Raw genomic sequence first — 109,937 nt, 5'->3', positions numbered from 1 at the left:
GGTCTCGTTGACAAAATGCTTCAACCATAGCCTTGCTGCGGCGAGGTTAAGGAAGCTGAGGTAGGAAAGCGCGGTTTTCTCGAAGCGGGTTGCGATGCGGCGTTGGTGTTTGAGGAAGCCGAACATGCGCTCGACGCGGTTGCGATCGCGATAGCGGCGATAGTCGGGATGCTCTGGTGCCTTGCGGTTCGAACGCGGCGGTATGACGGGCAGGATGTTGTGCAGGAGCAGGTTCTCGCGGAAACGGTCGCCGTCGTAGCCCTTGTCGGCGAGCAAGGCCGCAGGCTTTGGCACCGGCATGGCCATGAGGCTATCGACACCGCCGTAATCGGAAGCCTCCCCGCCCGTCAGGTGGAAGCCGAGAGGGAGGCCTTGATTGTCGCAGCGGGCGTGGACCTTGCACGTAAAGCCGCCGCGTGATCGACCAAAAGCCTGCGCACAAGCCCCCTTTTCCGCCCACGGCCGAGACATGACCGCGAACCGTGGTGCTGTCGATCATGTGCTGCCAGTCGTCGGTCAGGCCGAGATCGACCAGAGTTTGCAGCATGGCATCCCAGACGCCTTGCTCGGCCCAGCGCCGGAACCGGACGTAGACCGAGTTCCATTTCCCATAGCGCTCATGCATGTCGCGCCAAGGGCAGCCAACTCGCAGGACGTGCAGCATTCCATTGAGATAGCGCCGGTTATCTCCGGCCGGGCGAGCATGCCTGCCACGCTCGGGTGGGAGCAGCCGCCCGATCAAATCCCATTCTGCGTCGCTCAGGTCGCCGCGATCCATGCCTGCCCTTCCAAAAGGAAGGCTTGAATCAGAACTTCACCGGGTTGGGAATCCCTTTTGTCAACGCAACCTAGCGCCGCTTCCCCTTCCTCTCGATCAGCACCGCCTGCTGCCAGCGGCTTGGCGCCTTGTCGGTGCGATGGATGCAGCCGGCCCAACAGCAGGGCCGCTTCTTGCCCTCCTGCATTTCCTCGATCGTCCGCGCAATGCGCCGCGCGCGGGTTGCGGCCTGCTTGGCATCCTCGACCCAGCAGATGAACTCGTTGCGGCCAAGCGGCGTCAGCCCCTGCCACAGCGCGAAGATGCCGGCGTCGGCCCGGATCGCCGCCTGCATGTCATCGGCCGCCTCATGCACTATGCCCTGGAGGAAATCGTCCGCCATCCAGCCTCTCCGATCATTGCGATGCGCAGGCTAGGCGGAAAAGGCCGGCTCCGCCAGCGCCAGACCATGCGCCCGGATCGCGCCGGGCCAGCCTTCCGCCGCCGCCTCGAACGCCGCCTTGTCCTTGGCATAAAGCGCGCGGATCGCCGCTTCATAGCCGGCCCGGTCGCCCGCCATCGCGGTCAGGAAATGATAGGCCGCGTCCATCGCCGCGCGAGGCGACGGCTTGTCCGCGCTCGCCTTCACCGCATCCTCCACCAGTTGCCGCAACGTGGCGGAGGCGCCGCGCGGCTGCGCCGCCAGCCAGTCCCAATGGCGCGGCAGCAGGGTGATCTCGCGCGCCTGCACCCCCATCTTGGGTCGCCCACGCCCCCGTGGCCCGGCACGCGGCGCCGCATCGGCCTGCAGGTCGATATCCACCTGCCGTCCGGTGCGATCGTCGAACAGCAGGATATTCTGCGCGTCATCCCCCATGGCGCGCAGCGCCGCGCGCACTTCATCCTCGTCGCCGGTCGCGATCCAATAGTCGCCCGAAAAGGCCGTCAATGTGCGGTCCATGCCGAATCTCCTTCGACACGGGATTTATTACCCGGATATAATAGAGTCAATAATATCCGGATTAAATTCAGATATCGCGCAGTTCGACCCAAGTCGGCGCATGGTCGCTCGCCTTTTCCCGGCCACGAAACGCCTTGTCGACCTGGGCATCAACCAGCCGGTCGGCCGCCGCCGGGCTCAGCAGCAGATGGTCGATGCGGAAGCCCGCGTCGCGCGGCCAGGCACCGGCCTGATAGTCCCAATAGGTCCACACGCCCCCGCCCGGATGGCGGGTCAGGATCGAATCGGTCCAGCCGTCGCCCAGCAGCCGGCGATAGGCCTCCCGGCTTTCGGGCTGCATCAGCGCATCGTCCGCCATCGCCTTGGGCGAATAGATATCCACGTCGCGCGGGATGACATTATAGTCGCCGGCCAGGATGGCGGGCACTTCCTCCGCCCAGATTTCCGCCGCCCGTTCCCGCAGCCGCTTCATCCAGCGCAGCTTGTAATCGAATTTCGGCCCCGGCTGGGGATTGCCGTTGGGCAGGTAGATGCTGGCGACCCGCACCCCCTTCACATCGGCTTCCAGATAACGGCTCTGCTCGTCCTCGGGCTCGCCCTCCAGGCCCCGGCGCACCTCCACCGGCTGGTCGCCGCGCGCCAGGATGGCCACGCCATTGAAGCCCTTCTGCCCGTGCCAGATCACGCCATAGCCGGCATCCTCGATATCCTTGACCGGGAAGGTCTCGTCGGATGTCTTGATTTCCTGCAGGCAGGCGATGTCGGGCCGGGTCTCGTCCAGCCATTCCAGCAGGCGCGGCAGCCGCGCCTTGATGCCGTTGATGTTGAAGGTGGCGATACGCATAATGGACCTGTCTCTTTCGCTGTCCACTTCCCTTTAGAGAAGTGGGCTGCGTCTACAAGCCAATGCGCCGATCAGACCGAGAAGCTGGTGCCGCAGCCGCAACCGGCGGTCGCGTTGGGATTGGTCACCTTGAACGCCGCGCCGCCCAGGTCCGACACGAAATCGACCGCGGAGCCGCGCACCAGATCCAGGCTGACATCGTCCACCACCAGCGTCACGCCATCGCGCTCCACCGCCAGATCCTCGGCCTCCACATGCTCGGCTAGGCCAAAGCGATATTGGAAGCCCGAACAGCCGCCGCCTTCCACGGCCAGCCGCAATATGGCGGGCTTGCCCTGCTTGGCGGCGATCGCCGCGACGCGCGCGGCAGCGGAGGGGGTGAGGTCAATATCGGCCATGGCGCCTAGATAGGATCAAGCAAAAGCCCCGGCAACCCATGGGCGCCGGGGCTTTGGAAAAGTCGGGATCAAAAGCGGTCGATCAGTCGACGGCCTTTTCGTCCGCCTTGGTCGGGCCGCCCATGGCGACCGGCGGCTTGGTGTTCATCGCGATCAGATAGTCGGGACCGGCGACGAACGGGATCGGGTTGATCGCCGCGCCATCGACGCGGACTTCATAATGGAGGTGGCTGCCGGTCGAACGGCCGGTCGACCCCATCAGGCCGATCACCTGACCGCGATGGACGTAGCTGTTGGGCGCAACCAGCAGCTTGGACATATGGCCGTAGCGGGTTTCCATGCCATTGCCGTGCGATATCTGGACCAGGTTACCATAACCGCTGGCCCAGCCGGCGCGGCTGATGATGCCATCGGCGGTCGCGTGGATCGGGGTGCCGATCGGGCCGGGGATATCGATCCCCTTGTGCATGCGGGCGCTGCGGTTGAACGGGTCGGAACGCACGCCGAAGTTCGAGGTCAGCGACAGCTTCTCGACCGGGCGGCCCGAGGGGATATAGGCCGCGGTCTTGGCGTTGCCGTCCATGCGCTGCAGGCTAGAAAAGATGTTGGAGAAGCCGACATCGGCCGGGCCGAGCGCGCTGGTGTTGATTTCCGAGGCGTCGCCATATGGATCATCTTCATCCTTGGCGTTGGCCGGAGCAGCGGCGCACATCACGCCTACCATGCCGACCATCCCGAAAATCTTGGCCGTCTTGCTGGCCGATTGGAACCAACGCGCACCCAGCGCATTCACAGTACGAAGAATCAACATGCCGACCCCGACTTATGCCCGCGAAGGCTTTTGCCTCTCGTGGGTTCCCCATGTTCAATAAAATGGCGACCTAGATCGCCCCCGCTGGATGCAGACTGCAAATCGCCGCTCAGCTTGCAAGCGCGTCGTAGAAATCCCGCGTCAAACCGGCCTGCCGACGCGCCGAGTCGTTGAACGGTGGCTTAACGCTTCCCCGAAAATGGCGTTTCACAAGGATTTGGTAATGTTTGACGGGGTCTAGCCCCAATCGGTTCGTCGCCTGGTTGAACCATGTAGTCCCCGCCGACACATGGCGAATCTCATCCGTCATGATCCGCTGCAACATCCTTGCGGATATATGGTCGCCCACCCCCTCGAACCGCGCGATCGTGGACGGCGTGATATCCAGCGCACGGGCTTCCAGCACCATTGGCACGACCGCCAGCCGCGCCAGCGCATCGCCCGCCGTCTCGCTCGCCGCCTGCCACAGCCCGTCATGCGCGGGCAGCGCCCCATAATGGCTGCCCAATTGCCGCAGCCGCCGGTCGAGCAGCGCGAAATGCATCGCCTCGTCCGCGCCGACCCGCATCCATTCGTCGGTGAAGCCTGTCGGAAATTCGCCGCCAAAGCGCCCGATCAGGTCGAACGCCAGGTCGATCGCGACAAACTCGATATGCGCCAGCGCGTGCAGCATCGCGATCCGCCCGCGATCCGTGCCCATCTTGCTGCGCTTGGGCATCTGCCCCGGCGGCAGCAGTTCGGGTGCATCGGGCCGGGCCGGCCGGTCGGGCATCGCTATGTCGAACCGATGCGCCAGCCGCCCCAGTCGCCAGGCCCGCGCCACCGCCCGCGCCGCCATCAGCTTGGCGGTCGGGTCGGCAATGGTCAGCACATGGGCGCACCCCGCGCCCACGGAATCAATGGCAGGTAGCAGGATCAAAGCGCCTTCGCCGCCTCCAGCACCTCGGCGGCATGGCCCTTGACCTTCACCTTGGGCCAGACCCGCACGATCTTGCCGTCGCCGTCCGCCAGAAAGGTCGCCCGCGCGATCCCCATATATTGGCGGCCATAAAGCGACTTTTCGACCCAGGTGCCGAACGCCTCGCAGGCCGTGCCGGGCTCATCCGATGCCAGCGTCACCGCCAGCCCATATTTGTCGCCGAACTTCTGCAGCTTGGCCGGCTTGTCCTTCGACACGCCGACCACCGCGACGCCCAGCGCCGCGAAGTCGCTCGCCAGTTCGGTGAAATCCTTCGCCTCGCTGGTGCAGCCGGGCGTATCCGCCTTGGGATAGAAATAGACCACCACCGGCTTGCCGCGATAGCGCGCCAAGCTGAAATCCGCGCCATCCGCATCCTTCAGCGCCACGTCGGGCAGCATCGCTCCCTGTTCAAGCATCTTGATCCTCCTGATAGGGCGCGGCCAGCGCGCGCCATGCGTCGCCGACGCTTTGCCGGGCCTTGGCATAGCTTTCAAGCAGCGCATCCCAATCACCCGCGCCACAGGCCCTCGCCACCAGCGGCCGGGTTGCCTCCGGCGGCTCGGTCGACTTGGGCGACACCAGCCGCGACACGATCAGGAAGCGGGTGATCAACTCCTGCGCCGGGATCAGGTCGGCGGGCAGATGGCCGGCCGCCACCAGCTCGGCCAGCGCCTCGCCCAGATCCGGGTCGAACCCCAGGCGATAATGGAACTGGCTGATGTGGATCAGGAACTCGATGTCGACCAGCCCGCCAGGCACCAGCTTCACGTCCAGCTCGCTTGCCGGCGGCTTGTGCCGGGCAATGTCGCCGCGCATCTTCACCGCCTGCCGCGCCAGTTCGTCGAAATCGCGCGGCCGTTGCAGCGTCTCGGTCAGGATCGCCTCCAGCGCGCTACGCGCCTGCGCCGATCCGAACACCGACCGCGCCCGCGTCAGCGCCAGATGCTCCCAGGTCCAGGCTTCCTCGCGCTGATATTTGGCGAAACTGTCGAGGCTGACCGCCAGCAGCCCCTGCGCACCCGACGGCCGCAGCCGCGTATCCACCTCATAAAGCGGCCCCGCCGCCGTCGACACCGACAGCGCATTGGTGATCCGCTGGCCAAGGCGGTTGAAATATTGGGTCGCGCCCAGTGGCCGTGCCCCGTCCGATTCTGCCAGGAAATCGCCGGTGAAGAGATAGACCAGGTCCAGGTCCGATGCATGGGTCAGCACCCCGCCGCCCATCCGCCCCAGCGCCAGGATCACCATCTCGCCGCCCGGCACCTTGCCATGGGCGCTCTCGAATTCGGTGACGGTGGCGCCCGCCAGCGCCTCGATCGCGGCCTCCGCCACCCGGCCATAGCCGCGCCCGGCCTCCAGCGGATTGCCGCCGCGCACGATCTGCACGCCCAGCGCAAAGCGGCGATCATTCACCCGCTGCCGCACCCGGTCGAGCAGCGCCTGATAATCCTCGCCCGCCTCCAGCGCGGAAAATTGCTGTGCCAGGACATCGACCGGCGGCACCGGGTCGAAGGCCGACGCATCGATCAACCCTTCGAGCAGTTCGACCCGGCGGCTCAGCACATCGGCCAGCGCGGGCGCATGGCTCAATATCTGCGCCAGCAGTTCCACCAGCCCCGGCCGCGCGCCCAGCAGCTTGAAGAAGTTGATCGCGCTCGGCAGCCGGCCGATCATGTCGTCCAGCCGGTTGAGCGCCCGGCCCGGATCGGGCGCGGTGGCGAGCGCCGGCATCAGCACCGGCAACAGCCGCTCCAGCGCCTCGCGCGACGCGCCGCTGCGCAGCGATCGGATCGTGCCGTCACGCCAATGGGCGACCCGCGCCGCCGCCCAGTCGGCATCGGCAAAGCCCATCTCCCTGAGCTGCGCCTTCAACCTGTCCTCGTCATGCGACAGGCTGCCATCGTCGGGCGCGGCGGTCAGCCGGTCATAATTGGCGCCGACCCACTCGACATGGGGCCGCAGCAGGTCGAGCAGCGCCGCCCCGTCCGCCAGGCCATGCAAGCGTGCGACATTGTCCAGCGAGTCCGGGTTCTTGGGCAATTCATGGGTCTGGCGATCCTCGACCATCTGCAAGCGATGCTCGATCGTGCGGAACAGGGTATAGGCCTCGTCCAGCCGCGCGGCCACCTCCGCCTCGATCACCCCCGCCGCCGCCAGCGCCCGCAGCGCCGTGCGCGTATGGCCCGACCGCAATGACGGGTCACGCCCGCCATGGATCAGCTGATGGACCTGGGCGAAAAACTCCACCTCGCGAATGCCGCCGCGCCCGCGCTTCAGGTCATAGCCCGGCCCGAACGCCTGCCCCTGCGCATAATGGTCGCGGATGCGCCGGCTGATGTCGGTGATCGCATCGATCGCGCCGAAGTCCAGGCTTCGCCGCCACACGAAGGGGCGGATCTGGCGCAGGAAATAGTCGCCCAGCGCCATGTCGCCCGCCGCCGGCCGGGCGCGGATGAAGGCCGCCTGTTCCCAGCCCATCGCGGTCGACTCATAATAGCCGATCGCCGCCTCCACCGGCAACGCGATCGGCGTGGCTTCCGGGGATGGCCGCAGCCGCAGGTCGACACGGAAGACATAGCCGTCGCCATCGCGCGCGTTCAGTATCTCGCTGACCCGCCGGCCGATCCGCACCGCCGCGTCGGCCACATCCTCCCGCTCGCCATGCGGCAGGGTGGTGGGGTCATAAAGCAGGATCGGGTCGATATCGGACGAGTAGTTGAGTTCGCGGCTGCCATGCTTGCCCAGCGCCAGCACGATGAAGCCCTGCGGCACGGCATCGGGGTAACGTTCGGCAAAGGTCGCGGCCAGCGCCTCCGCCAGCGCCTGGTCGGCAAAGTCGGACAGGGTGCGCGTCACCCGGTCCATGTCCCAGGCCCCGGCCAGGTCCGCCGCCGCCGTCACCAGCGCGATCGCCCCGCGCCGCCGCCGCAGCGATTTGGCCACGCCATCCTCCGGCATGCCCTGCGCCTGCGCCGCCGCCATCGCCGCGTCGAAATCGCCGGCCGCCAGCAGCGCGACGACGGCCGGATAGCGGTCCATCTGCCGCGCCAGAAAAGGCGAATGCGCGCGTATCCGCGCTTCCAGGTCGATCCAGTCCGTCACGCTTCCGTCTCCTTGTTGACGGCGATATCGCGTCCGAATGCGACGAAATCCAGAAACTTTTGGCTTACATGGCCGTTCTGTCTCTCATGGAAATGCAGCGCAAACCTCTTGGCCGATCGGCACCGGGACAGGACAGCGGCGGCGCCCGCGTCGTCAACGTCGCCCTGCCTCTGCCCTATGAGGGCGTGGGCAAGGCGCTGCGGTCCAGCTTCTCCGCGCAGCGCGACACTCTGCCGGACGACATGCTGGCCCTGCTGGCAAAGCTTGATCAGCATTAACCAATAAAGCGCAGACATTTTTTCATGTCTTGCCGCTAAGGCCCGAGTCTCTTTCCATTTTCAGGCGGGAATGCGGGTCAATCGATGATGTACAAGGTCTTTGCCGGCGGCACGCTGGTGGTCGCACCGATGATCGTCCTGGCGCTGCAGAATCTCGCGCCGCATCAACAGCCGGTCGCCCAGCCGGCAGCTACTCCTGCTGCAATGGACGTAGCGCCAGCGGCCGTGGCGCCACCACCGCCCGCTCCTATCGCATCTCAGAGCGACGTCGCGCCGCCCGCCGGAGAACCCGTGGCCGACGCCGGCCAGCCCAGCATGGGCCTCGTCCACACGGCTTCCGCTCACCCCGCCGTCTCGCCCGAACAGAGCGAGCCGGCGCCCGATTCCTTCTGACCGGCGTTACAGCGCCCCCTTGAACGTATCGCACTGGGCCGGATCGCCACTGTCCAGCCCCTTGCGCAGCCAGCTCATGCGCTGCTCGCTGGTGCCATGGGTGAAGCTTTCGGGCACGGGCCGGCGCCCGGCCGACTTCTGCAGCGTATCGTCGCCGATCGACTGCGCCGCCTTCATCCCCTCTTCCAGGTCGCCCGCTTCCATCAGGCCCGTGCGCTTGGCCCAGACGCCGGCATAACAATCGGCCTGCAGTTCCACCTTCACCTGCAACGCATTGCCCTGCGCCTCGCTGACGCGGCGCTGCTGCTGGTTCACCTGGCCCAGCGTGCCTTCCAGATCCTGGACATGATGGCCCACCTCATGCGCGATCACATAGGCCTGGGCAAAATCGCCCGGCGCGCCGAAGCGGTCGCGCAATTCGGTGAAGAAGTCGGTGTCGAGATAGACCTTCTGGTCGTTCGGGCAATAAAATGGCCCCATCGCGCTCTGCGCCGCGCCACAGCCCGACGTGCCGCTCTGCGCATAGAAGGACAGGATGGTCGGCTGATAGGTCTGGCCCGCTTCCTTGAAGATCTGGCCCCAGACCCGCTCGGTCGATCCCAGCACCTTCAGCGACCAATGCTGGATCTCTGTCAGCTTGCTTGCATCCTGGCTGCCCGCCGGCGCGCTCTGCGGCGCCTGCTGCTGCACGCCGCCACCGCCGCCCAGCAGGCTCAGCGGATTGACGCCCATCACCGCCAGGATGATCAGCACCACGACGATGCCGCCACAGCCAAAGCGACTGCCGATCAGCGGCAGCAGCAATCCCAGGCCGCCCATCCCGCCGCCGCCGCCGAAACCGCCGCCGCGTCCGTCCTGCACCTCGAAATTGCTGCTTTCCTGTTCGTCGTCGAGCCGCACCCTGGCCTCCCTCGCATCCTGTTCCCGTGCCTACTGCATAACCGGCTGGCTGCAAACCATCGGCTGGCGATGCACGTTCCATCGACGGGAAGGACTTTGTTACGAGACATTAAGTTGGAATGGCCGGACCAAAACCTATATTGCAGTGCGACATGGCCGACACCGAATCCCGACCGCGCCGCCGCGCCACCACGCCCCTCCCCCTCCCCCGCGAAGTCGCATTGCTGTTGCAGGGGGGCGGCGCGCTCGGCTCCTTCCAGGCTGGCGTCTATCAACGGCTCGATGAACTGGGGGTCGATGTCAGCTGGGTCGCGGGCATTTCGATCGGCGCGGTCAATGCCGCGATCATCGCCGGCAACCCGCCCCACCGCCGTCTGAGCCAGCTCAAGAAATTCTGGCTGACCGTCTCGGGCGGCATGCCCAACATGATCCTGCCGGAAATCGACCATATCCGCGAGGCCGCCCATCTGATGGCCGCCGGCACGGTCGCGACCCTGGGCGTGCCCGGCATGTTCCGCCCGCGCCTGTGGCCCGCGCCGCTGATGCCGGAAGGATCGGCCGGCGCGATCAGCTTCTATGACAGCGCGCCCTTGAAGGACACGCTCGACGCCTGCGTCGACTGGGATCTGCTCAATGACGGCCCGGTCCGCCTGTCGGTCGGCGCGGTCGACGTCGAAAGCGGCAATTTCGCTTATTGGGACACGCGCGGACCGGGTGGCAACACCCGCATCGACGCGCGCCATATCATGGCCTCGGGCGCGCTGCCGCCGGGCCTGCCGCCAGTCGAGATCGATGGGCGCTGGTATTGGGATGGCGGCATCGTCTCCAACACCCCGCTCGCCCATGTGCTCAATCACCAGACCGACGACATGCTGGTGTTCCAGGTCGATCTCTTCCCGGCCGAAGGGCCGATGCCGCGCCAGATGACCGACGTCTATTCGCGCATGAAGGACATTCAATATAGCAGCCGCACTCGCCAGGTGACGGACCAGTATCTCCAGCTGCGCCGCGAACATGGCGCGATCAAGGCGCTGCTCGACAAGCTGCCGCCCGAGTTGCAGGACGGAGCCGAGGCGCAGAAGCTGCGCGAAATGCTGGACGGTGGCTCGGTCAACATCGTCCACCTCATCTACCGCACCCGCGCCTGGGAAAGCGGCGCCAAGGATTTCGAATTCTCCCGCTCGACCATGCTCGACCATTGGGCCCAGGGTCGCGAGGCGGTGGAGGACGTGATGCACAAGGGCGACCTCATCGCCCGCAACATCCTCGACGGCAAAAGCGCCACCTTCGATCTCGACGAACCCGATCATCTCAAGGAGAAAAAGGCATGACCACCCTCGCTGGCAAGACCGCCCTGATCACCGGTTCCACCTCGGGCATCGGGCTTGCCTATGCCAAGGCGCTGGCCGGCGAAGGCGCCAATGTCGTGATCAATGGCTTTGGCGATGCGGATGGAATCGAGAAGGAACGGCTCGGCCTTGAAGCCCTCTCGGGCGCCAAGGCGCTCTACAGCGGCCATGACCTGACCAAGGTCGATCAGATCGAGGCGATGATGAAGGAAGCGGCCGATGCCTTCGGCGGCATCGACATCCTCATCAACAATGCCGGCATGCAGCATGTCGCCCCGGTCGAGGAGTTTCCGCTCGACAAATGGGATCTCATCATCGCGCTGAACCTCAACGCCGCCTTCCACACCACGCGCCTTGCCATTCCTTACATGAAGGACAAGAAGTGGGGCCGGATCATCCAGACCGCCTCGGCCCACTCGCTGGTCGCCTCCCCCTTCAAGAGCGCCTATGTGACGGCCAAGCATGGCCTCAACGGCTTCACCAAGACGGTTGCGCTGGAAGTCGCCACCTTCGGCATCACCGCCAACTGCATCTCGCCCGGCTATGTCTGGACTCCGCTGGTCGAAAACCAGATTCCCGACACGATGAAGGCGCGGAACATGACCCGCGAGCAGGTGATGAACGACGTGCTGCTCGCCGGCCAGCCGACCAAGCAGTTCGTCACCGCCGAACAGGTCGCCGCCACTGCCCTCTATCTCTGCAGCGACGCCGCCGCCCAGGTAACCGGCGCCAATCTCTCGATCGACGGCGGCTGGACCGCCCAATAAGCGCCATCGCCCGGTCGATATGACCGGGCACGCAATTGACTCCCTTTCCCCCTTGGCCGCGAACTGACGGTCAAAAGGGGAAGAGGATCCATGGCGCCAGACCAGTGCCGCATCACCGATCAGGTCGCCATCGTCACCGGCGGCGGTGCCGGCATCGGCCGCGCCATCGCGCTCGCCCTGGCAGAAGCCGGCGCCGACATCGTCATTGCCGACATCATCCCCGAACGCGGCGCGGAAGTGGCGGCGCGCGTTGCGGAGCATGGCCGCGCCTGCCTCGCCATCCCGACCGACATGGCCCAGCCCGATCAGGTCGCGGCAATGGTGGACGCGGCCCAGGCCCGCTTCGGCCGCATCGACATCCTCGTCAACAATGTCGGCGGCGTCGGGCGCAAGAGCTTCCTCGACCAGAGCCAGAACAGCTGGCGCCGCCATATCGACCTCAACCTCGTCTCGATGCTCGCCGCCACCTCGGCCGGCGTGCCGCACATTATCGCGGGCGGACGCGGCGGCGCCATCATCAACGTCTCCAGCATCGAAGGATCGCGCGCCGCGCCCGGCTATGCCGTCTATGCCGCCTGCAAGGCGGGGATGAACAATTTCACCCGGACCATGGCGCTGGAGCTGGCCGATCATGGCATCCGCGTGAACGCGATCGCGCCCGATTTTACGACGACGCCGGGCACGCGCGGCAATCCCCCCGGCCCTGTGGACGAAGCGACATGGTTCCCCGTGCCACCCGCCATGGCCGATGCCACCGCCCGCCGCATCCCGCTACGCCGTCCCGGCATCGACCGCGAATGTGGCCAGGCCGCCCTGTTCCTCGCTTCGCCGATGAGCAGCTACATCACCGGCACCATATTGCCGGTCGACGGCGGCAGCTGGGCCTCGTCCGGCTGGGTCCGCAATCTCGCCCGCCAATGGGTGCTGGTCGAACCGCATGGAGTGTCCGACGCATGAAGATCAACGTCCCCCTGCCCTTCGACCATGCCGACCTGCCCGACGAGTTCGGCACGATGGCCGCGGTCGCCGAAATCGGCCGCACGATCGAGCGGGCCGGCTTCCACGCCGGCCTCGTCACCGACCATCCGGTGCCGACCGGCCGCTGGCTCGACGCCGGTGGCCATCATGCCCAGTCGCCCTTCGTCATGCTGGCCCTGCTCGCCGCCCATACCACGACCCTGCGGCTGCAGACCGGCATCCTCGTCCTGCCCTATCGCAACCCCTTCATCGTCGCGCGCGACATCACCACGCTCGACGCCTTCGCCGGCGGCCGGGTGACGCTCAGCGTGGGCGCGGGCTATCTCAAGGGCGAATATCGCGCGCTCGGCGTGGACTTCGACCAGCGCAACGAGTTGATGGACGAATATCTGCGCGCCATCCGCGCCGCCACCAACGGCGAAGAGTTTGTCTTCGAGGGTAGCGGCTATCAGGCGTTCGGCAACCGCATCATCCCCGGATCGCCGCAAAAGCCCGGCCTGCCCCTCTATGTCGGCGGCAATGCCAAGCGCGCGATCCGCCGCGTGGTCGATCTCGCCGATGGCTGGAACCCCTTCTTCACCGCCGGCGGCGGCGTCAACAGCGCCACCACCCGCACCGCCGCGATGGAGAATGAGGCCGATCTTCAGGCCGGCATCGCCTATATGCGCGACTATGCGGCACAGGTCGGCCGCACCGACCTGCCCGATGTGATCCTGGGCGGCGTCAACAAGCCGGGCGAGGATCTCTCCAACCAGCAGATCGTCGACCGCATCGGCATCTATGCGGAATTGGGCGTCACCGCCTGCGGCGTCACGGTCAAGGGCCGCACCCGTTCGCAATGGTGCGACAATGCCGCCCGCATCGGCGAAGAGGTGATCGCGAAAATCTAGGGGACGCCGATCACCGTTTCGGGCTGCTCGGGATAGGCGCGCAGCAGCGCGTTGCACAGCGCCGTGGCAGCACTAGCCCGCTTGTCGGCCGGGCGCACTGTCACGGCGCTGCCGCTCCAGATCACCGCCGCGTCGCCGCGCCGATGCAGGCGCATCTCCAGTTCGGTGCGTTCCAGCGCCACATGGCGCGTCTTGCCGGATGGCACCGCCAGCGAGAAGCTCGATCCCACCGCGCCGGACACGCCGCCGGGCATCAGGTCGGAATTGCTCTTCTCGACCTTGCCGGTCCCGGTCCCGACCTCGGACGCGCGAATGACCAGTTCCATGACCAGCGCGGCATGGCCATCGTCCAGCAGGGTGAAGCCCTTGTCCGACAGGGCCAGGGTGGCCGCATCGACAAAGGCGTCGGCAGCGCCCGCCTGCCCGCTCGCATCTTCCTGCATGGACACCGATATGGTGCCGCCGCTGGGCACATCCGCCGCCGATGCCATCGTCGGCAGCAGCATCGCCGCTGCAACCATCAGCATGGATCGCGCCCATTTCCGCGTGCCAGGCAATCGCTTCTGATCCATCAAGGCTCGATCATCCATCCCAAGCCGAACAGGTCGGCGACCAACACCCCTAAGCCTAGCCGAGCAGCAGCCTGCCGACAATCGCGCTCCCTCACCGGTCCGCCGCTCCAATCTCACACGATATTCATTTGCCTTCCCGCGCATGGCATGACAGCGGCGGAGCATGACGAACCGATCGCCCCGCCATCCGCTCCTGATCGCGCTGCTGCGCTGCAAGCCGGTGCTCGACTTCATCGGCGACGATCCCGACGCGAAACCGCTCGCCCGCAATATCGGCCTGTTCCAGCTGACCACGCTGGGCGTCGGTGCGACCATCGGCACCGGCATCTTCGTGGCGCTGACGACCGCCGTGCCCGAAGCGGGGCCGGCCGTAACCCTGTCCTTCGTCATAGCCGGCATCACCGCCGCGCTGACCGCGCTCTGCTATGCCGAAATGGCCTCGGCCGTGCCGGCGTCAGGCTCCTCCTATTCCTATGCCTATGCGACCATGGGCGAACTCGCCGCCTTCCTGATCGGCAGTTGCCTGCTGCTGGAATATGGCGTCTCCGCCTCCGCCATCGCCGTGGGATGGGGGCAGTATCTCAACGAGCTTCTGTCAATCAGCACCGGCTGGCGCCTGCCCGACATCATCGCCCGGCCGCCCGGTGCAGGCGGCATCGTCAACCTGCCCGCCGTGCTGCTGGTGGGCCTGTGCCTCATCCTGCTGCTGCGCGGCACGCGGGAATCGACCACCGCCAACGCCATATTGGTGATCGCCAAGCTGGCCGTGCTGGCGCTATTCGTCGCCGTTGCGCTCGCCCATTTCCAGCCTACCAACTTCCATCCCTTCGCGCCCAGGGGCATGGTCGGCATCGGCGCTGCGGCCTCCTCCATCTTCTTTTCCTATATCGGCATCGACGCAGTCTCGACCGCCGGCGAGGAAGTGCGCAATCCGCGCCGCGACCTGCCGCTCGCGATCATCCTGTCGCTGCTGATCGTCACCGCCGCCTATATATTGGTCGCGGTCGCGGCGATCGGCGCCCAGCCCTGGACCGAATTTGCCGGGCAGGAAGCGGGCCTGGCCGTCATCCTCCACAATCTCACCGGCGCGGGCTGGCCGGCGGTGATCCTGTCGCTGGGCGCCATCGCCTCGATCTTCAGCGTCACTTTGGTGGTGATCTACGGCCAGACCCGCATCCTCTATGCCATGGGCCGCGACGGGCTGCTGCCCGCCTTTTTCTGCCGGGTCGATCCGGTGCGCCATGTGCCGCGCCAGAATACATGGATCGTCGCGATCGGCGTCGCCCTGCTCGCCGCCTTCGTGCCATTGGACGTGCTGGTCAACCTCACCAGCATGGGCACGCTGATCGCCTTTGCCACCGTGTCGATCGGCGTCATCATCCTGCGCCGCACCCGGCCGGACCTGCCGCGCGGCTACAAGGTGCCCTTCTATCCGGTCCTGCCGATCGCCAGCACGCTCTTCTGCGCCTATCTGATCTTCGGCCTGCCGGCCGACACCTATGCGCTGTTCGCAGCCTGGGTTGGTGCGGCCGCCCTGCTCTATTTCAGCTATTCGATGCGGCGTTCGGCACTGGCCCAGCGCTGACCGTTTACCTCCGCGATACCCTCGGCATGAAGATGATCGGGTCGATATCCAGCACCGGCTTTACCGGGGCCGGCGCAGCGACCTTGGCCATGAAATCCGCCGCCGCCATCTGCTCGATCGGCAGCGAGGGATGCAGCCGATCCCTGGTCACCGTCACCAGCCCGCCCAGGCTGGTCATGCCGAACAGCTTCTGGGCAAAGGCATAAGGCAGGCGGATGCATCCATGGCTGGCCGGATAGCCCGGATTATGCCCGGCATGCAGCGCAATGCCATCCCAGGTCAGCCGCTGCATGAAGGGCATGGGCGCATTGCTGTAGAGGTTGGAGCGGTGCCACTGATTCTTCTGCAGGATCGGATAGTCGCCGGTCGGCGTGCTGTGCCCGGCCATGCCGGTCGACACGCTCGCCATGCCGACCAGCCGGTTACCGCTATAGACATGGGCCATCTGCCGATCGATGCTGATGACCAGATGGATCGGCCCGTCGAGCGGCCCTTCCTCCAGCCAGCGATAGCCACCCGGCGCCAGCGCACCAGCCTTGGCCGCCGGCCGCGCGCGCTTGACCGGCGCGGCCGCCTGCACCGGCAGCGACAGCGCGCCGACAAGCAGGAACAGGCTGGAAAGGCCGAAACGGGCGAAGGACATGAATCCCTTCTTAAGCATGCGCCACACCCGCGCCAGCCCTCAAATCATCCCCATCCCGCCCCGCGACGGGACAGCATCGTCAGATCAGCAGCAGTTGCGCCACCGGCGAAAAACTGCGCCGGTGCAGCGGCGTCGGACCATGCTCACGCAGCGCCGCCATATGCTTGGCGCTGCCATAGCCCTTGTTGCTCTCCCAGCCATAATGCGGATGGTCGGCCGCCGCCGCGATCATGATCCGGTCGCGCTCTTCCTTGGCCAGGATCGACGCAGCGGCGATCGACAGGCATTTGGCGTCGCCCTCCACCACCGCGGTCGAGGCCCAGCGCCAGTTGGGGCAGCGATTGCCATCCACCAACACATGGGCGCACTCCTGCGACAGCGCCTCGACAGCGCGGGTCATGGCCAGCATCGTCGCCCATAATATGTTGAGTTCGTCGATCTCGGCTACGCTGGCGATACCAAGGCCCCAGCACAGCGCACGAGCCTTGACCTCCCCCTCCAGCGCAGCCCGCCTTTTGGCGGTCAGTTTCTTGGAATCATTGAGGCCCTCGGGGCAATCCTCCTGTCGCAGGATGACGGCCGCCGCGACCACCGGCCCCGCCAGCGGCCCGCGCCCGGCCTCATCCACCCCGGCGACCAGACCGGGATGATGGATCAGTTCATGCGCAAAATCAGGCATAGGCGTGGAAGCCGAAGGGATTGCCCATCGGGCCATGGCCCGCGCCAAGCCCCGGCGCCAGAGCCAATGCCTCGCGCACATATTTGCGGCCACGCTCGACCGCCTCGATCAGGTCCAGCCCCTGCCCCAGGCCAGTCGCGATCGCGCTCGCCAGGGTGCAGCCGGTGCCATGGCTGTGCCGCGTGTCGATCCGCGCATTGCTCCACGCCTTGCGCACGCCCTGAGGCCCGATCAGCCGGTCGGTCAGCATCGGCCCCTCGCCATGGCCGCCCTTGGCCAGCACATGGGTGGCGAAACGGATCGCGATTTCCTCGCCGCCCAGCGCCGCCAGTTCGGGGATATTGGGCGTCACCAGCGTGGCGATGGCCATCAGCCGCTCGAACGCCGCGATCGTCACATCGTCGGCCAGCAGCGATCCGCTGGTCGCGACCATGACGGGGTCGAAGACGATCGGCACATGCTCCAGCAGCGCCAGCCGCTCGGCCACCGCTGCCGCCGTCTGCGCCGAACCGATCATGCCGATCTTGACCGCGTCGACGCCGATGTCGGCGATGCAGCTTTCCATCTGCGCCAGCACCATCTCGGTCGGCACCGGGTGGACGCCCTGGACACCCAGCGTGTTCTGCGCGGTGATCGCGGTGATCGCGGTCATGGCATGGCCGCCCAGCAACGTGACCGTCTTGATATCCGCCTGAATACCGGCGCCGCCGCCGCTGTCCGACCCGGCAATGATGAGAATGCGGGGCACGCTCATCCCTTGAACTTGCGCTCCGTGGAGGCGGGGTTGTCCGCCAGCGCCTTGCCCATCCGGGTCGGCCGATCCATCAGTTCGCCGCCGCAATTGGGGCAGCGATCGTCCAGCGCTTCCGCGCAGGGCGCGCAATAAGTGCATTCGAACGAGCAGATGAACGCGCCGGGCTCATCGGCCGGCAGGTCGGTGCCGCAGCGTTCGCAATCAGGGCGCATCTCAAGCATCAGGCCGCCGCCTTCTCGACCGCGGCGCAGATCCGCTCGACCACGTCCTTGACCTGATCCTCGCGGTCGCCTTCGGCCATGACGCGGATCACCGGTTCGGTGCCCGACGGGCGGATGACCAGCCGGCCCGACCCGTTCAGTTCCGCCTCGGCTTGGGCGATCACCCGCTGCACCGCTTCATCCTCCAGCGGCTTGCCGCCGGCGAAGCGGACATTCTTGAGCAATTGGGGCACCGGATCGAACTGGTGCAGCGTCTCGCTCGCCGGCTTGCCCGAGCGGACCAAAGCGGCCAGCACCTGCAGCGCCGCCACCGTGCCGTCGCCGGTCGTCGCATAGTCCGACAGGATCATGTGGCCGGACTGTTCGCCGCCGACATTGAAGCCGCCTTCGCGCATCCGCTCCAGCACATAGCGATCGCCCACCTTCGTCCGCTCCAGGCCGATGCCCTGCCCGGTCAGGAAACGTTCGAGGCCAAGGTTCGACATGATCGTCGCCACCAGCCCACCGCCGCGCAGCGTGCCGGCGCGGGCGAAATTGGATGCGATCAGCGCCATGATCTGGTCGCCGTCGACAATCTGGCCCTTTTCATCGACCACGATCAGCCGGTCGGCATCGCCGTCCAGCGCAATGCCGATGTCAGCGCCGGAGGAGACGACCGTTTCCTGGCACAGCAGCGGCGCGGTCGATCCGCAGCCGTCATTGATATTGGTGCCGTTGGGCGTGACGCCCACGGCGACCACTTCTGCGCCCAATTCCCAGAAGGCCGACGGCGCGACCTGATAGGCGGCGCCATTGGCGCAATCGACCACGATCTTGAGTCCGTCGAGCCGCAGGTCGGCGGGGAAGCTGGACTTGACCGCATGGATATAGCGGCCACGCGCATCCTCGACCCGGCGGGCGCGGCCGATATCCTTGGACGCGGCCAGCGGCACGTCCTGGTTCAGCAGCGCCTCGATCTTCAGCTCATCCTCGTCCGACAGCTTGTAGCCATCCGGGCCGAACAGCTTGATGCCATTGTCATAATAGGGATTGTGGCTGGCCGAGATCATGACGCCCAGGTCGGCGCGCATCGAATGGGCCAGCATGGCGACGGCCGGCGTCGGGATCGGCCCGAACTGGACCACGTCCATGCCGACCGCGGTGAAGCCCGCGACCAGCGCATTTTCGACCATATAGCCCGACAGGCGGGTATCCTTGCCGATCACCACCCGATGGCGATGGCTGCCGCGCTGGAAATGGGTGCCGGCCGCCATGCCGACCTTCATCGCCAATTGCGGCGTCATCGGCCACTGGTTGGTGCGACCACGAATACCGTCAGTGCCGAAATATTGTCTGCTCATGCGATCCTGCCCCAGGGCGGCTATGGGTAAAACTCACCTCCCCCATAGCAATCTTTGATCGACTTTCCACCGCTGTCCCGGCATCGCGGCCGCATGGAAAATTTCAATGCCGCCGTCGATGCGCTGTCCAGTGCCGTCTTCTTCAAGGTTCCCCTGTTCGGCGCGCAGATCGAGCTGATCGTGCTCTATCTGGCGCTCCCCATGCTGTTCTTCACCATCTGGCTGGGCTTCCCCAATGTCACCCAGGTCGGCCGGGCGATCCGCATCCTGCGCAGCCAGCCGCATGAGGGCGAGGCGAAGGGCGATGTCAGCCAGTGGGGCGCGCTCTCCACCGCCCTGTCCGGCACCATTGGCCTCGGCAATATCGCCGGCGTCGCGGTGGCGCTGACCATGGGCGGGCCGGGCGCGATATTGTGGATGTTCATCATCGGCTGGTTCGCGATGACGGTGAAGATGGCGGAGGTCACGCTGGGCCTCAAATATCGCGTCTTCGACGAGCGCGGCCATGTCCATGGCGGGCCGATGTATGTACTCAAAGCCGTCGGCGCAGCGCGCGGCTGGCCGAAGATCGGCCTGGTTCTGGGCGGCGCCTATGCCTTCTTCGCCCTGTTCGGCGCGATCCCGATGGTGCAGGTGAACCAGAGTTTCGCCCAGGTGAAGGTGGTCACCGGCATGACCAATGGCTGGGCCTATGGCGTGTTCATCGCGGCCGCCGTCGCGCTGGTGACGATGGGCGGCGCGGCCTGGCTGGGCGAAGTGTCGAAGCGCCTGACCCCGCTCAAGGTCACCGTCTATCTGGGCGGCGTCGCGGCGATCCTGATCCTGCATGCCGACGCCATTCCCGGCGCGCTGGCGCTGATCTGGCACGGCGCCTTTTCCAGCGATGCGGCCACCGGCGGGGCGATCGGCGCCTTTGTCGCGGGCATGCGCCGCGCGGTCTTCGCCAGCGAGGCGGGCGTCGGCTCCGCCGTCATGGCGCACAGCCTGGCCCGTGCCCGCCATCCGGTGTCCGAAGGGCTTGTCGCGCTGCTGGAGCCGCTGCTCGGCACGATGATCGTCTGCGCGCTGGGTGGGCTGGCGCTGGTGGTAGCAGGCACCTGGAATAACGGGCTGGAGGGCATCGCCATCACGTCGGCCGCCTTTGCCAAGGTGTCGCCCTGGTTCCCCTGGCTGCTCGCCGTCGTCGTCTTCCTCTTCGCCTATTCGACACTGGTCGCCTGGGGCTTCTATGGTCTTCAGGCCTGGGGCTATCTGTTCGGCAATGGCCCCCGCGCCCAATGGGTCTACAAGATCCTCTATGTCGTCGCCCTGCCCCCGGCCGCCGCGATCGACCTTGGCCGGGTGGTCGGCATCGTCGACAGCAGCTTCTTCCTGATGGCGATCCCCAATGTCATCGCCCTCTATCTGTGCGCCGGCGAACTGCGCCGCGACGTGAAGGCCTATCTGGCGGAACAGGCTTAACTTCGCACATTTCCCGCACATTCTGACATAATATTGCGGGGCCGCGATCCTATCGGAAAGCGGCCCCGTTCTTATAGCATGAGCTTAACCAGATAGGACAGAAACGAAAAAGGCCCCGCCTGTCGGCGGAGCCTCTTCGATCGTGCAGACGGTGGGGCGTCAGATCTTGTCGCCGAGCGCACCCTTGACCGAGCCAGCCACATCCTGGGCCGTACCCTTCGCCTTCTGCAGCTTGCCTTCGGCTTCCAGGCGTTCATTATCCGTGGCCTTGCCGATCGCTTCCTTCGTGGCACCGGCGGCCTTGTTGCCCGCAGCCTTCACCTTGTCGGTCAGTTCACCCATATGGTTTCTCCTTGGAAGTGGCTTTCCCCCTGTCAACCATCGGACTGGGGAAAGGTTTCCATCGAAACGCGGGCGTCACGACAAAATCAGGGCTTGATCCCGTAGCGGGCATAGACGGCGTCGATGCGCGGATCGATGCGGCGGGCGACCGCGATTTCCGCGTCCCCCTCGCTCGCTCGGCCCAGCCTGTGCAGCACGATGCCGCGCATGTAGCGGCTTGGCTCCTTGCCCGGTTCCTGCGCGACGACGACGTCCAGGTCGCGCAGCGCATCGTCGAACCGGCCCATGCGGAACCACAGCATCGCCCGGCTGTCGAGCGCGGCCATGCTGCCCGAACTCAGCTCCACCGCCTTGGTGCAATCCTGCATCGCGCTGTCCAGTTCGACATTGCGCGATCCCTTGACCCAGCAACGCTCGTTGAACAAGCCGGTCATGCCTGGCTTTTCCGCCAGTTGCGCATCGATGATCTCGATCGCCTTGGCCGGATCGCCATAGGTGCCGAGCAGCGTCGCCTTGAAGCTGCGATAGCTATCTCGCGCCTCGCCACCGATCGCGATCTTGGCGTCGACCATGCCGATCGCATCGTCCAGCTTGCCGCTTTCCGCCAGATAGGTCGCGACCGTGCCGACCGCCGCGCCCGACGCCGGGTCGAGCTGGCGCGCCATGCGGCCATCGGCCAGCGCGCCGGTCACGTCGCCGGTCTGGAACCGGCGATAGGCACGCTGCAGATAGAGGTCGACGTCGGGCTTGATTCCGATCGCCTTGTCGAGATCGACCAGCGCATTCTTGTAGTCGCCAATGCCCCAGCGGAAATTGCTGCGACTGGAATAGCCGGTCGCATCCTCCGCATCGGCGGCGATCGCCTTGGCAAAGGTCGCCTCGACCGCCTTGGACTGCGGCCAGGCGGCGATGGTCGCCGGGCTGTAATCCCACAAATAGGTCGGCTTGGCCGGGCCAATCACATGTGGCGACATCGCCTGCACCGTGGCCAGCGCGTCGCGCTCGTCAGGCAGGCGGTCGGCCGCGATCTCGACGCCGGTGGCGTCGGTCCGCTCCTCGACATCCAGCACGCCGTCCTTCAGCTGCACGGTCCGGCGCAGGTCATAGCCGGCCACCGTCTTGCTAAGCCCCTGCTCGCCTTCGATCGCATAGCCCTTGCCGCCCTGGGGCAGGCGCAGGCGCAGATGATAGCGGATGCCGATCGGCGCGCTCGTCGCCACCGGAATCGCCAGCCAGGCGGGGCGTGCCCGGTCCGGCGCGAAGCTGATCTCGTCGATCAGCTTGCTGGCGTCGCGGCGATAGCGCCGGTCGCTGAGCTTCCAGGGCGAGCTGGTGACGCCATGGGCGGTGAAGGTGACGGTGGCCAAAGCCGCATCGGTGGTGACGCCGACCTGGCTATATTGGGCGGTGCCGACCTGCTCGCTGAAGAAGCCCTGCACCATCTCGTCCCGCCGCTTGGCATCCATCTGACCAAGGCCAGTGCTGATCATGGTGGCGATCTGCCCGCGCAGCACCGCCTTGGCATCGAACACGGTCGGCAGCTTCTCATGCCCGCTCTCGTCCGCCTCGACACTGACGTCGATCGTCGGCCGGGCATTGGCATGGGTCTGGATCGGCATCAGTTCAGCCCCGGCGGTCCGCACTGGCAGCACCGATCCGAAGCGCGGCGTATCGCCGATATCCTCCAGTCGCGATCCCAGCCCGGTGCCGTCGAGCCAGTAGGATTGGCCATCGATCACCGCACGCACCAGCACATGGTCGAAGGCCGCGGCCGTGGGCAGCCGTTCCGGCACGGAATCGCCCAGGGTCGAACTGGCCAGCACCGGCTCCGCCTCGATCCCCAGTCCGCGCAACAGCGAAAGCAGCAGCAGCGTCTTCGCCTTGCAGTCGCCATAGCGCAGCGTCCAGGTCTCGGCCGGCTTCTGCGGGACATAATTGCCGCCATTCATGCCGACCATCAGATAGCGGACATGGTCCTGCACCAGTTGCAGCGCAGCCGCCGCCTTGTCCTTCGGCGATCCCGGCAGCACCTTGAGCTTGGCCAGTTCGCCCGCCAGCGGCGATCCATCGGCGATCAGCCCGTCGGTCGCATAGAGCGGCGCCATCGTCTTCGATACATCGGCCCAGCTGGCGAAGGTCGACAGTTCGAACAGCGGCGGATGGGTGAAGCGGGTCGGCGCGTCGGCCGGCATTTCCGGCTGCTTGGCCAGCGGCACCGCAAAGCTCAGCTCGGTGAGGCCGCCCTTCTTGACCGGCTTGGCATCGACGCCGCTCGCCAGCAGCTTCCAGCGCGGCGCATCCGCATCGTCCCACAGCAGGCGGACCCGGCCATAGCCCAGCCGCAGCGGCGCGGCCGGCAGGGCCGAGACATTCTGGACATGGCCGCCCAGCGCATCATCCTTGCTGGTGGTCGAATAGCGCAGCCGCACCACATCGCCCACCTGCACCCCCTCGACCGCCATGGTCGCGGTCAGGATGCCGCTGATCTGCAGCGCCTCCAGCCCCTGCTCGCGGCGCAGCACGGTGAATTTCTTGCCGCTGGCCAGCGCATCGATCACCTGATCGCCGCGCAGGATCGACAGTTCATGGATGATGAGGTCGCCCTTGTCCGGCGCCCAGGGCAGCGTCAGCGACGACAATTGGGTCAGCGCCTCGGCCGAACCAGCGCGGGTGGCGATGTCGGCATAGTTCCACAACTGGCCCTTCTCGACCCGCTGCTGGCTGTCGAGGATCATCATCGAGGGCGGATCGCCATCAGCCGCCAGCTTGGGCATCGCCGCCTTGTCGATCCAGCCGGGGGCCGGCTGATACAGCGGCACCTCTCCGGCAAAGGCAGGCGCCACAACCGTCATGGCCGCCGAAGCCGCCAACCACCCAAAATGTCTCATTTCCCCCCGAACTTCCTTTTGCACTAAGCCCCGTTTGACCGAAGGCTATGGCATCGCGGCGAAGCGCTCAAGGGGAAGCATCACGCGCAAAGAAAAAGGGGCCGGAAAACCGGCCCCTTCTCGAAATTCGCGGCAGTCGCGAAGCGGATTAGCGCTTCGAGAACTGGAAGCTGCGGCGGGCCTTCGCCTTGCCGTACTTCTTACGCTCGACGACGCGGCTGTCGCGGGTCAGGAAGCCTTCGGCCTTGACCGCGCTGCGCAGCGCCGGCTCATACTTCGACAGAGCCTGGGCGATGCCGTGCTTGACCGCACCGGCCTGGCCCGACAGACCGCCGCCCTTGACGGTGGCGATCACGTCATACTGACCTTCACGGTCGGTGACGCCGAAGGGCTGGTTGATGACCAGACGCAGGGTCGGGCGAGCGAAATAGACTTCCTGGTCACGGCCGTTGACCGTGATCTTGCCGGTGCCGGGCTTCACCCACACGCGGGCCACGGCGTCCTTGCGGCGGCCGGTGGCATAGGCGCGGCCGAGGCCGTCGATTTCCTGGGCACGCAGCGGAGCCGAGGGCTGGACCGGCGCGGCAGCGACGGGCGCTTCGCCTTCGACGGCAGCCGGGGCAGCGGCAGGAGCGGCAGTGGCCAGCGACGCGAGGTCGGACAGGGACTGACGGTTATCGGACATTATGCACCCACCTTGTTCTTGCGGTTGCGCGACGCGAAGTCGAGCACTTCGGGGTTCTGGGCTTCATGCGGATGCTCGGTGCCGGCGAAGATGCGCAGGTTGCGCATCTGCTGGCGGCCCAGCGGACCACGGGGGATCATACGCTCGACGGCCTTTTCCAGGACGCGCTCGGGGAAACGACCTTCCAGGATCTTCTGGGGAGTGGTTTCCTTGATGCCGCCGGCATAACCGGTGTGCTTGTAGTAAACCTTGTCGGTCAGCTTGCGGCCGGTGAACTTGACCTTGCCCGCGTTGATGATGATGACATTGTCACCGCAATCGACATGGGGGGTGAAGCTCGGCTTGTGCTTGCCGCGCAGGATATTCGCCACAGTCGAAGCGAGACGACCCACGACCAGCCCTTCGGCGTCGATCAGGATCCACTTCTTTTCGACCGTTGCCGGGGTTGCCGGCTTGGTGGTCTTCATCAGCGCCTTCATGGTGCCAATTCTCCAAGAATGAACAGTGAACCAGCTACCCAGGGGTCGCCGGAAGATGGGCGCTAATGACGTTTGGGGGCCGACAAGTCAAGAGATTCGGCGGCTTTCACGACGGGTAAAATAATACCACTCACTTGCCGGCAGCGGTCAGGCTCCGCTTTTCGGTCAGCGTCTGGGCGCCCAGGGTCAGGGTGCGCTCCTGCGCATCGACCAGTCCCGTCTGTGCCGACACGATATAGCGCATCGCGACATGGGCGCCCTCCCCCTGCAGATCCTCCTGCAAGGTCAGGCGGTTGCCGTCATGGGCGGCAAGGACGGAATCACCCTCCACTGCGACGGCGCGCCCCAGCGGCGGGCCGGCCATGGTGCGCACGCCACGCGGCCTGGCATCGTCAACTTCGCTGTCAACGAACAGCAGCAATGGCTGCACCTCGCCCGACAGCAGCGCCAGCCGCCCTTCGGGCGTCAGCCCGTCGAGCAAGGCCAAGACGTTCTTCGCCGTGCGCTGCCCCGCACTGCCCTCCGGCGCCCTCGCGACCATGGCGTTGAGCGCCTTTTCCATCGTGGCGCGCACATCATCGATATTGTCGAGGCTGACAATCTTGCCATGGGCATCGAGGCGGAAGCGATGCTCCACCCCGATCAGCGGCGAGAGGGCCGCGCGATAGGCGTCCGCCCCCGCACCGGGCGCATCGCTGTCCAGGCTGCGCAGCGTGACATGCAGGATGTAACCGTCCCCTGCCTTTTCGAAGCGCAATATCCGGTCGGCCCAGAACAGGCTGTCGCGCCCGTCGACCGGCCGATGCTGTTCGATGCGATAGAGCAGATCCTGCCCGGTCGGCGGCGCGAAGCCGATCGCGACCGGGGCGGCCAGCGCCGGCGAGGCGAGCGCCAGCGACAGGAAGGCGATAACCCGCTTCATGCCAGTTGCTCCGCGACCCAGGCGGCAAAGGGCGGATGGGCGGCATCGACCGGCAGCGCCAAGATCGCCGGCACATCATAATCGTGCAGCTGCGCGATCCGGGCCATCAGCGCGGCGCGCCGGTCGGCGCTGGTCTTGAACAGGACCGGGACTTCGGCGCCTTCTTCCACCTTGCCCTGCCATTCATAGATGGAGGTGCAGGGGCCGAGGATATTGGCGCAGGCGGCCAGCCTCTCCTCGACCAGCGTGCGGGCGACGGCACGCGCCTGCTCGGCCGATCCGAACAGGCTGTAGACCAGCACGACCCCACTCATGCCCGGCGCGATCCCACGGCATGGGCGCCCCATGCGGCCGAGGCCACCACCAGCGCGCCGACCGCCTGGTGCAGCACGGCCAGCGGCAGGGCGATGCCGCTGATGACGGTGGCGATGCCCAGCAGCACCTGCGTGCCGACCGCCGCATTGATCGCGATCGACGCGCCGCGATGGCCCGCCGCCTTGGCCTTGCGCGCCAGGATGATCAGCATCGCCGCCGCCCCCCACGCCCACCAGCGGTGGATGAAATGGACCAGATAGGGATCGCTGGAGACGGTCGCCCAGAGCGAACCGAGCCACATGATCCCTTCGGGCACCAGATGGTCGTTCATCAGCGGCCAGGTGCTGGAGACATAGCCGGCGTCGAGGCCGGCGGTGAAGGCGCCGAACATCAGCTGGACCAGCAGCACCAACAGGGTCGCCAGCGCAAAGGGCTGCAACGCGGCGGGCCGGGCATAGGGATTGCGCGCCAACAGGTCGAGCGCGGTCCAGATCAGCCCGCCGATGATGAAGAGCGCGGTCAGCAGATGCACCGCCAGCCGATAATGGCTGACATCGGTGCGCACCGACAGGCCCGACTTCACCATCCACCAGCCGATCGCGCCCTGCAACCCGCCCAGCGCCAGCAGTGCGACCAGGCGCCAACCATAGCCGGCCGGGATCGCCCGCCGCGCCGCGAACCAGATCAACGGCAGGGCAAAGGCGACGCCGATCAAGCGGCCGAGCAGCCGGTGCAGCCATTCCCAGAAGAAGATGAACTGGAAGGCGGCCAGGCTCATGCCCTTGTTGATCTCCTTATATTCGGGGATCTGCTGATAGTCGCGAAACGCCTCCATCCACTGGTCATGGGTCAAGGGCGGGATCGCGCCGGTGATCGGCTTCCACTGGGTGATCGACAGGCCGGATTCGGTAAGGCGCGTGATGCCGCCCACCACCACCATGCAGAAGACCAGCGCCGCCACGATGAGCAGCCAGCGGGCAATGGCAACGGGACGCGGAGCCGCGCTGAACGCGGTCGGGGAAGAACGTGTCATGCCCGGTCCATGCGCCCATGCCGCCCCCTATTCAAGAGGCACGGACTGGGACAAAAGGTCATGGGGCTGCCATCGCCGGGGGATACAAATCGACGCACGGGCGTCTCCCACCAACGCATTGCAACGACAGGGTTATGATGAGCCAGCAGAGGGACATTGCCGACATGATCGCCGAACAGGGGCCGATGGGCGCCCTGACCGCGACGATCGACGGGTCGTCGCCTCTGGGGCCAGCGTCGGACTGGTCGCCATCGCTCGTCTCGACTGTGCGGCTGATGCTGTCGTCGCGCGCGGAGATCGTGCTGTTCTGGGGGCCGGATTATTGCGCCCTCTATAATGAAGCCTATGCCCCCACGATCGGCGACAAGCATCCGCGCGTGCTTGGCCGCCCGGCCCGCGAAGGCTGGGCCGAGCTGTGGGATGATCTTGGCCCGCTGCTGCAATCGGTGCGGGACACGGGCGAGACCTTCCATGCCAAGGACCGCCCCTTTTATATCGAGCGCGACGGCGGACGCGGCGAGGAGGTCTTTTTCGACATTTCCTATTCGCCGGTGTTCGAACTGAATGGGTCGATCGGCGGCGTGCTGTGCATCGTCAGCGAAACCACGGTGCGCGTGCTCGCCGAGCGCGAGGCACGCGCCGACCGCAACCGCCTCTGGGCGCTGGCGCGTGACCCCTTCCTGATCGCCGACAGCAATGGCATCTGGCTGTCCGCCAGCCCCGCCTGGACCGACATATTGGGCTGGTCGCAGGAGGAACTGATCGGCCGCACATCGGAATGGATGGAGCATCCCGACGATGTGAAGCGGACGCGCGGCGAGGTGCAGGATCTGGCCGACGGCCATCCGACCATCCGGTTCGAAAACCGGTTCCGCACCAAGCGGGGCGATTATCGCATCTTCAGCTGGACCGCCGTGCCCGAGGGCGACCTCATCTATTGCGTTGCCCGCGACGTGACCCGGCACCGCGCCGACGCCCAGGCCCTGGCCGAAACCGAAGCCGCGCTGCGCCAGGCGCAGAAGATGGAGACGCTGGGCCAGCTCACCGGCGGCGTCGCGCATGACTTCAACAATCTGCTGCAGATCGTCACCGGCAACCTGGACCTGCTGCAACGCGCCCTGCCCGACGACCAGCCGCGCCTGCGCCGCGCCGCCGACAATGCCATGGCCGGGGCCGAACGGGCGGCGATACTGACCCAGCGGCTGCTCGCCTTTTCCCGTCGCCAGCCCCTGGCTCCCGACCGGGTCGATCCCAACCGGCTGATCGCCGGCATGTCGGACCTGCTGCACCGGACGCTGGGCGAGATGATCGAAGTGGAGACGGTGCAGAGCCCGAGGGTCTGGCCGGTCGAGATCGACGTCAACCAGATGGAAAATGCGCTGCTCAACCTGGCGGTCAACGCGCGCGACGCGATGCCGCAGGGCGGCAAGCTGACGATCGAGGTCGCCAACACCCATCTCGACAGCCATTATGCCGCGACCGAGCAGGAAATCACGCCCGGCCAATATGTGCTGATCTGCGTGTCGGACACCGGCATGGGCATGGACGCCGACACATTGTCCCACGCGATCGAACCCTTCTTCACCACCAAGGATGTCGGACGCGGCACCGGCCTTGGCCTGTCGATGGTCTATGGCTTCGTCAAGCAGTCGGGCGGCCATGTCCGGGTCTATTCGGAGGCCGGCCATGGCACGACGGTGAAAATCTATTTGCCGCGCTATCATGGCCTGCTGCCAGTGGCCGAGGAGATCGTGCAGGCGCCGCCCCCGCCCTGTCCGCAGGCCGGGCAGGAGGTGATACTGGTGTGCGAGGATGACGAGAATGTCCGCGCCTATTCGGTCGAGGTGCTGCGCGACCTGGGCTATCGCGTGATCGAGGCGGGCGATGGCCCGACTGCGCTGGCCGCACTGGACGCGGCGGCGGAGCCGATCGACCTGCTGTTCACCGATGTGGTGCTGCCCGGTGGCATGACCGGGGCGGACATTGCCCGCGCCGCCAAGGCGAAGCAGCCGGGACTGCGCGTGCTGTTCACCACCGGCTATGCCCGCAACGCGATCATCCATCATGGCCGGCTCGATCCGGGGGTCGAACTGCTGACCAAGCCCTTCACCTACAGGGCGCTGGGCGAGAAGATCCGCGATATGCTGGACCGGGTGGAAAGCCCGGTCCAGTAAAAAGGTCAGGCCTTGGCGCGCTGCCAGGCGGCGACCAGATCGACCGCGCGTGCGCGCACGGTCAGCGCATCGTCGCCCGGACGATAGAGCGCGCCGCCCACGCCGATCCCTTCACAGCCACCGGCGAGCCAGTCGCCGATCGTGTCCGCGCCGGTGCCGCCCACGGCCCAGACGCCGACATGCTGGGGCAGCACATCCTTGACCGCCTTGACATAGGCTGGGCCGAGCTGGGCGGCGGGGAACAGCTTCACCCGGCGCGCACCGGCCTCGACCGCGCGGAACGCCTCGCTCGGCGTCATGAAGCCGGGCAGCAGTTCAAGGCCGAGTTCCGCGCCGCGCGCGATGACGTCGGGAACGGTATTGGGCGTCACCATGATGCGCCCGCCCGCGCCCGCCAGCGCCTCGACTGCCTGGATCGTCAGCACCGTGCCGCCGCCGATCAACGCGCGATCGCCAAAGGCCTGCTGCATCGCGGCGATGCTGACCAGCGGATCGGGCGAATTGAACGGCACCTCGATCACGCGGATGCCGGCTTCCACCAGGGCGGCGGCGGTGTCGAGCGCCTCTTCGGGCTTCACGCCACGCAGAATGGCGGCGATCGGCGGCGCGCCGTCGGCCAGCAGGTCGTCGAGGATCATCGGTCAGTTCTCCAGAAAGCCAAGGCCAGCCCGCGCACAGGCGTCGCCGTCCAGCGATTGCGAAGCGATGCCCTGCGCATCGAGGGCACGGGCATAGCGATCCGAAAGCCGCGCGTCACCAATCAAGACGACGCCGGTGTCGCCGGCCAGCGCGGCCCGCGCCTCGGCAATCTCGCAGCCGATGACGAGGCCCGACAGATAACCCAGCGCCCAGTCGGCCGAACGCCCGGCGCGCAGCCGCATCGCGCGCGCCGCGAACAGGGAGGCAAGCAGCCGGCCCGCGCCGGCCCGCTCCAGCCCCTCGGCAAAACCGGCCGCTTCCTCTGCCGGATCGGCATCGGCGGCGGCGATATTGGGGCTGAGCGTCGAACGATCGCGCAACAACGCGAACAGTTCGCCGGTGGGCACGGTGCGGAAGCGGATCACCCGGCCATCCTCCACCAGCGTCCATTTGCTGTGGGTACCGGGCAGCACGATCAGGTGGCGGCCGGTGGCGAGCCGGGGATCGAGCGCCATCGCGCCGAAAATCTGTGCCTCCTCGCCGCGCATCACATCGGCAATGCCATCGGCGTCGGTGCAGGCCAGGCCCGCCATGATCGCCAGCGGCGCGCCGCGCCAGTCGAAGCGCACGGCCACCTGCGCCCAGCTGTCGGCATCGGCGGGACAATCGGCATAGGGCGCCTCGACCCAGCCGTCGCGCGCGCCGACCATGCCGCACAGGCGGATCGATGTCGGCAGGCCGTCTTCCAGCCAGGGGGCGATCGTCTCGGCAAAGGCGGCTTCCGCCTCGCGGCCGACCACACCGATGCCCGGCCCGTCGCGGCGCGCCACGATCCGCCCCGCTTCCACCCGGAACAGCCGCAGATTGCTGGTCCCCCAGTCGCCGATCACTGCATAGTCGCTCATCGATGATCCGCCCGATTTTTCGCGTTCAACCGCACTTTCCCTCTCTTTGTATCCTTGAAAAGTTATTTGTCTGAGTATATCGGAGAGACAAGCGCGTCAACGTGCCAAGCCTTTTCAAAGTGTCAGGATGCCCACATGAGCGATTCGTCCAAGCCTACTCCCAAGCTGCGTAGCCGCGCCTGGTTCGACAACCCAGACAATATCGACATGACCTCGCTCTATCTGGAGCGTTACCTGAACTTTGGCCTGTCCCTCGAAGAACTGCGCAGCGGCAAGCCGATCATCGGCATCGCCCAGACCGGCAGCGACCTGTCGCCCTGCAACCGCCACCATCTGGTGCTGGCAGAGCGCATGCGCGAGGGCATTCGCGAAATGGGCGGCATCGCGCTCGAATTCCCGGTCCACCCGATCCAGGAAACCGGCAAGCGCCCGACCGCCGGCCTTGACCGCAACCTCGCCTATCTGGGCCTGGTCGAAGCCATGTATGGCTATCCGCTCGACGGCGTGATCCTGACCAGCGGCTGCGACAAGACCACCCCGGCGCTGCTGATGGCCGCCGCCACCGTCAACATCCCGGCGATCGCTTTGTCGGTCGGCCCGATGCTCAATGGCTGGCACAAGGGCGAGCGCACCGGTTCGGGCACGATCGTGTGGCATGGCCGCCAGTTGCTGGCCGCCGGCAAGATCGACGATGAAGGCTTCATCAAGCTGGTCGCCTCGTCCGCGCCGTCGACCGGCTTCTGCAACACGATGGGCACCGCCAGCACCATGAACGCGCTTGCCGAAGCGCTGGGCATGATGCTGCCGGGCAGCGCGGCGATCCCCGCCCCCTATCGCGACCGCCAGGAAGCCGCCTACCGCACCGGCAAGCGCATCGTCGAAATGGTGCATGAGGACTTGAAGCCCTCCGACATCATGACGCTCGACGCCTTCCACAATGCCATCGTCGCCAACTCGGCGATCGGCGGTTCGACCAACGCGCCGATCCACCTGGCCGCCATTGCCCGCCACATGGGCGTCGACCTGCCGCTCAAGGATTGGGAAACCGTCGGTCACAAGGTGCCGCTGCTGGTCAACATGCAGCCGGCCGGCGAATATCTGGGCGAGGATTATTACCGCGCCGGCGGCCTGCCCGCCGTCATCAGCCAGCTGATCGACCAGGGCCTGATCAAGGAAGGCGCGATGACCGTCAATGGCAAGACCATGGGCGAGAATTGCAAGGGCGTGGAGATCGAGGACGAAAAGGTCATCCGTCCCTTCGGCCAGCCGCTCAAGCAGGAAGCCGGCTTCCTGGTGCTGACCGGCAACCTGTTCGACGAAGCGGTCATGAAGACCAGCGTCATCAGCGAAGAATTCCGCATGCGCTACCTGTCGAACCCCGACGATCCCGAAGCCTTTGAAGGCCCGGCGGTCGTGTTCGACGGTCCGGAAGATTATCACCACCGCATCGACGATCCGTCGGTCGGCATCACCGCCGACACGCTGCTGTTCATGCGCGGCGCCGGCCCGATCGGCTATCCCGGCGCGGCCGAGGTCGTGAACATGCGTCCGCCCGCCTATCTGATCACCGAAGGCGTGTCCGCCCTGCCCTGCATCGGCGACGGCCGCCAGTCGGGCACTTCGGGCAGCCCGTCGATCCTCAACGCTTCGCCCGAAGCGGCGGCGATGGGTGGCCTGGCGCTGCTGGAAACCGGCGACCGCGTCCGCATGGACCTGAAGGCCGGTGTAGTGAACGTGCTGATTTCCGACGAGGAACTGGAAGCCCGCCGCGCCAAGCTGATCGCCGAAGGCGGTTACAAATACCCCGCTTCGCAGACCCCCTGGCAGGAAATCCAGCGCTCGGTCGTCGGCCAGATGAACACCGGCGCGATCCTGGAAGGCGCGGAGAAATATCAGCGCATCGCCCAGACCATGGGCCTGCCGCGCGACAACCACTGATTTGGCATTGATCCGGTAAACGGCGCGTCATTCAAAGGAGGCAACAGGACGTAATTTCCGTGCAGCGATGCTCGAAATTGCGTCCCCTCGTCCCCATCTGATGGGCGCGCCGTTCCGGCAAATATTACCCCCTTTCCACGACATTTCGGGAGATATCCATGTTCAACGGAGCCATTCTGGTCGGTGCTGCCGAGCGCACCGGTGGTGAGCCCTTCTTCGCGGTCGATCCGTCGACCGGCGCCAAGGGCGACGTCGCCTTCCACAACGCCTCGACCGCCGATGTCGCCGACGCCTGCGCGCTGGCCGACAGCGCGTTCGAAGGCTTCTCGACCCTGTCTCCCGAAACCCGCGCTGCCTTCCTGGAAGCCGTGGCCGACCAGATCATGGAAATCGGCGACCTGCTGATCACCACCGCCATGAGCGAAACCGGCCTGCCGCGTGGCCGCCTGGAAGGCGAGCGTGGCCGCACCGTCGGCCAGCTGCGCCTGTTCGCTTCCTATGTCCGCCAGGGCGACTGGCTCGACGTCACCATCGACAAGGCGCTGCCGGAACGCACCCCGCTGCCCCGCAGCGACCTGCGCCGCGTCAACCAGGCCGTCGGCCCGGTCGCCGTGTTCGGCGCGTCCAACTTCCCGCTCGCCTTCTCGGTCGCGGGTGGTGACACCGCATCGGCCTTCGCCGCCGGCTGCCCGGTCGTCGTGAAGGGCCACCCCGCCCACCCCGGCACCGGCGAACTGGTCGCCCGCGCCATCGCCGCGGCGGTCAAGGCCAGCGGCCTGCATGAAGGCGTCTTCTCCTACCTGCCCGGCACCACCAATGATCTGGGCGGCGCGCTGGTCGCCGATCCCCGCATCAAGGCGGTCGGCTTCACCGGTTCGCGCGGCGGCGGCATTGCGCTGATGAAGATCGCCGCCAACCGCGAAGAGCCGATCCCGGTCTATTCGGAAATGTCGTCGATCAACCCGGTCGTGCTGCTGCCGGGCGCCCTCGCGGCCCGCGCCGAAGCGCTGGGCACCGCCTTCGTCGGTTCGCTCAGCCTGTTCGCTGGCCAGTTCTGCACCAACCCCGGCATGGTGATCGCGCTCGACAGCCCCGATCTCGACCGTTTCGTCGCCTCGGCGGCAACGGCCCTGTCGGCCAACCAGCCCCATGTCATGCTGACGCCCGGCATCCATGCCGCCTATGAGAAGGGCGTCGCGGCGCTGGCCGGCGCGGAAGGCGTCACCACGGTCGCGCGCGGCGCCGAAGCCGAAGGCGTGAACCTGGCCCAGTCGGCCCTGTTCGCCACCAGCGGCGAACAGTTCCGCACCAACCCGGCGCTGTCGCATGAAGTGTTCGGTTCCTCGTCGATCCTGGTGAAGTGCGCCACGATCGAGGAAGTGATCACCACCATCGCCCAGATGGAAGGTCAGCTGACCGCCACGCTGCAGATGGACGAAAGCGACAATGACAATGCCGCCAAGCTGCTGCCCACGCTGTCGCGCAAGGTCGGCCGCGTGCTGGCCAATGGCTGGCCGACCGGCGTCGAAGTGACCCATGCCATGGTCCATGGCGGTCCCTTCCCGTCGACCTCGGACGGCCGCACCACCTCGGTCGGCACGCTGGCCATGATGCGCTTCCTGCGTCCGGTCTGCTATCAGGACGTCGTCGACGCCGTGCTGCCGCCGGCGCTTCAGGCGGCCAACCCCTGGAAGCTCAACCGCCGCATGGAAGGCAAGCTGGAGCTGGCGCAGTGACCGTCATTTCGCTGGTTCAGTTCAAGGATGGCGACGCACCCGATAGCGTTCGGGGCGTTGCCGCCATTGACGAAAGCGGCGCGGCGAAGCGGGTGACGGGCGCAAGCTCCACCCGCCAGCTGGCGCTGGACGCGATCGCAGCGGGCCAGGGCCTGGCCGCCTTTGCGGCAGGCAAGCTGGGCGATGCGGTGGACCTGTCCACCGTCACCCTGCTGTCGCCGATCGACCATGAGGATGCGGCGCATCTGCTGGTCGCCGGCACCGGGCTCACCCATCTTGGCTCGGCCGAAGGCCGCGACAAGATGCACAAGGCCGCCACCTCGGGCGACCTCACCGACTCCATGCGCATGTTCCTGATGGGCGTCGAGGGCGGCAAGCCCGCCGACGACGGCATCGGTGCGCAGCCCGAATGGTTCTACAAGGGCGACGGCCAGATCCTGGTCGATCCGGGCCAGGACTTCACCATGCCGGCCTTTGCCGAGGATGGTGGCGAGGAACCCGAAGTTGCCGGCATCTACCTGATCGACGCCGACGGCACGCCGGTGCGTCTGGGCTTTGCGATCGGCAATGAATTTTCCGATCATATCACCGAACGCGGCAATTATCTGTGGCTCGCCCACTCCAAGCTGCGCCAGGCCTCGCTCGGCCCGGAACTGCTGCTGGGCGACCTGCCGCAGGATCTGCGCGGCACCAGCCGCATCGTCCGCAATGGCGAGACCGTCTGGGAAAAGCCGTTCCTGTCGGGTGAGACCAACATGTCGCACACGATCGCGAACCTGGAACATCATCATTTCAAATATGGTCTGTTCCGCCGCCCCGGCGACATTCACGTCCATTTCTTCGGCACCGCCACCCTCTCCTTCTCCGATGGCTTCGCCACCCAGAAAGGCGATGTGTTCGAGGTCGAGGCCAAGCCCTTCACCCTGCCGGTCCGCAATGGACTGAAGCGCGCAGCGGACGAGGGCAAGACCAAGGTAAAGGCGCTATGAGCATCAAGGCCGGCCTCGTAGGCCTGGGCAAGATCGCCCGCGACCAGCATCTGCCCGCGATCGCCAAGATCGACGGCATCGATCTGGTCGCCGTCGCCAGCCGCAACGCGCAGGGCGAAGGGGTGAACAACTATCCCGATCTCGGCGCGATGCTGGCGGGCGAGCCCGACATGGATGCCGTCATCCTGTGCCAGCCGCCGCAGGTCCGCTATCAGGCGGCCCGTCAGGCGATCCTGGCCGGCAAGCATGTCTTCCTGGAAAAGCCGCCGGGCGCGACCGTGTCGGAAGTCGACGCGCTGATCGCACTGGCCAAGGCCAATGGCGTCACCCTCTATGCCAGCTGGCACAGCCGCTATGCCGCCGCCGTGGCCCAGGCCAAGGACTGGATGGCGTCGCGCACGGTCGAGCGCATCTCGATCCAGTGGCGCGAGGATGTCCGTCACTGGCATCCGGGCCAGCCCTGGATCTGGGAAGCGGGCGGTTTCGGCGTGTTCGATCCGGGCATCAACGCCCTGTCGATCCTGACCGAAATCGTCGCCGAACCGATCACCCTGCTGTCGGCCGAACTGGAAGTGCCGTCCAACAAGCAGGCGCCGATCGGCGCGACGCTGGCCATGGCGACCGCTTCGGGCGCACCGATCGACACCGTGTTCGACTGGCGCCAGACCGGTCCCCAGACCTGGGACATCGCGGTCGAAACCAGCAATGGCAGGCTGCTCCTGTCCGAAGGCGGCAACACGCTGACCCTGGACGGCGAAGTCCAGTTGAAGGCGCCGGACGAGGAATATCCGACCATGTATCGGCGCTTCGTCGGGCTGGTGGCGGACAAGGCGATCGACGCCGACACCGCGCCGCTGCGCCTGGTGGCCGATGCCTTCCTTTGTGGCCGGCATTGCCCTACGGCTGATTTTGAGGACTAAATTCAACGGAGGTAGAATGGGGAGCGAGCGCAAGGACGGACCGGAACGCAAGTTCGCGTCGGACGAAGGCTCGCTCCGCATTCACCAGGCGATCGCCCGCGACATGGGCACCGCCATCCTGACCGGCAGGCACAAGCCCGGCGACCTGTTCGAGGGCGAGATCGAGGCGTCGGAACGCCTTGGCGTATCGCGCACCGCCTATCGCGAGGCGATCCGCATCCTGATCGCCAAGGGCATGCTGGAAAGCCGCCCCAAGGCGGGCACCCGCGTCCTGCCGCGCGCGCGCTGGAACGTGCTCGATCCCGAAATGCTCGCCTGGATGTTCGCCGGCGAACCCGACCGCGCCTTCATCCGCGACCTGTTCGAGCTGCGCGGCGTGATCGAGCCGGCCGCCGCCGAATTTGCCGCGCGCCGCCGAACCGACGATCAACTCGCGATCATGGATGCGGCGCTCGCCGAGATGGAACGCTATGGCCTGTCCACGCCGGAAGGACGCGCCGCCGACCAGCGTTTCCACAATGCCATCCTGGCCGCGACCCATAATGATGCGCTGGAGGCGCTGGCCAGTTCGGTCGGCGCGGCGGTCAGCTGGACCACCACCTTCAAGCATCGCAAGAAGCTGTTGCCGCGCGATCCCCTGCCCGATCATCAGGCGGTGCATCGCGCCATCGCCGCGCGCGACACGGCCGCCGCGCGCAACGCCATGGCCGAACTGCTGCGCCTGGCCTTTGCCGACATGGATATTGCGCTCAGCGAACCGGGCGTCTGATCAACCGACCTCTGCGCGGGCGCCGGCCGGCATCCACCGGGCCAGCCCCGCCCGCCCCCGCCGCGCGATCAGGCCGGTCATGTTGGCGACAGCGAAACTGACACCATGGAGGTTGCGCCGCTGGGGAACACCGGGGATCGGCCGGGGATGGCCGGAGGCAAAGGCCAGCCCCGCCCGCAGCCGAAAATCGTCGCGCGGACACTCCCAGTCGAGGCCGACGCCCAAGACCATATCCAGACTGCCGGGATAGCAGGACGTGCCCTCATTATCGCGCGCTGCGACGATCAGGATGCCGGCCGCCAGCGCACGATCCGCCGCTGCCGCGAACGCCTCGCCATGGGCCGGATTGACCGTGCCGAGGCTGAGGTTGATGAGGTCCACCCGTGCCGCCACCGCCCGGTCGATCGCCACCACCAGCGCCCGCGCCGTGGTGCTGAGCGCGTCATGAAACACCCGGATCGGCAGGCAGAGCGCATCGGGCGCCTGATCCTGGATCGCGGCGGTCACGGCGGTGCCATGGCCAAGCCGGTCGCCTGTGTCAGCTTCGCTGTCACCCCCATCCCTGGCGATGGCGAAGCCGGGCAATAGCCGGGCGGCGTCAATATGGGGATGATCGGGATGGACGCCGCTGTCGATCACGGCGATGCGCAGCGGATCAGGCGGCAGATCAGGCATGAGCCGGCTCAGGCTGTTGCGCCACCTGCGCCTGCCCGTCGGTGATCGTCACGATCCGGTCGGCGATCCGCGCCAAGGCTGGCTTGTGGGTGATGAGGATGATCGTCGCATCGGGCAGCGCACCGCGCAACCGCTGTGCCACCAGCGCCTCGGTCTCGCCATCCAGCGCTGATGTCGGCTCGTCGAGGATCAGCACCGATGGCCGGCGCAGCAGCGCGCGGGCGATGACAATCCGCTGCCGCTCGCCCGCCGACAGTGCCAGCCCGCGCTCGCCGGTGCGGGTTTCCAGCCCCTCGGGCAGGCGCGCCAGGAATGCATCCAGCCCGACGGCATGGGCCGCCGCCTCGATATCCTCGATGCGCACGTCCGGCAGGGCAAAGCCGATATTGGCGGCGATACTGTCATTGAACAGCCAGGGCGACTGGTCGACCAGCATCACCTCGCGCCGCAGATCGTCGAGCCGCAGGTCGCGCAGATCATGGCCGTCGAGCAAAATACGTCCCCCGGTCGGATCGGCATGGCGCACCATCAGGTCTGCCATGGTCGACTTGCCGACGCCGCTCGGCCCCAGGATCGCGCAAATACTGCCGGCGGATATGCTTAGGTCGATGCCGCACAGCACCGGATCGCGATCATAGCGCATAGCCACCTTCTCGAAACGCACCTCGCCGCGCACCCGGCCGAGCGGCACAGCATCGGCGCGCTCCTCGACATCGGGCCTTGTATCGAACAGTTCGAAGATTCGGCCCAGCGACACCCGCGCGGACGCCAGCCCGGACGTCAGCCCCATCAGCGTCTGGATCGGTGACAGGAGCCGCATATGATAGGTCATGAAAGCGACGAGCGTGCCGATGCTCATGTCGCCCTCGATGATCCGCCAGCCGCCATAGAGGATCACGGCAGAGGTCGCCCCGGTCATCAGCGTGCCCGGCAGCGCCCCGGTCATGTAGGAGGCGACCTGCATCCGCAGCATCGCGCCGACAAAGGCGTCATTCTTCGCCTTGAAGCGCCCGACCTCATGTTCTCCGGCGCGCAGCGCGGTGACGACACGCATCCCCATCACCGTATCGACCAGCAGGCTGCCCAGATCCGCGCCCCGCTCGCGCATGTCGCGGGTCAGCGCGGTCAGCCGGCGCTGATAATGAGTGAAGGCCACCAGACTGGCCGGCACCAGCAGCACGCCGACCAGGAACAGCCGCCAGTCGAGCCAGAGCATCATCGCGACGCATCCGATGAAGAAGAGCAGGTTGCTGACCACGGAAAGCAGGGTGTCGGACGCGATCCGCTGCACGTCGCTCACATCACTGTTCATGCGTGAGACGAGATCGCCAAGCCGGAAGCTGGCATAGAAGCGCGGCGACAGCGTCTGAAGGTGGCGCAGCAGCGCGGCGCGCATGTCATAGAGCATCGCCGCCGACAGCCGGACATAGCGATAGCTTGCGAGGATGTTGACGCCGAAACCCAGTATCGTGACCGTAATCATGATGCCGGCGATCCGCCACAGCGCGCCCATGTCCCGCCGCAGCAGCGCCTGATCGATCATCAGCTTGGACAGATAGGGTTGGGCAAGGCCGAGCGCGGTAGACAGGATGCTGATCGCCAGCACCAGCAGCAGCCCGCGCCGATAGGGCCGGATATAGGGCAGCAGCCGGCGATAGCTGCGCCATTCGGCGACAGGCGCAGGCCCGTTCATGCCGCCGCCCGCCGTGGCACCAGTCGCAGGCCATGCAGCGCATATTGCGGCTCGGGCAGTGTCGCCAGCTGCCCGGTACACCAGTGATACCCCTGCATCAGCGCCTCATGCTGCGCCCGCCACCACTCGCCCCGGCCGCCATCGGCGTAAAATTGGGCACAGAGCAGCAGGTGCCGGCGCATCGCCGCGATCAGCATCGCCTGATAATGGCCGAGCAAGGCGGTCCGATCGCCGCCTTCCGCGATGCCCGTCAGCACCGCGCTCGCCAATATCGCCTCGCGCACCGATTGGGCGGTGCCGTCGCCGCAGATCGGATCGAAACCAATCGCCGCCGTGCCGCAGGCCAGCCAGTCGCCGCCGACCAGCGGCAGATGCAGCCGCGGCGCGGCGAGAAAGGGGCGCGACGATCCACCGATCGGATCGACCACCGGCGCGATCAACCGGCTCTGCGCCAGCAGCGCGTCGATTTCGCCACCGACGCCCAGCAGCCAGCCCTCGCCCCCGTTCGCCGGCACCAGGAACAGCCAGCCGCTCTCGACCGCCTCGACCCGCCCTTCCTCGCGGCAGACCGGATCGCGCAGCCGCACACGGGCGGTGACGGCATGGCGCTCGCCAAAGACATGCAGTTCGCCGATCGGCAGCGGCGGCGCGGCATGGATGGTGAAATCGGGCGCGGCCATCGGCGCTTCCTCCGCCACCGCCAACGCGGCCTGCACCAACTCCTCAGATGCAAGCACCGCCTCATGGGGCACCATCACCGGCGCCCCGCCCCAGGCGACCAGCCGGCGACGGACACGCGGGGCATCCGCGAACAGGTCCGGCCGCGCAAACAGGTCGCGCATCAAGGCCAGCGCCGCCTCGCTCAGCAACAGGCTGGGCACCGGTGGGCGATGGGCGGGCTCCTGTCCGACGCGGAGCCCCGCCCCTTTCAGCAGATGCGCGCAGGCATTGGCGGCCATCCCGCTGCCCCGGATGGCCACGGCCATCGGAGTGTCGGGACAGCCGGGCCGGGTCACGGCACCGCCACCATGCCGGCGCCGGTCGCGTCATTGCCCAGATCCCAGGTGGCTTCGAGCTTAAGCGTCTTGGCGTCATAGACTTCGATGTCGAAGCTGGCGCCGTAGATATAAAGCTTGGCCCCATCCATCGACATGCCGAAGCGGAAGCGCGAGCGGCAGGGGAATTCCGCCTTGTCCACCACTGCATTGGTGGAAAGGTCCATGTGCCAGAATTCGCACCGCTTCGATCCCAGCGTGCCGTTGGTGACGACGGTATAGGCCTGCTTGCCGTCGGGCGTGATTTCCAGGCCCGCCATCGCGGCCGGCGCCGGGCCGATCGGGGTGAAGTCGAACTGGCGGCTGTTGAGGTCGAACCGGGCCAGGCCGAACATCTTGCTATGGATATAGGGGTCGGCCGCGTTGAACAGCGACACATATTGGCCGGGCGTGCGCAGCGTTTCGAGCGATCCGCCAAAGCCGACATTTTCCAGCCCCGTGCCTTCAGGCCGGGCGAGGTCGATGCGGTCGGTGGCCTTCAATGTCGCGGTGTCGATGACGATCACCTTCTCGCCAAAGGCGTAGAGATATTTGCCGTCGCCCGACACCTTGAAGGCGACGCGATAGCCGCCGATCGCCTTTTCATCATCCTTCTCGATCTCGGCGGTGCGCACCAGCTTGCCGAGCTTCAGGTCCACCACGCCATAGAGGGGCTTGCTGACCTTGTAGCGATCCATTTCCTTATCGATCCTGGTGACAATCGTGTAGAAATAGCGGCCTGCCGGGTCCGCCACACCGCCATAGAAGCGCACCCGATTGGGACCGTCATTCAGGCTGAACTTGCTCACCACCTGCCGGCTGGCGGCGTCGATCACCTCGATCCCGCTGGTGGTGATGGTCGACACATAGATGCGCTTGCCATCGTCCGACAGGCTCATCGCGGTCGGCAGGCCGGTGTCCAGCTTGATCTTCTGCGTCACCGCGCCCTTGCCCTCGTCAAAGACCAGCAGGACGTCGGGATAGGCGCCCATGAACAGGGTCGCGGCATGGGTGGGGATGGTCGCCAGCGCGGCGAGGCCCGCCGCCAGGACAAAGCGGATTTTCTGCATCGCGCGCCTCATGGGAATACCAGGTCGAGATTGCGCCAGTCCTTGGTCGCGGTGGCGCAGTTGCTGGCCCAGTCGGGCGAATAATTCACATGGTCGGGCACCTGCACCGGCCAGAAGCAGGTGACGTAGCAATCATAGATGTCACGCTCGACCGGCTGGCACAGGCCCGCCGTGCCGCCGCCCGCATCCACTTCCCAGCCGGGCGAGAAGGACAGGGTACAGCCCATCGGCACATGGGGACGCGGCGCCTGTTGCAGGGCGACGACATCCTCCTCCATGTCGGACGGCGTGGCGCCCGACGCAGCGGCGGCCTCGATCGCCGCCTCCATCTGCGTCACGGCGTCGTCGATCCGCCGCGCCTTTTTGTTGATGGCACGAAGATGCTTCATGACAGCCCCTTTCGTTCAGCGAAATGCTCGAGGAAGCCGGGGTTCTTCACCGCCAGCTCGCCATAGATATGCAGGCAGGTGTCGGTCCATTGCCGGATCCAGTCGCAATAATGGAGATTGGCGTGACCGGTGTCGCCATAGCGGACGAACGCTTCATGGTGGCAGCCGCCGGCGCAGAGCGGCCGCGCCCAGCAGCTCTGGCAATCATATTTGGCGCCGACATGGCCCCGGCTCAGAAAATCGCCCTGCTTGGCCCGGTCGATGCCGCTCGACACATGGCCCATCACATGGGTGTCGGCGTCGGTGAAGCGGTGGCAGGGCGACAGGTCGCCCGACGGGCTGACCCCCATCAGCCCCATGCCTGCGCCGCAGGGATGCGATTTGTTGACGCCCGAAATCAGCTCGCTGATCGTCTCGCTGACATTGGTGAAACCATGAACCTGCCCACGCAGCGCATATTCCAGCCATTCCTGTGCCAGCAGGTTGAACTGCGCCAGTACGTAGTCCATGCCATCGGCATCGATCGAATAGGCTCGCGTTTCCCCCGTGGTCACCGGCGCGAAGCCGATTTCGTGAAAGCCCAGATCCTCCTTCAGATGGCGGAAGATGCGCACGACATCGGTCACGCCCTCGGTCAGGGTGACGCGGGCGGTGACGGCACGGGTGCGATGATGCGCGATCAGCGTGCGCAGCCGCGGCTCGATCACCGCATAGCTGCCCTTGCCATTCTTGTAGACGCGATGCTTGTCCTGCAACTCCGGCGGGCCATCCATCGACACGGTGACGCCGACCCGATTGTCCGACAGGAAGGTGACGATTTCCGGCGTCAGCAAGGTCGCATTGGTTGTGAGGCTATAGGTGATCCCCTTGCCTGCCGCCGCCGTCGCGCCATTGGCATAATCCACCACATCGCGCAAAAGCTTGAAATTCATCAAGGTTTCACCACCGAAGAAGGTGATGTGGACCGACGGGCGATGGGCCGCCTCGGCGATCAGCAGGTCGACCGACGCCTTCGCCGTCTCCGGCGTCATATATTTGGGCTTGCCGGCCGGGGTCGCGATCTTGTCCGCGCCGAACTCATAGCAATAGGTACAGGCAAGGTTGCACTGATTGGTGATGTTGAGCACCAGCGCCTGCAACGGGAAATCGGCCGGCGGCGCTTCGGGCACGGATACCGGCGCCGCGCCCAGATGGATGAGTTGCACCGCGCGCAATTCCCGCACCAGCGCCTCCGCCTCGGCCAGGTCGCCCTCCTCGCCCGCCAGTTCGCGGACCAGCGCGGCATGGCTCAGCTCCTGTCCATCGAGCCGGTCGAGCACGGCCTGCACCTGCGCATCGATCTCGAAGATCGCGCCGGCACTCACCAGATAGACGAAGTCGCTGCCGCCGGCGGCAAAGCCATGATATTCGGCGCGGCGATAGGCGGGGGCCTGCATGACGGTCATCGCGACACCTCCGGCTGGTCGAAGCGCTGATACATGGGCACGGTCACGACCAGATAGGACCGCGCGCTCAGGGGCTTGCCGAACTTGTCCTTTTCCGCCTTCGCCGTGGCGACGACCCAGACCTCGCCATAATTGTTGCGGCTGAACCGGCGTTCGGGATTGGGGCCTTCCAGCCCCGGCGTGAAGAAGGCGGTGGGGCTCAAAGCGCCCACATATTTCATGTCGTCATCATAATAGACCGACATGAATTCCTGCATCGACCAGGTCGCATCGACCGGGCCGATCGCGACATCGTCGCTCGTGCTGGGCTTGCCATCCAGGCCGTTGTCGTAACCGATCGCCTCATACTGCTGATAGCCCTTGGCGAACTTAGTGCCGCCCAGCCGGGCCAGGCTCGTTTCCGGCGTGACCTTGAGATAATCGACCTTGCGATAGACCGGGAACGCCTTTTCCAGCACCGCGCCGCCAATGCCGACATCGCGCTGGCCGGCGGGCGCGCTGGCCGCAACATCGACGCTCAGCACCGCCTTGCCCGGCGTCGCCGACACGACCCTAGCGACGGTGACGCCCGCGCCCAGATCGACGTCCGCCGCCGTCAGGGATGCGGGCAGATTATGGCCCCAGATGGTGACATCGACGCCCTTCGTCCCGGCCTTCACCGCGCCCGGCGTCACCGCCAGGATCGCGGGCGCGGCGGTCGCGCGGACCAGTTTCACGTCATAGCCGAATTCCTGATATTCGCCCCAGAACCAGCGCCCTTCGGCGCGCTGCTGGTCGGGTGCGAACCACATCGTCTCGCGCGCCGGGCTGCCCAGATCATCGGGCTTGCCCGGCGCCGCGCCGCCCCTGGACGAGCCGCGCCAGCTATAGCCGGAATAGACAAGGCCGGTGCCGCTGCGGCTGATGGTCGCGCCGTTGGTGAGCGAGGTGAGCGACGCGCTGGTCTTGAACTCGTCGGCGGCCGCGCCCGGTGCCACCGTCATCGTGCCGACGAAGCGCCCCTGCCCCGGCACCGACGCCACCACCAGCCAGTCGCCCGCCAGCCGCGGCGCGCGCAGGCGCGAGCTCCAGGCAGCCCATTCGGGCGTATGCAGCCCCGCCACCTTGGGCAGATAGGTCAGCGCATATTCGCCGCGCGTCATCTTGTCCTTGGGGTCGCGGCCGGCAGGCTGCTCGCTATCCTCGGCCGGGCGGCGATATTGGGCGTCGGCCTGCGAATAGAGGGCGACGTGCAGATCCTGCAGCGTCTTCCATTCCAGTTTCGACCGGCGCCAGGACAAGGGCTGGGCAAAGGCGTGGCAACTGGCGCAGGCGCCGCGCATCGTCTCGTTGGGCAGCACTTCGTCGATGATCCGCTTTTCGGGCAGATACATGACCGGCCGCGCCTCCTCCGGCGCCAGCCCGTGCGAGGCGGACAGCGACTTGATGACCGCGCGGGATTCCTCGGGGGTGATGGGGAGGCCATTGAGGCGCACCATCCGCTTGATCGCCTGCGCCCAGCCCTCCGGCGTGGTGCGCACCCAACTGATGCGGGACAGGTTGCCCTTGGCATCGGGCGCATGACAGCTGCCGCATTTTTCCTGGACCAGCGGATCGGTGACGGGGATGCCCTCCTCCGTCTCCTTCATCGTGACGCCGTCGGAACCGCCATCCGCCCCGCTACCCCCTTGGGCAAGCACAACCGACGCAGAGAGCAACGCCAACAGACCGAACTTCACCGGAAGCTGCTTCACCCTGATGTCCCCCTTTGGCGTCCGGTCTTTTGCCCTGGACGCGGCCCAATCTCAGGCGGGGGCTTTTTTGCCCCTCTGACCGGCATGACGGATGACGCCATGTCGATCCGCCATCAGATTCTTGACGATCATCAAGATTTTTCAGGCCAAGTAAAGAGGGGGTCGGAAAACAGGGTTCAGGCGAACATCTCCGGCACGATCGGCAGGGTGCGGATGCGCTTGCCGGTGGCCGCGTGCAGCGCATTGACCAGCGCCGGGATCACCGGCGGCAGCGCCGGCTCGCCCATGCCGGTCGGCGGATAATCGGTCTTCACGAACTCGACGATAATCTGCGGCGTATCGGGGATGCGCTGCAACGGATGGGTGTCGAAATTGGCCTGCTCCACCGCCCCCGCCACCTGCGTGATCTTCTGCCCGGCCAGCGCCTGGCCCAGCCCCTCGATCACCGATCCCTGCGCCTGGTGCAGCGCATTCATCGGGTTGATGATCTGGCTGCCGACATCGCCCGCGACCCACACGGTTGCGACCTTGGGCATGCCATCGACCAGCGCCACCTCCAGCACCTCGGCGAAATAGCCCATATGGCTGTAGTAAAAGGCAAAGCCCTTGCCCCGCCCCTTGGGCAATTTGCCACGATCGGCCCAGCCGCTCATCGCCACCACCTTCTCGATCACACCTTTAGCGCGGCCGGTGACGAAGGGCGGCCCATTGGGGCCGCGCGGCAGTTCGCGCGGATCGCCCAGCAATTCCAGCATCAGCGTCGGCAGATCCTTGCCCGCCGCCTGCGCCACTTCGTCCAGGAAGGCCTGGGTGACGAAGGCCAGCGCGTTGGAGCCGGGCGCGCGCAGCCAGCCGGTCGGCATGTTGGTGGCGAGGAAACTCTGTTCCAGCAGCACCGTGTCGATCAGGCCGGCGGGGATTTCGGTCGCCGGCATCTCGGCCGACCGCACCGGCTTGCCGTCCTTGCCGAAAGTCACGAAATGATCGTGGAAGGCTGTCAGCTTGCCCGTCTTGTCCAACGCCGCACGGAAGCCGTGCCAGCCAGCCGGGCGATAGAAATCGCGCTGCATATCCTGCTGCCGGTTGAACAGCAGCTTCACCGGCACGCCCGGCACTTGCGCCGCGATCGCCGCCGCCTGCACCATATAGTCGTTCATCAGCCGCCGGCCGAAACCGCCGCCGATGCGGGTGAAGTTGATGCGGATCTTGTCCGGCGGCAGGTTCAGCGCCTTGGCCACCAGCCCGCGCCCGCTTTCCGGATTCTGCGTCGGTGCCCAGATTTCGATCGCGCCATCCTTGAACAAGGCCGTGCAATTCTGCGGCTCCAGCGTGCCATGCGCCAGGAAGGGATAATCATATTGCGCGCTGACTGTCTTTGCCGCCCCGGCAAAGGCGGCATCCACATCGCCAGCACGAACGATGTCGCCATCGGCCTTGCCCTTCAGCCGTTCGGCCGCCTGCGCGGCATAGCCCTCGGTCGAAAAGCCGCTCACCGCGCCCATGTCCCATTCGATCTTCAGCGCCTCGCGCGCCTGGTTGGCGCTCCACCAGCTGGTCGACAGGATCGCAACGCCGTCGAACAAGGATTCCGGCGTGCCGTCGCCCTTGATCGCCAGCACATGGGCCACACCGGGCAGCGCCTTCACTTCGTCCAGATTGGCCGATTGGAACGTCCCGCCAAAGGCCGGGCAGGTCTCCAGCACGGCATAAAGCATGCCCGGCAGCTTGAAATCGATTCCGAACAAGGGCTTGCCTGCCACGATCGCCGGCGTATCCACGCCGCCGATCGACTGGCCGATGATGCGGAAATCCTTCGGGTCTTTCAGCGTCAATGTCGCCGGATCGGGCGCGGGCTGCTGCGCGGCGACGGCGGCGAGCGCGGCATAGCTGATGCTCCTGCCCGACGCCGGATCGCTCACCTTGCCGCTGCCGGTCTTCAATGTCGCGGGCGCCACGCCCCATTGTTGCGCCGCCGCCGCGACCAGCATCGCGCGCGCTGCCGCCCCGGCCTTGCGCGTCGGCAGCCATTCGCGCGGCGTCGTGCGACTGCCCCCGGCCGTCTGCCCGCCGAATATCTTCTGGTCGGCATGGGTCTGCTCGATCGTCACCTGCGCCCAGTCGACGTCCAGTTCCTCGGCGATCAGCATCGGCAGCATGGTCTTGGCGCCCTGCCCGATCTCGGCATTTTTCGCGCCGATGATGACGCGATTGTCGGGCAGGATGCGCACGAAGGCGGTCAATATCTGCGGCGCGCCCTCGGCCGCGCCGGCCAGCGGAATGTTGAGGTCGAACAGCAAGCCACCGCCCGCAACCAGCGAGGCGCTCAGGAAGCGGCGGCGCGACAGGATCGGCGCGTTCATGCCTTCGCTCCCGCTTTGGCCGCATCCTTGATCGCGGCGCGAATGCGGACATAGGTGGAGCAGCGGCACAGATTGCCCATCATCGCCGCGTCAATATCCTCGTCACTGGGGTCGGGCGTGGTCGCCAGCAGCGCACTCGCGCTCATGATCTGCCCGGCCTGGCAATAGCCGCATTGCGGCACGTCCAGCTTGACCCAGGCGTCCGATATCCGCTTGCCCGCATCGCTCTGCGCCACCGCCTCGATCGTGGTGATCGCCATGCCCTGCGCCTCGCCGATCGGCGTCTGGCAGGCACGGGCCGGGTTGCCATCGATATGCACCGTGCAGGCGCCGCACAGCCCCGCGCCACAACCGAACTTGGTGCCGACCATGTCCAGATCCTCGCGCAGTGCCCACAGCAACGGCTTGGCCGGATCGGCCTCCACCGTGCGCGTCTGTCCATTGACCTTGAGACTGATCGCCATCGCCCTACCCCCGCTCAACCTTTGATTGTCGCGCGCAAAATAGATGGCAGAAAGGCACGGCCTGTCCAGAGGCTTCGAGGAGAGCTACCCAAGCCCCGGAAAAGCGATCGCTTTCGCAAAGCCCGGCTTGACTTGGCGCCCGCGCGCCTGTCTCTCCCTGTCCATCCCTATTCGCGACAGGAATTGCCATGACCGTCCGTATCTCGCTCGCGCTGCTCCTTGCCCTCGGCGCCTCCGCCCCGATCCTGGCCCAGGCGCCTACCGCTGCGCCCGCCTCGGCGACCGCACAGGAAGACAAGGCACTGCTCGCCTTCCTCGACCAGGCGTTCGACCAGCAACTGGCGCTCAGCCCGGAATCGATGACCAGCCTTGGCCTCAAGACCGACTATGGCAAGCTGGACGATTATAGCGAACGAGCCGACGTCCGCAGCCTGGCGCTGCAGGAACAGCAGCTTGCGCAGCTGCATCGCCGCTTCTCGCCCGAACGGCTCGGCCCCTCGGCGCGGCTCAGCTATCGCCTGTTCGAAGCGCAGGTGGCAACGTCGAAGCAGCAGGCGCCCTTCGCCAAATATGCCTTTCCCGTGTCCACCAATGGCAGCCCGGCGGGCAATATCCCGGTCTTCCTGATCAACGAACATCGCGTCGATAGCGTCGCGGATGCCCAGGCCTATATCGCCCGCCTGCGCGACAGCGAACGGGTGATGAACGAGGTCGCGACCAAGATGCGCGACCAGGCGGCGCAGGGCATCGTCCCGCCGAAAATGGTGTTCGCCCCTGCCCGCGCCGACGCGAAGAAGGTGATCAGCGGCGCGCCCTTCGATCAGGGACCGGACTCCACCCTGTTCGCCGATTTCAAGAAGAAGGTCGGCGCGCTCAAGGCATCGGATACGGAAAAGGCCAAGCTGATCGCGGACGCACAGGCCGCGCTGACCGGCCCCTTCGCCAAGGGGTTCCAGACCCTATTCGCCGCGCTCGATGCGATCGAGCCCAGGGCCAAGGGCAATGACGGCGCCTGGAGCCTGCCGGGCGGCGAGGCCTATTATAATGCCCGCCTCGCCTTCTACACCACCACCAGCCTCAACGCCGACCAGATCCACCAGATCGGCCTCGATCAGGTGAAGGCGATCCGGGCGGAGATGGAGGCGGTGAAGGCGCGGATCGGCTTTGCCGGATCGCTGACCGATTTCTTCCAGGCGCTGCGCACCGATCCCAAGTTCAAATATCCCAATGATGCCGCCGGTCGCGAAGCCTATCTGGCGGACGCCCGCGCCGCCATCGCCCAGACCATGGACGCCGCGCCGCGCTTCTTCCGCGTCCTGCCCAAGGCGAAGCTGGAGGTGCGCGCGGTCGAGGCCTGGCGCCAGGAAACCGCCTCGGTCGCCTTCTACAACCAGCCCGCGCCGGACGGATCGCGTCCCGGCATCTTCTACGTCAACCTCGCCGACATGAATCAGGTGCAAAAGCCCCAGGTCGCGGCGATCGCCCATCATGAAGGCGCGCCGGGCCATCATTTCCAGATCGCGCGTGCGCAGGAACTGCCCGACCTGCCCAAATTCCGCCGCTTCGGCTATTATGGCGCCTATACCGAAGGCTGGGGCCTCTACAGCGAGCGGCTGGCCAAGGAAATGGGCGCCTATCGCGATCCCTATTCGGAATTCGGCATGCTCTCGCTGCAGATGTGGCGCGCAATCCGGCTGGTCACCGACACCGGCCTGCATGCCAAGCGCTGGACGCGCGAACAGGCGATCCAGTATTTCCGCGACAATGCGCCCCTGTCGGAACGCGACATCGTCAAGGAAGTCGATCGCTACATCAACAATCCGGGCCAGGCGACCAGCTACATGATCGGCCAGATCCGCATCGCCCAACTGCGCAAGGAAGCCGAGCAGGCGCTGGGCGCGAAGTTCGACATTCGCGACTTCCATGAAGTGGTGCTGGCCAATGGCGCCCTGCCGCTCGACGTGCTGGGCGAACAGGTCCAGGCCTATATCGCCGCCGCCAAGGCCAAGGGCTGAACCGCCCTACGCACCCGGCTTGTCCCGCCAGCGGGGGCAAGCCGGGTGAAGGCGGCGCTGCCAGATCCTTACAGCGTGCCGCGCAGGGTGAACTTCACCGCGCGGGGTTCGCCGTAGCGGGCGCTGCCGAGATAGAGGCCGGAATAATAGGTCTTGTCGAAGATATTCTCGACATGGACCGACAGCGAGAGATGGTCGGTGAAGCGATAATTGGCGAGCAGGTCGACCACCGCCAGGCTGCCCTGGCTGTAGGTTTCGCCGTTCGGTCCTTCGCCATCGGCCGTGGTCTTGCCCTGCCATTCGACATTGCCGCCGATCGTCAGCGCGCTGAACTGGCCGGGCAGCGTATAGGCGCTGAACATCTTGAAGCTGTTCTTGGCGATCTGCGGCATCTGGCGCACGCCGTCGCGATCTTCCGCACGAGCATTGGCAAAGCCGCCGGCGATCCGCCAGCCGGGCAGGATTTCGCCCTTCACCTCCAGTTCGAAGCCCGACGACTTCATGCCCGACACCGCATGATAGGCCGAACTGCCATCGGGCGCGAAGATGCCTGGGCCATCCGCCAGAGCATAATTATCCTGCTGCATCTTGAACACGGCGGCGGTGGCGCTGAGGCGGCCATCAAGGAAGTCGGCCTTGAGCCCGGCTTCATAGGTATTGCCTTCGAGCGGGGCGATGACATCGCCATCGACGGTGCGCGATGTTTGCGGCGTGAACACGCTGGCATAGCTGACATAGGCCGAGAGGGTCTTGGTAAAGTCCAGCACCAGGCCGGCATAAGGGGTGAAGACCGCCTTTTCATCGACCACCGGGGTCCAGACCTTGGGACCGGTGACATCCTGGGAATAGCTTTCCTGCTTCCACCAGGTGAGGCGGCCTCCGGCGATGATCGAGAGCGGGCCGATCGGCTTCAGCCGGGCGACACCGGCGATCGAACTGGTCTCGATCCGGTTGCCGGCGGTGCCGCCCGATGGCGTCAGGTCGGGCTTGGCCACGTCGCCGGTCGGGAAATAGCTATAGGCATTGATCGGATACATATAGTCGCTGCCACCCCACCAGCCGGGATAGGGCGTCTGGTCATCGTCGAAACGGGTGTGGCTCACGGTCAGGGCGACATGCTGTTCCTGGCCCAGTGCCTCGAACGCGCCACGCAGATTGGCATAGACCGCGTCGAGCGTCAGGTCCGACGCCCAACGGGTGGCGTAGAAGGTGCCGCCGTCACCGGTTTCCTTGTCGATCGCGGTGCCGAAATAATAGCCGATCGTCTCGTCATAGGAGCCGGACTTGTGCTCGGCATCGACCTGCAAATGCCAGTTGGCGTCGAAATCATGGGCGATCGAGGCGAAGATGTTGACGCTCTTGCGGCTGAAGTCGGACCAGTTGGCGCCGCCATTGGTGGAGCGGGCGAAATTGGTCTTCGTGCCGTCGGTGAAGAACAGCGGCACGCCACCGCGCGACGCGCCTTCGTTGCGGAAATTCTGATATTCGACGCCAGCGGTCAGCAGCGTGCTGGGGCCAAGATCGGCCTCGATCACGCCATAGAGCGCCTGGCGCTTGGCATGTTCGCGGTCGATGAAAGTATCATTATCCTGCCAGGCGCCGGCGACGCGGGCGCGGATATGGCCGCTGGCGGTCAGCGCACCGCCGATGTCGCCTTCCAGCCGGTACTTGTCCCAGGAGCCGATGGTCGCCGCGATCGTGGCGCTGAGATCCGTGCCGGGGCGCTTGCGGATCATGTTGATCGCCGCCGACGGCTCGCCGGTGCCGGTCATCATGCCGGCCGAACCGCGGATCACCTCTATCCGGTCATAGGCGATCATGTCGGCGGTATCTTCGGTGAAGCCATAGATGTTGGACGGTCGGGCGACGCCGTCGACCAGATAATTCTGCACCGCAAAGCCGCGCGCGGTATAGTTGGTGCCGTCGGTGCCGAGCGCGCTGGAGCGGTTGGTCTGGATGCCGACGATCTGCTGCATCACTTCGGAAATATCGGTCAGCCCCTGTTCCTGCATGCGCAGACTGTCGAGGCTGGTGACCGACTGGGGCGTTTCGCGGGCGGTGAGGTTGAGGCCGTTGGTCTCATTCTGGCCGGTAACGACGATCGAGTCCGGGGCGGGCGCGTTTGCATCAGGCTCGTCCGCGGGCGCCTGGGCCTGGGCGCTGGTGGTAGCCAGCAGCAAGCAGGCAGCGATCGACGCCGCGCCGTAGCGGACGAAATTCTTCTTCGATGCAAAGGACATAAGGCACTTCCCCCATATTTCGCCATGCCCTGAACATGGCGCCCTGGATGTTGGGGCGGCGCTTTAATGCGATTGATTTGCAAATGCAACGATTCGGAAACGAACTGATGCAAAATGTGCGTCGGGGCGCAATACGGCGCTATCGATCAGTCATATTGACTGCCGGGATGAGTGGGCGATTGATGCCGAGACAGCTCCGGCCATTGCTTTCGCCCGCCTCTTCGCATCGCTGCACGGGATCGTTTCGCCCGGAGCCGCAGGCAAGCATAGTGAGGATGGGAAAAGGCAAGCTCCGCTTCTGGTCGTTACCAGATCATCCCCCCGCTACACCGGCAACACGAACTCCACCGGCGCAGTGAATTCGATGCGGTCGCCGGATATGTCGGACGGGGCCTTGGGATAGGGCGAGGCGCGGTGCAGCATGGCGGCAGCCTCCTCGTCGAGTGACGCACGGCCGGAACTGCTGATCACCCGCCCTTCGATCAGCATGCCGGCGCGGTCGATCACGAAGCGGACCTTCACCACCCCTTCCTCATGCCGCATCTTCGCGCGGCGGGGATAAATCTTGTGGGCATAGAGCCAGGAACGCACCCGCGCGGCATAGGCACGGCTGTTGCCGGCCGGGGCGTTGGCGTCCAGCCCGTCGGCAATGCCGCGCCGGGCTGGCGGCGCGCCGGCGCTGGCGGCCATGACTGGCGCCGCCCTGGCCGCAGGCTGCGACGATGGCGCCGCTGCGGCCGCCGGCGTGGACTGAGCAGCCGGCGCCGCGGCGACGGGCAGCGACAATGCGGAAGGGATCGCCACCATCGGCGGCGGCACCGGCTGCGGCGGGCTGACCGGCGTGGGGGGCGGCGCCTGCGTCGGCACCGGGGCTTCGGGCTGCGCCGTCGCCTCCGCCGCCTCGGCCTGTTCCGCCCCCTGCTCCACGCCCTTCAGCGCCGCCAGCGACATGACGGTCAGTGCAGCCCCCTCCTCGCGCTTCGGCGCGCGGCCCATGCCCAGGTTCAGCAGCGCCGCGATCAGCAGCGCGTTGATCCCGAGCGAGGCCGCCGCCGGCCCCGTGACGCGAAAGGGACGCCGCACGCCCGTCATGGCGTCAGAAGGTATTCGCCACGGTGAAGCGGAAGCTCTGTCCCTCGGCGGCGAGCGACGACAGATGGCGGCGATATTGCTTGTCGAAGATATTATCCATGGCGATGCGGAATTCGAAGCCCTTGGCCACGCCACCCTGCGGCTTGAAGGCGAAGAACAGGTTGTGGACGCTGTAGCCCGGCGTCGCCAGGCCCGACCCGGCCGAGGCAAAGCTGCCCGGCGTCACCTTGTCCTGCCGCTCGGCAAATTCGCCGGTCCAGCCGCCCGACAGGCCGCTCGCCACATCATTATAACCCAGCGTCAGGCGATAGTCGTTCGCCGGGATGGTGTTGAGATAATCGCCGGTCAGCCGGTTCTTGCCATCGATGAAGCTGGCATTGCCGCGCGCATAGAAGCCGCCCATGCCATATTCGGCCTCCAGCTCGATGCCCTTGAAGCGCGACCGGTTGATATTCTGGAAATAGGGCGTGCCCGCCGCGGCCGAGACGTTGACGATCAGATCCTTGACGTCGTTCTGGAACAGGGTGGTCTTCGCGCGGAAGCGGTCATTCTTGCCCAGCATATCGTCGAAGGACAAAGTGAAGCCGGCTTCATAATTGTCCGATTTCTCGGGCTTCAGGTCCGGATTGTTCGGCCGGGTCGCGCTGCGGGTGAAGATTTCGTCGATATTGGGCATGCGCACGGTACGCGCGACCGACCCGAACAGGCCGAACCAGGGCGTGATATTGTAGAGCGCGGCAAGCTTGGGCGACACGCCGCTATCCTTCACCTTGTCGGTCAGGACAGTGCCGCCGACCACCGTGTCGCCCGGCGTCAGTCGGGTCCAGTCGACGCGCACGCCCGGCATGATGGTCAGCTTGTCGGACCAGACGATCTCCAGCTGACCGAACAGGCCGTAACGGTCCATGTCGCCTTCGGGATGGGTGCCCGCGCCCGGCGTCACCGTGCCGTCGAAATTGACGCGCGGGTTGCGCCGTTCCTGCGTGCTCCACTGGCCGCCCAGGATCAGGAAGGTCGTCCAGTCGCCGCCCATGGCGAACTCACTGGTATTCTGGACCTTGGCCTGCCAGCTTTCATAGGAGAAATCGGAATATTCCAGGTTCGCGCCCAGGAAGGTCGTCTCGGTCTGGTGGACCTTGGACAGCGAATAGGCGACCTGCGCCTCGACGTTGAAGAATTTGCTGCCGTCAAAGTCGTTCACATAGCCCAGCACGGCGGTCTTGTCGTGGACCCTGCGGCGCATCAGCGAGCTGCCGGTGGCGGCCGAAATCTGATCATAGACCTGCGGCGCGTCGCTGATCCAGTACTGGTAGGATGCCCAGATCGCATGCTTCTTGTTGCCGCCGATCGCGACCCGGCCCTTGACCAGCCAGCTGTCGGATTCGGTGGCGGAGGCAGCAACGGTATCGCCATTGCCGCTCTTGTAATCGTCGGTGCGGCGATAATTATAGCTGCCCAGCAGCTCGACGCCATCGACCGGCTCGGTCGCGACGATGCCCGACAGGGTATGGCCCTGCGCATTGGTTTCGGTCGCGCCCTTCAACCGCACGGCCAGCTTGTCGCCGTCGCGCAGGAAGTCCGACGCATCCTTGGTAGTGAAGTTGATCACGCCCGCCAGCGCGCCCGCGCCATAGAGGGTGGAGGATGCCGGCCCGCGCAGCACCTCGACCCGCTTGTAGAGTTCGGGCTCGCTGAAGAAGGCGCCCATGCGATATTGTTCGTAGAATTTGGTGACGCCATCGACCGTCATCAGGATGCGGTTGTCGCTGTCGCCGATCGCCGTGCCCATGCCGCGAATGTTGAAGCCCTGGCCGAGCTGGCCGACGCCGCCCTGCACATTGACGCCCGGCATGCCTTCCAGCAGGTCGCCGATCGTCGTCGCCTGCAGCTGGTCGATATCCTCCTGATCCAGCGCGGTCACCGCCTGCGGCGTGTCCAGCGCGACCTTCTCGACGCCTGCGGAGATGATCATCCGGTCGAGCGCGAACTGCGAATCGCTCGCCACCGCGATGTCGTCACTCTGCGCCTGGGCCATTGCCGGCAACGGCAGTGCGATCAGCGCGGTGCCCAGCAGCAGCATGGTCTTGGACTTGGTCATGAAAAATGCCCCCGTATCATTGTTGCGGCGCATCACGCGCCGGGTTGGCCGCTCTCTACCGGCATTAAATGCTATTGCAAGTGATTCTCACTATATATTATAGAGGAGCGTAACGAAACCAAGGGGAACCCCATTGTCCAACCATCGCCGCCCGGTGAACGCCCTGTTCGCCGCCGCCTTGCCTGTGCTGCTATTGGCCGGCGCCACCGCTGCCCAGGCGCATATGCCCTATGTGCTGCCGACCCTGTTCGATGCCGGAAAGGCCGACCATGTCACCGTCACCTCGGCCTTTGCCGAGGATGCCTTCGTCCCCGAAGTCGCGATGCGCGACGCGCCCTTTCACCTGGTCGCGCCGGACGGCAGCCAGGCGACCACCGGCCCGGTCACCTATCTGCGCGACCTGTCGGTGTTCGAGGCCGACCTGAAGGCGGACGGCACCTATCGCATCACCACCGGCCAGCGCGCCGGGCGCAAGGGCAAGATGTTCCGCGTCGGCGATGCCTGGGTGATGCGCGGCGAGGGCGGCGATCCCAAGCCGGGCGCGCAGGAGGTCGAGGTGCAGAGCATGACGCTGGCCGACGCCTATGTCACCCGCGGCCAGACGACGCAGGCCGCGCTCAAGCCGGTCGGCACGGGCCTCGAAATCCAGCCGGTCACCCATCCCAACGCCATCGTGTCGGGCAGCGATGCCAGCTTCGTGCTGCTGTTCGACGGCAAGCCCCTGCCCGCCACCCAGGTCACTCTGTTCCGCAGCGCCGGCGTGCATGACGGCCGCAAGGTTGCGACCGAGACCAAGAGCGACGCGCAGGGCCGCTTCAGCCTGAAGCCCGACGATGCCGGCACCTATCTGATCCTGGTCCGCCATCGCGGCGCCGCACCCACCGGGTCGGAAACACCCTATCGCAGCTACACCTACACGCTGGCCTTCGACGCCGCCTGATATCCCGGAGATACGCCATGAACACCCGTTCCATCCTGATCGCCGCCGTCGTTGCCGCCGCCGGCACGCCCGCCTTCGCCGCCCCGCATGAAGGCGGCGCCTTCGTCCACGACTATGACAGCAACCATGACGGCAAGGTCGACCGCGCCGAGTTCGACGCGGTGCGCGTCACCCGCTTCAAGGCGACCGATGCCAATGGCGATGGCTGGGTGTCGGAGGATGAATATGTCGGCGAATATGCCGCCCGCCTCGAAAAGCAGCTCGCAGAATCGAGCCTGACCGAAGAGAAGAAGACCGAGGAGCGCCAGCGCCAGATCCGCCAGGCCCATGTCCGCTTCAACGTCCTCGACAAGGACAAGGACGGCAAGATGGCGCAGGCCGAATATGACGCATCGGGCGCGCGTGCCTTTGCCGAGCAGGACGCCGACAAGGACGGTATCGTCACCGCCGCCGACGTGCAGGCGACCAACGCCCGCATGGCCGCCATGCGCGCCAAGACCGATAGCTGATACAAAGAAGGACCGGGGTTGCCGGTCCTCATGGAGCTTACCAGGGAAGGGGTCGGGCCGTGCAGACCCGGCCCCTTTCGCATGCGCACCCGCGCTCAAGTCACCTTCGTCATCCCGGACTTGATCCGGGATCCATTCAGCGCTTCCTTGCAGGTGTAGCGCCGAATGGATCCTGACTTTCGTCAGGATGACGAAAGATAGTCGAGCAGCCGGAAAGCGTTCCTTCAGGCCCAGTGGAAGGGCAAGGGTGCCTCGCGGAAGGCGAAGCGGTCGAGATGGTCGGCGACGACCTGCTTGAACTTCTCGACATCGGCGTCCGCATTGGGTTCCAGCACCACGGTCAGCAGCTCTGCATCGGCACTCAGGTGGATCGGCCCCATCGGAAAGGCGATCTCGCCCTTGTCCGCATCGAAGCTGGTCTCGAACTTGTGGCTCCAATGCTTGCACAGCTGCTGCAGGTAACGGCTGCCATGGGTGGTCGGCACGGTGGCGGTCAGCGTCATGGGGTCAGAGCCTTTCGATCTTGCTGGCGGCCTCGTCGATCAGGGCCGCGACGTCGAACATGGTTTGGGAATCGGCGCCTTCCTTTTCAAGCCGATGCTGGATCGCCACGCGCATATTCTGCAGCGCGCGGCGCACCGGCGCGGCATCATTACGTTCGGCCTTGCGGGCCAGATGCGCCAGCTTCTCCATCACCTCGGCAACGCCGGCCTCATGCTCGGCCAGATGGGCGGTGCCCGCGTCGGTGATGGCGAACAGCTTGCGGCTGCCTTCGCCGGGCTGCTCGGCGATCAGGTCCATGTCAGCCAGCAGGGTCAGGGTCGGATAGACGACGCCCGGACTGGGCGCATAGACCGACCCCGACAGGCTCTCGATCTCGCGGATCAGGTCATAGCCGTGGCGCGGCGCATCGGCGATCAGCTTGAGCAGGATGAGCTTGAGCGCATCATTGCCGAACAGCCGGCGGCGCCCACCGCCACGCCCGCCCCGGCCACCGCCGAAGGGACCGTCACCAAAGCCGTCCTCACCGAACGGACCGCCCCGGCCCCCGGCCCGACCACCGCCGAAACCGCGCCCGAAGCCCTCGGGACCAAAGCCGCCCGGTCCGAAGAAGCGGCCATGACCGCGTCCGCCACGATGGTCAAAGCCCCGCGGATCGGCACTGCGTGGGTCAAAACTGCGCGGGTCGAAACCGCGATCTGCCATGGCGTCATCCATGTGCCGGCCAGGCCGGCAACCCCGGCGCCCAGCGCCGCGATCGGAATGGGAAAAATGCATATTCTCTCTTTCAAAATGCTTCATGATGCATTGTGATATATCTTAAAAATTATCGACGTCAATGCATGAGATATATCGTTATGCATCTTATGATAGAGACACCCACCCGAAACACCGGAAAATCGGGCTTATCTTCTCAGGGTATAAGCATTATGCAGAATGTGATTGTTCTTGCGATCGATTGTCGTTAGCAGCCCTGCCAAACATGGATCAGGGGATCGCGATGCTGCGTCATATCGAAATTCGTCACTCTGCAATCGCGCTGGCCGCGCTGGCCATCGCCCTCGCATCGCCAGCCATTGCGCAGCAGGCCGAGGCCGACGCTGACACCAAGGGCGCCGAATCGATCGTCGTCACCGCGGCCCGCTCGATCCTGCCGCCCAATGCGCTGCCGCTGACGATCGACCTGATCGACAAGCAGATGCTCGACCAGCAGATCGCGATTTCCGGCTCGGTCACCGATGCCATCTCCACCCTCACCCCCAGCTTCTCGCCGACTCGCGGCAAGCTGTCGGGCGCAGGCGAAACGCTGCGCGGCCGCTCGCCGCTCTACGCCATCAACGGCATCCCCCAGTCGACCCCGCTGCGCGACGGCAGCCGCGACGGCTTCACCATCGACGGCTTCTTCATCGACCGGGTCGAACTCATCTACGGCTCCAACGCGCTGCAGGGGATCGGCGGCACTGGCGGCATCGTCAACCAGGTGACGGTCGGCGCACCCAAACAGGAGGGTATCAGCGGCCGGGTGCTGCTGCAGGGATCGGCCAGCGACGATTTCGACGGTGATGGCTTTGGCGGCAAGGCGGCCGGACTGGTCCAGTATAAGGCCGGCGCTTTCGATGCCACGGTCGGCGCCTCCTATGAAAAGCGCGGCGCCTTCTATGACGCGCGCAACCGCCGCATCGGCATCAACCTGACCCAAGGGGAGACGCAGGCGTCGCAGACCACCGATATCTTCGCGCGGCTGGGCTATGCCGTCGGCGATACCGGCCGGCTCGACCTCATCCTCAATCGCTATGAGCTGAAGGGCGATGGCGATTATGTCCCGCTTGCCGGCAGCCGCGCCAACGGCCTTCCCACCACCGCGGTCAAGGGCGACGCCCCCGGCACGCCGGGATCGAACCGCACCGAAAGCGCGTCCCTCTCCTACACCGACAGCGATGTCGCCGGCGGCAACCTCGTCACCCAGCTTTTCTTCAACCGCAGCCGCGACATTTTCGGCGGCGAATTTGCCGCGATCGCGACCTTCCAGGATCCCGCCATCGCGCCGGTCGGCACCCTGTTCGACCAGTCGCAGAACCGGTCGCGCAAGATCGGCGGCAAGATCAGCTATGAACGCGCCCTGCCCGGCTTCGAGGCGCTGACCACCACGGTCGGCCTGGACGTCCTGTTCGACAAGACGGAACAGCGATTGATGGTCACCGGCCGCACCTGGGTGCCGCCCAGCGACTTCCGTTCCATCGCCCCCTTCGCCCAGGCCAATCTCAAGATCGCCGACGGGCTGGTCCGCGTCGCCGGCGGCGTGCGCTGGGAAAATGTGCAGGTGAAGATCGACGATTTCCACACCCTCGCCTCCACCACCGCGCCCAATTATGGCGGCGTCGATGTCGCGGGCGGCAAGCCCAAATTCTCCGACGCGCTGCTCAATGGCGGCCTCATCTTCGAGCCGCTTGAGGGCATTCGTGCCTATGCCAGCTATGCCGAGGGCTTCACCATGCCCGATGTCGGCCGCGTCACCCGGTCGATCGGCGTCGCGGGCGTCGACCTCGACGATTATCTCGATATCAGCCCGATCGTCTCCAACGACCGCGAGATCGGGCTGGAGGTGAAGCGCGGCCCGATCGACGCCAGCGCCACCTATTTCTGGTCGTCCAGCGACAAGGGCCAGATATTGATCGCGCAGGGTGACGGCATCTTCACCGTCCAGCGCCAGCGGGTCGAGATCGAAGGGCTGGAAATCAACCTCGGCGTGCAGACGCCGCTGCCGGGGCTCAAGCTCTCCACCGGCTATGCCCATCTCAAGGGCCGCTATGACAGCGACAGCGCCAATCCCGACGGCATCGTCGATACCGATCTGGACGGCACCAACATCTCGCCCGATCGCCTGAACGTCGCCGCCGACTATCGCCATGGCGCCATCTCGGCGCGGCTGCAGACCCAATATTATCTGTCGCGCAATTTCCATGGCAAGGCGAACCCGGACCGGCGCAACAATTTCGGCGGCTATGCGGTCACCGACGCCTATCTCCGCTATGACACCGCATCACTGGGCAGCGTCTATCTCAGCGTCCAGAATCTGTTCGATAAATTCTATATCGACTATAATAGCGACACGCGCCTGCCCAACGACAATCTGGCCTTCTTCGCCGGTCGCGGACGGCTCTTCACCCTGGGCTGGGATTATCGGTTCTGACCATAAGCGGGCGGGCCATGGCCCGCCCGTTCAGGACATCAGAGCGACGCGAAATCGATCGGCGCGTGCCGGTCGAGCGTGCGGCTCTGGTCCTCCAGCGGATATTTGAGGCCGCTGGCGCAGTTGAACAGCACCGCGCGTTCATCCCGCCCGATCAGCCCCTCGTCCAGCGCTCGGCTGTAGGCCGCCAGCGTCGCCCCGCCCTCGGGGCAGAGCAGCAGCCCGTCGTCGCGCGCCACGTCGCGCACCGCCGCCGCGATCGCCGCGTCCGACACCGCCAGCGCCGCGCCGCCGCTTTCCCGCACCGCGCGCAGGATCAGGAAGTCGCCCACCGCCTTGGGCACGCGAATGCCCATGGCGATGGTCTGGGCATCCTCCCAGCGCTCGGCAAATTCCACGCCCTGCTCGAAGGCGCGGACCATCGGCGCACAGCCTTCGGCCTGCACCGCGAACATCTTGGGGCGCTTGGGACCGATGAAGCCGATCTTCTCCAGCTCATCGAACGCCTTCCACATGCCGATCAGGCCGGTGCCGCCGCCGGTAGGATAGAAGATCGCGTCGGGCAGTTCCCAGCCGAGCTGCTCGGCCAGTTCCAGCCCCATCGTCTTCTTGCCCTCGATCCGATAGGGTTCCTTCAGGGTCGAGAAATCGAACCAGCCGCGTTCCTTGACGCCCTGGCCGACGATGGCGCCGCAATCGTCGATATAGCCGTTGACGCGATAGACCCGCGCGCCCTGCGCCGCGATTTCGCGCACATTCACTTCGGGCGTGTCGGCCGGGCAGAAGATCATCGATTCCATGCCCGCAACGGCGGCATAGGCGGCCAGCGCCGCGCCGGCATTGCCATTGGTCGGCATCGCCACCTGGGTCACGCCCAGTTCCTTGGCCATGGAGACGGCCATGACGAGGCCCCGCGCCTTGAACGACGCGGTCGGCAACCGCCCCTCATCCTTGGCGAGCAGTTGCGCGCCGCCCAGCCGCTTGGCCGTGCGCGGCAGCGGGATCAGCGGCGTCGCATTTTCGCCCAGGCTCACGATGTTGCTGGTCTGCCGCACCGGCAGCAATTCGCGCCAGCGCCACAGGTCCATCGGCCGGCTGCCAAGCGCTTCCTTGGTCAGCGTGGCCCGCACGCCATCCAGATCATAGCGCACCAGCAGCGGCTTGCCCGCCGCCGACAGCCCATGCAGCCGATCCGCCTCATAACGCTCGCCGGTCAGCGAACATTCGAGATGGGTGACAAAGGTCGGACGGTCGGTGGTGAGGTTGAGATCGTGCAGCAAAAGGGCCTCCGTTCGGGCAAGGATTCGGTGCGTTCGCGGCCCCACGGGGGACCCTGACCGATCCAGCCCGAACGGGGCGGATATTTGTCAGTCCGGCTTCTTCGCCACGCTGACCATGGCGGGGCGCAGCAAGCGGTCCTTGATGCTGTAGCCGGCCTGCATCTCCACCAGCACGGTGCCCGGCTCGGCGTCGGCCGACGGCAATTCCATCACCGCCTGATGCTTGTTCGGGTCGAGCGGCTGGCCGACCGATTCGATCTTGGTGATGCCGTTGCGGCCGAACACCGCCTCCAGCTCACGGCCGGTGGCTTCCAGGCCCGTCACCAGCCCCTTGAACTTGTCGTCCTCGCGCAGATCGGCGGGGATGGCGGCCAGCGCGCGGCCCAGATTGTCGGCAACCGACAGCATGTCGCGGGCAAAGCTGGTCGCGGCATAGGCGCGCGCGTCGGCCAGTTCCTTCTCCAGCCGGCGCCGCACATTCTGCGTATCGGCATGGGCGTATAGAATGTCCTGCTTGGCCGTTTCCAGCTCGGCTTCCAGCGCTGCGATACGCTCGGCATTGGCGTTTTCAGGGGCGTCCACGGGGGTCTCCTCCTCGGGCAGCTGGTCCAGGGTTTCGGTATTTTCGATAGTCTGCTTGTCTTCGCTCATCTCATCAATCTCGACAGCGTCTGTGCGGTGAAATCCACCATGGGGATCACTCGGGCATAGTTCAAGCGCGTGGGGCCGATCACGCCGACCACGCCGACGACCCGGCCGTCCCCGCCGCGATAGGGGGCGGCTATGACCGATGAACCCGAAAGGGAAAAGAGCTTGTTTTCCGAACCGATGAAGATTTTGGTCGCGCTGCCCGCCAGCGCGCTCTCCAGCAGGCGGGAAATCTCCTGCTTGCCCTCCAGCTGCTCCAGCAATTGCCGCACCCGGTCGAGGTCGGCGGCGGTGCCATCGTCGATCAGATGCGCCTGCCCCCGCACGATCAGCACCGGGCGGTCATCGGCATCATGGCTCCAGATCGCGATGCCGCGCGTCACCAGCTCACGCGCCGCGCCCTCCAGCGTGGAGCGCTCCTGCTCCATCTCGCGCGCCAGCAGGTCGCCGGCCTGGCGCAGGGTCAGCCCGCCAAAGCGCGCCGACATGAAATTGGCCGCCTCGTTCAGCATCGATGGCGTCACCCCGCGCGGCAGGTCGAGCACGCGATTCTCGATCGACCCGTCCTGCCCGACCAGCACGGCCAGCGCCTGCCGGTCATTCAAGGGCACGAAGCCGAACTGGCGCAGCACCGGCTCGCGCCGGGGCACCATGACGATGCCGGCGCAGGCGGAAAGCCCCGACAGCGTCGCCGTCGCCGCCGACAGCGCCTCCTCGATCGGCCCGCCCTCGGCCAGCCCCGCCTCGATCGCGCGGCGCTCCTCGACCGACGGCTCGGCTGCCTGCATCATCCCGTCGACGAACAGCCGCAGCCCGGTCTCGGTCGGCATCCGCCCGGCCGAGGTGTGCGGCGCGGCGAGCAGGCCCAGTTCCTCCAGATCCTGCATCACATTGCGGATCGAGGCGGCCGAGAGGCTCAGCCCCATCTTGCTGATCGTGCGCGACCCCACCGGCAACCCGGTGCCCAGATAGCTGTCCACCACCATGCGAAACACGTCGCGCGCGCGGTCATTCAGTTCGGCGATGGAGGCAGTGGCGGCCATGGCGATGATGTAGGCGGCTTTCCCGCGCGGCTCAACGGGGGAGATTGGGGGTGAGTGGGGAATGGTGGCTTCGGACGACCGACACGGGATAACCACCATATTGCCGATCACAATGTTGCGGCATCGGCTAAAGCCCTCTGACTCTCGGCAGCCAATTTTCGCCGCCCATGCGCAGACCTTGCGCCATCCCCACGACAGCCGTTCGGAACGTGTTCATTCGATGCCGCACCGCCGCATGTCTGGGCCTGACCAAGCAGTCGATAGCGCCAGCCAGAGGGGCGGATCAATAACGCACCCTGCCGGCCGTTCAGGTTGAGCGTCCAGCTCACTGAAAACAGCCCTTCGCTCAAGGAGGCCGCCAGCGACGTCATGGAGAGGTAGCGCCCCCCCATCTATGGACGCCACCTCGAATCAATTTCAGCTTTGCGCGCTCGATACAAACAAGCGCGGCACCCGCCGGCGCTTTATACATTTAGCAATATTACAATAAAATTGTAATATATCAAATATTTAAAATGAGACAATTTTACTTACGCAAACCCGTACCAATTTTTTGCGATTTTATTTGACGATTCAAATATCGTTACTGTAGCGTTCTAATATTGTTGACGGCTGCGGTCCGGGAGGGGGAGAACGCAAATGACGTCGATTACGGTTACGGTGGAAGACGATGACGGATCCGAAGTCGGTTGGTTCGTACAGTTGCTGAGTTGGGCACCCAACGATGTCCATCTCATCGTCCACGATCTCAAATTCGTCGGCGAGCACGACAAGAAGTTCCATTTCTCAAGCGCAGACCTCCCGAGCGGCGAATATGGCCTGCGACTGGCACTCCAGGGCCCCGGACGCAAAGTCGGAGCGAGCGTCACGAGTCCGTCCGCAATCTTCTATCCTGCGGGCAAATCCTGGCCACTTTCGCTTAAGGTGCCGACAACCACGACACAGACCAGCAACACCTGGTTCTTCCGAACCTGAAAGGGCTATCGATGCGGTTTCTAGCCCAGTTCTTCGCGACCACCCTTCGCTGTGGCCTCACTGGCGTAGTAACGATCGGGACAATTTCCGCTCATGCGCAGGACAGCAGTGCAAGCTTCGTTGGTGAGAAATTTGCAACACCCGCGCCAAGCGATCGTTTTGATACCATCACGAGTAACATCGCCACTTCGCTCGATGTCTCCGAGGAGAAATCTGAGGCGAGCGCCTCGATCGGCGGCTCGCTCGCCGTGACTGGCGATGCACAGACCGTTCAGGATGCAGTACTATGGAAACTTGGCGTTGACGTGCCAATTGGCGGCGGGGACGATCTATTCAAGGATTCGACGCTAGACGCACTCGCAAATAGTCTGAAATTTACTGCCGGCCTCAGCTTTTCGCATTATCGAAACGATCCGAAAAAGCTAGAGTCCGAAGCATATAGCAAGCTATTACAGGAGGCATTTGAAAAGTGCTTTAAAAAAGCTAGCACCAGCAAGACTTTACAGCAAGAATGCGCCTTGGGACTGCGGACACGTAGTGAAGATTTCATTCACATCCATCTTCCCGATGCCGATCTTCGTCTTGCGCGGGCGCTGTATAGTGGCTTCTATACAATCGGCTTCAAGGGAAGTGTCGGATTCAAGGAGTTGGATTATGTCCAACCCGGCTCCATCGATGAAAAAACTGCCAAACGAACTGAATATTCCGCAGCGCTATCGGCAGCCTACTATCCGTCCGACGCGGTAAGCACCTGGAGGCTCGAGGCCGAATACGCACATGCGTATGAGACGGAAGACAAAGCCGTCGTCTGCAAACCAGTGGTCACCGATCCAACCAATGATTGTGTTTACAGTGCGCCGGGAGAACCCAAGCAGAAAGACTCGCTCATTGGACGGTTCGAGTATCGCCGCTTCTTTCCTGTAGGGACTGATAATGCCGGTGTTGGCATTGCCCCAACCGGAAGTTATGATGCTCTTTCGGGTGATGTGGGCGCCGAACTACCGGTATATTTCGTGATCGCAAATGAATCGGTCATCTCGCCCGGCATCAAATTCGCGTACACACGAGATGCTAGCAAAACAGCATCAGAGGACGAAGAATTTACGGTGAGTCTCTTTCTGAAGGCAAGTTTCGATTACAAATAACCTCGCACGTCTGAGCATGATTACGAAGCCGAGATTCAAAAATCCCAAGGTCAGTCCTTTGCATCTGCCAGCTCCCAAGATCGTGGACTGCGGGTTCTAGGCTAGGCATTTGGTAGACGACACAGTAATCCTCCCACTATCGCATCGCACAGCTCTCGTTCACCCCGCCGGCTTGGGCTTCAGCATAGGTTCGATGCCCAGCATCTTGGGGATGGTGCCGATCGTCGTGCGGAGTTTCGCATAGCGGCTATCCATGCAGCCCGACTGGAAATCGAGCCGGGTCGGTTTCGCGCCCTTGCCCCCGCCCTTTCCCCCACCACGCGTCCATTCGATCGTGTAGCTCGGCATGTCGGTGGCGAAGCGGGTGCAATTCTCGCCCTGGGCGATGCGCTTTGCCGTGCCGGTCGCCGGCTTCCACGGGGCAAGGCCGGTGCGCAGTTGGCGATATTGCGCGGCGCTGACGGTGAAGCGGGTCGGACCGGGAACGGAGGTGAAGCGCTCGGGCTCCAGCAGGCCCGAGCCATCGGGCGTCACCCGCAGCGTATAGGCGGGACAGGCACCGAAGCAGCGACCGGCGGTAAAGCGGATCGTGTCGCCAGCGGCCGTCGGCGGCTCCAGCTCCACCTTCTCTCGGTCGGTCACGCATCCCGCCAGCGCCAACATCGCAACCGGCCCCATCATCATCGCTCTCTTCATGGCGCCCCTCTTATCGCAACTTTTGGCGCTTGGCACTGGCATGCGACGCCACCGGGCGCTAAGCGCTCCCACCTGACCGCTTCGGAGTAGAATATTATGCGTCCTTCCGGCCGCGCGCCCGACCAGATGCGCGACATCACCATGGAACCCGGCTTCACCATCCATGCCGAGGGCTCGTGCCTCGTCAGCTTCGGTGACACCCGCGTGCTCTGCACCGCCTCGATCGAGGAAAAGGTACCTCCCTTCCTGCGCGGCAAGGGTTCGGGCTGGGTCACGGCCGAATATGGCATGCTGCCCCGCGCCACCCACACCCGCGGCAGCCGTGAAGCGGCCAAGGGCAAGCAGTCGGGCCGCACCCAGGAAATCCAGCGCCTGATCGGCCGCTCGCTGCGCACGGTCGTCGACCTCAAGAAGCTCGGCGAGCGCCAGATCGTGATCGACTGCGACGTGATCCAGGCCGATGGCGGCACCCGCACCGCCGCCATCTCGGGCAGCTGGGTTGCGCTGCGCATCGCCGTCGACAAGCTGCTCGCCTCGGGCGCGCTCAGCGAAGACCCGATCATCCAGAAGGTCGCGGCGATCAGCTGCGGCATCTATGAAGGCACGCCGGTGCTCGACCTCGACTATGCCGAGGACAGCAATGCGGAGACCGACGCCAACCTGATCCTGACCGGCGACGGCAAGTTCGCCGAAGTGCAGGCCACGGCTGAGGGTGCGGCGTATGACGAGGAAGAGCTGCTCCGCCTGCTCCGCCTCGCCCGCATCGGCTGCGCCAAGATCTTCGCCGCGCAGGATGTGGCGACGGGTCGGTAATTGAAATCCGTTCGCTTCGAGCGAAGTCGAGAAGCAGATAGCGCATTCGTGCGTTTCTCGACTACGCTCGAAACGAACGACACAGGGTAGAGCCAGATGAGCGACGATTTTGGACAGGAACAGGCGATCCGCAAGCTGAAGCCAGGCAAGCTGGTGATCGCCAGCCATAATGCCGGCAAGGTGCGGGAAATCGCCGCGCTGCTCGGCCCCTATGGGATCGAGCCGATCTCCGCCGCGTCGCTCGACCTGCCCGAGCCGGAGGAGACCGGCACGACCTTCATCGCAAACGCCGAGCTGAAGGCGATGCAGGCCGCCGACCTCTCCGGCCTGCCTGCGCTGGCCGACGACAGTGGCCTGTGCGTCGAGGCGCTGAACGGCGATCCGGGTCTCTTTTCCGCCCGCTGGGCCGGGCCGGACAAGGACTTCGGCATGGCGATGCAGAAGGTGTGGGACGGGGTGCAGGCCAAGGGGCCGGACGCCGGCCATGGCGCCCATTTCATCTGCGCCCTCGCCCTCGCCTGGCCCGACGGCCATGTCGAGGCGTTCGAGGGCCGGGTCGACGGCCTGCTGGTCTGGCCGCCGCGCGGGGCAAATGGCTTTGGCTATGACGCGATGTTCCAGCCCTTGGGCCACGACATCAGCTTCGGCGAGATGGACCCGGACGCCAAGCACGCGATGAGCCACCGCGCCGACGCCTTCGCCCAGTTGGTGAAGACAGTGATCTGATCGGATGGGGGGGGGCGGTCCCGGCCGCCCCTATTCCTCGCCGCCCGCCAGCACCGGCGCCGCATCCAGCGGCCCCATGCCGAACATGTTGCCGGCGGGATAATAGCGGCAGACGAGATAGTCGAAGCTGCGGCCCTCGGCCAAAGCGCAGCCAACCGACCGGGTGCCGCGCCAGATGATCTGGGTATAATGGGCGACATCCTGCCAGCGGCCGGTGGTGCTGAAATTGGGCATCTTGCCCGCCCGACGGAAATAGCGCCGTTCATTGAGGAAGGCGCCGACCATCACCTCGTAATCATAGAGACCCCGGCTTCCCATCCACAGATTTTCGCCGCTCGGCACCGCGCGGGTCGCGCGCGGGCTGTGGGCAAAGATGTTGGTCCGCGCCATCTGCCGCGCGTAACGCGCCGCATCCGCCGCCAGCGTCCGGTCCCAGGCGAGCGGGGTCAGGCCCCAGCGGCTGCGTTCGTCATTATGCATGCCCAGAACCACGTCCTGCAGCAGCCCATCGTCGCGATCGGCCTCTTCCATGCCATATTGTTCGGCCGGACCGGGCGCGCGCCGCGCCGGCGCCGCCTGCCCCTTGCCACCGAAAATCCCCAGCATCATGGCGGCCGTCGCAACGGCCAGCCCCCATTTCCACCCGCGCATCGTCTTTGTTCTTTCGACCCGATAACCCGCGCCTCTCCCCCGGCCCGGCCGGTTCGGAACGCGATGCTGCGGCTAAACGCCCGATCGTGTGAAGCAGGGATGAATAGTCCGGTACAGGCGATCGCCTGTCCACGTCACTCCGACGAAACGGGTCGCAGCTTCGCCGAATCGATATGCCAGCGCCGCTGCGCGGCCGATGCCCCGTCGACATCATTGACGCGCCGCACGACATAGGTGCCGGCAAAATGCTGGCGCGTGCCATCCGTCAGTTCCGCGTCGATCGTCACCGGCACCGGTTGGTAGATGGAGCCGGCGCCCGCATCGCCCGGCGTCATCCGGCCGATCGTCACATGGGTCGCGCGGGTGGCGGCAAAGCCGGCCTGGAATTTTTCCATCGTTTGCCCTGCCGGCCCATTCTCGCCCCACTGGCTCCAGGCGGTGCCATAGTCGCGCGCGTTGATCGCCGCATAATAACGCTGCACTACGGCCGCCGCGGCCGCCATGCTCTTGGGTTCGGGCGCGCATCCCGCCATCGGCTCGCCCTGGCCATCGAACAGGGCGCAACTGCGCGCAATCTCATCCTCGATCATCGCACAGCTATTGGCGGCATTGCAGGGCGGATGGGTGGCGGGCGAAACGCTGATGCACAGCTTCACGCGGCGCTCGGCCGCTGCGGCGCCGATCTCGGCGGTGCAGGACAGGGGCGACAGGTCGGCCTGGGTGGATCGGGGGGCCGGTGCCTTGTCCGGCTGGGCGGCGTTGGCGGAGGCGTTTTCGGGCGCGGCGGGCGCAGCGCCCTGATTGTCGGGCGTGGGAGATGGTGAACCACACGCAGAAAGGGCAAGCAGCGTAATCGCCGTGCCCATGCAGGCCCATGGCCTTGTTCTTGAAACGGGCTGCATTTTTCCTCCCCCCTTTTGCCGACTGCGCTTCAAGGCATAATCGACAGAGAGGAAAAATGATCCGCCTGGGATAAGGCCTTCAGCCCTGCCAGCCGCCAAAGTCGCGGTCGAACGGGCTCATGCCATAGACATTGCCGGCCGGATAATAGCGGCAGACCAGATAATCATATTGGGCGCCCTCGCCCAGTGCGCAGCCGACCCGACGGGTGCCGCGCCAGATCATCTGGGTATAGTGGCCGACATCTTCCCAATTGCCGGTCGTGCTGACATCGGGAAAGCGGGCCTTGAACACGAAGGCGCGGCGTTCGTCCATGAAGGCGTCGAGCATGGCGGTATAGCCATAGGCCCGGTGCGTCCCCATCCACAGATTTTCGCCGATTTCCTCGTCGCGCTCACCGCCGTGCGAATGGCGGAACTGGTTGGTATGCACCATCTGGCGCGCATAGCCGGCCGCATCGGCCGCCAGGCGATCGTCCCAGGCCAGCGCGGGCACGCCCAGCGACTGGCGCTCGCGATTATGCACGTCCATCACCACCTGGCGCAGCATCGCGTCGGAACGCGGCGCCGGCTGGATATTATAATAATTCCACACGTCGCGATTGACCGAAGCCGATGCCGGTGCGACCGCCCCTGCGATCATCCCGCCGAAAAGCATCAGTGCAGCCGCTAGCGGGCCGCGCTGAACGCGTCTAAAGATATGTCCACTCATGTCACCCGAAGTCCTTCTCGCCCCACCGGCTTTCACCGAGGCTCTTGGCCTATATGTTCATTGGCCATTTTGTGTTTCGAAGTGTCCTTACTGCGATTTTAACAGTCATGTACGCGACCGGATCGACGCCGATGCGTGGCAGGCTGCGCTGCTCGCCGACCTTGCCCATGAGGCGGAAAAAACCGGCCGGCGACCGCTCCGTTCGATCTTCTTTGGCGGTGGCACGCCGTCGCTGATGCCGCCCCGCATCGCCGCTTCCCTGATCGAGGCAGCGGAAAGACATTGGGGCTTTTCCAACGACATAGAGATCACGCTTGAGGCCAACCCGAACTCGGTGGAAGCCGCGCGTTTCGGCGATCTGGCGGCCGCCGGGATCAACCGCGTGTCGCTCGGCCTGCAGGCGCTCGACAATGACGCCCTGGCCTTCCTGGGGCGTGCCCATGACGTCGATGAGGGGTTGGGCGCACTCGACACGGCTCGTCGCATTTTTGACCGGGTGAGCTTCGATCTCATCTACGCGCGCCCCGGCCAGAGCGAATCGGACTGGGAAGCGGAGCTGGCGCGCGCCCTCTCCTTCGGCACCGGCCATCTGTCGCTCTATCAGTTAACGATCGAGCCGGGCACGCGCTTCGCCACGCTTGCCGCGCAGGGCAAACTGACACCGGTCGACCCGGATCATGGCGCCACCCTTTATGAACTGACCCAGGCGATGACGGCGCAGGCCGGCATCCCTTCCTACGAGATCAGCAACCATGCCCGACCGGGCCAGGAAAGCCGCCATAACCTCATCTACTGGCGCTATGGCGACTATGTCGGCATCGGTCCCGGCGCCCATGGCCGCCGCGGCGGCATGGCGACATTGCGCCACAAGAAGCCGGAAAACTGGATGGGCGCGGTCGATCGCAACGGCAACGGCCTGCAACAGGAAGTGCCGCTGCAGGCCGAGGACAAGGCGCGCGAGGCGCTGCTGATGGGATTGCGGCTGGGCGAAGGGGTCGATCTGGCCCGGATCGCCGGCCTCTCGGGCCTGCCGATCGACGCGCTGGTGGATGATCGGGCGGTCGACCGGATGAATGATCTGGGGCTGGTCTGGCGAACCGGCAACCGGCTTCAGGTCAGCCCGGCGGGCATGTTGCTGCTCGACGCCATCCTGCCCGAAGTGGTGGCGGTCTAAAAAGCCTCAGTCCGGATTGCGATCTAGGTCGGCCAGTTCCTGGTCGATGTCGCGCAGTGCCTCTGCCCGATCGCTTTCCGGCATGCGGCTGGCGGCGATCTGGGCACGGGCGGCGGTCAGCCCGGCGCGCGCGGCATTGCGCCCCGCCCGTTCGGCATTGCGGGACATGCGCTCTGCATCGCGGGCGTTCAGCATGGCGATCCGCTCCGCCTTGCGGGCCTGCGCCTCGATCGCCCGCTCGCAGATGCGAACCCGGATGTTGCGGCGGCCATTGGCATCGACAAATTCGCGATGGCTGGTGACCTTGTCACCCTCGCAGCCTTCGCGCACGTCGACCACCGGCACCATGCGGGCAATCTCCGCCTCGGTCGGGATGCGATGGGTTTCGACCCGGCCATTGGCATGGGTGACGATCACCCGGCCCGGCTCGCTGCGCACCGTCACCGGCGGCACGGGCGGGACCGGCGGAACCGGGGGCACGATGTCGGCAGCCGGAACCGGCGGCACGGGCGCTGCAGGCGGCACGCGATCGGCATGGGCCACCGGCGCGGGCGCTGCCGCCGGCATCGGCGCGGCGGCGGGAACCGGTGCGGCCTGCGGCAGGGCCTCCCGCGCCGATACGGGCTGCGACACCAGGTTGGTCAGCTTGGCAAAATCGGCCTGATCGACCTTGTCGGTGATCGCCGCCATCTGCTGCGCGGCGCGGCTGCCCGATGCGGTGAGGGCCAGGCCCGTGGCGACGACCATGGCGACGGCGGCCATGCCCCAACTGATGCGCTTCAACGATGTTTCATGGCTCGAAAGCATTTTCAGCCTCCCCTTGAGCGTGGTGATGCGGGTGAGATGGCAGGCGCCGGCAAATTGGCGACCACCGGCGGCCTTCAATATAGCGCGGCCATAGGCATGGGCCTGATCCTGGCCGTAGAGCGAGAGGACCCGCGCGTCGCAGGCGGTTTCCTGATCCGCACGATAGGCGCGATAGGCGATCCAGGCGACCGGATTGCACCAGTGCAGCGCCAGCAGCAGCAGCGCGACCATGTTGGCGGCCAAATCGCCGCGCTCATGATGGGCGCGTTCATGGGCGATCGCCATATCCTGCTCCTGCGCGTCATAGCGCAGCCCGAAATCGGCCGGCAGGACAATATAGGGCCGGAAAATACCGAAGGCGAGCGGCCCCGATGCCTGCGGACTGGTGACCAGGCGGATGCGCCCTTCCTCGCCCAGCGGCGTCGATCCGGCCAATATGTCGCGGCGAAACCGGGCATAGCCGATCGCCTGTACGACCAGGAACAGGACGACGCCCAGCGCCCACAGGCCGATCGCCATTTCCAGCCAGGGGATGCTTGTCGCGACCGCCTGTGTCGCGGGCGAAGGCGCGATCTCCAGCAGCGCCGGCAGGCCCGCCTGGTCCACGACATTATGCAGCGGCGAAGGCGCGGCAACCTCGCGCGGCAAGGTCGGCAACAGCATGCGGGCCAGCGGCAGCAGCCACAGCCAATAGGCCGCCCCCGCCCCCAGCCAGCGTGCCACCGGGCGTCGCAACATCATCACCATTGCCATCAGCAGGGTCGTGGCGATCAGCATTTCGGCCATCCAGACGCTCATGATTTCAACCCCTTCAGGATTTCCTCAAGCTCCGCGATATCATCCGCGCTCAACTGGTCCTGGCTCGCCAGCTGGGCGACCAGGGGAGAGATGCGACCGCCGAACAGGCGATTGACCAGCCGTCCGGACTCGCTGGCCACATAATCCTCGCGCGCCACCAGCGGGCGATAGAGGAAGCGGCGGCCATCCTGGTCGGCGGCGATCACCTCCTTGGCCATCAGCCGCGACAGCAAGGTCTTGACCGTCTGCAGGCTCCAGTCGCGTTCGGCGGTGACGCGATCGGCGACGTCATTGGCGGTTGCCGGCGCCTGTTCCCACAGCGCTTCCATCACCACCAGTTCCGCTTCGCTGATCTTCTCGCTCACTGCCCGATCCCGATCCTGTTCCGACTCTCCAACTACACATGTAGTCGCATCGATTACGGATGTAGTCAATCAGAAAAGCGGCTCGGCCCAAATGGCTTTTCGACGAAAGTGTCGGGCGACCTTACAAACAACCACGGACGACTGGCGGCATTAACCCTTGCACCACGCACGAATGCGTGGCTTTCCGCGTCTGGCACGCCGGATGCTTCTCTTTCCGCATTCCCACCGTTCAACTACCCGGGGGATGCAGGCACGGTCTCCGCAGGCATCCCCCACCCGGTGGCCGTTCCCGAAGCTTTCACAGACCTTATCGCCAGCCGGGCTTGCAGCACATTGAACCGGCCCTGGCCGGCTTCATATGCACGCACTGCAGACAAGAAAAAGGGCGGCCCGACCAGCGGACCGCCCCTCGATCTTTCGCCCTGAGCCGGCGATCAGTTCGCCGCAGCGACGCCGTTGTCGGTCATCAGCTGCTGAAGCTCGCCAGCTTCATACATTTCCATCATGATGTCGCTGCCGCCGACAAATTCGCCCTTCACATAGAGCTGGGGAATGGTCGGCCAGTCCGAGAAGGTCTTGATGCCCTGGCGGACCGCCTGGTCCTGCAGCACGTCGACCGTCTCGTAATTCACGCCCAGATGCTCCAGGATCGCGATCGCGCGGCTGGAAAAGCCGCACTGGGGGAAGAGCGGCGTGCCCTTCATGAAGAGCACCACGTCATTGCCGTTGACGATGTCGGCGATCCGCTGCTGCACGGCGTCGGTCATTTCACTGGGTCCAATTCTTTGTCTGGCGTCGCCGCGCGGCGGGACGCATATGTCGCTATGGCGGTTAGTTGGGAACGGCGGTGGTCAGTTGCAAGGCGTGAAGCACCCCGCCCATGCGTCCGCCCAGCGCCGCATAGACGGCGCGCTGCTGCGCCACCCGGCTCATGCCCCGAAAGCTTTCGGACACGACCTTCGCCGCATAATGATCGCCGTCACCGGCCAGGTCGGTAATCTCGACCTGCGCATCCGGGATCGCGGTCTTGATCATCTCGGCAATATCGTCTGCTGCCATCGGCATGGCGATACCTGCCTTACTGCGCTTCGATGAACATGCGGCGGGCGATCACCGCCTGCTCGTCGAGCGCGGTGCGCACGCCCGCTTCGTCGATGTCGAGGCCGGCCTGGGTCATGTCGCCCAGCAGCTTGCGGATGACGTCCTCATCGCCCGCTTCCTCGAAATCGGCCTGCACGACGGCCTTGGCATAAGCGTCGGTTTCCTCAGGGGTCAGGCCCATCTTCGCGGCCGCCCATTCGCCCAGCAGGCGGTTGCGGCGCGCCTGGATGCGGAACTGCATCTCCTGATCGTGCGCGAACATATTTTCAAATGCGCGCTCGCGGTCGTCGAAAGTGGTCATGCGTGAAGCCCTGTTGAAATGCGTCTGTCGCGTTCAGAGATAGGCGGAACCGCGCCTTTAGGCAACGGCCGGCACCAGCCAGGGGCGCAAAGCCGCATCCTTCGCCTCGAACGCGTCGATCACATCCGCCTCGTCCAGGGTCAGGCCGATCTCGTCGAGGCCGCCCAGCAGGCAATGCTTGCGGAACGGATCGATCTCGAAGCTGAAGCGATCCTGATATTGGGTGGTGACGCTCTGCTGCTCCAGATCGACATGGATCGGATCAGTCTTCGCCACTTCCATCAGCCGGTCGATCGCCTCCTGCGGCAGCACCACTGTCAATATGCCGTTCTTGAACGCATTGCCCGAGAAGATGTCGGAAAAGCTCGGCGCGATCACCACCTTGATGCCCAGGTCGCCCAGCGCCCAGGCGGCATGTTCACGGCTGGAGCCACAGCCGAAATTGTCGCCCGCGATCAGGATCGGGCTGCCGGCATATTCGGGATCGTCGAAGACATTGCCCGGTTCCTTGCGCAGCACCTCGAACGCGCCCTTGCCAAGGCCGGCGCGCGAAATCGTCTTGAGCCAGTGCGCCGGGATGACGATGTCGGTATCGACATTCTTCATCCCGAACGGATAGGCCCGGCCGTCAACGGTAGTCAGCTTGTCCATCAGTGCGCCCGCTTCGCCTCAACCGCGGGACCGTCCTCAGCGCGGCCCAGCGTCGCGGCCATCGCCGCACTGGCCAGCGCGCCCAGCGCCAGCACCCAGAATACCTTCTTCATGCGACCATCCCCTCTTTTTCACCCATCAATGCGCGCACGTCGGTCAACCGGCCGGTCAGCGCGGCAGCAGCCGCCATTTCCGGCGAGACCAGATGCGTGCGCGACCCCGGACCCTGACGGCCCATGAAATTGCGGTTGCTGGTCGATGCGCAGCGTTCGCCGGCCGGCACCTTGTCCGGGTTCATGCCCAGGCATGCCGAACAGCCCGGCTCGCGCCATTCGAAACCGGCGTCGAGGAAGATGCGGTCCAGCCCCTCGGCCTCGGCCATGCGCTTGACCAGGCCCGACCCCGGCACGACCATCGCATGCTTGATGCCGGCGGCGATATGCCGCCCCTTCAGCAGGCCGGCGGCGGCGCGCAGATCCTCAATCCGACTGTTGGTGCAGCTGCCGATGAAGACATGCTCGATCGCGACATCTTCCATCTTCTGTCCGGCGGACAGGCCCATATAGTCGAGCGACTTCTGCGCGGCGGCGCGCTTCGACGCATCGGCGAAGCTTTCCGGATCCGGCACCACGCCGGTCACCGGCACTACATCCTCGGGGCTGGTGCCCCAGGTGACGTTGGGGACGATGTCGGCCGCGTCGATCACGACCGTCTTGTCGAACACCGCGCCTTCATCGGTGTGCAGCGTCTTCCACCAGGCCACGGCCGCATCCCAGTCGGCCCCCTTGGGCGCCATCGGGCGACCTTCGATATAGGCAAAGGTGTTTTCGTCCGGCGCGAACAGGCCGGACCGGGCGCCCGCCTCGATCGACATGTTGGCGACGGTCAGGCGGCCCTCGATCGACATGTCGCGGAACACCGACCCGCGATATTCCATGACATAGCCGGTGCCGCCGGCGGTGCCGATCGTGCCACAGATTGCCAGCGCCACATCCTTGGGGGTGACGCCATAGCCCAGCTCGCCCTCGACCACGACCTGCATGGTCTTGGACTGCTTCAGCAGCAGCGTCTGGGTCGCCAGCACATGCTCGACCTCGGACGTGCCGATGCCGAAGGCCAGCGCGCCCAGCGCGCCGTGCGAGCTGGTGTGGCTGTCGCCGCAGACCAGGGTAGTGCCCGGCAAGGTGAAGCCCTGTTCCGGGCCGACGACATGGACGATGCCCTGTTCCGGGTCCGCGTCGCCGATCAGGCGCACGCCGAACTCCGGCGCATTGCGCTCCAGCGCGGCCAACTGCTGCGCGCTTTCCGGGTCGGCGATCGGGATGCGATGGCCATCGGCGTCGCGGCGCGGCGTGGTCGGCAGATTATGGTCGGGTACCGCAAGGGTCAGGTCCGGCCGGCGCACTTTTCGTCCAGCGAGACGAAGTCCTTCAAACGCCTGCGGGCTCGTCACTTCATGCACGAGGTGACGATCGATATAGATCAGGCAGGTTCCATCGGGACGCCGTTCAACGACATGCGCGTCCCAGATCTTCTCATAGAGGGTGCGTGGCTTAACCATGGTCCCCTCCCCCTAGACCCGTAAGGCGCCAGGGGAAAGGGGGAGAAACAGGCCTTGCGATGGAAAATGTGCGTTTTTCGCAAGGATGAAGCAATAATGTTACGCCGCGCGATAATCCTCGACCACGCGGCCGACCGCCGCCAGTTCCGCCTCATGCCCCTCCTCGCGCCAGCTTTCGGCCAGCGCCGCCTGTTCCCATTCGCGCATCGCCGGATGGGCCAGCATGGTCTCGACCCAGCCGCGCGCGATCGGCCCGACATCCAGGCCATAGCTGCGCACCCGGAAGGCGACCGGCGCATAGAAGGCGTCGAGCGCGCTGAAATCGGCGCCGGCCAGATAGGGCCCGCCAAAGCGCGCCAGCCCCTGCTCCCAAAGTTCGCGCAACCGGGCGATATCCTTGTTGAGCGCCGGCTCGATCAGGTTCAGCTCCACCCGCACCCCAACATTCATCGTGCAGGTCGAACGCAGCGCGGAAAAGCCGCTGTGCATTTCCGCCACCGCGCACTGGGCAAAGGCCCGCGCATCGGCATCGGCAGGCCAGACGCCCTCATGCCGGTCGGCCAGATAGAGGAGGATGCCGAGCGAATCCCAGAGCGTCCGGTCGCCATCGATCAACGCCGGCACCTGTCCCGTCGGCGAAAAGCTGCGAAAGGCGCTGTAATTGACCGGCGCGGCAAAGGGCTCGATCCGATCGACGAAATCGATCCCCAGCCCCTTCATCAGCAGCCAGGGCCGCAGCGACCAGCTCGAATAATTCCGGTTGGCGGTGATGAGCGTATAGGCCATCGATCAATCTCCCCTGTGCGTGGTGCGCGTCCCCTTAGCGCAACGGGAAACGGCCCGACAGGCGGAACGATCCACGGGTCTGACAAGCTCAGCTTATCAGGCAGGACGGGGAAGCTCGGCGCGCGCCTGACGAGCAAGTGGGAAGCGGACCGGTTGCTTACCCTCTCCCGTTCGCGAGAGAGGGAGGCGCCCGCGCCATAGGCGTGGGAGGGTGAGGGCCTTCTAAAACAAGCGCCCCTCATCCAACTTCGCCTGGCCGGCCTTGCCGGCAAGGCTTCCTATCCTTCTCCCGCCAGCGGGAGAAGGAATGAGCGCTTCTGATCGGTTGCGGCTGGGCGGCTTTCGGCACCCTGATTTCGATCTGCTGGGCAACACGAACGGGTGGATCAGGGGACGGCCATTTTTATGCCGTCATCCCCGCGGAGGCGGAGATCCATCTCACCAGCGCGGGACCAGATGCAAGGTCAGGAGATGGATTCCCGCCTATGCGGGAATGACGAATAAGGGTGGGAAGCTGACTGGCGGCTTACGGGAAAGCGTAGGCCGATAAAGGTCATTTTGCCATGCCGGAAAGCCCTTAAACGAGGTTGTCGGACACATCCTCAATCCGCCAGTGACTCTTGGTTCCACAACACTGAGCAATGCTGGCGACGTCATAATACCCGCTGAATTGCCTATTCACCTGTCCGAAATCGTGTGTTTTTCGGTGGGTTAGAAGCTATCGGTCATATGTGCATCGGAGAACGTCGCAGTATGATTGATATGTCACCAGCATTGCCTCCTTCAGAAGAACAGGTCATTGAGCAGCGATTGATTGAGTGCGGCCTTAATGCGAAGGGCTTATCGGTCAAATATGAGGCTCATCTTCAAAGCATAGAAATTGTAATTCGACCAAATGCTGGTGCAAATGTGGATCGTTTCAAATGCATCAAAGATGCTTCTGGATACGAGATCGTAACATTTGAAGATCGAAATATGCATGTTGCTTACAATGAATATGCTTCCGAACTAGCTCGTTCGCAGGTTTTGGATGGCTTCAAGGCGTCTCTCGAAGAAAAGGGCCTATTGGAAGCTTTTCCAGAACGTCGGAAATTCCAAAATTTGCGCGAATACGCGAAGGCCCTCGAAACACATGGGGGCTTAAAAGCCCGGCACCGCGTTGCGAGTTTCTGGTGACGTCATTGTCTTCGATCCGCCTCACAACGATAAGAACCCGGCGGATTTTATGGAACGCTATTCTAACCTGTTAGCGATAGTCGGCTACGCCTCCGCGCTTGAACGCTTGAACTTCGGATTTATCGGTAACGCGGCTGTTTCGGAGAAGTGAAAACCGTCCGCTTCGGAGTGCGACGAAAGGCAGGTTAGATGACCGACATTGGTCGCTTCCAGACCGACAGCTATCCCTCCCTCCCGCCGCAGCTCTTTCCTACACAGGGCTTTTTCTGTTCTATCCTGTTGGATGAACCAGCCTCTTCCTCCTCCGCTCGCCGCGCTGCTCGAAACCGGCAAAATCAGCCATGCCGCGCAGATGGTCAGCATGTCCCGTTCCAGCGCCCACCGGCTGCGCGAGGCTCGCGGGCACCGGCTTCGACCGCTGCTGGGCCAATGCGCTGGCGCTCCACGCCGCCCGCCGGGCTGATCCGCTCGCGCCGATCCGCCGACATAGGGGGCCGATCGGTCGGTAAATGTCGCCCGGCTGTCGCCTGACTGTCGCGTCGCTGTCGCTTCGGTGTGACCCCAGTGTCGCTTCAGTGTCGCTCCACTGTCGCTTCACCGGCGCGCGACAGGCGCGTTGTCGCCAAAATCGCCCCGAAATCACGACGCATGACGGTGTGAACTTTCAACTGTCGCGTCATTTCCCCCTCCCCCCTAGAGCGATTTCCAAGCAATCGGCATCGATTGCTGATTAAGAAATCGCGGTAAAACAAATAATAGCCAAGCCCTTGCAGGCGCGGCACTAAGGCGACCCCGGCGGGCGGGCGACCGTTCGCGCCAGGGCCAGAACAGGGAGCATTTCGTGAACCGACGCCAATTCCTCACCACCAGCGGCGCCACGGCGCTGGCCGCATCCGCCCCGCGCGCCTTTGCGCAGCCGGGATCGCAGGATGCCCGCCTGCGCGCCATGCTGGACGGCTTCTTCTATGAGCGGCTGGACGACAGCCCGGAACAGGCGACCCGCCTTGGCCTCGACATCGGTGCCCGCGCCGCGCTGCGCGGCAAGCTCAGCGACACCAGCGCTGCCGGCGCGGCCCGCGATCTGGCCCGCAGCAAGGCGCAGGCGAAGCAGCTTGCCGGTCTCGATCGCGCGGCGCTCAGCCCGGCCAGCCAGCTCGACTATGATGTCGTCGCCTATCAGCTCGACCGCGCCGTGGGTGGCGAACGTTTCGCCTATGGCGAGACGGCAGGCCGCTATGCGCCCTATATCCTGAGCCAGCTCACCGGCTCCTATCGCGAGACGCCCGATTTCCTCGACAGCCAGCACCGGGTGAAGGACGCAGCCGATGCCGACGCTTATCTGGCGCGGCTCGAAGCCTTTCCCGTCAGCATGGACGGCGAGCTGGAGCGGCAGAAGGCTGACGCGGCCAAGGGCGTGTTCGCGCCCGACTATATTCTCGACACGACGATGAAGATGCAGGCGGCGCTGCGCGACCAGCCCGCCGCGCAGACCGTGCTGGTGGCGAGCTTTGCCAAGAAGCTGGCCGCCGCCGGCCTGCCGCCCGAACGCGCGGCGCAGGCGGAAAAGATCGTAGCGGAGAAGGTCTTCCCCGCCGTCGATCGCCAGCGCGCGCTGGTGCAGCAATTGCGCGCCAAGGCGGTGCATGACGCCGGCTGCTGGCGCCTGCCCGATGGCGAGGCCTTCTACGCCGCCGCCGCCGAGGCTGCGACTACGACCCGGCTGACCGGCGACGAGATCCACCAGATGGGCCTGGATCAAGTTGCCAGCATCTCGTCGCGGATCGACGCGATCCTGAAGGGCGAAGGGATGAGCCAGGGCACGGTCGGCGACCGTCTGGTCGCGCTCAACAAGCGCCCCGACCAGCTCTACCCCAATACCGATCCGGGCCGCGAGGCGCTGCTGGCACAGCTCAACAGCCAGATCAAGGCGATGCAGGCGCGGCTGGGCGAGGCGTTCAACACCGTGCCCAAGGCGCCGGTCGAGGTGCGCCGCGTGCCGGTGACGATCCAGGCGGGCGCGCCGGGCGGCTATTATCAGAATGCCTCGCTCGACGGGTCGCGGCCGGCCATCTATTTTATCAACCTGCGCGACACGTTCGACCGGCCGAAATTCGGCCTCGCCACGCTGACCCATCATGAGGCTGTGCCGGGCCACCATCTGCAGGTGACGGTGGCGCTGGAATCGGATTCGATCCCGATGATCCGCCGCCGCGGCTTCTACAGCGGCTATTCCGAAGGCTGGGCGCTCTATTCCGAGCAGCTCGCCGACGAGATGGGCATGTACAAGGGCGATCCGCTGGGCCAGGTCGGCTATCTCCAGTCGCTGCTGTTCCGCGCCACCCGGCTGGTGGTCGACAGCGGCATGCACGCCAAGCGCTGGAGCCGCGAGAAGGCGACCGATTATCTCATCGCCACCACCGGCATCGCGCGCGGCCGCAGCCAGGGCGAGATCGACCGCTATACCGTCTGGCCGGGTCAGGCGTGCAGCTACAAGATCGGCCACACCGTGTGGAACGACCTGCGCGAGCAAGTGAAGAAGGCGCAGGGCGACAAGTTCGACCTCAAGCAGTTCCACGAGGTGCTGACGCTGGGCGCGATGCCGCTCGACATATTGAAGCAGGCGGTGCGCCAGCGGGCGGGGATCGCCTGAACCGATAGGTAAAAAAACGGCCCGGTGGTGCGCCACCGGGCCGTCGAGGGTCCTTCCACCCAAATCGCGAGAGGAGTGTCGAATTCCCCGCGAACTGGCTGTCTTCACGGCCCCGGCCGCGAAACCCTAATCTTCCATGCTTGTTACGCTTGCGGAACCCATCTTCCCGACAAGCATCGGGATATCGCCGGGAAGATGGGGCGCCTGCGGTGTTTAGGCCGCAAACTGGTTCCCCCGCGGCCTTTAGGCCGCAAACTGATTCATCGTGTTGTGGGCGCCGCCGGCCTTGAGCGCGGCTTCGCCGGCGAAATATTCCTTATGGTCGTCGCCAATGTCGGAGCCGGCCATATTCTGGTGCTTCACGCAGGCGATGCCCTGGCGGATTTCCTGCCGCTGCACGCCCTTGACGTAGCCCAGCATGCCGGCCTCGCCGAAATATTCCTTGGCGAGATTGTCGGTGCTGAGCGCCGCAGTGTGATAGGTCGGCAGGGTGATGAGGTGGTGGAAGATGCCCGCCTCGCGCGCCGCATCCTTCTGGAAGGTGCGGATGCGTTCGTCCGCCTCGATGCCGAGGTCGGTGGCATCATAATCCGCGCTCATCAGCCTCGCCCGGTCATAGGCGCTGACATCCTTGCCAGCTTCGCCCCAGGCGTCGAACACCTGCTGACGGAAGTTCAGCGTCCAGTTGAAGCTGGGCGAATTGTTATAGACCAGCTTGGCATTGGGGATCACCTCGCGGATGCGGCTGACCATCCCGCCGATCTGGCCGATATGCGGCTTTTCGGTCTCGATCCACAGCAGGTCGGCGCCGTTCTGGAGCGCGGTGATGCAGTCGAGGACGCAGCGATCCTCGCCGGTGCCGGCGCGGAACTGATAGAGGTTCGACGGCAGGCGCTTGGGCTTCAGCAACTGCCCATCGCGGCTGATGAGAACATCACCATGGCCGATCGCGCCGGCATCGACCGGATCGCAATCGAGGAAGCCATTATAGAGGTCGCCGATGTCGCCCGCTTCACGGGTGAAGGCGATCTGCTTGGTGAGACCCGCGCCCAGCGAGTCGGTACGTGCGACGATCACGCCGTCGTCGATCCCGAGTTCCAGGAAGGCGTAGCGGACCGCCCGGATTTTCGCGAGGAAGTCCTCATGCGGGACCGTGACCTTGCCGTCCTGATGGCCGCACTGCTTTTCGTCCGAGACCTGATTCTCGATCTGGATGCAGCAGGCGCCGGCCTCGATGAACTTCTTGGCGAGCAGGTAGGTCGCCTCGGCATTGCCGAAGCCGGCATCGATGTCGGCGACGATCGGGACGATATGGGTTTCGTAATTGTCGATCTGCTGCTGCAGCTTGGCGGCGCGGACCTCGTCCCCTTCCGCGCGGGCCTTGTCGAGATCGCGGAACAGGCCGCCCAACTCGCGGGCGTCGGCCTGGCGCAGGAAGGTGTAGAGCTCCTCGATCAACGCGGGGACGCTGGTCTTTTCATGCATCGACTGGTCGGGCAGCGGGCCGAACTCGCTGCGCAGCGCCGCGACCATCCAGCCCGAAAGATAGAGGTAGCGGCCCTTGGTGGTGCCGAAATGCTTTTTGATGCTGATCATCTTCTGCTGGCCGATGAAGCCGTGCCAGCAGCCCAGCGACTGGGTGTAGTTGGCCGGATCGGCATCATAGGCGGCCATGTCGGCGCGCATGATCTTTGCAGTGTAGCGGGCGATGTCGAGGCCGCTCTGGAACCGGTTCTGCAGGCGCATCCGGGCGACGGATTCGGGCGCGATGCCGTCCCAATGGCCCTGGCCACCGATCAGCGTGTCGGCCTTCGCGATTTCACTTTGATAGGTCATGTCGTCATTCCCTCGGGGTGAGCTGCAAGAAAGAATGACAGCGAAGTAGACACAGGAAATGGGGTGCGGCACCCCTGCCAAAGTCCAGTTGTCGATCTTTACAAAAATCTGCTGTAAAGTTGTAAAGAGCGTACAGGAGTCGGTGTCATGGCCAAGGATCGTCCCGTCTATATGGGGCCGCGATTGCGGCGATTGCGGCGCGAGCTGGGCCTGACCCAGGCCGACATGGCCAATGATCTGGAGATCAGCGCCTCCTATGTCGCGCTGCTGGAGCGCAACCAGCGACCGCTGACCGCCGACATGCTGTTGCGCCTTGCCCGCACCTACAAGCTGGACATGGCCGAGGTGGCGGGCGACGGCGGCGCGGAACAAACGGCGCGGCTGCAGGCGGTGCTGAAAGACCCGATGTTCGCCGATATCGACCTGCCGCAACTGGCGACCGGCGATGTCGCGGTCAATTATCCGGGCATTACAGAGGCTTTGCTGCGGCTCTATACCAGCTATCGCGAGGAGCATCTGGCGCTGGCGGACCGGGGGGCGGAGGCGGAGCCGCAGGAGGATGGCGCCGATCCGGTGGCGGAGGCGCGGCGCTTCATCGCTGCGCGGCGCAACAGCTTTCCGCTGCTCGACGATGCGGCCGAGAAGCTGGCGGCGGAAGCGGAGGCCGAGGGTGGCTTGTCGGGCTGGCTCAAGGCCCGCCACAATTTGCGGGTGCGGCGATTGCCGTCGGACGTGATGGCGGGATCGATGCGGCGGCTCGACCGGCATCGTGACGCGGTGCTGCTGGACGATGCGCTGGACAGCGCCAGCTCGGCCTTTCAACTGGCGTTGCAGATCGCCTATCTGGAGATGCGCAAGGGCTTCGATACGCTACTGAAGGACGGACAGTTCGCCAGCGAGAGCGGGCGGCGGCTCGCCCGGCGGGCGCTGGCCAGCTATGGCGCGGCGGCGATCCTGATGCCCTATGCCGCCTTCGCCAAGGCGGTGGAGGCCAGGCGCTATGATGTCGAGGCGCTGGCCCGGCAGTTCGGCGTCAGCTTCGAGCAGGCGGCGCATCGCCTCACCACCTTGCAGAAGCCGGGGCAGGAGCGCGTGCCCTTCTTCTTCCTGCGGGTCGATCCGGCCGGCAATGTCTCCAAGCGGCTGGACGGGGCCGGCTTTCCCTTTGCCCGCCATGGCGGTTCCTGCCCGCTCTGGTCGGTGCATCGCGTGTTCGAAACCCCGCGCGAGGTGGTGACGCAATGGCTGGAACTGCCCGACGGCCAGCGTTTCTTCTCGATCGCACGCACCGTCACCGCCGGCGGCGGCAGTTGGGGCGCGGCCAAAGTGGAGCGGGCGATCGCACTGTGCTGCGCGGCCGACCATGCCCATCGGCTGATCTATAGCCAGGATGCGCCGGCCCCCGCGCCGACGCCGATCGGCGTCACCTGCCGCCTGTGCCACCGCAGCCAGTGCATGGCCCGGTCCGCCCCGCCGATCGGCCGCGACATGCTGCCCGACGATTATCGGCGGACGCGGGCGCCTTTCGGCTTTGCCGATGGTTAGGCAGATGAGGCGCTTACCTGCCTCCGTTCATTTCGAGCTTGTCGAGAAACGGGGTAAGCGGGACATGAAGGTCGGCGCTTGCCGCTTCTCGACAGGCTCGAAGCGAACGGATTGGGGGGTAGGCTCTGATGGATGAGGAAACGCCGCCGATGGGGTCACCGCAGAGCCTCTCTAAGCGATCGCTGGCGATTGCCGGGCTGTCGACCATCGTCGAATGGTATGACTTCACCCTCTATCTCTATCTCGCCACCCTGTTGTCGCGCATCTTCTATGGCGGCGGCGCGGCGGGCGTGGGGCATGTGCTGGCGGGCTTTGCAATCGCCTATCTGATGCGGCCGCTGGGCGCGATCGTCTTTGGCCATATCGGCGATCGCCATGGCCGGCGGCCGACCATGTTGCTGTCGATGGCGCTGATGAGCGCGGCGATGCTGGCGACCGCGCTGTTGCCGACGCAGGCGCAGGTCGGGGCGATGGCGGGATGGCTGCTGCTGGCGCTGCGCTGTGTCATGGCCTTCTCGGTCGGGGGCGAATATACCGGCGTCGTCGCCTATCTGCTGGAAGGCGCGCCGCCCGGTCGGCGCGGCCTCATCACATCCCTGGCGTCGGCGGCGAGCGAGGTCGGCGGGTTGCTGGCAGTGGCGCTGTCCGCCCTCACCGTAGCGCTGCTGGACGAGGCGGCGCTGGCCGACTGGGGCTGGCGCATTCCCTTCCTGGTCGGCGCGGGGCTGGCGGCGCTCATCCTGCTGGCGCGGTCGCGGATCGAGGAATCGCCCGATTTCCTGGCGCAGCGCGCCCGTGGCAGCATCCCGGCTCAGCCCCTGCGCCTCAGCCTGCGCGCCTATCGACCGGCGATCGGCCGCGGCTTTGCCATTTCGGCGCTGGGGTCGATCACCTATTATGTCGGCATCGTCTATGTGCCGAGCTTCCTGATCGGGACCGGCCGCATGGGCGAGGCCGATGCGCTGACACTCTCGACGCTGGCGGCGCTGGTGGTGATCCTGGTGACGCCGCTGGTCGGCGCCTTGTCCGACCGGATCGGGCGGCGGCCGGTGCTGGTCGCGCTGGCGCTCGCCGGTGTGGCGCTGCCGGCCCTGCTCTTTGCCCTTATGGCCCAGGGAAGTGCATTGGGCGGCGCGCTGCTGGGCGCGACCCTGCTGGCGGCACTGGGCGGAGCAGTGAGCGCGGTCGGCGCCGTGGCCACGGCCGAGCAGTTTCCCGGCGAAGGGCGGCTGAGCGGCCTCGCCTTTGGCGCCACCGGCGCGACGGCGCTGTTCGGCGGCCTCACCCCCTATCTGTCGCACCAGCTGACGCAGGCAAGCGGATGGGCGTCCGCGCCCGGATGGCTGATCGCGATCGTCGCGCTCGGCGTATTGCCGGTGCTCTGGCGCCTGCCCGAAAGCGCGCCAAAGCGACAACAGCCCTGCTGAGCCCCCTTCCCGCATGGCCCTCTCTCCGCTAGCGCATGCGCCACAAAAGAAAGGGGAGCATCCTTAATGCGTTTGACGATTTCGCTGGCCGCGCTCGCGCTGGCCATCATGCCCATGGCCGTCCAGGCCCAGGACGACGGGAAGAAGAAGGATGAGGCACCGGCCGCCGAAGCTGGCGTGCCCGCCCCCAATGTCTCGGTCACCCATCATAAGGGCGTGTTCGGCGGCAAAGCGATCAGCTACACCGCGACAACCGGCGAAACCTATCTGAAGGACAAGGATGGCAAGCCGCTCGCGGCGATCTACGCCACCGCCTATGTCAAGGATGGCGGCGACAAGAAGCGCCCGATCACCTTCCTCTATAATGGCGGCCCCGGCTCGGGCTCGCTCTGGCTGCACATGGGCGCCTTCGGCCCCAAGCGCGTCGTGCTCCCCGATGCGCAGGATGACGGCGCGCCGCCCTATCCGCTGGTCGACAATGCCGAATCGCTGCTCGACGTCACCGATCTCGTCTTCATCGATCCGGTCGGCACCGGCTTTTCCCACGCCATCGGCAAGAAGGATCCCAAGGATTATTGGGGCGTCTCCGCCGACGCCAAGTCGATCGCCGACTATATCCGCCTGTGGCTCAATGAGAATGGCCGCTGGTCCTCGCCCAAGTTCATCGGCGGCGAAAGCTATGGCACCACCCGTTCGGTCGCGCTGATCAACGAGCTGGAGGGCAGCTATAACGACGTCGCGGTCAACGGCATCATCCTGATCTCGTCGATCCTCGACTTCGGCGCCTCGGCCGAGGTGCAGGGCAATGAAATGCCCTATATCCTCAACCTCCCCTCGATGGCGACGACCGCCTGGTATCACAAGAAAATGGGCAATCCGCCCGCCACCGTGGCCGAAGCCGCCCAGCAGGCCCGCGCCTTTGCCATCGGCCCCTATGCCGCCGCGCTGCTCAAGGGCAATCAACTGTCGGACCAGGAACGCGCCAGCGTCCGTGCTGAACTCGCCCGCCTCACCGGCCTGTCGGAGCAATTTGTCGACCATGCCGAGCTGCGCATCTCGCCCGGCCGTTTCTACAAGGAATTGCTGCGCGATCGCGGCGTCTCCATCGGCCGCCTCGACACCCGCTACACCGGCAAGGATTATGATGCGGCCGGCGAGGAGCCGGACAATGACCCCAGCTTCTACGCGATCGACGGCGCCTATACCGCGGCGATGAACAGCTATGCCCGCGACGAGCTGAAGTACAAGACCGACCGCAGCTATGTGACGATCGGCGGGGTCAGCGGCTGGGACTGGAAGCTGCAGGGCCAGCGCGGACGCGACAGCGAAGTCTATGCCAGCGTCGCGCCTTATCTCAGCAAAGCCTTGCGCGAGAATAGCGGGCTCAAGGTGTTCGTCGGCCAGGGCTGGTATGATTTCGCCACCCCCTTCTTCGGCGCGGAATACGCGATGAGCCGCACCGGCTTCGATCCCGCGCGGATCCAGTATCATTATTATGATGCCGGCCACATGATGTATGTCCGCCCCGATGACCTGCGAAAGTTGAGCGCGGATATCCGGGCGTTCATCTCGCAGCGATGATGATGCCGCCCGCCCGGAAAACAGCCGGGCGGGCGCTGTCTTCGCCTGCGAGACCATCCATCGCCATTCCTGCCCGCCTATAGGCATTTCACACGAATATATCCGCTGCCGCCCGTCCGATAATATGTCTTCCAGAACAAGGGTCGCTTTGTCTTTTCACAGGGGCAAGGGGCGTTGGCGCGACAATCGGACCATGCAGGCTCAAGCGGGCGATCGTTACGCGCTGCGATGCTGACGGCGCTTCTCGCAACCGTCGCACCGTCGCAAGTCCGCGCCCAGGAAAGCGCCGACATCTCCCCGCTCGCACATGGTTCAGGCGAAACGGCATCGCCTGCCGCCCTGACCGTGAACGAGACCATCTCCTTCGATCTCGCCAGCCTCACGCCGGAAAAAAAGCCGGAAACCGAACTGCCGGACAGTGTCGGTCCATCCATCGTCGTCGATACAGATAGCCCGGCTGCAATCGATCCCGACCGCTATCGCTCGCTCGGCAACCGGATGGCGGCGGCCAAATGGGAAACATTGGGGCTTTTCGCCTATATCACCGCGACCCAGGCCTATTGGACCGACGACACGACATCCTTTCACTTCAAGGATGAAGGATGGTTCGGCAAGAACACCAACAATCTTGGCATCGACAAGCTGACGCACGCCTTCAATGCCTATCTCTTCGCCGAATTTCTGGGCGCGCGCATCGCCCGCAAGACCGGCGACCGGGCAGCGGCCGCCTTGCCGGCCGCCCTGCTGTCGACCGCGCTGCAATTCTACGGCGAATTATGGGATGGGCATAAGAGCGACAGCGGCTTTTCCTACCAGGATATCGCCTTCAATACTGCCGGTGCCGCTTTCTCGGTGCTGCGTCACACCGTACCGGGGCTGGAGGAGAAGCTGGATTTCCGGCTGATGATGGTGCCCAATTCCAACGTCTACAGCTTCAAGGGGAAGCGCCATTATGAACAGCAGCATTTCCTGCTGTCGCTCGAACTGGCCGGGTTCAGGAAATTGGAGGCTACCCCGTTACGGCTCGTCGAATTGCAGGTCGGCTATCGCGGCAAGGATTTCACCCTTGCCGACCGCGCCGCCGGCATCCCCCCGAAACGCGACATCTTCTTCGGCGTCGCGCTCAACATCAAGCAACTCTTCTTCAAGAACAGCCGGTCGCGCGTCGGCCGCATGATCGGCAGCGGCCTCAACTATTTCCAGCTCCCCTATACTGGCATCTATGACTATTATTGAACCTTGCCGCGCGCGCAGGCCAGCACCGTAACAATCCCCCTTTAACGCCCGTAAAATCCCCCTATGCTCCTGCCTAGCAAGGGAGATTCAATCATATGCGCCACGCGCTCACGGCCTTTCTGGCCGCTGTCAGCTTTTCGTCCATCGCCGTCGCCCAAACCCCGGCTGCGCCGCCGCCGGCTCAGCCAGCCATGGTCCAGCCGACGCCCACGCCGCAGAGCGAACTGCCTGGCCTGATCGCCAGGGACATGGAGGGGCTGATGACGCTCTATCGCGACCTGCATGCCAATCCCGAGCTTTCGCTGCAGGAGGTGAACACCGCCGCCAAGCTGGCCAAGCGACTGAAAGCGATGAAGTTCGACGTGACCGAGAAGGTCGGCGGCACCGGCGTCGTCGCGGTGATGAAGAATGGCTCGGGCCCCGTGCTGCTGATCCGCGCCGATATGGACGGCCTGCCGGTGGTCGAGCAGACCGGCCTCGACTTCGCGTCCAAGGTCCGCACCAAGACGCCCGAGGGGGTCGAAACCGGCGTGATGCACGCCTGCGGCCATGACACCCACATGACCGCCTTCATCGAGACCGCCAAGCTGCTGTCGAGCCAGAAGGACAAGTGGAAGGGCACGCTGGTGATGATCCTCCAGCCGGCCGAGGAAGTGGGCAAGGGCGCGCGCGACATGCTGGAGGACGGACTCTACACCCGCTTCCCGCGCCCGACCCATGCCATCGCCTTTCATGACGCCGCCAATCTCCAGGCCGGCGTCGTCGGCTATACGCCGGGCTATGCCCTCGCCAATGTCGACAGCGTCGATATCGTGGTGAAGGGGCTGGGCGGCCATGGCGCCTATCCGCAGACGACCCGCGACCCGATCGTGCTGGGTTCGCGCATCGTCACCTCGCTGCAGACCCTGGTCAGCCGCGAACAGGATCCGCAGGATCCCGCCGTCGTCACCGTCGGCAGCTTCCAGGCCGGCGCCAAGCACAACATCATCCCCGACCAGGCGCTGCTCCTCCTGACCGTGCGCAGCTATTCGGACGAGACCCGCGCCAAGCTGATCAAGGGGATCGAGCGGATCGCCCGTGGCGAGGCGATTGCGGCGGGCGTGCCCGACGACAAGATGCCGGTGGTCAGCGTCAAGGACGAGTTTACCCCGTCCACCTACAACCCGCCCGAATTTGCAGAACAGATGGGCGCGCTGCTCAAGGGGCATTTCGCCGAGGGCCGCGTGGTCAAGACCCCGGCGGTGATGGGCGGCGAGGATTTCGGCCGCTTCTACCGCGCCGACAAGTCGATCAACAGCTTCATCTTCTGGGTCGGCGGCGTGCCGGCGGACAAGATGGCGGCAGCCGAGGCCGGCCAGATCACCCTGCCCTCGCTGCACAGTCCGTTCTGGGCGCCGGAGGCCGACAAGGTGATCGCCACCGCCAGCGAGGCGATGACCGTCCTCGCCATGGATATCCTCAAGAAGGACTAAGCCTGGTCGCTGACCGCGCAGCGGCGCCGATGCATGTCCATCAGCGCCAGCGCGGTCAGCGCCACGCCCAGCCCCAGGATCATGTCGACCAGATAATGGGTGCCCTCGACCGGCGTGGACAGCAGCATAGCCGCGTTGAGCACGACGATCGACCAGCGCAGCGCCGCGATCCGCCACCCCGCCGCGATATACAGCACCGCCGCCGCGGTATGGAAGCTGGGCGCCGACACGATGCCGCGCAACTGCCCCAGGTCGATGGCATGGACCGCATGCGTCCGCAGCGCCGGGATCAGCCCCTGCTGCCACAGCTCGCTTTCGGGCATGTAGCGGATCGGTTCGTGCCACAGGTAGGAGAATGGCCCGACCGCCGGCATCAGGCTGAACAGGATCAGGGTGATGACCGCCGCCAGCCAGAAGGTCGCGATGAAGCGCCAGGCCCGTTCCTGCTCGCCCGCCCGCGCCATGCACCATAGCAGCAGGGCCGGCGTCACATAGATGCTGCGATAGGCGGCCGTTTCCAGGAACTGGAGTGTCCGGTGCGACGCCGTCAGCCGATACCAATAGAGCCAGTCGAACCCGAGCGCTTCGTCGATCCGCTGCAAGGTCGCATCGGCATAGCCATGGGTCAGCGCCGCCACGGGATAGCTGGCCGCCGCGCCCATGACCGAGATCAGCGTGAACAGGCCGACATAGGTGGCAAATGGCGCCACCGTCCCGGCATGGCGCCAGCCGCTACGCGGCAGGCCGAAGCGCAGCGCCAGCAACAGCGCCGCCGCCGCGCCATAGGCGATGCTGCTCACCTGCCAGAAATCGATGCGCAGGCCCGCCATGTCCAGCAGCAGGGCGAGCAGCAGCATGCTCACACCCAGCGCCGCCAGAAAATGCCGCCGGATCGCCAATGGTCGCGTGACGATCGGCACCGGACGCGCCGTCTGCGCGGCAACAGGCTCAGCGAGGGGCCAGGAGGTTTCGATCGACGGCATCACGCATATGTCCGGGAAGAAAGGCGGAAAGGCCGCCCTTCCGCCTCCCGTGCTTAAGCTGCGATGAACCGTTGCATGGCGCCCCTGTCAGGGCTGCAACAGCCAGCCCGCGCCACCGCCCAGCGCGATGATCGCCGGCATGCTCCACCGCCCCTTGATCCGCCAGGCACAGAGCACGCCGGCCAGCAGGATCAGGCCCGCCGCCCAGAGCCGGTCCGCCCGCATCGCCGCCGCCCAGCCCAGTTGCACCAGCGTTGCCGCGATCACCCCGACCACGGCCGCTGCGACCCCGGCCAGCAGATGGTGGAGCGCCGGATTTTCGACCAGCGCCTCCAGCCGCTCATAGAAGATCAGGGAAAAGGCGAAGGCTGGCAGGAACATGCCCGCCGTGATCGCCAGCGCGCCCCCCAGCCCCCCGACCATATAGCCGGCAAAGGTCGCGAAGATGACCAGCGGCGCAGGCAATATGCCGGCCAGCGCCACCCCGTCGAGGAACAGCCCGTCCGACAGCCAGCCGCGCCCGACCGTATCGCCGCGCACATAGGGAATGGCGGTATAGGCGCCGCCAAAGGTGAGCAGTCCGCCCTTCAGCCCGGCGATGAACAACAGCAAAATGTCGGGACGCGCGGCACCAGCCGCCATCGGGATGGGCGCGACCGCCACTGTTCCTTTGTGCAGCAACAGCGCCAACAAGACCGCCCCGACCAGCACCACGCCAATGACCATGGGCCGCGCCCGAAAGGCATGGATCAGCCCCGCCGCCAGCAACGGAATCCAGAAAGGGGTGCCGAGCAAAGTCGCGGCAAAGGCGCCCACCGCCAGCGCCCAGAGCAACCGGTCCTCCAGCACATGGCCGCCGATCCGCTGCACCGCGCGCGCGATGATCGCCAGCACCACCAACTGGATGCCGAACAGCACCGGCAGCGCCCAGCCCGCGCCGGCAATCCAGTCGCGATAGAGCCAGGCGGCGACCAGCATCAGCAGCAGACCGGGCAGCATGAAGCCCAGCCCCGCCAGCAGCCCGCCGATCCGCCCGCGCGCCATCATGCCCATATGGACGCATAGTTCATGGGCTTCAGGCCCCGGCAATATCTGCATCACTGCCAGCAGCCGGTTGAAGCGCGGCCCGGACAGCCAGCGTTCCTCCTCCACCAAGGTCTGACGCAGCATCGCGATCTGCGCGACCGGCCCGCCAAAGGCCAGGCAGCCAAAACGCAGGAATTTCAGGAACAGCGGGAACAGGCGGATCGGCGGCGGACCATCATCCAGTGTCGTCATCGTCATCGGCTCCTGCCGCAGGCGCGGCCTATGGAGCGGAACTTGGACGATCATCGCCTGAACGGGCGCCCGCACGGCCCGTTGGCGCTCATCATAGCATCGCGCGCCGCGAAGAAAAGAGGCGGCGCAACAGGATGGGGCGGCCGTTCAGCCGCCCCTCCCGAATGGCCGATCAGGCGCCGAAGCCGCCGTCGATCGTATGCATGGCGCCGGTGATGATGCCGGCTTCCGGTCCTGCCAGATAGGCGGCCAGCCCGGCAATTTCCTCGCCCGTGGCATGGCGCTTGATCGCCATGAAGCCGTGCATGGTGGCGCTCATCGGGCCATCGGCCGGGTTCATGTCGGTATTGGTCGGGCCAGGCTGGATGATGTTGACGGTGATGCCGCGCGCGCCGAAGTCGCGGGCCAGGCCACGGGCCATGCCCTGCAGCGCCGACTTGGTCAGCGCATAGGCCGCACCGCCCTCGAACGGCATGCGGTCGCCATTGACCGAACCGATGACGATGATGCGGCCGCCCTCATTCATCTGCCGGGCCGCCTCGACCGCCGCATGATAGGGCGCGCGGACATTGATATCGATCATCCGGTCGACTGCATCGGCGTCCAGCGTCAGCGGGTCGCCCAGCACCAGCGTGCCGGCATTGACGACCAGCACGTCGAGCGCGCCCTCGCCCGCCACCACGTCGATCACCGCCTGGCGATCGGCCGCGTCGGATCGGATGGCACGCGCGCCGACATCGGCGGCAAGCGCCGTGGCGGCATCCTGCGACCCGGCATAGGTGAAGGCGACATCCGCGCCGTCACCGGCAAAACGCCGCACGATCGCGGCACCGATACCCCGGCTGCCGCCGAGGACGAGGACTTTCTTGGCAGTGAAATCGGTCATGGGACAATTCCTTGCTAAATTTGTAATGATCGCTATATAAATCACCGATCGCGCCCGTCAAGGATTTTTGTAATGATCATTAAAGAAAAAACCAAAAGCCGGGGCCGCCCGCGTTCCTTCGACGAGGACGCCGCGCTTTCTGCGGCGCAGGCGCTGTTTCATCAACATGGCTATGATGGCGTCGGCGTCGCCGCGCTGGCGCAGGCGATGGGGATCAATCCGCCCAGCCTCTATGCCGCTTTCGGTGACAAGGCGGCCCTGTTCGACCGGGTGCTGGCGCGCTACGCCCGCAATGCCCTGCCGGTGGACGATATCCTTGGGCCCGGCACGCCGCCGGCCGCCGCCCTTACCGAATTGCTGCGCACCGCCGCCCGCATCTATGCCACCGATCCGGCCGCGCCGGGCTGCATGGTGTTGGAGGCCGCACGCGGCGCCGACGCCACCGCCGCCGCACAGGCGCGCTGCTGGAAGGACAGGAGCGTCGATCGGGTCCGGGACTATCTGGCCCCCGGCCATCCCGACCAGGCGCTGCCGGTCGCCGACTATATGGTGGCGGTGATGTCCGGCCTGTCGTCCGATGCCCGCGACGGCAAGCCGCTCGACCGGCTGCTCGCCATTGCCGACATGGCCGGTCTCGCGCTGGAAGCGGCCCTGGCCCAACCCTGACCTATTGCGGCCGATGCCCCTTGCGCCATTTGGTGAACAGATGGCGCGCCAGCATCAGGGGCGGCATGCGCAGCCAGTGAGACCGCACGAAGAAGGCGAAGACCAGCGCTTTGCGCGTCTCCTGCCCCCAGCCGTTGCGCGCCAGCAACCGCGCCCGTACCAGCCGGTCCCACAGGGTCAGCCGCGCGCCCGCGCCATAGATCGCCGCCGCCAACCGCTGCGCCTGCCGCACATGGGGAAGTATCCCATGCCGGGCCGCCCGCGCTTCTAACGCTTGGGGATCAATATCGGCCAGCAGGCAGTGAATATCCCACAGGTTGCGCAGGCCGCCCTGCAAATCGCCGTCCGCCAGCAGATGGGCGACCGCATGGCAGACCCGGTCCTCCGCGCACAGCATATATAATCCGTCGGTTATCAGCACCGCGTCCGCCATCATCGCGGCGGCATCCGGCGTCTGCCGCGCGGTCAGCGGCAGCACGGTATGATGCACGTCGATCATCCGGTCGCGCTCGGTGTGGATCATCGGCGGCAGCTCATGCATCCACTGCCGATAATAGGCGTCGTCATACGGGTCTTCCTTGACCCATTCCCAGCCGGCCGCGATCAGCGCATCGGCCGCCGCATCGATCCGGTCGCGCGGCACCAATATGTCGAGATCGCCGATGAAGCGCCCCTGCCTCGCCGCCAGGCCCGCCGCCGCATAGGCCGTGCCCTTGAGCAGGATCACCGGCAGGCCGATCGGCGCGAGTGCCGCCCGCGCGCGGTCCGCCTCCCATATCGCCTGCCGCGCCTCCCGTGCCGCATCCGCCTTCGCGTCCGTCAGGATCGGCCGCACCGCATCGGGCACGGCCTGCCCCTCCAGCCGGAAGGCGAGCGTGCCGATCAGCCGCTCCGCCCGCGCCATCGCGATCAGGCTGTTCCAGCCGGCCGCATCCAGCCCCACCACCGTCGCGGGATCGCGCAAGGCCCTGACCAGCAGCGCCGCGCTCATGCGATCTCGCTCCACAGCCTATCGACCATGGCGATCGCCGCATCCCCCGACGGGAAGTCGATCGCCCGCGCTGGCACCTGCGCCACGAAGCGCGTCAGCGCAGCAAAGGCCGGTTCACCCAGCGCGACATAATTGGTCGACGCCTGGGTCAGGCGCATGAACACCTCTCCCTGGCCAACCGGCCGTTCCGCCGGCCCCGAACCGAAGCGGGGGAACAGCAATAGCGCCGGCATCCCGCCCTCGCCCATCCGCGCCACGGCATCGGCGCGCGGCACCATATGGCGGATGTCACCCTTGGCCGTCGTCCCCAGCAGCGGCCCCATGCGCGCGCCCGGCACCTCAGCCGCGATCACCTCGATCGCCTTGTTCTTGAGCGACACCAGCCGAGGAAAGGGCAGGATCGCCCCGCTGTCGAGATCGAGCAGCGCAAACTCGTCGCCCATCAGACGCCAGCCGCGCTCGCCCAGTTGCGCCGCCAGCGTCGACTTGCCCGATCCGGACTCGCCGGTCATTACCAGCACCCGCCCGTCCTTCTCGACGCTCGACGCGTGGAGCAGCAGATGCCGGCGCCAGCCCAGCGCCATCTGCAGGTTCATCCCCATCTCCGCCGCCAGTAGCCCATGGGCCAGGCTCATCGGCGCGGCGTCGGCCAGGCCATGGTCGCCGGTGATGAAGATGGACGGTCGCACCCAGCGCCGGAGCGCGCTGGTCGGCTGCAACCGCACGGTGAAATCGGCGATCGCGCCACCGACGTCAGGATAATCGGCATAGAGGTGCTTCAACTGGTCGATCGGCTGCGCCCAGGCGGAACCGATGCGGAAGGTCGCCGGGCCGATGCGCAGGGTCAGGCTGTGCCTCATGCCGGCCGCACCAGCCCGATCCGGTCGAGATAGGCGAGATGCTGGCCAATCTCGCCCACCACATCGCCCTCGCCCAGATCATAGAGCAGGGCCAGCCGATCGCGCAGCATCGTCGCGCTCGCCGGCAGGCCGTCGACCATGGCCTCCAATATCTCGGGTACCGGGCTGATCACCATATGGGTCTGGCCCGACGGACGATGATAGAGCAGGACGATATCATCCAGCGGCCGGACGATGATCGCCTCCGCCCCTTCGCGACGATAAAGATCTTCCCTGACCACGCGTCCGGCACCTCCATGGCTCCCCTCTTGCCCTAAAGCCAAAAGGGTAGCCAAGTGCCTAACGCATCAGGGAAAGGCCTGCAGCGCAACGCCGACCGGAAGCTCGCGCGCGCCGACCGTCATCAGCGCGCGCATATAGGTGTCGAGCGCCCGGTCCAGCCCATGTTCGCGCACCGCCTGCGCCAACTGCTCGGGCGGCGCGGGATGGGTTAGCGCCCATTCGATCGCACGGGCAAAGCCATCGACATGGCCGACCGGCACCGGCGGATGCTGGCCGGCGGCGGCCAGCAGCGGATGGATATTGCGGGTGCAATCGGTCGCCACCACGCCCGCGCCACAGCCCAGCGCCTCGATCATCGTGCCGGCCAGCCCTTCCCAGCAGGACGGCTGCAACAGCAGGTCCGCCTCGGCAAACAGGCTGGCCATGCGGTGCGGACAATCGACGAAGCCCAGAAACTCGACCCGGTCCGACAGGCCCAGCCGCGCGCATTGCGCTTCCAACTGCGCGCGCAGCGGTCCCTGCCCGACGATGCGCAGCCGCCAGTCGCGGCCCCGCAATTGCGCCAGCGCGGCAAGCGCGGTCGCCTGATCCTTCTGAGGCGCCAGCCGTCCGACCATCAGCAATTGCGCCGGGCGCTGCGGGCAACAGGCGGTGCCGCGATCGTTGCAGGCCTGTTCCATCAGCCGGGTGACGGTGGGACGCGGCATCAGCCGCACGTCGCGACCGCCCAACGCCCCTTCCTCGGCCAGCAATTGCCGATCGGTCTCGCCCATGACGATGGTCATGCTGCAGGCCCTGGCAATCGCGCGAAACCGGGTCTTGCGCGCCCAGGCGGACAGGCCCTGCTGCCCCGGCCGGACGATCGGGTTGGAAATGCGGCCAACCGCACGGGTCTGGGTGCCCAGCGTCGCGGCGGCGACCAGCATGTTGCTCTGGTTGCCGGCCGAATAGACGACATCGGGCCGATGGCGCCGCACCATCGCGGCCAGCGGCAAGAATTGCGCGATCATCGACAGCCGCCGGGCCCAGCGCGGCGCACAGACACGGCGCACCGTCAGCGCCGGGTCGATCATCCCGGCCAGCGGCCCGTCCAGATGCGCCAGCCACAATTCGACCCGCAGGCCGCGCCGATGGAGATGGTTGGCAAGCTGGATCGCGACCCGGTCAAGCCCCCCGTCACCGGGGCGATAGAGATAGACGACCGCGAATGGAGAATGTGCCGCCACCTGGCGTGCATGGAACATGGTGTCGCCCTTGCGCTCGACGGAACTGTCGATGCTTCGACGCCGTCAACGCGGGCGACCCGTAATCGGTTCTTTCAGTTCAACCCGGCTTTGGGGCTTAACGCGGCATTTGCAGCGATGCAAAACAGGTGAAGCCGCTCTGTCCCGACTGCAACCGACGGATATAATTCAGATAGGCCTGGTTCTGCTCATAGCTGGTGCCGGGCAGCGGCCGACCGCGCAGCGCCTGCTTGACCTGCTCGCCGGTATAGGTGCGCCCGCTCGCCGGATAGGCGCCCGGCGTCCCCGCCGGCACCATCTGGCCATTGGGCGCGATATAATTGCCCGAGCGCGACGGATCGGGAACCGGAATGGTGCAGTTGAGAACAGACGCCGCCGTATTGGCCAGCGCCGGGCGGATCGACACGATCGCCGATGCCGCGACCGCGCCGCCCATCAGCAACTGGCGCCGCGAAGGGACGGCCAGATCGGGCGCAACGGCTTCGTTCGTCGCCTTTTCAGGCTCCACGCTTTCCGGTCCGGGGATGGGCTCGCTCATGTCACAATGTTCCGCTATCGCGCTTGCCAAAGCGTAAATATTGGGCGCTATTGATCACAGCCATCGCAGCAAATGCGCGAAGAATCCAGCGCGGTAACCATGAATCGACTGACAATTTCTCAGATTACGGCCTCGCTGGCCGTGCTTTTGCTGGGCACGGGCGGTGCCCTGATTCTCGGCGGATCGCCGCTCGCCATCGCCCTGCCGGTGCTCGCCGGCCTGATCGTGCTGGTCATCACGGCCGAAGGCGTGCCGGTCGGCCGCGACGTGCCGACGATCGCGCTCGATGCGCCCGACCTGTTCGCCCATCCCGATTTTCCCGGCCTGCTGGAAGCCATTTCCGATCCGCTGATGCTGGTCGAGCGGGGCCGCATCGTCCATGCCAACCAGGCCGCCAAACGCCTGCTCGGCAGCCATATCGAGGGGGAGGATGCGCGCATCGCGATCCGCCACCCCGCCGCCGCCGAGCGACTGGCCAGCGTTGCCCCACTCGCCGAACCGGTGATGATCGAACTGGTGGGCCTGGGCACGCGCGAACAGCGCTGGCAGATGCGCATCGCTTCGGTCGGGGCGGTCGGCGACATGCGCCGGCTCGTCCATCTGGTCGACCATAGCGGCACCTATGCGGCCGAGCGGATGCGCGTCGATTTCGTCGCCAATGCCAGCCATGAACTGCGCACCCCGCTGGCCGGCATATTGGGCTTCATCGAGACGCTGGCCGACCCGGAACTGGGCAAGGATGTCGAAACCCGCAAGCGCTTCCTCAAGATCATGGACGGCGAAGCGCGCCGGATGCAGCGGCTGATCGACGATCTCATCTCATTGAGCCGGATCGAGGCGGAGAAATATCGCCTGCCCGAAGCCGCCGTCGACCTGTCGGAACTGACCGCCGAAGTGGTCGGCGTGTTCCGCACCAGCAATGGCGATCGCGGCCGCGAGGTGGAGATGGAGATCACCCCCGGCCTGCCCGCGATCCAGGGCGACCGCGCCCAGCTGTCGCAGCTCATCCACAATCTCGTCGGCAATTCGGTCAAATATGGCCGCCCCGGCACGCCGATCCATGTCACCCTGGGCGAAGGGCCCAGCGGCATGGTGCGCCTGTCGGTCGCGGACGAAGGCGAAGGCATCGGCCCCGATCACCTCCCTCGCCTGACCGAACGATTCTATCGCGTCGATTCGGGCCGCAGCCGGGCAATGGGCGGCACGGGTCTGGGCCTGGCCATCGTCAAACATATTGTCGAACGGCATCGTGGCCGGCTGGATATTTCCAGCGTCCTTGGAAAAGGCACCAATGTCAGCATCTTGCTACCCGGCGCCCCGGCCGACGACACGGCGACCAAGACGAGGGCGTAAGAAAATTTCACGCCGAAGACGCGATCCGCCCCCTATGTCATGAAAATGCAATCTGACTGTCACAAAGGCGCGATGGTCCGCGGCTAGGCGCCTCCCTGAGGGGCGCGACATTGCGAATCGCGGCCTGTTAGTTGGAGGTTTCCGTGAAGCAATTCGCCCTTTTCGCCGCGACCGCTGTGGCCGCTCTTTCGCTTGCCGGCTGCGGCGACCAGTCGGGCGGCGGCGCTGGCGCGACCCGTGACCAGATCCGCGCGGTCGGTTCCTCCACCGTCTATCCCTTTGCCACCGCGGTCGCCGAACTGTTCGTGCAGGGCAATCCCGGCATGAAGTCGCCGATCATCGAATCGACCGGCACCGGCGGCGGCATGAAGCTGTTCTGCGCCGGCGTCGGCGCCCAGCATCCCGACATTGCCGACGCCTCGCGCCGCATGAAGAAGGCCGAGTTCGATCAGTGCCAGAGCAATGGCGTGAAGGACATCATCGAGATTCAGGTCGGCGTCGACGGCCTTGCCTTCGCTGAGAGCAAGCAGGGCCCCGGCCTCAAGCTCACCCCCAAGATCGTCTATGAGGCGCTGGCCGCCAATCCCTATGGCAAGGGTCCGAACAAGGCCCAGACCTGGAAGGATGTCGACCCCAGCCTGCCCGCGATCGCCATCTCCGTCTTCGGTCCGCCCTCGACCAGCGGCACGCGCGACTCGCTCGCCGAACTGATCCTGACCAAGGGTTGCGAGACCGACCCGGCGATGGAAGAACTCAAGAAGAAGAGCGAGGACGAGTTCAAGGCCACCTGCACCCGCGTGCGCGAGGATGGCAAATATGTGGACTCGGGCGAGAATGACAATCTGATCGTCCAGAAGCTGGGCGCCAACCCGAACGCCGTCGGCGTCTTCGGCTACAGCTTCCTGGAAGAGAATAAGGACACGCTGAAGGACGTGCCGATCAACGGCATCGAAGCCAGCTACGAGACCGTCTCGACCGGCCAATATCCCGGCGCCCGCCCGCTCTACATCTATGTGAAGAAGGCGCATATGCAGGCGATCCGTGGCCTGCAGGGCTTCCTCGACACCTTCGCCGCCAACTGGAACCCCGACGGCGCGCTGACCAAGCGCGGCATGGTCGCGGCGCCGGAAGACGTGCGCAAGAAGAGCGCGGAAATCGTCAAGTCGCTCAGCGTCCTCGACGGTTCGCAGCTGAAGTAAGGGCATCATGACCGGTCCTGCAATCCTCCTGCTGCTGGCGGGCCTGGGCGCGATCGCCTGGGTCAGTGCCCGCGCCCGTGCGCTGCGCCTTGCCGGCGTGGCGCGCGCCAGCGGCCGCCGCGACGCGGTACACAGCCTGCCCGGCTATCATGGCTGGTATGTCGCGCTGTGGACGCTGATCCCGGCCGGCATCTTCCTGGCGGTCTGGGCCAATGTCTCGCCCGGCCTCGTCACCCAGTCGGTTCTGGCCGACCCGGCGGCGCAGAGCCTGCCGATGGACGGCTTCTCCCGCTCCGCCATTCTGGGCGAGGCACGGGCGATCGCCACCGGCGCGCAGGCCGGCGCCTTCAATCCGGCCGCCAATGCGCTGGTCGAACCCTATCGCACCGCGCTCAGCCATTATGGCATTGCCGGCGCGGTGCTGGCGCTGGTGCTCGCCTTTGCCGGCGGCGCCTATGCCTTCACCCGCGTCCGTCCGGACTTCCGCGCCCGCACACGGGTCGAGCGACTGGTCATGGCGACGCTGCTGATCGCCTCGCTGATCGCGATCATCACCACGCTCGGTATCGTCGCCTCGCTCTTGTGGGAAAGCTTCCGCTTCTTCTCCATGGTGAACCCGATCGACTTCCTGTTCGGCACCAAATGGAGCCCGCAGTCGGCCGCCATGGGCTATGGCAATGAGGATGCGTTCGGCGCGGTGCCGCTCTTCTGGGGCACGATCTTCATCGGCGCGATCATCGCCATGATCGTCGCCATCCCGCTCGGCCTGATGAGCGCCATCTATCTCACCCAATATGCCAGCCCCACGGTGCGCAAGTGGATGAAGCCGACGCTGGAGATGCTCGCGGGCGTGCCCACCGTCGTCTATGGCTATTTCGCCGCGCTCACCATCGCCCCCGCCCTGCGCGACTTCGCCGTGATGATCGGCATCCATGGCGCCTCTTCGGAAAGCGCGCTGGCCGCCGGCCTCGTCATGGGCGTGATGATCATCCCGTTCGTCTCCTCCATGGCCGATGACAGCATCGCCGCCGTGCCGCAGTCGATGCGCGACGGCAGCCTGGCGATGGGCGCCACCACCAGCGAGACGATCAGCCGCGTGCTGATCCCCGCCGCCCTGCCCGGCGTCGTCGGCGGCGTGCTGCTCGCCGTCAGCCGCGCCATCGGCGAGACGATGATCGTGGTGATGGCCGCCGGTCTGGCTGCCAACCTCACCCTCAACCCCTTTGCCAGCGTGACCACCGTGACGACCCAGATCGTCCAGTTGCTGACCGGCGACCAGGAGTTTGACAGCGCCAAGACGCTTGCCGCCTTCGCACTCGGCCTGGTGCTGTTCATCGTCACCCTGCTGCTCAACATCGTGGCCCTGCGGGTCGTGAAGAAATATCGCGAGGCTTACGAATAATGAGCGCCGAACGCCTCCCCACCGACTGGAAGTCGGACGCCATGCGCAAGCGGATCGCACGGCGCTATGCCGCCGAGCGCCGCTTCAAGGCCGCCGGCATGGCCGCCGTGCTGCTCAGCGCCGCCTTCCTCGCCTTCCTGCTCTTCACCATGGTCGGCAATGGCATGCGCGGTTTCACCCGCACGGAAATCGCCCTCAAAGTCGATTTCCCGGCCTCGCCGCTGCTGCTCGATCCGGCCAACATCACCGATGAAGCGCTGGCCAACGCCAATCTGCCGATGGTGACAAGCACCGTCGCGCAAAAGGCATTGGGCAAGGATGCCGACGCGATGATCTCGCCCAGCGCCTGGATTGCCATCCGCGACGCGATCAAGGCCGATCCCAAGATCCTCGCCCGCACCGAGACGATCGACGTGCCTGCCGCAACCGCGATCGACCTCGCCGCCAAGAGCAAGGGATCGCCCGAGGCCGAGGCACAGGTCGCACGCCTGCGTCAGGCCGGCCTGCTCGCCACCGGCATCAACTGGGGCTTCCTGACCGCCAGCGACGGCACCGATCCGACCCAGGTCGGCATCTGGGGCGCGTTCAAGGGGTCGCTGCTGACCATGTTGGTGACGCTGGTGCTCAGCTTCCCGATCGGCGTCGCCACGGCGCTCTATCTGGAGGAATATGCCCGCAAGAGCTGGTGGACCGACATCATCGAAGTGTCGATCAACAATCTCGCGGCCGTGCCCTCGATCATCTTCGGCCTGCTCGGCCTGTCGATCTTCCTCAACCTGCTGCACCTGCCCCGCTCGGCCGCGCTGGTCGGCGGCATGACCCTGGCGCTGATGACCATGCCGGTCATCGTCATCGCCGGCCGCAACGCGATCAAGTCGGTGCCGCCCAGCATCCGCGACGCCGCGCTCGGCATCGGCGCCTCGCCGGTCCAGGTCGTGTTCCAGCATGTGCTGCCGCTGGCCCTGCCCGGCATCCTGACCGGCACGATCATCGGCATGGCCCGCGCGCTCGGCGAAACCGCGCCGCTGCTGATGATCGGCATGCGTGCCTTCATCGCCACGCCGCCCGGCGGCATCGTCGATCCGGCCACCGTGCTGCCGGTGCAGATCTTCCTCTGGTCCGATGAAGTCTCCAAGGGCTTCGTCGAAAAGACCTCGGCCGCCATCATCGTCCTGCTGGCCTTCCTGCTCGCGATGAACGGCCTCGCCATCTACCTGCGCAACAAGTTTGAAAAACGGTGGTAATGACACCCATGACCGAAGAACAGCAAAGCCTGGCCGTGGCCAATCCGAAGATGACGGCCCGTGACGTCAAGGTCTTCTATGGCGAGAAACAGGCCATCAAGGGCGTGTCGATCGATGTCGACATGGACCATGTCACCGCCTTCATCGGCCCGTCGGGCTGCGGCAAGTCGACCTTCCTGCGGACCCTCAACCGCATGAACGACACCGTCGCCTCGGCGCGGGTCGAAGGCACGATCACGCTCGACGGCGAAGATATCTACGCCCCCTCGATGGACGTGGTGCAGCTGCGTGCGCGGGTCGGCATGGTGTTCCAGAAGCCCAATCCCTTCCCCAAGACGATCTATGAAAATATCGCCTATGGGCCGCGCATCCACGGCCTGGCCGCGGGCAAGGCGGACATGGACGTGATCGTCGAAAAGTCGCTGCGTCGCGCCGGCCTGTGGGACGAGGTCAAGGATCGCCTCAATGACAGCGGCACCGCTTTGTCGGGCGGTCAGCAGCAGCGTCTGTGCATCGGCCGCGCCATCGCGGTCGAACCCGAAGTCATCCTGATGGACGAACCCTGCTCGGCGCTCGACCCGATCGCCACCGCCAAGATCGAGGAACTGATCCACGAACTGCGCGGCCGCTATGGCATCGTCATCGTCACCCACAACATGCAGCAGGCCGCGCGCGTGTCGCAGCGTACCGCTTTCTTCCACCTGGGCGAACTGGTCGAATATGGCGTGACGAGCGACATCTTCACCAACCCGCGCCAGGAGCGGACCAAGGACTATATCACCGGTCGCTACGGCTGATCCCGCGCGCTTTCGAGCCAGATGCTTGCATCTGGCGGCTTGGAAAGCGCGCCACTTGAGATTCCGGCATCGATCCCTGCAGGATCGATGCCTGCGGAGAGAAGAAACATGGCTGAACATACGATCAAGGCATTTGACGAGGAAATCGACCGGCTGCGCGGCCTGATCGCCGAAATGGGCGGTCGCGCCGAAGCGGCGATCGAGAATGCGATGCTGGCGCTCCAGCGCCAGGACCAGCGTCTCGCCGCCGAAGTCGTCGCCGACGACAAGCGCATCGACGCGCTGGAAGCGGAAGTCGAGAAGCTGGTGGTGCAAATCATCGCCTTGCGCGCGCCGATGGCCAACGATCTGCGCGACGTGATCGCCGCCTTGAAGATCGTCAGCGTGGTCGAGCGGATCGGCGACTATGCCAAGAATATCGCCAAGCGCGTGCCGCTGATCGCCGCCAACCAGCACAAGCTGGAACCGGTGTCGCTGCTGCCCTCGATGGGCCAGGTCGCGGCCGAGATGGTGCATGACGTGCTCAACGCCTTCGCCGCGCGCGACGCCGAACTGGCTCTGGCGGTGGTGGAGCGCGACCAGGTGGTCGACGATTTCTACGACAGCGTGTTCCGCACGCTGGTGACCTATATGGTCGAAAATCCCAAGACGATCAGCGAGTGCGCGCACCTGCTGTTCATCGCCAAGAATATCGAACGCATCGGCGACCATGCGACCAATGTCGCGGAAATGGTCTATTATGCCGCAACGGGCCAGACCCTGCCCGAACGCGAACGCGGCGGCACCCAGCAGCAGGAGAATTGAGGCATGGCGCGGGCGAAGATGCTGTTGGTGGAGGATGACGCGGCGCTCGCCGAACTGCTCATCTGGCATTTCAAGCGTGAGGATTTCGAGGTCGCCCATACCGTCGATGGCGAGGAAGCGCTGCTGATGGCGCAGGAAAACACGCCCGACATCGTGCTGCTCGACTGGATGGTCGAAAGCCTGTCGGGGATCGAGGTCTGCCGTCGCCTGCGCCGCATGAACGGCACCGCCAATGTGCCGATCATCATGCTGACCGCGCGCGGCGAGGAAGAGGATCGCGTCCGCGGCCTGGAAACCGGCGCCGACGATTATGTCACCAAGCCCTTCTCGCCCCGCGAGCTCGTCGCCCGCGTCGGCGCGGTGCTGCGCCGCGTGCGTCCGGCACTGGCCGGCGAGACCCTCACCTTCGCCGATGTCGAGATGGACACGGTCGGCCACAAGGTCCGTCGCGGCGGCCAGGTCATCCCGCTCGGCCCCACCGAATTCCGCCTGCTCAAGCATTTCCTGGAGCATCCCGGCTGGGTCTTTTCGCGCGAACGTCTGCTCGACAGCGTCTGGGGCCAGGACAGCGACATCGAACTGCGCACCGTCGACGTCCATATCCGCCGCCTGCGCAAGGCGATCAATGTCGATGGCCGCCACGACATCATCCGCACCGTCCGCTCGGCCGGTTATGCGCTGGACACTGACGGCCTGAACTGATCGTCGCCCCGCACATGCGGACAAGAAAAAACCTCCCCGGCAAGCTGTGCCGGGGAGGTTTTTCTATTTCGGCAATGAGCCGGGATCAGGCCGCGCGGCGCGCCTTGTTCAGCTTCTTGAGCAGCATGTCGCGCTTCAGGCGCGACAGATGGTCGATGAACAGCACGCCTTCGAGATGGTCCATCTCATGCTGCAGACAGGTGGCGAGCAGCCCTTCCAGCTGTTCCTCATGAATACGGCCGTCGCGGTCCATCCAGCTGGCGCGGATCACCGCCGGGCGCTCCACCTCGGCAAACTGGTCGGGCACCGACAGACAGCCTTCATTATAGACCGACTGCTCGTCCGATTCCTTCAGGATTTCCGGATTGATGAACACCATCGGCTTCTTGACCGGCGGCGCGCCTTCTTCATCCGATTCCGGTTCCTGCAGATCCATCACCAGGATGCGCTTGGGCACCCCCACCTGGATCGCGGCCAGGCCGATGCCCGGCGCGTCATACATGGTTTCGAACATGTCGTCGATCAGACGCTGCAGATCGTCGTCGATCGCCTCTACGGGGGTCGAGATGGTACGCAGGCGCGGATCGGGCGCCTCAAGGATCGGAAGAATGGCCATGGCGAAAACATAGGCGGAACGGGGGAAAATTTCAAGCGAGACGGGCGCGGCCCCACGCGCCGCTTGCCGCCCCGCCCGGCGGGGTCTAGGCGAAGGGGCGTGACCGACGAAACCGCACAGCAGCGCCGCTATAAATCCTTCGAGGATACCCACCAGATGCTGATCGAACTGGCGGTCGGGCTGATCGCCGATCGCGGCATCGACGCGCTGTCCCTCTCCGCCCTCGCCCGCGCCGCCGGGGTCAACCGCACCACCATCTATTATCATTTCACCGATCGTGACGCCCTGGTCGCGGCGGTGAAACTCTGGTCCTCGCAACAGATCGTCGCCGCCTTCCGCCCGGAACTGCCGCGCCAGGCGCGGATCGACTATGTCACCCGCTTCGTGCTCGACAATCCCGCCATCATGTCGCTGTGGATCGAGGATTTCATCGCCCCCGGCGACATCCGCGCCAGCTATCCGCATTGGGATGCCCTTGTCTCGGGCATCGGCACCAGCCTTGCCGCCGCCTTCCCCGACGAGCCGATCGACGCCGAAGTCTATTGCGTGATGCTGCTCACCAGCGCGCTGATCGGCCCGCGCGTCTTTCGCCATCGCGTCGCCCCTGATCTCGACACCGAAGCCACCATCGCCCGCTTCCGCCAGGAACAGCAGCGGGTGTTGCGCCGGGATGGCATCGCCGAAGACTGACACAATTTACAACAATAGTGTTGCAAATTCAGATTGACCCGCTCATGCTGGCGAAAAGACAGACAGCGGAGAGCGATGATGCACGGCGAACGGCCCGGCTTTCAGGGCATGAGCGACGACAGTCTGGCCTGGCTCGGCACCGCGCCGATCCCCGCCGCCCCCTATCATGATCCGGCCTGGTTCGCCCTGGAACGGGAAGCGGTGTTCCGCCGCTCCTGGTTGCAGCTCGGCCATGTCTGCGAACTGCCCGACAGCGGCAGCTTCATCCGCCGCGAGATCGAGGCGCTCAATGTGTCGCTGCTGATCGTGCGCGGCCGCGATGGCGAGATTCGCGCCTTCCACAATGTCTGCACCCATCGCGGCACCCAGCTGGTCGAGGAGGAAAGCGGCAGGCGCGGCACCTTCTCCTGCCCCTATCATCGCTGGTCGTTCGGCACCGATGGCGCGCTGCTCGCCGCCCCCGACTTCGATCGCTTCTTCGTCGACAAGGCCGATTGCGCCCTGCCCCGCGTCGCGCTCGACATCTGCGGCGGGCTGATCTTCGTCCATCTCGGCACGCCGGACAAAGGCCTGCGCGACGATCTTGGCCCCTATGCAACGATGCTCGACGGCTTCCCCGCGGCACAGGCCACCACCTTTTCCGAATATGTCTATGAGATCGACGCCAACTGGAAGCTGACCTACGACAATTTCCAGGAAAATTACCATCTCCGCTTCATCCATCCCCGCTCCGGCGCACCGGCGGTGGGCGAGGATAATCCGTTCGGCTATCCGGTGAAGATGGGCTTTCACGGCCCCCACCGCACCCAGACGATCTGGACCAATCCCGATCCCGCGCCCAAGCCGGTGCAGGCGCAATCCTTCGGCCGCGCCGCCCGCTTCGCCATGGCCGACGGCACCGCCGGCCCGCACAGCCGGGACTATCTCGCGCTCTTTCCCAATTTCTTCATCCTCGGATCGCCGGCCCAGCCCTTCTCCCACACCGTCTGGCCGATCGACGCGCGCCGCTCGCGCGGCGTGATCCGCCTCTACTGGAAGGGCGAGGATGACTGCGCCAGCCGCCGCTATGCCCGCGAATATGCCATGGCCAGCGCCCGCGACATCCATGCCGAGGATCGCGACGTGATCGAGGCGGGGCAGCGCGGCCTCAACAGCGGCGCGCTCAAACATATCCATTTCCAGGCGCAGGAGGCGCTGTGCCGCCACCTCTTCACCGCCGTCGACGAACGGGTGCAGGCTTATCGTGCCGACCTGGCCAGCACTGCGCCCCGGCCCGTCTCGCGGGCGGAGGCAATGGCATGACCACGCTCCTTCCCACTGGTTTCGAGGCGCTCGCCCCCTTTGCCGATCGCTGGGCGATCGACGGATCGATCGCCCGCGCCGCCCGGCGCGGCGATGCCGACCCCGCCGACCGCACCGCCTTCTTCGCGGCGGCCGCGCCCCTGCTCGACGCCGCCCTCGCCCATCTCGACCGCTACCCGATCGACGCCCTGCCGCCGGCCGAGCAAAGGCTGATGGACATGATGCTGACCCTCGCCCATGTCTCGCTGACCGAAGAGATATTGGGCGACCAGGAACCCGCCCACGCCCGCCAGCGCCAGCATATACGCATTACCCGGACCCCGGCAGGCGCCTGAGAGACGCAGGCCCGCCCCGTCATTCCGAGTGCAGCCAAGCAATGACGAGGATCGGGTTTTGACCGCTGACGACCATTTTTGGTCATTAGTCGAGCGCGCTTGTTTTCCTATTAGATGACCTTTCTGCCCCTGCTGATGTGCTGACGGGAAGGGAAGCGCACCTATGACCCCGCTGCGACAGCAGTGGGCCCGGTCATTCGTTTGGGTTTTGCATAAAGGGAGCAACCAGCCCATGTCCTTCAGCAAAGGCATTTAAGCGATCCGCGAGACGGTCCGGGTCTTCGTAAAATTGTTTGTCCAATCGCTCCAACCGGGCGGAGCGATGATGGCGGGTGACAAGTTCCGTGAGGCGGCGTACTTTTGAGTTCGTAATCCGCCACCGTTCAGATCGGCTGTCGGGTGGATAATCAGTGTCAAACATGGTGCGAGCGGCTTCTTTGAGCAGTCGGGCCGAGTTTTCTGCTCCCATCTCTTCCAGGCCGCTCAAGGCGAGGCGATAATAGTTGCCTGAACTGTTATAAAAATACTGGTCGAATCCACCGTTATAAACATCACCTTCCATAAGGCAGACGGAGAAATATACCTTTTCCTGTATTGACCATCCATCCAGTTCTTGATTGTCGGCGCTCCGCTTGACGAGAGATACCCAAAGCTCGCGGAAAGGGTCATACTCCTTCAGTTTTTGATAATAGGCGCGCGACGCCTCCATACTTTCCCTTATGCCTTGTTTGCATGCCATGCATATGCCGCCGGTGGCTTCAGCCGTCGTGGGTAATATCAATGCACCGCATTTATCACAGGGTATTTTGCTCATGGACGATTTCTGCCCGCCCACTCTTGGCAGATCAAGTTTTAGACGCATGCCCACGCAGGACAAAATCTAA

The 109,937-nt window shown here is 65.5% G+C and carries 106 protein-coding genes and 1 pseudogene; 41 read left to right on the top strand and 66 right to left on the bottom strand.

Translation table 11 applies throughout. The features are described from left to right. The 9 genes and pseudogenes from ACUCV3_RS21980 to ACUCV3_RS21940 all read right to left on the bottom strand — a co-directional run. A pseudogene (locus ACUCV3_RS21980) lies at positions 1-778 on the bottom strand (IS5 family transposase); the annotation flags it as partial. Positions 779-848: 70 nt separating this feature from the next. Continuing rightward, complete coding sequence (locus ACUCV3_RS21975) at positions 849-1,160, bottom strand: YdeI/OmpD-associated family protein (protein ID WP_279729216.1); 312 nt, start codon at positions 1,158-1,160, stop codon at positions 849-851. Between the two features lie 30 nt (positions 1,161-1,190). Continuing rightward, positions 1,191-1,718, bottom strand: a complete 528-nt coding sequence (locus ACUCV3_RS21970; protein ID WP_037517966.1) for a DUF2239 family protein — start codon at positions 1,716-1,718, stop codon at positions 1,191-1,193. A 67-nt stretch (positions 1,719-1,785) separates the two neighbouring features. Beyond that, positions 1,786-2,562: an exodeoxyribonuclease III gene (gene xth / locus ACUCV3_RS21965; protein WP_037517965.1), complete on the bottom strand. Its 777-nt coding sequence runs from the start codon at positions 2,560-2,562 to the stop codon at positions 1,786-1,788. Between the two features lie 71 nt (positions 2,563-2,633). Then, positions 2,634-2,960, bottom strand: coding sequence for an iron-sulfur cluster insertion protein ErpA (gene erpA / locus ACUCV3_RS21960; protein WP_482241145.1), 327 nt, complete (start codon positions 2,958-2,960; stop codon positions 2,634-2,636). Positions 2,961-3,042: 82 nt separating this feature from the next. Further along, positions 3,043-3,771, bottom strand: a complete 729-nt coding sequence (locus tag ACUCV3_RS21955) for a M23 family metallopeptidase (protein WP_004211009.1) — start codon at positions 3,769-3,771, stop codon at positions 3,043-3,045. Positions 3,772-3,880: 109 nt separating this feature from the next. Further along, on the bottom strand, positions 3,881-4,690 hold the full coding sequence (locus ACUCV3_RS21950) for a ferritin-like domain-containing protein (protein WP_279729212.1): 810 nt from the start codon (positions 4,688-4,690) through the stop codon (positions 3,881-3,883). Next, entirely contained in the window at positions 4,687-5,148 is a 462-nt protein-coding gene (bcp, locus tag ACUCV3_RS21945) for a thioredoxin-dependent thiol peroxidase (RefSeq protein WP_017502753.1), read from the bottom strand. Before bcp ends, ACUCV3_RS21950 begins: the two co-directional genes overlap by 4 nt. After that, complete coding sequence (locus ACUCV3_RS21940) at positions 5,141-7,834, bottom strand: bifunctional [glutamine synthetase] adenylyltransferase/[glutamine synthetase]-adenylyl-L-tyrosine phosphorylase (protein ID WP_279729211.1); 2,694 nt, start codon at positions 7,832-7,834, stop codon at positions 5,141-5,143. The genes bcp and ACUCV3_RS21940 overlap by 8 nt, the downstream gene beginning before the upstream one ends. A gap of 86 nt (positions 7,835-7,920) precedes the next feature. Here ACUCV3_RS21940 and ACUCV3_RS21935 point away from each other — a divergent pair, with 86 nt between their 5' ends. Continuing rightward, positions 7,921-8,112, top strand: a complete 192-nt coding sequence (locus ACUCV3_RS21935; protein WP_279729221.1) for a hypothetical protein — start codon at positions 7,921-7,923, stop codon at positions 8,110-8,112. Positions 8,113-8,196: 84 nt separating this feature from the next. After that, the gene (locus ACUCV3_RS21930; RefSeq protein WP_482241144.1) at positions 8,197-8,505 is read left to right on the top strand and encodes a hypothetical protein; all 309 of its coding nucleotides are present in this window, start codon (positions 8,197-8,199) and stop codon (positions 8,503-8,505) included. 6 nt (positions 8,506-8,511) lie between these two features. On the opposite strand, the gene ypfJ is transcribed toward ACUCV3_RS21930, so the two are convergent. Next, positions 8,512-9,405 (bottom strand): KPN_02809 family neutral zinc metallopeptidase, encoded by an 894-nt coding sequence (gene ypfJ, locus ACUCV3_RS21925; RefSeq protein ID WP_017502757.1) that lies wholly within the window; start codon positions 9,403-9,405, stop codon positions 8,512-8,514. A gap of 152 nt (positions 9,406-9,557) precedes the next feature. Between ypfJ and ACUCV3_RS21920 the strand changes: the two genes are divergently transcribed. The 4 genes from ACUCV3_RS21920 (at position 9,558) to ACUCV3_RS21905 (ending at position 13,389) form a co-directional block, all read left to right on the top strand. Continuing rightward, a complete protein-coding gene (locus ACUCV3_RS21920) occupies positions 9,558-10,736 on the top strand; it encodes a patatin-like phospholipase family protein (RefSeq protein WP_482241143.1) in 1,179 nt (392 codons plus the stop codon). After that, positions 10,733-11,521 (top strand): 3-hydroxybutyrate dehydrogenase, encoded by a 789-nt coding sequence (locus tag ACUCV3_RS21915; RefSeq protein ID WP_279729207.1) that lies wholly within the window; start codon positions 10,733-10,735, stop codon positions 11,519-11,521. The genes ACUCV3_RS21920 and ACUCV3_RS21915 overlap by 4 nt, the downstream gene beginning before the upstream one ends. A 90-nt stretch (positions 11,522-11,611) precedes the next feature. After that, positions 11,612-12,478 carry an SDR family NAD(P)-dependent oxidoreductase gene (locus ACUCV3_RS21910; protein ID WP_482241142.1) on the top strand — a complete coding sequence of 289 codons (867 nt, stop codon included), beginning with the start codon at positions 11,612-11,614 and terminating at the stop codon, positions 12,476-12,478. Further along, positions 12,475-13,389: a TIGR03619 family F420-dependent LLM class oxidoreductase gene (locus tag ACUCV3_RS21905; RefSeq protein WP_279729205.1), complete on the top strand. Its 915-nt coding sequence runs from the start codon at positions 12,475-12,477 to the stop codon at positions 13,387-13,389. The genes ACUCV3_RS21910 and ACUCV3_RS21905 overlap by 4 nt, the downstream gene beginning before the upstream one ends. On the opposite strand, the gene ACUCV3_RS21900 is transcribed toward ACUCV3_RS21905, so the two are convergent. After that, entirely contained in the window at positions 13,386-13,916 is a 531-nt protein-coding gene (locus tag ACUCV3_RS21900; RefSeq protein ID WP_482241141.1) for a hypothetical protein, read from the bottom strand. The two genes, ACUCV3_RS21905 and ACUCV3_RS21900, sit on opposite strands and share 4 nt — an antisense overlap. Positions 13,917-14,124: 208 nt before the next feature. Here ACUCV3_RS21900 and ACUCV3_RS21895 point away from each other — a divergent pair, with 208 nt between their 5' ends. After that, a complete protein-coding gene (locus tag ACUCV3_RS21895; protein ID WP_279729202.1) occupies positions 14,125-15,546 on the top strand; it encodes an APC family permease in 1,422 nt (473 codons plus the stop codon). A gap of 4 nt (positions 15,547-15,550) precedes the next feature. Here the strand turns inward: ACUCV3_RS21895 and ACUCV3_RS21890 are convergent, their stop codons facing one another. The 5 genes from ACUCV3_RS21890 to glmM all read right to left on the bottom strand — a co-directional run bounded on the left by ACUCV3_RS21890 (position 15,551) and on the right by glmM (position 19,183). Further along, positions 15,551-16,189, bottom strand: a complete 639-nt coding sequence (locus ACUCV3_RS21890; RefSeq protein WP_279729220.1) for a L,D-transpeptidase family protein — start codon at positions 16,187-16,189, stop codon at positions 15,551-15,553. A 79-nt stretch (positions 16,190-16,268) separates the two neighbouring features. Continuing rightward, entirely contained in the window at positions 16,269-16,868 is a 600-nt protein-coding gene (gene rnhB / locus ACUCV3_RS21885) for a ribonuclease HII (RefSeq protein WP_279729200.1), read from the bottom strand. After that, positions 16,861-17,622: a bifunctional hydroxymethylpyrimidine kinase/phosphomethylpyrimidine kinase gene (thiD, locus tag ACUCV3_RS21880; protein ID WP_279729199.1), complete on the bottom strand. Its 762-nt coding sequence runs from the start codon at positions 17,620-17,622 to the stop codon at positions 16,861-16,863. Before thiD ends, rnhB begins: the two co-directional genes overlap by 8 nt. After that, positions 17,619-17,843, bottom strand: a complete 225-nt coding sequence (locus ACUCV3_RS21875) for a DUF1272 domain-containing protein (protein ID WP_037509726.1) — start codon at positions 17,841-17,843, stop codon at positions 17,619-17,621. The genes thiD and ACUCV3_RS21875 overlap by 4 nt, the downstream gene beginning before the upstream one ends. Next, positions 17,843-19,183 (bottom strand): phosphoglucosamine mutase, encoded by a 1,341-nt coding sequence (glmM, locus tag ACUCV3_RS21870; RefSeq protein WP_122927864.1) that lies wholly within the window; start codon positions 19,181-19,183, stop codon positions 17,843-17,845. The genes ACUCV3_RS21875 and glmM overlap by 1 nt, the downstream gene beginning before the upstream one ends. Positions 19,184-19,276: 93 nt before the next feature. Between glmM and ACUCV3_RS21865 the strand changes: the two genes are divergently transcribed. Continuing rightward, positions 19,277-20,644, top strand: coding sequence for an alanine/glycine:cation symporter family protein (locus tag ACUCV3_RS21865; protein ID WP_037509730.1), 1,368 nt, complete (start codon positions 19,277-19,279; stop codon positions 20,642-20,644). Between the two features lie 159 nt (positions 20,645-20,803). Here ACUCV3_RS21865 and ACUCV3_RS21860 read toward each other — a convergent pair whose 3' ends face one another. From ACUCV3_RS21860 to ACUCV3_RS21830, 7 genes are all read right to left on the bottom strand, one after another. After that, positions 20,804-20,986 (bottom strand): CsbD family protein, encoded by a 183-nt coding sequence (locus tag ACUCV3_RS21860; protein ID WP_004210977.1) that lies wholly within the window; start codon positions 20,984-20,986, stop codon positions 20,804-20,806. 86 nt (positions 20,987-21,072) lie between these two features. Continuing rightward, positions 21,073-23,838, bottom strand: coding sequence for a DUF3857 domain-containing protein (locus ACUCV3_RS21855; protein WP_279729195.1), 2,766 nt, complete (start codon positions 23,836-23,838; stop codon positions 21,073-21,075). 184 nt (positions 23,839-24,022) lie between these two features. Next, entirely contained in the window at positions 24,023-24,559 is a 537-nt protein-coding gene (rpsI, locus tag ACUCV3_RS21850) for a 30S ribosomal protein S9 (RefSeq protein WP_004210975.1), read from the bottom strand. Next, a complete protein-coding gene (rplM, locus tag ACUCV3_RS21845; protein WP_004210974.1) occupies positions 24,559-25,038 on the bottom strand; it encodes a 50S ribosomal protein L13 in 480 nt (159 codons plus the stop codon). Before rplM ends, rpsI begins: the two co-directional genes overlap by 1 nt. A gap of 130 nt (positions 25,039-25,168) precedes the next feature. Then, positions 25,169-25,960: a hypothetical protein gene (locus ACUCV3_RS21840; protein WP_279729194.1), complete on the bottom strand. Its 792-nt coding sequence runs from the start codon at positions 25,958-25,960 to the stop codon at positions 25,169-25,171. Beyond that, a complete protein-coding gene (gene cutA / locus ACUCV3_RS21835) occupies positions 25,957-26,274 on the bottom strand; it encodes a divalent-cation tolerance protein CutA (protein WP_482241140.1) in 318 nt (105 codons plus the stop codon). The genes ACUCV3_RS21840 and cutA overlap by 4 nt, the downstream gene beginning before the upstream one ends. Continuing rightward, positions 26,271-27,308, bottom strand: coding sequence for a COX15/CtaA family protein (locus ACUCV3_RS21830; protein WP_482241139.1), 1,038 nt, complete (start codon positions 27,306-27,308; stop codon positions 26,271-26,273). Before ACUCV3_RS21830 ends, cutA begins: the two co-directional genes overlap by 4 nt. 134 nt (positions 27,309-27,442) lie before the next feature. On the opposite strand from ACUCV3_RS21830, the gene ACUCV3_RS21825 reads away from it, so the two are divergent. Beyond that, positions 27,443-29,482 (top strand): hybrid sensor histidine kinase/response regulator, encoded by a 2,040-nt coding sequence (locus ACUCV3_RS21825; RefSeq protein WP_482241138.1) that lies wholly within the window; start codon positions 27,443-27,445, stop codon positions 29,480-29,482. A gap of 5 nt (positions 29,483-29,487) precedes the next feature. Here the strand turns inward: ACUCV3_RS21825 and ACUCV3_RS21820 are convergent, their stop codons facing one another. Next, the gene (locus tag ACUCV3_RS21820; protein ID WP_482241137.1) at positions 29,488-30,120 is read right to left on the bottom strand and encodes a 2-dehydro-3-deoxy-6-phosphogalactonate aldolase; all 633 of its coding nucleotides are present in this window, start codon (positions 30,118-30,120) and stop codon (positions 29,488-29,490) included. Positions 30,121-30,123: 3 nt separating this feature from the next. Continuing rightward, complete coding sequence (locus ACUCV3_RS21815; RefSeq protein ID WP_048938992.1) at positions 30,124-31,026, bottom strand: 2-dehydro-3-deoxygalactonokinase; 903 nt, start codon at positions 31,024-31,026, stop codon at positions 30,124-30,126. A gap of 135 nt (positions 31,027-31,161) precedes the next feature. Between ACUCV3_RS21815 and ACUCV3_RS21810 the strand changes: the two genes are divergently transcribed. The 5 genes from ACUCV3_RS21810 (at position 31,162) to ACUCV3_RS21790 (ending at position 37,378) form a co-directional block, all read left to right on the top strand. Next, the gene (locus ACUCV3_RS21810) at positions 31,162-32,964 is read left to right on the top strand and encodes an IlvD/Edd family dehydratase (protein ID WP_010337622.1); all 1,803 of its coding nucleotides are present in this window, start codon (positions 31,162-31,164) and stop codon (positions 32,962-32,964) included. 158 nt (positions 32,965-33,122) lie between these two features. Beyond that, positions 33,123-34,700: an aldehyde dehydrogenase (NADP(+)) gene (locus tag ACUCV3_RS21805; RefSeq protein WP_279729189.1), complete on the top strand. Its 1,578-nt coding sequence runs from the start codon at positions 33,123-33,125 to the stop codon at positions 34,698-34,700. Next, on the top strand, positions 34,697-35,689 hold the full coding sequence (gene araD1 / locus ACUCV3_RS21800; RefSeq protein ID WP_482241136.1) for an AraD1 family protein: 993 nt from the start codon (positions 34,697-34,699) through the stop codon (positions 35,687-35,689). Before ACUCV3_RS21805 ends, araD1 begins: the two co-directional genes overlap by 4 nt. Next, a complete protein-coding gene (locus ACUCV3_RS21795) occupies positions 35,686-36,609 on the top strand; it encodes a Gfo/Idh/MocA family protein (protein ID WP_279729186.1) in 924 nt (307 codons plus the stop codon). Before araD1 ends, ACUCV3_RS21795 begins: the two co-directional genes overlap by 4 nt. A gap of 16 nt (positions 36,610-36,625) precedes the next feature. Continuing rightward, the gene (locus ACUCV3_RS21790) at positions 36,626-37,378 is read left to right on the top strand and encodes a FadR/GntR family transcriptional regulator (RefSeq protein ID WP_169861672.1); all 753 of its coding nucleotides are present in this window, start codon (positions 36,626-36,628) and stop codon (positions 37,376-37,378) included. Here ACUCV3_RS21790 and qhpE read toward each other — a convergent pair whose 3' ends face one another. The 9 genes from qhpE to ACUCV3_RS21745 all read right to left on the bottom strand — a co-directional run bounded on the left by qhpE (position 37,379) and on the right by ACUCV3_RS21745 (position 48,241). Next, on the bottom strand, positions 37,379-38,053 hold the full coding sequence (qhpE, locus tag ACUCV3_RS21785) for a subtilisin-like serine protease QhpE (RefSeq protein WP_279729185.1): 675 nt from the start codon (positions 38,051-38,053) through the stop codon (positions 37,379-37,381). Then, on the bottom strand, positions 38,046-39,746 hold the full coding sequence (locus ACUCV3_RS21780; protein WP_482241135.1) for an ABC transporter ATP-binding protein: 1,701 nt from the start codon (positions 39,744-39,746) through the stop codon (positions 38,046-38,048). The genes qhpE and ACUCV3_RS21780 overlap by 8 nt, the downstream gene beginning before the upstream one ends. Continuing rightward, positions 39,743-40,762, bottom strand: coding sequence for a hypothetical protein (locus ACUCV3_RS21775; RefSeq protein ID WP_279776178.1), 1,020 nt, complete (start codon positions 40,760-40,762; stop codon positions 39,743-39,745). The genes ACUCV3_RS21780 and ACUCV3_RS21775 overlap by 4 nt, the downstream gene beginning before the upstream one ends. After that, on the bottom strand, positions 40,759-41,850 hold the full coding sequence (locus ACUCV3_RS21770) for a YncE family protein (protein ID WP_482241134.1): 1,092 nt from the start codon (positions 41,848-41,850) through the stop codon (positions 40,759-40,761). The genes ACUCV3_RS21775 and ACUCV3_RS21770 overlap by 4 nt, the downstream gene beginning before the upstream one ends. An 8-nt stretch (positions 41,851-41,858) precedes the next feature. Beyond that, positions 41,859-42,239 carry a quinohemoprotein amine dehydrogenase subunit gamma gene (gene qhpC / locus ACUCV3_RS21765; RefSeq protein WP_017501471.1) on the bottom strand — a complete coding sequence of 127 codons (381 nt, stop codon included), beginning with the start codon at positions 42,237-42,239 and terminating at the stop codon, positions 41,859-41,861. Then, a complete protein-coding gene (gene peaB / locus ACUCV3_RS21760) occupies positions 42,236-43,684 on the bottom strand; it encodes a quinohemoprotein amine dehydrogenase maturation protein (protein WP_279729179.1) in 1,449 nt (482 codons plus the stop codon). Before peaB ends, qhpC begins: the two co-directional genes overlap by 4 nt. Next, positions 43,681-45,417: a quinohemoprotein amine dehydrogenase subunit alpha gene (peaA, locus tag ACUCV3_RS21755; protein ID WP_279776177.1), complete on the bottom strand. Its 1,737-nt coding sequence runs from the start codon at positions 45,415-45,417 to the stop codon at positions 43,681-43,683. Before peaA ends, peaB begins: the two co-directional genes overlap by 4 nt. 176 nt (positions 45,418-45,593) lie before the next feature. Continuing rightward, entirely contained in the window at positions 45,594-47,777 is a 2,184-nt protein-coding gene (locus tag ACUCV3_RS21750; RefSeq protein ID WP_279730176.1) for a xanthine dehydrogenase family protein molybdopterin-binding subunit, read from the bottom strand. Next, positions 47,774-48,241 carry a (2Fe-2S)-binding protein gene (locus tag ACUCV3_RS21745; protein WP_279730177.1) on the bottom strand — a complete coding sequence of 156 codons (468 nt, stop codon included), beginning with the start codon at positions 48,239-48,241 and terminating at the stop codon, positions 47,774-47,776. Before ACUCV3_RS21745 ends, ACUCV3_RS21750 begins: the two co-directional genes overlap by 4 nt. Positions 48,242-48,429: 188 nt before the next feature. On the opposite strand from ACUCV3_RS21745, the gene ACUCV3_RS21740 reads away from it, so the two are divergent. Beyond that, positions 48,430-50,256, top strand: a complete 1,827-nt coding sequence (locus ACUCV3_RS21740) for a DUF885 domain-containing protein (protein WP_279730178.1) — start codon at positions 48,430-48,432, stop codon at positions 50,254-50,256. A gap of 68 nt (positions 50,257-50,324) precedes the next feature. Here ACUCV3_RS21740 and ACUCV3_RS21735 read toward each other — a convergent pair whose 3' ends face one another. The 3 genes from ACUCV3_RS21735 to ACUCV3_RS21725 form a co-directional block, all read right to left on the bottom strand. Continuing rightward, positions 50,325-52,496 (bottom strand): TonB-dependent siderophore receptor, encoded by a 2,172-nt coding sequence (locus ACUCV3_RS21735; protein ID WP_279730179.1) that lies wholly within the window; start codon positions 52,494-52,496, stop codon positions 50,325-50,327. 324 nt (positions 52,497-52,820) lie between these two features. Further along, positions 52,821-53,588, bottom strand: a complete 768-nt coding sequence (locus tag ACUCV3_RS21730) for an energy transducer TonB (protein ID WP_279730180.1) — start codon at positions 53,586-53,588, stop codon at positions 52,821-52,823. A 4-nt stretch (positions 53,589-53,592) separates the two neighbouring features. Then, on the bottom strand, positions 53,593-55,686 hold the full coding sequence (locus ACUCV3_RS21725; RefSeq protein ID WP_482241133.1) for a TonB-dependent receptor domain-containing protein: 2,094 nt from the start codon (positions 55,684-55,686) through the stop codon (positions 53,593-53,595). Positions 55,687-55,819: 133 nt separating this feature from the next. On the opposite strand from ACUCV3_RS21725, the gene ACUCV3_RS21720 reads away from it, so the two are divergent. Continuing rightward, a complete protein-coding gene (locus ACUCV3_RS21720; RefSeq protein WP_279730182.1) occupies positions 55,820-56,626 on the top strand; it encodes a DUF4198 domain-containing protein in 807 nt (268 codons plus the stop codon). A 17-nt stretch (positions 56,627-56,643) separates the two neighbouring features. Next, the gene (locus ACUCV3_RS21715; protein WP_279730184.1) at positions 56,644-57,135 is read left to right on the top strand and encodes an EF-hand domain-containing protein; all 492 of its coding nucleotides are present in this window, start codon (positions 56,644-56,646) and stop codon (positions 57,133-57,135) included. A 224-nt stretch (positions 57,136-57,359) separates the two neighbouring features. On the opposite strand, the gene ACUCV3_RS21710 is transcribed toward ACUCV3_RS21715, so the two are convergent. Further along, positions 57,360-57,638 carry a DUF2218 domain-containing protein gene (locus tag ACUCV3_RS21710; RefSeq protein ID WP_188082947.1) on the bottom strand — a complete coding sequence of 93 codons (279 nt, stop codon included), beginning with the start codon at positions 57,636-57,638 and terminating at the stop codon, positions 57,360-57,362. 4 nt (positions 57,639-57,642) lie between these two features. Beyond that, complete coding sequence (locus tag ACUCV3_RS21705) at positions 57,643-58,341, bottom strand: PadR family transcriptional regulator (protein WP_279730189.1); 699 nt, start codon at positions 58,339-58,341, stop codon at positions 57,643-57,645. A 295-nt stretch (positions 58,342-58,636) separates the two neighbouring features. On the opposite strand from ACUCV3_RS21705, the gene ACUCV3_RS21700 reads away from it, so the two are divergent. Beyond that, positions 58,637-60,826, top strand: a complete 2,190-nt coding sequence (locus ACUCV3_RS21700; protein ID WP_482241146.1) for a TonB-dependent receptor — start codon at positions 58,637-58,639, stop codon at positions 60,824-60,826. A gap of 38 nt (positions 60,827-60,864) precedes the next feature. Here ACUCV3_RS21700 and ACUCV3_RS21695 read toward each other — a convergent pair whose 3' ends face one another. From ACUCV3_RS21695 to hrcA, 3 genes are all read right to left on the bottom strand, one after another. After that, complete coding sequence (locus tag ACUCV3_RS21695; protein WP_279730190.1) at positions 60,865-62,106, bottom strand: threonine synthase; 1,242 nt, start codon at positions 62,104-62,106, stop codon at positions 60,865-60,867. Between the two features lie 87 nt (positions 62,107-62,193). Beyond that, a complete protein-coding gene (gene grpE, locus ACUCV3_RS21690; RefSeq protein WP_004210939.1) occupies positions 62,194-62,757 on the bottom strand; it encodes a nucleotide exchange factor GrpE in 564 nt (187 codons plus the stop codon). Next, positions 62,754-63,797, bottom strand: a complete 1,044-nt coding sequence (gene hrcA, locus ACUCV3_RS21685) for a heat-inducible transcriptional repressor HrcA (RefSeq protein WP_037510582.1) — start codon at positions 63,795-63,797, stop codon at positions 62,754-62,756. The genes grpE and hrcA overlap by 4 nt, the downstream gene beginning before the upstream one ends. A gap of 639 nt (positions 63,798-64,436) precedes the next feature. On the opposite strand from hrcA, the gene ACUCV3_RS21680 reads away from it, so the two are divergent. Together ACUCV3_RS21680 and ACUCV3_RS21675 are read left to right on the top strand one after the other, a co-directional pair. Continuing rightward, positions 64,437-64,772 carry a hypothetical protein gene (locus ACUCV3_RS21680; protein WP_279730193.1) on the top strand — a complete coding sequence of 112 codons (336 nt, stop codon included), beginning with the start codon at positions 64,437-64,439 and terminating at the stop codon, positions 64,770-64,772. An 11-nt stretch (positions 64,773-64,783) separates the two neighbouring features. After that, positions 64,784-65,917: a hypothetical protein gene (locus ACUCV3_RS21675; RefSeq protein ID WP_279730194.1), complete on the top strand. Its 1,134-nt coding sequence runs from the start codon at positions 64,784-64,786 to the stop codon at positions 65,915-65,917. Positions 65,918-66,076: 159 nt separating this feature from the next. On the opposite strand, the gene ACUCV3_RS21670 is transcribed toward ACUCV3_RS21675, so the two are convergent. After that, the gene (locus ACUCV3_RS21670) at positions 66,077-66,613 is read right to left on the bottom strand and encodes a DUF6438 domain-containing protein (RefSeq protein WP_279730196.1); all 537 of its coding nucleotides are present in this window, start codon (positions 66,611-66,613) and stop codon (positions 66,077-66,079) included. 96 nt (positions 66,614-66,709) lie between these two features. Here ACUCV3_RS21670 and rph point away from each other — a divergent pair, with 96 nt between their 5' ends. Both rph and rdgB read left to right on the top strand, forming a co-directional pair. Next, positions 66,710-67,426, top strand: a complete 717-nt coding sequence (gene rph / locus ACUCV3_RS21665; protein WP_004210935.1) for a ribonuclease PH — start codon at positions 66,710-66,712, stop codon at positions 67,424-67,426. A gap of 96 nt (positions 67,427-67,522) precedes the next feature. Further along, on the top strand, positions 67,523-68,152 hold the full coding sequence (gene rdgB, locus ACUCV3_RS21660) for an RdgB/HAM1 family non-canonical purine NTP pyrophosphatase (protein ID WP_279730199.1): 630 nt from the start codon (positions 67,523-67,525) through the stop codon (positions 68,150-68,152). 30 nt (positions 68,153-68,182) lie between these two features. Here rdgB and ACUCV3_RS21655 read toward each other — a convergent pair whose 3' ends face one another. The 3 genes from ACUCV3_RS21655 to ACUCV3_RS21645 form a co-directional block, all read right to left on the bottom strand. Continuing rightward, a complete protein-coding gene (locus tag ACUCV3_RS21655) occupies positions 68,183-68,803 on the bottom strand; it encodes a CAP domain-containing protein (RefSeq protein WP_279730201.1) in 621 nt (206 codons plus the stop codon). 134 nt (positions 68,804-68,937) lie between these two features. Next, positions 68,938-69,669: a hypothetical protein gene (locus ACUCV3_RS21650; RefSeq protein WP_279730203.1), complete on the bottom strand. Its 732-nt coding sequence runs from the start codon at positions 69,667-69,669 to the stop codon at positions 68,938-68,940. Positions 69,670-69,784: 115 nt separating this feature from the next. Further along, positions 69,785-70,360, bottom strand: coding sequence for a CAP domain-containing protein (locus ACUCV3_RS21645; RefSeq protein ID WP_010337592.1), 576 nt, complete (start codon positions 70,358-70,360; stop codon positions 69,785-69,787). A 52-nt stretch (positions 70,361-70,412) separates the two neighbouring features. Here ACUCV3_RS21645 and hemW point away from each other — a divergent pair, with 52 nt between their 5' ends. Further along, positions 70,413-71,588 (top strand): radical SAM family heme chaperone HemW, encoded by a 1,176-nt coding sequence (gene hemW / locus ACUCV3_RS21640; protein ID WP_026108726.1) that lies wholly within the window; start codon positions 70,413-70,415, stop codon positions 71,586-71,588. A gap of 6 nt (positions 71,589-71,594) precedes the next feature. Here the strand turns inward: hemW and ACUCV3_RS21635 are convergent, their stop codons facing one another. From ACUCV3_RS21635 to ACUCV3_RS21600, 8 genes are all read right to left on the bottom strand, one after another. After that, positions 71,595-73,193, bottom strand: coding sequence for a M56 family metallopeptidase (locus tag ACUCV3_RS21635; RefSeq protein WP_279730209.1), 1,599 nt, complete (start codon positions 73,191-73,193; stop codon positions 71,595-71,597). Beyond that, positions 73,190-73,558 carry a BlaI/MecI/CopY family transcriptional regulator gene (locus ACUCV3_RS21630; protein WP_004210924.1) on the bottom strand — a complete coding sequence of 123 codons (369 nt, stop codon included), beginning with the start codon at positions 73,556-73,558 and terminating at the stop codon, positions 73,190-73,192. The genes ACUCV3_RS21635 and ACUCV3_RS21630 overlap by 4 nt, the downstream gene beginning before the upstream one ends. Positions 73,559-73,992: 434 nt before the next feature. Beyond that, entirely contained in the window at positions 73,993-74,325 is a 333-nt protein-coding gene (gene grxD, locus ACUCV3_RS21625) for a Grx4 family monothiol glutaredoxin (RefSeq protein ID WP_004210908.1), read from the bottom strand. 64 nt (positions 74,326-74,389) lie between these two features. Beyond that, positions 74,390-74,623, bottom strand: a complete 234-nt coding sequence (locus ACUCV3_RS21620) for a BolA/IbaG family iron-sulfur metabolism protein (protein ID WP_004210906.1) — start codon at positions 74,621-74,623, stop codon at positions 74,390-74,392. A gap of 13 nt (positions 74,624-74,636) precedes the next feature. Further along, a complete protein-coding gene (locus tag ACUCV3_RS21615; RefSeq protein ID WP_004210904.1) occupies positions 74,637-74,960 on the bottom strand; it encodes a DUF1476 domain-containing protein in 324 nt (107 codons plus the stop codon). A gap of 57 nt (positions 74,961-75,017) precedes the next feature. Then, entirely contained in the window at positions 75,018-75,611 is a 594-nt protein-coding gene (gene leuD, locus ACUCV3_RS21610) for a 3-isopropylmalate dehydratase small subunit (protein ID WP_004210902.1), read from the bottom strand. Between the two features lie 109 nt (positions 75,612-75,720). Beyond that, positions 75,721-77,172 carry a 3-isopropylmalate dehydratase large subunit gene (leuC, locus tag ACUCV3_RS21605; protein ID WP_279730212.1) on the bottom strand — a complete coding sequence of 484 codons (1,452 nt, stop codon included), beginning with the start codon at positions 77,170-77,172 and terminating at the stop codon, positions 75,721-75,723. A 99-nt stretch (positions 77,173-77,271) separates the two neighbouring features. Then, positions 77,272-77,958 (bottom strand): glutathione S-transferase family protein, encoded by a 687-nt coding sequence (locus ACUCV3_RS21600; protein ID WP_279730213.1) that lies wholly within the window; start codon positions 77,956-77,958, stop codon positions 77,272-77,274. Between the two features lie 753 nt (positions 77,959-78,711). Between ACUCV3_RS21600 and ACUCV3_RS21595 the strand changes: the two genes are divergently transcribed. Further along, on the top strand, positions 78,712-79,134 hold the full coding sequence (locus ACUCV3_RS21595) for a hypothetical protein (RefSeq protein ID WP_482241132.1): 423 nt from the start codon (positions 78,712-78,714) through the stop codon (positions 79,132-79,134). Positions 79,135-79,218: 84 nt separating this feature from the next. Here ACUCV3_RS21595 and ACUCV3_RS21590 read toward each other — a convergent pair whose 3' ends face one another. Beyond that, on the bottom strand, positions 79,219-79,497 hold the full coding sequence (locus ACUCV3_RS21590; RefSeq protein WP_482241131.1) for a hypothetical protein: 279 nt from the start codon (positions 79,495-79,497) through the stop codon (positions 79,219-79,221). 478 nt (positions 79,498-79,975) lie between these two features. Between ACUCV3_RS21590 and ACUCV3_RS21585 the strand changes: the two genes are divergently transcribed. Next, positions 79,976-81,784 (top strand): DUF885 domain-containing protein, encoded by a 1,809-nt coding sequence (locus ACUCV3_RS21585; RefSeq protein ID WP_279731639.1) that lies wholly within the window; start codon positions 79,976-79,978, stop codon positions 81,782-81,784. Positions 81,785-82,027: 243 nt separating this feature from the next. On the opposite strand, the gene ACUCV3_RS21580 is transcribed toward ACUCV3_RS21585, so the two are convergent. Then, complete coding sequence (locus ACUCV3_RS21580; RefSeq protein WP_279731641.1) at positions 82,028-83,620, bottom strand: isocitrate lyase; 1,593 nt, start codon at positions 83,618-83,620, stop codon at positions 82,028-82,030. Positions 83,621-83,767: 147 nt separating this feature from the next. Here ACUCV3_RS21580 and ACUCV3_RS21575 point away from each other — a divergent pair, with 147 nt between their 5' ends. The 5 genes from ACUCV3_RS21575 (at position 83,768) to ACUCV3_RS21555 (ending at position 90,881) form a co-directional block, all read left to right on the top strand. Further along, positions 83,768-85,165, top strand: a complete 1,398-nt coding sequence (locus ACUCV3_RS21575) for a helix-turn-helix domain-containing protein (RefSeq protein WP_279731643.1) — start codon at positions 83,768-83,770, stop codon at positions 85,163-85,165. Positions 85,166-85,314: 149 nt separating this feature from the next. Next, positions 85,315-86,592, top strand: a complete 1,278-nt coding sequence (locus tag ACUCV3_RS21570) for an MFS transporter (RefSeq protein WP_432215160.1) — start codon at positions 85,315-85,317, stop codon at positions 86,590-86,592. A 66-nt stretch (positions 86,593-86,658) separates the two neighbouring features. Then, positions 86,659-88,173, top strand: coding sequence for a S10 family peptidase (locus ACUCV3_RS21565; RefSeq protein ID WP_279731646.1), 1,515 nt, complete (start codon positions 86,659-86,661; stop codon positions 88,171-88,173). Between the two features lie 228 nt (positions 88,174-88,401). Continuing rightward, entirely contained in the window at positions 88,402-89,409 is a 1,008-nt protein-coding gene (locus ACUCV3_RS21560) for a DUF2279 domain-containing protein (RefSeq protein ID WP_279731648.1), read from the top strand. 95 nt (positions 89,410-89,504) lie between these two features. Further along, positions 89,505-90,881: an amidohydrolase gene (locus ACUCV3_RS21555; RefSeq protein WP_048938748.1), complete on the top strand. Its 1,377-nt coding sequence runs from the start codon at positions 89,505-89,507 to the stop codon at positions 90,879-90,881. On the opposite strand, the gene ACUCV3_RS21550 is transcribed toward ACUCV3_RS21555, so the two are convergent. The 3 genes from ACUCV3_RS21550 to bdcA form a co-directional block, all read right to left on the bottom strand. Further along, on the bottom strand, positions 90,878-91,864 hold the full coding sequence (locus ACUCV3_RS21550; protein ID WP_279776176.1) for a phosphatase PAP2 family protein: 987 nt from the start codon (positions 91,862-91,864) through the stop codon (positions 90,878-90,880). The two genes, ACUCV3_RS21555 and ACUCV3_RS21550, sit on opposite strands and share 4 nt — an antisense overlap. Before the next feature lie 87 nt (positions 91,865-91,951). Continuing rightward, positions 91,952-93,142 carry a chromate efflux transporter gene (chrA, locus tag ACUCV3_RS21545; RefSeq protein ID WP_279729023.1) on the bottom strand — a complete coding sequence of 397 codons (1,191 nt, stop codon included), beginning with the start codon at positions 93,140-93,142 and terminating at the stop codon, positions 91,952-91,954. A 172-nt stretch (positions 93,143-93,314) separates the two neighbouring features. After that, the gene (bdcA, locus tag ACUCV3_RS21540; protein WP_279729022.1) at positions 93,315-94,028 is read right to left on the bottom strand and encodes an SDR family oxidoreductase; all 714 of its coding nucleotides are present in this window, start codon (positions 94,026-94,028) and stop codon (positions 93,315-93,317) included. Between the two features lie 72 nt (positions 94,029-94,100). On the opposite strand from bdcA, the gene ACUCV3_RS21535 reads away from it, so the two are divergent. Next, positions 94,101-94,694 (top strand): TetR/AcrR family transcriptional regulator, encoded by a 594-nt coding sequence (locus tag ACUCV3_RS21535; RefSeq protein ID WP_482241130.1) that lies wholly within the window; start codon positions 94,101-94,103, stop codon positions 94,692-94,694. Position 94,695: 1 nt separating this feature from the next. Here the strand turns inward: ACUCV3_RS21535 and ACUCV3_RS21530 are convergent, their stop codons facing one another. From ACUCV3_RS21530 to ACUCV3_RS21510, 5 genes are all read right to left on the bottom strand, one after another. Next, positions 94,696-95,685 (bottom strand): nucleotidyltransferase domain-containing protein, encoded by a 990-nt coding sequence (locus tag ACUCV3_RS21530; protein WP_279729020.1) that lies wholly within the window; start codon positions 95,683-95,685, stop codon positions 94,696-94,698. Beyond that, positions 95,682-96,545 carry an HprK-related kinase A gene (locus ACUCV3_RS21525; protein WP_482241129.1) on the bottom strand — a complete coding sequence of 288 codons (864 nt, stop codon included), beginning with the start codon at positions 96,543-96,545 and terminating at the stop codon, positions 95,682-95,684. The genes ACUCV3_RS21530 and ACUCV3_RS21525 overlap by 4 nt, the downstream gene beginning before the upstream one ends. Beyond that, on the bottom strand, positions 96,542-96,826 hold the full coding sequence (locus tag ACUCV3_RS21520; RefSeq protein WP_279729018.1) for an HPr-rel-A system PqqD family peptide chaperone: 285 nt from the start codon (positions 96,824-96,826) through the stop codon (positions 96,542-96,544). Before ACUCV3_RS21520 ends, ACUCV3_RS21525 begins: the two co-directional genes overlap by 4 nt. A 66-nt stretch (positions 96,827-96,892) precedes the next feature. Next, positions 96,893-98,071 (bottom strand): glycosyltransferase, encoded by a 1,179-nt coding sequence (locus tag ACUCV3_RS21515; protein WP_279729016.1) that lies wholly within the window; start codon positions 98,069-98,071, stop codon positions 96,893-96,895. A gap of 97 nt (positions 98,072-98,168) precedes the next feature. Then, positions 98,169-98,609, bottom strand: coding sequence for a hypothetical protein (locus ACUCV3_RS21510; RefSeq protein WP_169861711.1), 441 nt, complete (start codon positions 98,607-98,609; stop codon positions 98,169-98,171). Between the two features lie 99 nt (positions 98,610-98,708). Between ACUCV3_RS21510 and ACUCV3_RS21505 the strand changes: the two genes are divergently transcribed. The 7 genes from ACUCV3_RS21505 to phoB all read left to right on the top strand — a co-directional run bounded on the left by ACUCV3_RS21505 (position 98,709) and on the right by phoB (position 106,110). Continuing rightward, positions 98,709-99,962 carry an ATP-binding protein gene (locus ACUCV3_RS21505; RefSeq protein ID WP_159365431.1) on the top strand — a complete coding sequence of 418 codons (1,254 nt, stop codon included), beginning with the start codon at positions 98,709-98,711 and terminating at the stop codon, positions 99,960-99,962. A 143-nt stretch (positions 99,963-100,105) separates the two neighbouring features. Then, positions 100,106-101,161, top strand: a complete 1,056-nt coding sequence (locus ACUCV3_RS21500) for a substrate-binding domain-containing protein (protein ID WP_004210869.1) — start codon at positions 100,106-100,108, stop codon at positions 101,159-101,161. A gap of 7 nt (positions 101,162-101,168) precedes the next feature. After that, entirely contained in the window at positions 101,169-102,563 is a 1,395-nt protein-coding gene (gene pstC / locus ACUCV3_RS21495) for a phosphate ABC transporter permease subunit PstC (RefSeq protein WP_004210867.1), read from the top strand. Then, on the top strand, positions 102,563-103,807 hold the full coding sequence (gene pstA / locus ACUCV3_RS21490; RefSeq protein ID WP_010337565.1) for a phosphate ABC transporter permease PstA: 1,245 nt from the start codon (positions 102,563-102,565) through the stop codon (positions 103,805-103,807). The genes pstC and pstA overlap by 1 nt, the downstream gene beginning before the upstream one ends. 8 nt (positions 103,808-103,815) lie before the next feature. Beyond that, complete coding sequence (gene pstB, locus ACUCV3_RS21485; RefSeq protein WP_482241128.1) at positions 103,816-104,604, top strand: phosphate ABC transporter ATP-binding protein PstB; 789 nt, start codon at positions 103,816-103,818, stop codon at positions 104,602-104,604. A 108-nt stretch (positions 104,605-104,712) separates the two neighbouring features. After that, the gene (phoU, locus tag ACUCV3_RS21480) at positions 104,713-105,408 is read left to right on the top strand and encodes a phosphate signaling complex protein PhoU (protein WP_004210862.1); all 696 of its coding nucleotides are present in this window, start codon (positions 104,713-104,715) and stop codon (positions 105,406-105,408) included. 3 nt (positions 105,409-105,411) lie between these two features. Further along, entirely contained in the window at positions 105,412-106,110 is a 699-nt protein-coding gene (phoB, locus tag ACUCV3_RS21475) for a phosphate regulon transcriptional regulator PhoB (protein ID WP_004210860.1), read from the top strand. Between the two features lie 85 nt (positions 106,111-106,195). Here phoB and def read toward each other — a convergent pair whose 3' ends face one another. Next, the gene (gene def, locus ACUCV3_RS21470) at positions 106,196-106,726 is read right to left on the bottom strand and encodes a peptide deformylase (RefSeq protein WP_004210855.1); all 531 of its coding nucleotides are present in this window, start codon (positions 106,724-106,726) and stop codon (positions 106,196-106,198) included. A 99-nt stretch (positions 106,727-106,825) separates the two neighbouring features. Here def and ACUCV3_RS21465 point away from each other — a divergent pair, with 99 nt between their 5' ends. The 3 genes from ACUCV3_RS21465 to ACUCV3_RS21455 all read left to right on the top strand — a co-directional run bounded on the left by ACUCV3_RS21465 (position 106,826) and on the right by ACUCV3_RS21455 (position 109,053). Then, on the top strand, positions 106,826-107,416 hold the full coding sequence (locus ACUCV3_RS21465) for a TetR/AcrR family transcriptional regulator (protein ID WP_279729014.1): 591 nt from the start codon (positions 106,826-106,828) through the stop codon (positions 107,414-107,416). A gap of 108 nt (positions 107,417-107,524) precedes the next feature. Then, positions 107,525-108,718 carry an aromatic ring-hydroxylating oxygenase subunit alpha gene (locus tag ACUCV3_RS21460; protein WP_279729013.1) on the top strand — a complete coding sequence of 398 codons (1,194 nt, stop codon included), beginning with the start codon at positions 107,525-107,527 and terminating at the stop codon, positions 108,716-108,718. Then, the gene (locus tag ACUCV3_RS21455) at positions 108,715-109,053 is read left to right on the top strand and encodes a hypothetical protein (RefSeq protein WP_279729012.1); all 339 of its coding nucleotides are present in this window, start codon (positions 108,715-108,717) and stop codon (positions 109,051-109,053) included. The genes ACUCV3_RS21460 and ACUCV3_RS21455 overlap by 4 nt, the downstream gene beginning before the upstream one ends. Before the next feature lie 193 nt (positions 109,054-109,246). On the opposite strand, the gene ACUCV3_RS21450 is transcribed toward ACUCV3_RS21455, so the two are convergent. Further along, positions 109,247-109,867 carry a DMP19 family protein gene (locus tag ACUCV3_RS21450; RefSeq protein ID WP_249258574.1) on the bottom strand — a complete coding sequence of 207 codons (621 nt, stop codon included), beginning with the start codon at positions 109,865-109,867 and terminating at the stop codon, positions 109,247-109,249. Positions 109,868-109,937: the final 70 nt, after the last annotated feature.

The sequence above is a fragment of the Sphingobium sp. VMM genome (assembly GCF_056790315.1).
The sequence above is the reverse complement of the archived record's forward strand: the minus strand, read 5'-3'. Positions and strand labels throughout refer to the sequence as shown.

Bases quoted from the DNA above. Each gene is read 5' to 3' on its own strand.
- ACUCV3_RS21975 (WP_279729216.1), bottom strand. From the start codon at position 1,160: ATGGCGGACGATTTCCTCCAGGGCATAGTGCATGAGGCGGCCGATGAC.
- ACUCV3_RS21970 (WP_037517966.1), bottom strand. From the start codon at position 1,718: ATGGACCGCACATTGACGGCCTTTTCGGGCGACTATTGGATCGCGACC.
- xth (WP_037517965.1), bottom strand. From the start codon at position 2,562: ATGCGTATCGCCACCTTCAACATCAACGGCATCAAGGCGCGGCTGCCG.
- erpA (WP_482241145.1), bottom strand. From the start codon at position 2,960: ATGGCCGATATTGACCTCACCCCCTCCGCTGCCGCGCGCGTCGCGGCG.
- ACUCV3_RS21955 (WP_004211009.1), bottom strand. From the start codon at position 3,771: ATGTTGATTCTTCGTACTGTGAATGCGCTGGGTGCGCGTTGGTTCCAA.
- bcp (WP_017502753.1), bottom strand. From the start codon at position 5,148: ATGCTTGAACAGGGAGCGATGCTGCCCGACGTGGCGCTGAAGGATGCG.
- ACUCV3_RS21935 (WP_279729221.1), top strand. From the start codon at position 7,921: ATGGAAATGCAGCGCAAACCTCTTGGCCGATCGGCACCGGGACAGGAC.
- ACUCV3_RS21930 (WP_482241144.1), top strand. From the start codon at position 8,197: ATGATGTACAAGGTCTTTGCCGGCGGCACGCTGGTGGTCGCACCGATG.
- ACUCV3_RS21920 (WP_482241143.1), top strand. From the start codon at position 9,558: ATGGCCGACACCGAATCCCGACCGCGCCGCCGCGCCACCACGCCCCTC.
- ACUCV3_RS21915 (WP_279729207.1), top strand. From the start codon at position 10,733: ATGACCACCCTCGCTGGCAAGACCGCCCTGATCACCGGTTCCACCTCG.
- ACUCV3_RS21910 (WP_482241142.1), top strand. From the start codon at position 11,612: ATGGCGCCAGACCAGTGCCGCATCACCGATCAGGTCGCCATCGTCACC.
- ACUCV3_RS21905 (WP_279729205.1), top strand. From the start codon at position 12,475: ATGAAGATCAACGTCCCCCTGCCCTTCGACCATGCCGACCTGCCCGAC.
- ACUCV3_RS21900 (WP_482241141.1), bottom strand. From the start codon at position 13,916: ATGCTGATGGTTGCAGCGGCGATGCTGCTGCCGACGATGGCATCGGCG.
- ACUCV3_RS21895 (WP_279729202.1), top strand. From the start codon at position 14,125: ATGACGAACCGATCGCCCCGCCATCCGCTCCTGATCGCGCTGCTGCGC.
- ACUCV3_RS21890 (WP_279729220.1), bottom strand. From the start codon at position 16,189: ATGTCCTTCGCCCGTTTCGGCCTTTCCAGCCTGTTCCTGCTTGTCGGC.
- rnhB (WP_279729200.1), bottom strand. From the start codon at position 16,868: ATGCCTGATTTTGCGCATGAACTGATCCATCATCCCGGTCTGGTCGCC.
- thiD (WP_279729199.1), bottom strand. From the start codon at position 17,622: ATGAGCGTGCCCCGCATTCTCATCATTGCCGGGTCGGACAGCGGCGGC.
- ACUCV3_RS21875 (WP_037509726.1), bottom strand. From the start codon at position 17,843: ATGCTTGAGATGCGCCCTGATTGCGAACGCTGCGGCACCGACCTGCCG.
- glmM (WP_122927864.1), bottom strand. From the start codon at position 19,183: ATGAGCAGACAATATTTCGGCACTGACGGTATTCGTGGTCGCACCAAC.
- ACUCV3_RS21865 (WP_037509730.1), top strand. From the start codon at position 19,277: ATGGAAAATTTCAATGCCGCCGTCGATGCGCTGTCCAGTGCCGTCTTC.
- ACUCV3_RS21860 (WP_004210977.1), bottom strand. From the start codon at position 20,986: ATGGGTGAACTGACCGACAAGGTGAAGGCTGCGGGCAACAAGGCCGCC.
- ACUCV3_RS21855 (WP_279729195.1), bottom strand. From the start codon at position 23,838: ATGACGGTTGTGGCGCCTGCCTTTGCCGGAGAGGTGCCGCTGTATCAG.
- rpsI (WP_004210975.1), bottom strand. From the start codon at position 24,559: ATGTCCGATAACCGTCAGTCCCTGTCCGACCTCGCGTCGCTGGCCACT.
- rplM (WP_004210974.1), bottom strand. From the start codon at position 25,038: ATGAAGGCGCTGATGAAGACCACCAAGCCGGCAACCCCGGCAACGGTC.
- ACUCV3_RS21840 (WP_279729194.1), bottom strand. From the start codon at position 25,960: ATGAAGCGGGTTATCGCCTTCCTGTCGCTGGCGCTCGCCTCGCCGGCG.
- cutA (WP_482241140.1), bottom strand. From the start codon at position 26,274: ATGAGTGGGGTCGTGCTGGTCTACAGCCTGTTCGGATCGGCCGAGCAG.
- ACUCV3_RS21830 (WP_482241139.1), bottom strand. From the start codon at position 27,308: ATGACACGTTCTTCCCCGACCGCGTTCAGCGCGGCTCCGCGTCCCGTT.
- ACUCV3_RS21825 (WP_482241138.1), top strand. From the start codon at position 27,443: ATGATGAGCCAGCAGAGGGACATTGCCGACATGATCGCCGAACAGGGG.
- ACUCV3_RS21820 (WP_482241137.1), bottom strand. From the start codon at position 30,120: ATGATCCTCGACGACCTGCTGGCCGACGGCGCGCCGCCGATCGCCGCC.
- ACUCV3_RS21815 (WP_048938992.1), bottom strand. From the start codon at position 31,026: ATGAGCGACTATGCAGTGATCGGCGACTGGGGGACCAGCAATCTGCGG.
- ACUCV3_RS21810 (WP_010337622.1), top strand. From the start codon at position 31,162: ATGAGCGATTCGTCCAAGCCTACTCCCAAGCTGCGTAGCCGCGCCTGG.
- ACUCV3_RS21805 (WP_279729189.1), top strand. From the start codon at position 33,123: ATGTTCAACGGAGCCATTCTGGTCGGTGCTGCCGAGCGCACCGGTGGT.
- ACUCV3_RS21795 (WP_279729186.1), top strand. From the start codon at position 35,686: ATGAGCATCAAGGCCGGCCTCGTAGGCCTGGGCAAGATCGCCCGCGAC.
- ACUCV3_RS21790 (WP_169861672.1), top strand. From the start codon at position 36,626: ATGGGGAGCGAGCGCAAGGACGGACCGGAACGCAAGTTCGCGTCGGAC.
- qhpE (WP_279729185.1), bottom strand. From the start codon at position 38,053: ATGCCTGATCTGCCGCCTGATCCGCTGCGCATCGCCGTGATCGACAGC.
- ACUCV3_RS21780 (WP_482241135.1), bottom strand. From the start codon at position 39,746: ATGAACGGGCCTGCGCCTGTCGCCGAATGGCGCAGCTATCGCCGGCTG.
- ACUCV3_RS21770 (WP_482241134.1), bottom strand. From the start codon at position 41,850: ATGCAGAAAATCCGCTTTGTCCTGGCGGCGGGCCTCGCCGCGCTGGCG.
- qhpC (WP_017501471.1), bottom strand. From the start codon at position 42,239: ATGAAGCATCTTCGTGCCATCAACAAAAAGGCGCGGCGGATCGACGAC.
- peaB (WP_279729179.1), bottom strand. From the start codon at position 43,684: ATGACCGTCATGCAGGCCCCCGCCTATCGCCGCGCCGAATATCATGGC.
- ACUCV3_RS21750 (WP_279730176.1), bottom strand. From the start codon at position 47,777: ATGAACGCGCCGATCCTGTCGCGCCGCCGCTTCCTGAGCGCCTCGCTG.
- ACUCV3_RS21745 (WP_279730177.1), bottom strand. From the start codon at position 48,241: ATGGCGATCAGTCTCAAGGTCAATGGACAGACGCGCACGGTGGAGGCC.
- ACUCV3_RS21740 (WP_279730178.1), top strand. From the start codon at position 48,430: ATGACCGTCCGTATCTCGCTCGCGCTGCTCCTTGCCCTCGGCGCCTCC.
- ACUCV3_RS21735 (WP_279730179.1), bottom strand. From the start codon at position 52,496: ATGTCCTTTGCATCGAAGAAGAATTTCGTCCGCTACGGCGCGGCGTCG.
- ACUCV3_RS21730 (WP_279730180.1), bottom strand. From the start codon at position 53,588: ATGACGGGCGTGCGGCGTCCCTTTCGCGTCACGGGGCCGGCGGCGGCC.
- ACUCV3_RS21725 (WP_482241133.1), bottom strand. From the start codon at position 55,686: ATGACCAAGTCCAAGACCATGCTGCTGCTGGGCACCGCGCTGATCGCA.
- ACUCV3_RS21715 (WP_279730184.1), top strand. From the start codon at position 56,644: ATGAACACCCGTTCCATCCTGATCGCCGCCGTCGTTGCCGCCGCCGGC.
- ACUCV3_RS21710 (WP_188082947.1), bottom strand. From the start codon at position 57,638: ATGACGCTGACCGCCACCGTGCCGACCACCCATGGCAGCCGTTACCTG.
- ACUCV3_RS21705 (WP_279730189.1), bottom strand. From the start codon at position 58,341: ATGGCAGATCGCGGTTTCGACCCGCGCAGTTTTGACCCACGCAGTGCC.
- ACUCV3_RS21700 (WP_482241146.1), top strand. From the start codon at position 58,637: ATGCTGCGTCATATCGAAATTCGTCACTCTGCAATCGCGCTGGCCGCG.
- grpE (WP_004210939.1), bottom strand. From the start codon at position 62,757: ATGAGCGAAGACAAGCAGACTATCGAAAATACCGAAACCCTGGACCAG.
- hrcA (WP_037510582.1), bottom strand. From the start codon at position 63,797: ATGGCCGCCACTGCCTCCATCGCCGAACTGAATGACCGCGCGCGCGAC.
- ACUCV3_RS21680 (WP_279730193.1), top strand. From the start codon at position 64,437: ATGACGTCGATTACGGTTACGGTGGAAGACGATGACGGATCCGAAGTC.
- ACUCV3_RS21675 (WP_279730194.1), top strand. From the start codon at position 64,784: ATGCGGTTTCTAGCCCAGTTCTTCGCGACCACCCTTCGCTGTGGCCTC.
- ACUCV3_RS21670 (WP_279730196.1), bottom strand. From the start codon at position 66,613: ATGAAGAGAGCGATGATGATGGGGCCGGTTGCGATGTTGGCGCTGGCG.
- rph (WP_004210935.1), top strand. From the start codon at position 66,710: ATGCGTCCTTCCGGCCGCGCGCCCGACCAGATGCGCGACATCACCATG.
- rdgB (WP_279730199.1), top strand. From the start codon at position 67,523: ATGAGCGACGATTTTGGACAGGAACAGGCGATCCGCAAGCTGAAGCCA.
- ACUCV3_RS21655 (WP_279730201.1), bottom strand. From the start codon at position 68,803: ATGCGCGGGTGGAAATGGGGGCTGGCCGTTGCGACGGCCGCCATGATG.
- ACUCV3_RS21650 (WP_279730203.1), bottom strand. From the start codon at position 69,669: ATGGGCACGGCGATTACGCTGCTTGCCCTTTCTGCGTGTGGTTCACCA.
- ACUCV3_RS21645 (WP_010337592.1), bottom strand. From the start codon at position 70,360: ATGCTTTTCGGCGGGATGATCGCAGGGGCGGTCGCACCGGCATCGGCT.
- hemW (WP_026108726.1), top strand. From the start codon at position 70,413: ATGTCACCCGAAGTCCTTCTCGCCCCACCGGCTTTCACCGAGGCTCTT.
- ACUCV3_RS21635 (WP_279730209.1), bottom strand. From the start codon at position 73,193: ATGAGCGTCTGGATGGCCGAAATGCTGATCGCCACGACCCTGCTGATG.
- grxD (WP_004210908.1), bottom strand. From the start codon at position 74,325: ATGACCGACGCCGTGCAGCAGCGGATCGCCGACATCGTCAACGGCAAT.
- ACUCV3_RS21620 (WP_004210906.1), bottom strand. From the start codon at position 74,623: ATGCCGATGGCAGCAGACGATATTGCCGAGATGATCAAGACCGCGATC.
- ACUCV3_RS21615 (WP_004210904.1), bottom strand. From the start codon at position 74,960: ATGACCACTTTCGACGACCGCGAGCGCGCATTTGAAAATATGTTCGCG.
- leuD (WP_004210902.1), bottom strand. From the start codon at position 75,611: ATGGACAAGCTGACTACCGTTGACGGCCGGGCCTATCCGTTCGGGATG.
- leuC (WP_279730212.1), bottom strand. From the start codon at position 77,172: ATGGTTAAGCCACGCACCCTCTATGAGAAGATCTGGGACGCGCATGTC.
- ACUCV3_RS21600 (WP_279730213.1), bottom strand. From the start codon at position 77,958: ATGGCCTATACGCTCATCACCGCCAACCGGAATTATTCGAGCTGGTCG.
- ACUCV3_RS21595 (WP_482241132.1), top strand. From the start codon at position 78,712: ATGATTGATATGTCACCAGCATTGCCTCCTTCAGAAGAACAGGTCATT.
- ACUCV3_RS21590 (WP_482241131.1), bottom strand. From the start codon at position 79,497: ATGCTGACCATCTGCGCGGCATGGCTGATTTTGCCGGTTTCGAGCAGC.
- ACUCV3_RS21580 (WP_279731641.1), bottom strand. From the start codon at position 83,620: ATGACCTATCAAAGTGAAATCGCGAAGGCCGACACGCTGATCGGTGGC.
- ACUCV3_RS21575 (WP_279731643.1), top strand. From the start codon at position 83,768: ATGGCCAAGGATCGTCCCGTCTATATGGGGCCGCGATTGCGGCGATTG.
- ACUCV3_RS21570 (WP_432215160.1), top strand. From the start codon at position 85,315: ATGGGGTCACCGCAGAGCCTCTCTAAGCGATCGCTGGCGATTGCCGGG.
- ACUCV3_RS21565 (WP_279731646.1), top strand. From the start codon at position 86,659: ATGCGTTTGACGATTTCGCTGGCCGCGCTCGCGCTGGCCATCATGCCC.
- ACUCV3_RS21560 (WP_279731648.1), top strand. From the start codon at position 88,402: ATGCTGACGGCGCTTCTCGCAACCGTCGCACCGTCGCAAGTCCGCGCC.
- ACUCV3_RS21555 (WP_048938748.1), top strand. From the start codon at position 89,505: ATGCGCCACGCGCTCACGGCCTTTCTGGCCGCTGTCAGCTTTTCGTCC.
- ACUCV3_RS21550 (WP_279776176.1), bottom strand. From the start codon at position 91,864: ATGCCGTCGATCGAAACCTCCTGGCCCCTCGCTGAGCCTGTTGCCGCG.
- chrA (WP_279729023.1), bottom strand. From the start codon at position 93,142: ATGACGACACTGGATGATGGTCCGCCGCCGATCCGCCTGTTCCCGCTG.
- bdcA (WP_279729022.1), bottom strand. From the start codon at position 94,028: ATGACCGATTTCACTGCCAAGAAAGTCCTCGTCCTCGGCGGCAGCCGG.
- ACUCV3_RS21535 (WP_482241130.1), top strand. From the start codon at position 94,101: ATGATCATTAAAGAAAAAACCAAAAGCCGGGGCCGCCCGCGTTCCTTC.
- ACUCV3_RS21530 (WP_279729020.1), bottom strand. From the start codon at position 95,685: ATGAGCGCGGCGCTGCTGGTCAGGGCCTTGCGCGATCCCGCGACGGTG.
- ACUCV3_RS21525 (WP_482241129.1), bottom strand. From the start codon at position 96,545: ATGAGGCACAGCCTGACCCTGCGCATCGGCCCGGCGACCTTCCGCATC.
- ACUCV3_RS21515 (WP_279729016.1), bottom strand. From the start codon at position 98,071: ATGTTCCATGCACGCCAGGTGGCGGCACATTCTCCATTCGCGGTCGTC.
- ACUCV3_RS21510 (WP_169861711.1), bottom strand. From the start codon at position 98,609: ATGAGCGAGCCCATCCCCGGACCGGAAAGCGTGGAGCCTGAAAAGGCG.
- ACUCV3_RS21505 (WP_159365431.1), top strand. From the start codon at position 98,709: ATGAATCGACTGACAATTTCTCAGATTACGGCCTCGCTGGCCGTGCTT.
- pstC (WP_004210867.1), top strand. From the start codon at position 101,169: ATGACCGGTCCTGCAATCCTCCTGCTGCTGGCGGGCCTGGGCGCGATC.
- pstA (WP_010337565.1), top strand. From the start codon at position 102,563: ATGAGCGCCGAACGCCTCCCCACCGACTGGAAGTCGGACGCCATGCGC.
- pstB (WP_482241128.1), top strand. From the start codon at position 103,816: ATGACCGAAGAACAGCAAAGCCTGGCCGTGGCCAATCCGAAGATGACG.
- phoU (WP_004210862.1), top strand. From the start codon at position 104,713: ATGGCTGAACATACGATCAAGGCATTTGACGAGGAAATCGACCGGCTG.
- phoB (WP_004210860.1), top strand. From the start codon at position 105,412: ATGGCGCGGGCGAAGATGCTGTTGGTGGAGGATGACGCGGCGCTCGCC.
- def (WP_004210855.1), bottom strand. From the start codon at position 106,726: ATGGCCATTCTTCCGATCCTTGAGGCGCCCGATCCGCGCCTGCGTACC.
- ACUCV3_RS21460 (WP_279729013.1), top strand. From the start codon at position 107,525: ATGAGCGACGACAGTCTGGCCTGGCTCGGCACCGCGCCGATCCCCGCC.
- ACUCV3_RS21455 (WP_279729012.1), top strand. From the start codon at position 108,715: ATGACCACGCTCCTTCCCACTGGTTTCGAGGCGCTCGCCCCCTTTGCC.
- ACUCV3_RS21450 (WP_249258574.1), bottom strand. From the start codon at position 109,867: ATGAGCAAAATACCCTGTGATAAATGCGGTGCATTGATATTACCCACG.